Origin of the sequence: Natrialba magadii ATCC 43099 (assembly GCF_000025625.1) — an archaeon.
Taxonomy (GTDB): domain Archaea; phylum Halobacteriota; class Halobacteria; order Halobacteriales; family Natrialbaceae; genus Natrialba; species Natrialba magadii.
The window spans coordinates 398272-511300 of sequence record NC_013922.1; the positions used below are offsets into that span (position 1 = coordinate 398272).

Here is a 113029-nt window from a genome sequence, read left to right on the forward strand (position 1 = left end):
GCTACCCGAGGATGCAGACGACGCGCATACGTTTATCAAAAACGGGGTGCTCACTATCGAAGTGGAGGGCGACCGATGAAGCTTACTGTCAAACCACTCAAACAGAAGGACGCAGGCCGCGGACTGGCCGCCATCGACCGCGTGTCGATGCGCGAACTGGATCTCGAAAACGGGGATTACATCCTGATCGAGGGAAGCGACGACAGCCAGGCCGTCGCTCGTGTCTGGCCGGGCTATCCCGAGGACGAAGGTCGGGGTATTATTCGCATCGACGGTCGCCTCCGACAGGAGGCAGACGTCGGGATTGACGACCGGGTCTCGGTCGAACCCGCAGACGTCAACCCCGCCACCTCGGTTACCGTTGCACTCCCGCAGAACCTTCGTATTCGGGGCGATATCGGCCCACTCGTCCGAGACAAGCTGTCCGGACAGGCCGTCACTGAGGGTCAGACAGTCCCATTCTCGCTTTCGTTCGGACCGATGGCCAGTTCCGGCCAGTCGGTCCCCCTGAAGATTGCGAGCACCTCGCCGTCGGGAACGGTCGTCATCACTGACTCGACCGACATCAACATCTCCGAGACGCCGGCCGAACAGGTCGGTGCCGGCGGCGAACCGAGCGCTGAAGGCGTCCCGAACGTCACCTACGAGGACATCGGTGGCCTGGACAACGAGCTTGATCAGGTTCGTGAGATGATCGAACTGCCGATGCGCCACCCAGAGCTGTTCCAGCAGCTTGGGATCGAGCCACCGAAGGGCGTCCTGCTGCACGGCCCGCCCGGCACCGGCAAGACGCTGATGGCGAAAGCAGTCGCCAACGAAATCGACGCCGACTTCCAGACGATCTCCGGGCCGGAGATCATGTCGAAGTACTACGGCGAGTCCGAAGAGCAACTCCGCGAGGTCTTCGAAGAAGCAGAGGAGAACGCACCCGCCATCGTCTTCATCGACGAACTCGACTCCATCGCCGCCAAGCGCGAGGAAGCCGGCGGCGACGTCGAGCGACGCGTGGTCGCTCAACTGCTCTCGCTGATGGACGGCCTGGAGGAGCGCGGTCGCGTCACCGTCATCGCCGCAACCAATCGAATCGACGACATCGACCCCGCACTCCGCCGCGGCGGTCGCTTCGACCGCGAGATCGAGATTGGCGTCCCCGACAAAGATGGCCGCAAGGAGATCCTGCAGGTCCACACCCGCGGCATGCCCCTGGTGGACGACATCGACCTTGACCGCTACGCCGAGAATACCCACGGCTTCGTCGGTGCCGACCTCGAATCGCTCGCCCGCGAGGGCGCAATGAACGCCCTGCGTCGCATCCGCCCCGACCTCGACCTGGAGTCTGAGGAGATCGACGCCGAGGTCTTAGAGACCCTGCAGGTCACGGAGGGCGACTTCAAGGAGGCACTCAAGGGAATCCAGCCCTCGGCGATGCGCGAAGTCTTCGTCGAAGTCCCGGACGTCACCTGGAACGACGTCGGCGGACTCGGCGACACCAAAGAACGCCTGCGTGAGACGATCCAGTGGCCGCTCGACTACCCCGAGGTCTTCGAGCAGATGGACATGCAGGCCGCGAAGGGTGTGCTGATGTACGGCCCACCCGGTACCGGCAAGACGCTACTCGCCAAGGCCGTCGCCAACGAGGCCCAGTCGAACTTCATCTCGATCAAGGGCCCCGAACTGCTGAACAAGTACGTCGGCGAGTCCGAGAAGGGCGTCCGCGAAATCTTCGAGAAGGCCCGGTCGAACGCTCCGACCGTGATCTTCTTCGACGAAATCGACTCCATCGCGGGCGAACGCGGCCAGCGCCAGGGTGACTCCGGCGTCGGCGAACGCGTCGTCTCCCAGCTGCTGACCGAACTCGACGGCCTCGAGGAACTCGAGGACGTCGTCGTCATCGCGACGACCAACCGCCCGGACCTGATCGACTCGGCTCTGCTCCGTCCCGGCCGCCTCGACCGTCACGTCCACGTCCCAGTGCCGGACGAAGCGGCCCGCGAGCGCATCTTCGAGGTTCACACCCGCGACAAGCCACTGGCCGATGCAATCGAACTCGAGTGGCTCGCCGAAGAGACGGAGGGCTACGTCGGTGCCGACATCGAAGCGGTCTGTCGCGAGGCGTCGATGGCAGCCAGCCGCGAGTTCATCAACTCGGTCGACCCGGACGATATCGACGATACGATCGGCAACGTCCGCATCGGCAAGGAGCACTTCGAGCACGCACTCGAGGAGGTCCAGCCAAGCGTGACCCCGGAGACGCGCGAGCGCTACGAGGAGATCGAACAGCAGTTCCAGCAGGCAGAGCCGGCCCAGGAACAGGACCAGCTCGGTCGGACGTTCCAGTAGGCGCGTTGCCTGCGGTTTGATTCTCTCGTTCCGCTTTTTGGACGTCGACACCGTCTGTTTTGACGGTTGATGAGTCGCTTTTGCAGTGGGTTATCCAGTCGAACGTGAAGTGACAGCGGTAAGGACTGCCATGGCCACAGTCACAACTGCTTCACAACCCATACTCTGCCTACTCGAGTTTCGATGAGGTCTCCTCGAGTACCGACTTGACGATCGGTTCGAACGGTTCAGTTGTGTCGACCAGTTCCTGGCACTGGTTGTAGCTAACGAGTCCAGAGGCCGCCAATCTCGGGACATGGGCGTGGTAGAGCGCGATGTACGTCCGTTCGACGGTGCGGTCTGGAAGTGCCGCGACAGGCTCGTCGTGCGTTCGGCTGGCGACGGCGTCGGCGAGTTCGGCGAGTTCGATCGGCGTCTCGCGCTCGTCGAGACACCGGAGCACGTCTCGAAACCGCTGGTCTGCGAGTGCTCCGAAGACCTGATCGGCGTCCACGTGATTGGCTCGTTTCTCGCCCATGACAATGGCTGATACTCGACCTGTCAAAAAGAGCGACTTGGTTGTATATATCAGCCACTTATCTGTCAGGGTGTGTCAGTCTCGTCGTCCTCGGTCCTCGCCGACCTGTCCCACCGTCAGTACGTGGCCGATGAGGTTCTTGTGTGCGTGGTGTAAGCGTTTCGAGAGTGCCTGCTGGGTAATTCCGAGTGACGCAGCGAGTTCGGTCATCGTGATCTGCTGTGGCACGTCGAAGAATCCCTCCTCGTAGGCTGTCACGAGGGTCTCTCGCTGCGTCGGTGTGAGTCCGTACTGCGAACTCGCCATCGGCTGGGACTGTTCGTAGAGTCGGTCGAGTTCGAAGTCGACGCCGCGCTCGCGACAGAACTCGTGGAAGTCCGAAACCGTCTCCTCGTCGTCGAAGCGCATCTTCAGATTCCAGTGCTCGCCGGTTCCCGTCGCCTCGAGGATCGTCGCACCGATTCCGACGTACGCGTAAATAATCGCCTCGATGTTTTCCGTCCATTCGGCCCTGTAGAGGACGGTGTCGTCGAACTCACTCACCCGCGTCGCGTTTGTTATCGACGGATCCCTTTCGAACGCTTCCTCGAACGCCGCGTGGTCCTTGCCGGTCACCCAGAAGTACGGCATGAGCCGATCTTCACTCGTCGCGACGAGTCGTTCGACCTCGACCACCATCTCCGGCGCAGCCGACAGCGTCTCGTGCAACGCAAAGTCCCCAGAGTCAATCGTGAACTCACCCATGACGCTCATGCTGAGCGTTCGGCTCTCAGCGTCGATAAGGCTCTGGCTGGATTTTGACCACCGACTATCGGTCCAGGAGACGACGTGTCAGGTCGACTCCTCGCCCTCGAGTGACTCGAGTACACGCTCGGCGTGCCCGTCCGGGCTGACGTTCTCGTAGACGGTCTCGATGGTTCCGTCCGGGCCGACGACGTACGTGTTGCGGAAGACGCCGTCGAAGGTGTTACCGAACATCTGTTTTTCGCCGTAAGAGTCGTACTGCGTCGCGACCGTGCCGTCTTCGTCCGAGAGCAGGTCGAACGAGAGGTCATACTCGTCCGCAAAGGAGTCGAGGTCCGACACCGGGTCGTCGCTGATCCCGACGACTGCCGTGTTGGCATCCTCGAACGCCGCCAGCGCGTCGTCGAACTGGCAGGCTTCGGTGGTACAGCCCTCTGTGTTCGCCCGTGGGTAGAAGTAGATCACGAGCCGTTGGCCGTCGAAATCGGCTAATCGGACGGCTTCACCGTGTTGATTCGACAGTTCGAACGCGGGTGCATCGTCGCCAACGTCGAGCATGGGAGTGAGTTCGTGACTGCGGTGGTAGGTGTTGTGGTTCCGAGAGCGCGGCGGGTTGAGCGTTCGCAACGTGCGCTGCTCACAGCAGACGCTCGCAAAAATCACTCTGTCGACTCACAAATACCAGCCCGACTGCTACTCGAGTTGCTCCGCCGCTTCGCGCTCGACGAGCGGTGTTGCGTTGGCCTCGGGCAGCGTTACGACGTCGTCGCTGGCAAGGGTGTATTCGCGGTCGTCGACGCCGAGGATATTGCCGACGTCTTCGGTGATTTTGACGGTGACGCGGTCGACGGCGAGTGTCTCAGTGTTCCGGTCGGAGTCGGGAGCGCCCGTCTCGGCATCGCCTCCCTCGTCAGTCGCTTCCGGGCCGGGAGCCGGCGGGGTACTCGAGTCGGCTGGCGGTTCGGGTGGGTCTGCGGGCGCACCTGCGGACGGGGCGTCGGCATCGCCGAGCGAATCTGCGTTGCCCAACGAGTCTGCGCCGCCCATCACGTCTGCAGGAGAGACGGTGTCTGTCTCTGTCGTGCCAGCCGCCATTCCATCCGACTCAGCCGTCTCGGCCGGCGATTCTGCCGGTGGTGTCGGCGGTTCGGGTTCGGGTTCGGGTTCGGGTTCGGCCGCAGCCCCTGGTTCGGGTGACGGTGGCTCCGGCGCAGGATCCGTTTCGTGCGGTGATATTTCGTCGCCGGCCTGTTCCCTGGAATCGGAACGTGGATTCTGGTCGGCAGCGGACGCTGCCAGCGAGTCGGAGGTGGGATCGTCTGACGAGGTGTCGATCCTCGATCGCTCGTCCGCACCGTCATCGACACCCTCGAGCACATCGAGCACGCGGCTCTTGTTCGAACTGATGCGCTCGACGAGGTCGTCGAACAGATCCGCCTCCTCGGCGGTCAACCCGTCATCGTTGGCCGCCATCCCCGCAGCGGCGAGACTCGCCTGCTTGACGAGTTTGCCCATCCGGCGCTCGTAAATCGCCTCGACGACGTCCTTGGCGGTCTCGATTTCGTCCGTCAACCGCCCCACTTCGGGCGAGGAGAAGGGGTCGTCTACGCGGTCGGCCACGCGTTCTCGCTCGTCCTCGAGTTCGGCGATGTACTCGCCGACCTCCTGGTAGAACGAGGGGCGAAGATTCTGGAGGCTGTCCTTCTTTCGCTCCTTGCTCTGGACCGAGCGGAGTTCGTTCAGATTCATTCTTTCTCCTTCTCAGCGCGCCCGCGTGCCATCAGAAAGACGGCAACGTACTCTGGTAATGACTGGTCACCCTCCGAGACCGTAAAGCTATCTCCTCCGAGTTCGACCTCGCCACCGTCGGTCACGTCGACCGCGATTTCCTGTCCCTCGAACGTCTCGGGGACGGCATCGACCAGCGGGTCGAAGCCCTCGAGTTCGTCGCGCTCGAGGCGGACCGTCTTCAGTCCGCTGCCGCCGTGGAGGGTTCCCGGCAGGCGGATCAGCCGGTTCGTGTCCGTCGTCACCGGTTCGTCGATGGGGGCGTTGTCCTTCTCGACGGCCGTCGACGCGAATCGCTCTGCGAGCTGGGCGACCGCGGTGTGGACCGTGACGTTCCCCGCCTCGAGCTGTTCGCGGTTGTTCCGTGCGGCGTTCAGGGTCGCCGTCGCTTTCCCCTCGCCGATGCCGTCGAACTCCTGGAGGCGCTCGAGTGCGGCCTCGTCCTCGAGTGCGAGCAGGTCGTCGACGAAGGTCATGAAGTGGTCGTGGGTTCGTTTCCCCCAGCCGCCTTCGATGCGGAGGGTGCGGCGCTCGGTCGGCGTCTTTCGGCCGAGTCCGGCGACGGTTTCGGTTTCGATCAGGTTGTCGAAGTCGAGGCCGATGCCGCGGACGTAGTCGACGATTTCGCGGCGGTGTTCTCTGTCGAGGTGGCGAACGTTGTCGTCGCGGACGTGAACGTGGTAGCCCCGTCCGCCCGAGAAGACGATTTCGAGCTCCTCGAAGCCGAAGTCGTTCTCGAGGAAGTCGAGCAGTCGGAAGAGGGCCTCCTTACACGTGGCGAGCATCTCGGCGTAGGAGTCTTCGCCAAGCGTGACGTCCGGCAGGTGGTCCGCGTCGAGGTCGAAGACGAGGTCGGCGGATTGCCAGTCTTTTGCCTTCATCGAACTCGCGCTCGGATCCCGAAAGCGGCCCGCGGAGAAGTAGACGTGTCGCGGGCGCTTGCGGACGAGAAACTCCGAGAGGTCGCCAAGCTCGAGCAGTGACCGGTGGCGGACCATCGTCGTGCCAGGCCCCTCAGTCCAGGGGATGAATCCCCACTCGCGCTCGTTCGCGGCGGGCGGTGGTGTTAGCTCCGTCCGTCGGTAGTAATCCCGAAATCTCCCCCGAAGATAGGCCCTCGTTCGCTCCTCCATGCGCTTGCGCTACTCGTCGTGGCGCGGGTATAATTGTATTGTCTTGGACTGTCCGGCTGGGCGACCGGCGCTGATCGACACTGATCGGCACTGGCGGCACTGGGTGACACTGGCGACACTGATCAACGCTGGGCGACACTGGGCGGACTAGCGGCGCATCAGATCCGAGAGCCGGTCTGTGATTCCGTCGCCGGAGCCGAGTTTCAGGTAGTAGGCGTCGCCGCCGTCCTCGTAGTAGTTGTCGATCCGGCGCTTGATCTCGAAGCCCAGATGTTCGTAAAACTGCAGCGCGTTCTCGTTGCTCGTGCGCGCGTGACAGGTAATCGTCTGGTGGTCGTCGGCGACGCGAGCGACGAGCCGTTTGCCAATCCCTTCACCGCGGAACTCTGGAGAGACTGCGAGAAAGAGAATGTAGCCGTCGCGTCGAACCGCAGCGAAGCCGATGAGGTCGCCGTCTAGCACGTAACAGTGGACCGTCGATCGGCGATAGGCGTCGGTGAAGAAGTCGCGTCGTTGCTTGAGGACGTCCTCTTCGCGATTGATCTCCTCTTTGAGCTGCCAGGCCTGCTCGACGAACTCGTCGTTCCCTGGCGTAACGACGCGCCTGTCGATGTTGACGCTCACTACCACTGCCTTACATCGTCGCCAATATAATTCCACCGGCAACGGGGCTGCCGATGGGATATACACAGTCTGCTGACAATCGTGTCCGATCAGACAGACGTCGAGTGAAAGCGACGGGCATACGACGGCGGTCGTGGTATGGTGTCCAAGAGACGACTATGGGATTCGAACTTCGGGACCACACCGCCGATATCGGGGTCGAGGCGACGGGCGAGTCGCTCGCGGACGTATTCGCGTCGCTTGCAGACGGCCTCGCAGCGGCCTCCTGCGATGATATTCCGGACGATATCGGTGAGCGATTCTCGCTATCGGTCACTGCCGAGAATCGAGAGGCATTGCTGTTCGACTATCTCGACGAACTGATCTACCTTCGAGACGTGCGCGCTGAACTGCCGGTTGACCACCACGTCGAGACGATTGACGAAGTCGACGCAGACGCAGACGCAGACACCGACACCGACGCCGACGCCGACGAATCGGCAAACCCCGCCACACAACAGTGGTCGCTCACCGCAACTACCCGCGGCGTCCCGCTCGCCGAAATCGACGCTCGCGAAGTAAAGGCGGTCACCTACTCCGAGATGCGACTCGAGACGGTCGACGAGCAGTGGGAAGCGTACGTCGTCTTCGACGTCTAACGGTACACCTCCCGGTTCGCTGGCTCATTGCGGCCTCGTATACGTATATTTCCCTGTGGGTGGCGTGGATACTGACAATGGGGCATCGCCATTGCCACCGGCATCGCCATCGCCGTCGCCGTCGCCGTCGCCGTCGCCGGATACGCCTCGCAAGCGTATTCGTCCTCTCCCTCCTCATTCTGGCACCCAGCCGCGTCAGCGCACACGAGGAGTACGTCGTCGACGACGAGGAAGACGTCGCTCTCGGCGAGTTCTTCTCAGAAGCACTTTCCGATCCGCACGTCATCGGACCGCTCGTCGCCGGCGCGCTCGCCGTCGCACTTCTGGTCGGCGGTTACCTCCTCGTCCGCCCCTTCCAGCGAGACCTCGCAGCATTTCGATTCGCCATGCGGGAGTACATCGAGTACGTTCCCTGGCTCTTGCGCATCTCGCTCGGAATTCCACTTATCGGCGCCGGCTTCAGCGGCTACTTCATCTCACCCGCACTCGAGTTCGACCTCCGACTCCTCCAGATCGCGCTCGGATTTCTCCTCCTCTTCGGCCTCGCGACTCGCGTCGTCGCACTCGTCGGCCTCGCGACTCGCGTCGTCGGCGTGGTGATCTGGCCAACGCTCCTGTTGCAACTCGAGTTCGTTGGCGGACTGGCGGCCATTGCGTTGCTCGGGAGCGGGCAGCCGAGCGCGGATCACGTCCTTCAGCGGGTTGCCGGCTCGCCGGGGACGGTCTACAGACGACTCGATCCGGTACACGAACGCGCACGGGGGTTTCAGGCGCGGATCGATCCCTACGAGCGGTACCTGCCGGCGGTCGTCCGGGTCGGGCTTGGAGCGACGTTCATCTATCTGGGTGTGACCCAGAAACTCCTTCAGCCGGGACTCGCGCTCGCGGTCGTGGACCGGTACGACCTCACGGCCGTTATTCCGGCCAGTCCGGAGCTGTGGGTGATGGGTGCTGGGCTGGCCGAAGCGGGGCTCGGAATCGCGATCATTCTGGGCTTTTTCACGCGTGCGAGCGCTGCTGCTGCGCTTGCAATGTTCTCGCTGACGCTGTTTGCGCTGCCGGACGATCCGGTGCTCGCCCACGTCGCGCTGTTCGGGATGGCCTCTGTGCTGCTCATCACTGGTGGCGGGCCGTACGCGCTCGACAGTCGACTCGAGCGGCTCGAAGCCGACACTGACGCCGAGACGGCGGATGCAACGCCGACCGAGGCAACACAGGCTCGTGGCTGACGGCTGCGAGGTCGTCCGAACGAAAGTGCCCGTGGGTAGTCGACTGGAGAGACGAACATCTTTCATCGTCGGGGTCGGAGTTTCGGGTATGAGCAACGACACGTTCGACGCCGACGGCATCACGCTCGAGCAAGTGCGTGAGTACGTCTGGGAGATACCACAGGAGGGGGACATGCGTGTTCCCGCGCGAGTGCTTGCCAGCGAGGCTCTGCTGGAGGAAATCAAGGAAGACAAGACACTCGAACAGATCACAAACACGACCCACCTGCCGGGGATTACCACCAACGCGATCTGTATGCCCGACGGCCACCAGGGCTACGGCTTCCCCGTTGGCGGGGTCGGCGCGCTGGACGCCGAGAACGGCTGCATCTCGCCGGGAGCTGTCGGCTATGATATCAATTGCGGCGTCCGGATGATGCGCACAAATCTGACGTACGACGAACTCAAGGGTCAAGAAGCGGAACTCGTCGACTCACTATTTGCAAACATTCCGTCAGGTCTGGGTGGTGGCGGCGTCGTCGAAGCCGGCGTCGACACCGTCGACGAGATCCTCGCCCGTGGCGTCGACTGGGCACTCGAGAACGGCCACGCAGTCGAGGACGATCTCCTGCACTGCGAGGACGAGGGGATGCGTGAGGGTGCCAAGCCGGAGAAAGTGAGCCAGAAGGCCAAGGATCGCGGGAAGAACCAGATCGGTTCGCTTGGCTCCGGAAATCACTTCCTCGAAGTCCAGCGCGTGACGGACATCTTTGACCCCGAAGTCGGCGAGGCGTTCGGACTCGAGGAAGACCAGATCGTCGTCCTGATCCACTGTGGCTCGCGCGGGCTGGGCCACCAGACGTGTAACGACTACCTTCGTAAGATCGAGCAACAGCATCAGGGCCTGCTGGACCAGTTGCCGGACAAGGAACTGGCTGCAGCGCCCGCGGGCTCACAGCTCGCCGAGGACTACTACGGTGCGATGAACGCGGCGATCAACTTCGCGTGGGTCAACCGTCAGCTGATTATGCACCGCACGCGGCAGGTGTTCGAGCGCGTCTTCGACCGCTCGTGGGAGTCGATGGAGATGGATCTGCTGTACGACGTGGCACACAACATTGCGAAGAAGGAGATGCACGAAGTCGATGGAGAAGAGCGCGAACTCTACGTCCACCGCAAGGGTGCAACGCGCGCGTTCCCCGCTGGCCACCCCGAGGTCCCGAAAGCATATCGCGACGTCGGCCAGCCGGTCATCATCCCCGGCAGCATGGGCGCGGGCAACTACGTTCTCCGCGGCGGCGAGAACTCTATGGACCTCACGTTCGGCTCCACCGCCCACGGCGCGGGGCGGCTGATGAGTCGTACCCAGGCGAAAAACGAGTTCTGGGGCGGCGACGTACAGGACGAACTCGAGGAGCAGGAGCAGATTTACGTGAAGGCACAGTCGGGTGCGACGGTGGCCGAGGAAGCGCCGGGCGTCTACAAGGACGTCGACGAGGTCGTCCGTGTCTCGGACGAGTTGGGTATCGGCGACAAGGTTGCGCGGACGTTCCCGGTCTGTAACATCAAGGGATAGCGGTCGCTGTCGGGCGTTCTCGTCTCGGTAGGGCTGCGACTGCGACTGTAACTACAACTGCAATTGCAACTGCGCCACGTTCACTTGAGGCGGAACGGATTGTCGTCCGTTTCGTCCTCGCTTTCATCGCTGCTGTCCGCTCCATCGCTCTCGTAGGGTTTTCGGGCGGTGATCGTCACCGTGGCCTCGGGAGCGTCCTCGTCGGACCACGGGCTGTCGTAGGCTGAGAGTTCGAGATCGGTCACGTCCCAGCCGGCGGCTTCGATTTGTTCGACGAGTTCGCGCTGGTCGGAGAGCATCGCATCGTCCATAGGCGGCGTACGCTGCTCGTCGGTGTAGTTCTTCTGTCGGCAGTATCGACCCGCGCTCGATTTTGTCACCGATTCCGTCTACTGCCTGGACAATACGTAACTGAAATGGGTTACGTCGAGCAGAAATACCCGGCGCGCTTAAGCGGTTTCGACCGAAACGGGATGGTATGCTCACCGACGAGTTCGGGCGCGAGGTGACCGGGGTTCGCGTCTCGCTCACCGATCGGTGTAACTTTGACTGCGTCTACTGTCACAACGAGGGCCTCGGCGACACTCGCGGACCGATGGATCCACAGGACGACGAGATGGAAACCGACGACGTCGTCCGGTTTCTCGAGGTGGCTGCCGAGTTCGACGTCGACGCCGTCAAGTTCACTGGTGGCGAGCCAATGCTTCGCCAGGACCTGACGGAGATCATCGAACGCACCCCCGAACAGATGGAAGTCTCGCTGACGACGAACGGCACGTTTCTCCCCGGCCGTGCCGAGGAACTGGTCGACGCCGGCCTCGACCGGGTCAACGTCTCCCAGGACGCACTCGACCCCGAGGACTTCGCCGCCGTCACGAAAAGCGGCGCGTACGACAAGGTACTCGAGGGCGTCGACGCTGCACTCGAGGCGGGACTGGATCCGGTCAAGCTCAACATGGTCGTTTTCGAGCACACGGCGGGCTACGTGCCGGAGATGGTCGACCACGTCGCCGAGAACGAGGGGCTGCAACTCCAGTTGATCGAGTACATGCCCGAGCTGACGGGTCGGCCGGAGTGGAACATCGATATCCAGCGCGTTCACGACTGGCTGGCCGAGCAGGCCGCCGAAATCGAGCACCGAGAGATGCACGACCGGAAACGGTACTGGATCGAGAGCGACGACGGCGTCGACAGCGAGGGTGATGATGGAGACGAGAACAGCAGTGGCCGCGGCATGGTCGAAATCGTCGACCCCGTCGAGAACCCGACATTCTGTGCGAACTGCCACCGGGTTCGGGTCACCCACGAGGGCTACCTGAAGGGCTGTCTCAACCGGAACGACGACCTCAAACCGATGGGCGAGATGACCAAACCCAAGATCCGCGAGGCGTTCCGAGAGGTCGTCGCGAATCGCGTTCCGTACTACGGCGAGTACATGATCCGAAACGGCGACGGCGAGTGGGAAGTCAACGACAAATACATCGAAGGATACGCACAGAGCTGAGTGTTTGGTGTCACTGCGTTAGTTTCTACACAGATCGATCCCCCTAGCGCGGCGGCCGATTCCGTGCGCCGCTGTGTCGTCGCTGATCCGAGTCATCCGACCGGTTCGTACCCAGTCCAACCGTGATGAGCGCAGCCGCGAGCAACAGCAGCGCCACCGCCGCGGTCGGCTGCCCGCTTGCACCGAAGACGTAGACGCCGTAGCCGATCGTCCCCGCGAGGAGACCAACCAGCAGACTCGAGCCAAGCTGGACGATCTCGAGTCGGATCGTGCGCGCTTCCCGGCCGAGCTGGGAACCGAGATCGAGTCCGCTGTGCCCGAGGTCCCACGCGAGGACGGTCGCGACGGTGCCGGCGATCAGCGGCTCGACCACGGGCGTCTCGATACCGGCGAGGATGAGCGTCGCGAAGATGACCAGCGCGCCACCGTCGATGACTCGTGGCCGTCCTCGCAGGAGTCCGATAGCGAGTGCGAGCGCGCCGAGTACGGCGACGCCGAACACGGCCAGATCAGTGCCGGGCACGAAGAGCGTCGCCGCGGCTGCGACGAACGCGGCACCGAACGCACAGCCACTCGAGAAGACCGTCGGTTTTCGGGTAAGTGAGACGGGTCCGGCGTCGTCATCTGCGTCGGCCTTGGCTTCAGCTTCCGCGTGTTGGTCGGCACCCATTGCGTGCTCGCCGTTCGATGTCTCCCCGACCTGATCCCCGGCTGGGCCTGTCGCCGGTCCTGCGGATTCCGCGTGCGTTCCGTCTTGCGGCGTCATCGGCGACCACCTCGTCCCGCCGCGTGGCGTGCGAACACCTCGTCGATCGAGTCCGTCGGTTGCCAGTCGATGACTGGAATGCCAACCTGCTGCAGGTCGAACCGTCGAACGCGGCGGGCGGTCGCTGCCATCTGGTGGCCGATCGTCCGATCGGCCGTTGGGTCCGGACTCACGACTGTTACGGCGTGGCCGCGCGCGTCGAGTCGCCGGGCGATTGTCGTCGCCATCGAGTCACAGAGCGGCGAGAGAAACACGATCTGGGTCTCCGCCGAGAGCCGTCGGCGAATCGTCCGCAACTGCGAGAGCCACCGACTCTCCGTCGCTGGCGGCATTGTCTCGAACTGCGGGTGTGTCGCGAGTAGCTCCTGGAACCGAATCTCGTGATCCCGGCCCGACGCCGGAGCGAGCCAGCACGGCTCCGACATCGACGCAGCCGACTCTGTTTCGTCGCGACCGACGGGGCCGATTCCTGCCAGTCCGACAGTGTCTCCCTCGGCGAGCAGCGAGGCGGCGATGCGACCCGCTGCGGCGACCGAGCGATCGACCGCGTGGGCTGCGTCCGGTTCGGGTGCGAGGAACGACCGTTTTCGCGCATCGACGAGGACGACGACGCGGGCCGCCCGCTCCTCGTGGAACGAGAGCGTCGCAAGCTCGCCGGACTTCGCTCGCCGATTCCAGTCGATACGCGAGAGCGGGTCGTTCGGCCGGTACTCCCGAACGGAGTGAAACGTCGTCCCGGATCCCCCCTCGGTCGTCGTCAGCCGACCCGCGAACGAGGCCGCCGTCGTCCGAAGCGGCACCGGCGCGGCAACCGGCCGAAGTTCGGGTTCGCAGACAACCGTCGTCTCCGCCCCGACGAAACACTCGCGCTCGGTCGACCGCGAGAGGTCACGCACGAGCGCGAGCGCGGGATCGAATTCGTGCTTGCCACGCTGGACAGTGACGGTGTACTCGAGCCCCACCGACTCGCCGGGGCGAAGCGCGGTCCCGAGGCGACTCGAGCCCTCGGTGACGGCGAGACCGGGTGGAACGCCGTCGACGAAGCGGAGGTCCGGAACGAAGCGCGAACCGGTGTTCGTGAGCGTGACCTGGACGGTGATTTCGTCGCCGGGATCGGGTTCCTCGTCGCTCAGGGTGCGTTCGATCTCGAGTGCTGGCTCGGGCGGCTCGAAGGCGCGGGCGAAGCCGGCATAGCCGATGCCGACGACGCCGGCGAGGACGACGCCGGGTGCCTCAGCGAGCGTGCCGATGCCGATGGCGAGGAGGGCGACGGCACCGATGCCGGTCCAGTAGCCGGTCTGTCGCTTTCGACGGGTTGTCGTGTCTGCTACCGACCGGTTCGTGGTTCGGCGTGGGGTGTCATCGGTCGTCTGTGCGCTGGTGCGGTGTTGGTAGACGTACTGCGGGAGAGCGTGCTCGGGGGTGGTGTGGCTGTCATCCCCAGTTGTGCCCCCGCTGTCACCGTCGGTCGTGTCATCGGTCCCACGACCAGCCCCCCTGTAGCCGACTGCAGCAATCGCAGCAACGGTGTGTCGGACGCTCCGCTGGAACGTCGTCTGTCCATCGATGGCTGTTCGAAGACGACTCACCACCGACCGTGACGGCAATTCGACCGACTCCGAGAGGAACGCGGCAGCGATCCGGTCGTCCGTCCAGGAACCGCGTTCGAGCCGATCGGTCGCTTCGGCCACCGACTCACCGTTGAATCTCGTTAGCACTGCGACGGCCGCAGCCCGGAGCCCATCGATCGTTCGTCGACCGTGTACGGTGTAGCCGTCTGTCGCCCGCTGGAAGGCCGCAAGCGACTGCGAAAATGACTCGCCAGGAACTGCGACTGCCGTTCGGCGCTCGGGTTCGACGCTCGCCGAGCCAGGTGACTGCTCGAGTCCCCGCCGCAGGCCGAGCGCACGAAGCCCGATCAGTACCGCGAGCAGCCCCACCCCGAGAATCACGCTTTCACCGATGGTGAACTCGAGTACTCCGACCATGACTGCGATACCGATCGCAAGCGCGAGGAGGCCAAGCAGGAGCGGTGTGCGCCGGATATTCATGTGCTGTCGCCTCCCGGGTGATCGGATGGGCCGACCTGCTGGCTCGCAGAGTGGGTGTCGGCGCTGTCGTCACCGTACGTCACTTCGATTTCACGGAGGATCGAGACGGCTCGCTTCTCGAGTTCGGGTGTCGTCTCGGTAGTACCGTAGCGGACGTCTTCGAACAGGTGCGTGAGTTCGTCGACGTGCTGTCGGTCGAGTCCGGCGTCGATAGCTGCGGTGGCGAACTCACCGGGCGTGCTCGACTCGGGTCGGTCGACGTCGAGGGGCTGGGTCATCTCGCGCCAGGCGCGATAGATTTCGTTATCGACATCGTCCGTGTCGTCGAGTCGGTCTGCGGCCCGGCCGGCGGCGGAGCCAACGGCGAGGGCGTCTTCGTTCTGTTGCTGGCCCTCATCTTCGGGTGGCGCCACCGCTCCTGGCTCGGTTTCCTCACCGGAGCCGCGCGTGAGAAACACGCCGGCGACGAAGATGGCCGTGATAATCGCGAGGACGGCGACCAGCGCGTTCGTTGGAACGAGGTCGGTTCTTTCGCCGTCGCCGCTCCCGGGCGCTGCGGGTTCGCCGTTCTCGTCGCCGGGGATCATCTCGTCCGCAAGTGATGGGTCACCCGCCTCGAGGAACAGGTAGACGAGTGCCATTCCGATAAGCGCCATCACGAGGCCGATAGCGATCAGCTTCACCGCTTCGCGCCGATTTGCGAGCAGATACCAGACTGCTGCAATCACCCCGATGATGACGATCGCGTAGATGAGGTACTCGAGAAACGTCGGAATTTCAGGGGCGGTTGCGGGGTCTTCGGGAGGTGGCGGCTGCTCGATGGGGTCACCGCCGCCGTCGCCGTTACCACTGCCGGGTGCGGAGCCGCCCGAGCCACCGGTTTCGAGCGGTGAGTCGATCGTCGCGGCGACGAGTGCGACTGCAACGATACCGCCGATGGCGGCGAGCACTCGGATGAGGAGGTTGTTTCTGGACACCGATTGTGCGGTTCTTGTGTCGCATCGATAATAAGTGAGTTCATGGGATGGGATAGGGTGGTTGTGAGTCAGTGTGTAGTTTGGTAGCTGTGAGCGGGTGTGGTTGCTTGGTAGCTGTGAGTGGGTGTGGTTGCTTGATAGCTGTGAGCGGGTGTGGTTGCTGGGTGTCGTACTGCGTCTGTGTGGGAGGTCGTGTGTCGCAATTCCACACGAGGGCGACGATTCGTCGCCACCTTTCGTTGCGCTTAAGTACTCGACGGGGGTAGGTTCGGGTGCGATACGTGTAGGGGACGCAGTCCCCGAGTCCGAGAGGGCGATGATAGAGACACGGTGTCGTGGTAGCCAAGCGGCCCAAGGCGCATGGTTGCTAACCATGTGGCGTCAAGCCTCCGGGGTTCGAATCCCCGCCACGACGTCGGATATACCCGAGACTGGCACCTTTGCCAGTCGATTGCACCGCTGCAGACCAGACACTGATACACGACATATGAGCGCGGAAGAACCCCAAGAGCAAGAGGACGAAGACCTGCAGTACTTCGTCCGCATCGGTCAAACCGACCTTGACGGGACGAAGTCCGTCGAGCGCTCGCTGTCGGAGATGAACGGGATCGGTCGCCGGACCGCCCGACTCATCGCCGAGAAAGCGGGTGTCGACCGAACGGCGACGTTCGGCCGACTCGACGAGGACGTCATCGACGAGGTCGTTACACTCGTAGAGAACTACGCCGAGGAAGTTCCGGACTGGCTCAACAACCGCCAGAACGACTTCTACAGCGGCGAAACAACCCACGAGATCGGCAACGATCTCCAGCTAAGCCGTCAGCACGACATCAACCGGATGAAGATGATCGACTCCTACAAGGGTGTGCGCCACAAGCGCGGACAGAAGGTCCGCGGACAGCGCACCAAGTCCACCGGTCGTACGGAAGGGACCATCGGAGTCAACGTCGAAGAAATCCGCGAAGAGCAGGCTGAAGGCGGCGACGAGGAGGGTGACGAATAATGCCACTCGGAACCGACACCAAGCAGTACGAGACGCCGAACCACCCATACCAGGGTGAACGGATCTCCACCGAGCACTCCCTGCTCGACCGCTACGGCCTGAAGAACAAAGAAGAGCTCTGGCGAGCACAGTCCGAACTTCGCTCCTACCGGCGCGAGGCTCGTGACCTGCTCGGCCAGGCACAGGGTGACGAGGCAGTCCAGCGCCGCTCCGAGGAGTTCCTCGGACGCCTGAAGCGCGTCGGCATCCTCGACGAGGCAGACGAACTCGGCGACATTCTGTCGCTCGAGGTCGAGGACGTCTTAGAGCGCCGTCTCCAGACGGTTGCCTACCGCAAGGGTCTCGCGAACACGCCACAGCAGGCGCGACAGTTCATCATCCACGGCCACGTGGTCGTCGGTGACCAGCGCCACCGTGTTCCATCGTACGTCGTCGACGTCGACGAGGAGGACCTCGTCGCGTTCGACGAGACCAGCCCACTCGCGGACGACCTCCACCCAGAGCGAGCGGAGGGTCAGTAACATGAGTCAGGACGACGAAAAGTGGGGCGTAGCCCACGTGCACGCATCGTTCAACAACACCATCATGACCGTGACGGACCTCACGGGCTCGGAGACGATCACGAAGTCCTCCGGCGGAACTGCCGTCAAGCAGAACCGCGACGAGGCATCGCCGTACGCCGCGATGCAGATGGCAGAATCCGTCGCCGAAGAGGTCAAGGCTGCCGGCATCACGGGTCTGCACGTTCGCGTGCGTGGCCCTGGCGGCAACCTCCAGAAGTCCCCCGGTCCAGGCGCGCAGGCAACGATCCGCGCACTCGCCCGCTCGGGCATCGAGATCGGCCGTATCGAGGACGTTACGCCGATCCCACACGACGGATCGCGCGCACCCAAAGGAAAGGGCGGCTACTAGACCATGAGTGCAGAGTACGACGTCGAGTTCGTCGAACGCGAGGAACGTGACGCACGCTTCCTCGTCCAGGGCATCACGCCCGCGTTCGCCAACGGGATTCGACGCGCGATGCTTGCAGACGTGCCGACGATGGCGATCGACACCGTTCGATTCGTCGAGAACTCGTCGGTCATGTTCGACGAGCAGCTCGCGCTTCGACTCGGGCTCGTTCCGCTGACGACGCCGCCTGTCGGCGAGTTCGTCGAGGACGACACCGTGACGCTCTCGATCGACGTCGAAGGGCCAGCAACCGCCTACTCGGGCGATCTCGTCTCGAGCGACGACCTCGTCCAGCCCGCAGACGAGAACGTCCCGATCATCGACCTCAAAGACGGACAGCGTCTCGAGGCCGAGGCGGACGCCGTGCTCGACCGCGGTAAGGACCACGCAAAACACCAGGGCGGTGTTGCAGTCGGCTACCGTCACCTACAGCGTGTCGCCGCCGTCGAGGACCTTCCTGAATTCGAGGACCCAGACCGCCGCATCGTTCGCGGTGTCATCGAAGAGGACGGCGAACTCGTTCCAACGAGCGAGTTCGACCACGACCTCTCGAATCGGTACCCTGGAAAGGAAGTTACACTCGAGGACGTGCCAAACTCGTTCGTTTTCCACGTGGAGACGGACGGCTCGTTCTCGGTCGAGGAGCTGGTCACACGCGCCGCCGACACGATCGAATCGCGCGCGACTGAACTCGAAAACGCAGTACAGCTATAACGACAGATGAACCCACGCCCCCGATCCAACCGATACGACCGCGAGTTTGCTTTCAGCGGCGCCGTGAGCGACGAGACCGCTGCTGGCACTCGCGGACGCGGAGAAGCTGGAATCGAAAGGGGTTTGAAGGGGCGACGGGTAGACGGAAGTGCGAGCAGGGATAGCCAAGTCAGGCCAACGGCGCAGCGTTCAGGGCGCTGTCTCGTAGGAGTCCGCAGGTTCAAATCCTGCTCCCTGCATCACTTCTCGTCAGCAGTGTATCGGTCATCGCGTTCGAGAGCATCGAGCAGCGATCATCGATTCCACTCGACACGTCTCTCGTGTCGATCACGCAGATTTGGAGGAAACCAATGAGTAGCAAGACCAATCCGAGGCTCAACGATCTTATCGCCGAGCTGAAGTCGACGTCCCGCGAAACGGACGCCGACGTCTGGCAGGACATTGCGGATCGTCTCGAAAAGCCCCGGCGCACCCACGCTGAGGTCAACCTGGGCCGTATCGAGCGATACGCACGCGAGGAAGAGACTGTCGTCGTTCCCGGCAAGGTGCTGGGCTCCGGCGCACTACAGAAGAACGTTACCGTCGCCGCCGTCGATTTCTCTTCGTCCGCAGAGACGAAGATCGACCAGGTCGGCGAGACAGTACCGCTCGAGCACGTGCTCGAAGAGAACCCTGATGGGGCAAACGTACGGGTGATTCGATGAGTGCAAGCATCGCAGAGTTCGACGCAGACATCGTCGTCGACGCCGGCGACTGTATTCTTGGTCGTGTCGCCAGTCAGGTCGCCCAGCGCGCCCTGGACGGCGAGCGCGTCGCAATCGTCAACGCTGAAGACGCCGTTATTACCGGCGACAAAGAAGACATCTTCGGCACCTACCGCAAGCGACTCCAGCTGGGGTCCGACCGCGGGCCGTACTACCCCAAGCGACCGGACACGATCTTCAAGCGCTCCGTTCGTGGCATGCTGCCGTACAAGAAGCCACGCGGCCGCGAAGCGCTCGACAACGTCCGTGTCTACGTCGGCAACCCGTACGAGGATGACGACGACCGCGAGGCCGAGATCCTCGAGGACACGTCGCTGGACCGACTTTCGAACATCCGCTTCGTCCATCTGGGCGAAGTCTCCGACCAACTCGGTGCTAACGTTACATGGTAACCAACACGAGTGGCAAGAAGAAGACGGCCGTCGCCCGCGCAACCGTAAGCGAGGGTGAGGGTCGTGTCCGTATCAACTCGAAGCCAGTCGAACTGGTCGAACCCGAGATGTCCCGGCTCAAGATGCTCGAGCCATTCCGCATCGCAGGCGACGACCTGCGTGACGGGATGGACATCGACGTCCGCGTCGAAGGTGGCGGTATCAGCGGTCAGGCAGACGCCGTCCGCACCGCTATCGCACGCGGAATCGTCCAGCATTCGAACGACGCCGAACTCCGCGACGCGTTCATGGAGTTCGACCGTTCGCTGCTGGTCAACGACGTTCGCCAGTCCGAACCAAAGAAGTGGGGCGGCCCCGGCGCTCGGGCCCGCTACCAGAAGTCCTACCGCTAAGGTGATTCAAGCATGATGGTACCGGTTCGGTGTTTCACCTGTGGCACGGTCGTCGGCGAACACTGGGAAGAGTTCGACGAACGAGCGAACGAGGGCGATGAGGACCCCGAAAAGGTCCTCGACGAACTCGGTGTCGACCGCTACTGCTGTCGGCGCATGCTCGTCAGTCACACTGACCTGGTCGACGTCGTCTCCCCTTACCAGTAACAGCAACAATGCAACAACAACGCCACAACCGCTACGAGAAAGCCCGTATCCTCGGTGCACGCGCACTGCAGGTTTCCTACGGCGCACCGGTGTTGACCGAGTCCGATCAGACCGAGCCGATCCTGATCGCCGCCGAGGAGTACGACGCCGGCGTGTTGCCGTTTACGGTCAAGCGAGGCGAGTAAGCGATGACGCTCATCACCGACGTACGACTCCGACGTGTGCTCGATTCGCGTGGGAACCCGACGGTCGAAGCCGACGTTCTTACCGAGAGCGGCGGCTTTGGCCGTGCCGCGGCACCGAGCGGTGCCAGCACCGGCGAGTACGAAGCCGTCGAGCGACCGCCCACCGAGGCGATCGCAGCGGCCCGCGAACACGCCGTTCCGCGACTCGTCGGTGAGGCCTACGCTGGTAACCAGCGCGAGGTCGACTCGATTCTCCACGCCGCAGACGGCACGGACGACTTCTCGAAAATCGGCGCAAACAGCGCCGTCGCCATCTCGATGGCCGCCGCGAAGGCCGGTGCCGACGTGCTTGGCGCGCCGCTGTTCCAGCACTTAGGCGGTGCCTTCCGTGGTGAGAACTTCCCGATTCCGCTCGGTAACGTCGTCGGCGGCGGCGAACACGCCGCAGACGCAACGGACATTCAGGAGTTCCTCACAGCACCCGTCGGCGCACCAAGTGTCGCTGACGCCGTCTTCGCGAACGCTGCCGTCCACGGCGCTGTCGCAGACCTACTCGAGGAGCGTGACGTTCCGTCGGGCAAGGGCGACGAGGGTGCGTGGGCACCGTCGATCGAGGACGAGGACGCCTTCGAGATCGTCGACGAGGCGGTTTCGCAGGTCGAAGACGACGTTGGCTTCGAGATCCGATTCGGGCTCGACGTTGCCGCGGCCGAGATGTACGATGCCGACTCGGAAACCTACGAGTACGAGTCAGCAGGCATCAGCCGCGACACGGACGAGCAGATCGAGTACATCGCCGACCTCGTCGACGAGTACGATCTGGTCTACGTCGAGGATCCGTTCGACGAAAACGACTACGAGGCGTTTGCTGAACTCACCGACAACGTTGGTGACCAGACGCTGATCTGTGGCGACGACCTGTTCGTGACGAACACGGACCGACTCGCCGACGGCATCGACCAGGGTGCGGCAAACAGCATCCTGATCAAGCCGAATCAGATCGGCACGCTGACTGACGCCTTCGACGCGATCGAACTCGCGACCGAGAACGGGTATGACTCGGTTGTCTCACACCGCTCGGGCGAAACGGAGGATACGACGATCGCACACCTCGCCGTCGCGACCGACGTCCCGTTCATCAAGACGGGTGCCGTCGGCGGCGAGCGAACCGCCAAGCTCAACGAGCTCATCAGAATCGCAGACGACGCGACATGACAGACGACAACGCAACCCAGGAAGGGCTCGACGCTGCCGAAGAGGAGATCGACGAGGAGCCAGCAGAAGGTGCTGGCCCCGCCGCCGATCCCGAGGAAGACGTCGAGCCAGTTGACGAACAGTCCGCTGAGGCTGACGCCGAGGCAGAACCAGCAGCGGAGGAAGACACGGGTCCAACCCTCGACGACGACGTAATGTCCGACGAGGAGGCCGACCTGCTCATCCCCGTTGAGGACTACCTCGGTGCCGGTGTTCACATCGGTACCCAGCAAAAGACCAACGACATGGAGCGGTTCATCCACCGCGTCCGCACCGACGGTCTCTACGTCCTCGACGTTTCGAAGACCGACGGCCGTATCCGCACGGCCGCGGACTTCCTCTCGAACTACGACCCAGAACAGATTCTGGTCACGTCTTCGCGCCAGTACGGTCGCTTCCCGGCAGAGAAGTTCGCCGAGGCTGTGGGTGCTCGCGCCCGCACCGGCCGCTTCATCCCCGGAACGCTGACCAACCCCAAGTACGACGGCTACATCGAACCCGATGTCGTCGTCGTCACTGACCCGATCGGTGACGCCCAGGCAGTCAAAGAGGCGATCACGGTCGGGATCCCAGTCATCGCGATGTGTGACTCGAACAACCAGGTCAGTAACGTCGACCTCGTCGTCCCGACGAACAACAAGGGTCGCAAGGCCCTCTCGGTCGTCTACTGGCTGCTCGCAAACGAGGTCCTCGACCGTCGCGGCGCAGAGCCGTCCTACTCGCTCGAGGACTTCGAGAGCGGCGTCTAACGTAGTTTCGAGAGTTTCTCGTTCCAGTTCGTTCCAGCGTGTTGCTGGCCGTTTTCTTCGTCGTTCCAGTCCGTGCGCTGGCGGTTGTGCGCCGCGTAGCCGCTGTGATATCTTATCCACACAGTGCAAGCCACCAGCGACTACCGGTGTTCGGTCGCAACTGACGAGCGAAGGAATTAGGTAGGTGCCACGACGAGTACCGATATCAGATGTACGACCTGCTGTTTACCTTCGAGGAGGAACGACTTCCCCCCGCAGTCATCTTCGCGACCGGTGCGCTGATCGCTGTCTTCGTGCTCGGTCTGCTCTACCGCGGTGTGGCGTTCGCACTGTTCTAGCGCTGCCAGCCTGGGGTCAGTATAGGACGGGTCAGTCGCCGTCCAAAGACGGAGACACTCCCGTCTGCTGTGCTGATTGACTGTTCTGCCGTCTGTCCTCACCCGCAAGACACTCCTCGTACACCGCCCGAAGCCGCTCGCCCATCGTCTCCGCCGTATACGAGGCGAGTTTCTCCCGGCCATCCGAGGGCTCGCCGGACTCGAGTACCCTCGCCAGGTCACGCACCAGATTGTCCTCGCCGAGTGTGACCGATGCGTTCGACACGTCCCCAAGCACCTCCCGGGCAAAGCCGACGTCACGCGCGACGACTGGCGTGTTGCACGCGGCGGCTTCCTTGACGGTCATCGGACCGCTTTCGAAGCGTGAGGTGAGGATGACTGCGTCCGCGGCGTTCAGGTAGTATGGCATCTCCTCGTAGGGTTCGTTGGCAACGGTTTTGAGGGTGATGTCAGCGTCGGAGTCGGAGTCGGAGTCGGACTCGAGTACCCCCGCTACACCATCGACCACCCGTCTGGCGAGTGGGAAATTCTTCTCGTCTCGCGAGGGGGCGTACGGGAAGAGGACGATTTGCGTGTCCTGGTCCCAGCCGACGCGCTCGCGAGCCTCGGTTTTCGGAATCGGGCGGAACATCTCGGTGTCGACTGGGAACGGGATTACGTCGCAGGGGCAATCGACGCGTTCGGCCATGGCGTTCGAGGGGACGATCACGCGGTCAGTTCGGGCGACGGCGCGTTTGATCAGCGGTTCGTAGGGATTGGCACGGTACTCGCCGCCCCAGAGGGTACAGACGACGGGGAGTCGTCCGTTCGTTCGTCCCGAGCGACCGATGCTCGGACATCTCGACGCGGCCAGCGCAAAGGGAATTGTCAGCCCGTAATTCGCGTGAATCAGGTCGTACTCCCCGCGGGCTTCCCGGAGTACCTGCGGAAGGTACCGAGCGTAGTTGGCTATCGTCCGCTGGCGAATCTCGTCGTCGACCGCGCGGTGCTCGCCCGGGACCGGGAGAGTCGTGACCTCGATGCCGACGGACTCGAGTGCAGTGCGCTGGGACTGGTAGAAACTTCGCCAGGCGGTTGTGGTGAGGTTCAGGACGCGTATCATGGTTTCTGTGCTGGTCAGTGTCTCAGTTCCGGTTCACCGATGGCCGGTCCGGCCTCGGCGGGGATTCTGTTTCTGGACATGGTCCGGGGTGATTCAGAGCCTCAGATCCGGCGTCGGAACCGGAGCTGGGTCCAGAACCGGACGCTGCCAGCGTCGGTCCCGAATCCCGGTCCTCGGGCGTCGGCTCAGGTACGTCCGCGAGAATCTGGCTGAGAATGTACTGCGTGACATCGATTTTCGTCGCGAGCAGCGCCTCGCGTCTGTCTGCCCAGTTCGACGCGGCGCTCGGATCGCGATAGAGTCGCGTCAGTTCGCGAATCGCCGTCGTCTCGTGATCCGTATGAAACGAGCGGACGAGGCCGTACTCTGCGAGTTCGCGGAACTTCCCCATCTCCGACGTGCCGGCGAAGGGGCTGATTCGAACGGTCGGCGTTCCGAGGAGGCCGGCCTCGAGTGTCGTTGTCGCGACCTCGCCGACGACGAGGTCGGCGAACGCGAGCAGGTGATGAAAGTCAGCCGGCGGGACAGGCAACGGTTCCGCGCTGGTTGGCAGCGGACCATCTCCCTCGTCGGCGACGAAGACGCGGCCGTCGGTGGCGAGTTCGTCGACGATTTCGTGTCGCCCAGCGGCCGAGATCCCGGACTTTCCGATGTCGTGATTGCCGTTCCACGCACCAAATCGGAGGACGGCGTACCGGTCGTCGGGATCGACACCGTGGGTGCGCAGCCGATCCGGATCGGGGTCGAACCGGTCGGGGTGGAGGTACGCCAGTTCGTGGTAGCCGGGATACCTGACGTGCTCGGCGTCGTACGTCTCGCGGAAGCTCTCGGGCGTGTAGAGCACGTCCGTAAACGGGATCGTGAGCCGATTCCCGCCGTTGATCGTCGTCTCGGTGTCGATGTAGACGTGACTCTCCGCACCGACCAGTGTCCCGACGTGGGTGGCGGCGATACCGTGGCTGGTCAGGATGTAGTCCGGATCGATCGCTCGCGCTCGACGGAGGAGCCGGGCCTCGTAACAGAGCTGCGTCAGTCCGAGACCGAGCCAGCCTCGTGGCTCCCCGCAGAGCAGTTCGTGGTCGATCTCGTAGGCGTCGAGTAACTCCCCCACCACGCCCTTCTCGCGGGCGAACACGAACACGTCGTGGCCCGCCGACTCGAGTTCACCTACGACGTGCTTGAAGAAGTGCACGTTCGCCGCGTGCTGTATTGTGATCACGATGTCCATCGTGTGTACTCAGTTCGGACATCCCGTCCAGCGTCTATTACTAGCTACCCGATAGAACAGTCGCGTGTGCTGAAACGGTCATCAGTGGCGTGAACCGGACGTGAAACAGTTTCAAACCGAGATTCCTCCCCGCATAAGGGACGAGGGGTCCTCGCTACCGCAGGGTGAAATGCATGACTGAGTCCCGGCTCACGCGATTCCCACGCCTCGCGCCACTACCGCCCGTCCATCGCTTCGTCGACCAACTCCCCGAGCACCGTGACCGCGTCCTCGGCCGTTTCGCCAAACACGAACGTCGTCGGCTCGATTCCGAACGCGCCGCAGTGGTAGGCGACCCGTGGCACCGCACCTCGCTCCGCGAACCGTTCCCGGAGGTGTGTCCCACGGTCTTCGTACTCTGCGTCGAACTCGAGTGGCTCGTAGCCAAGCGCCTCCGCAGCGCCGAGAAGGTCGTCGTCCGTCGCGATGTTGAGCGCGCCGCGAACGTCGGGGTCGGTATCCTGTGCAGCAAGAACTGCTGTTGCAACGTGTTTCGACGCGCCGAACTCCGGATTTGCAGGGATTTCGATACGTCCACTCATCGCGTAGATACGGCCGGGAATGGCAGCGACATCAGTTTCGTCGCGCGCTTCGGGAAGTGCCATGCCGATGTTCGTGCCGACGTTCGGGACGAGTGCTGCCATGCCCGGTGTCGACGCGAGCGTTCGGGCGGCCGTACGGACGGTGGCGAGGACATCCCGTTCGGCTCGCACGTCAGGGTCGAAGCCGCGAACACAGAGGTCACAGCCAAGCCCCTGGAGTTCGGGCATCTCCTCCTCGTGGAGTTCACAGATCGGGCCGCGGTCCTCGAGTGTGCGCACGAGCGAGAGCAGTTCTGCGAGTGCGTCGTAACCGTCCATCTGCCCGCTCGCGAGTCCGTCGGCGATTCGATCGACCGTTGCAATCGTTTCGGGATCGTCACGGAAGCGGTCGTCGCCGCCGTTTGCACCGCTTATATACTTGCTCACTGCCGCCTGGGTGACGCCGAGATTGGCGGCGATTTCCTGCTGGGTCATCCCGCGCTCGGCGAGCTGGGTCGCGAGCATCGCACGAACCGTCGGCAGAAACCGGTCGACGACGAGTTCGCTCGGCAAGACGAGAGTCATGCCACCGGGTTCGAACGTCACCGGCTTAAATTCGCCTCCACGGACCGCGCCGTGAGGGCGGGTACTGCTTTACTGCCCACTGCTTGCTGCTTGCTGCTCACTTCCCACTGCTCACCGCTTGCTGCCCACTCCCCACTCCCCACTCCTCACTCCAGAAGACGGTCACGCTGTGTCTGGTCAACTGCCGGCTGGGATGCCGGCAGCGTAAACGAAAACACAGAACCGACACCGGGTTCGGACTCGACCCAGAGCTCCCCACCGTGGTGTTCGACGATGCGCTGACAGAGTGCGAGCCCAATCCCCGAGCCGCTGTGATCGTCGAGCGCGTGGAGCCGCTGGAACAGCTCGAAAATCCGGTCCTGTGCTGACGGCTCGATACCGATCCCCTCGTCTCGAACCGTAAACTCCCACTCGGTGCCTGTCTCACTCGGCGCCGCAGACACGTGAACGCGTGGCGGCTCGTCACCGCTGTACTCAATCGCGTTACTGAGCAAGTTCTGGAACAGCTGCCGAAGTTGGCTTGGGTTGGCGTAGACCTGTGGCAGCGACTCGGTCGTAATCTCTGCATCGCTCTCGTCGATCCGAACCTGCAGATCAGTCCGCACGTCCTGCAGCGTCTGCTCGACGTCGACTCGCTCGAACTGCCCGCCGTTCGCCTGCGTGTCGATCTTCGAGTACTCGAGTAACCCGGTGACCATCGCCTGCATTCGGTCTGCGCCGTCGACCGCGTAGTCGATGAAGTCGGTAGCGTCCTCGTCGAGTTCGTCGCCGTACCGTTCTTCGAGTAGCTGGAGATAGCGCGAGATCATCCGAAGCGGCTCCTGAAGGTCGTGTGAGACAGTCGAGGCGAAGTGGTCCAGTTGTTCGTTCGACGCCTCGAGTTGGCGGACGGTTCGACGAAGTTCTTCGCGGGTTTCGACCAGGGCGTCGTTTCGCTTCTCGAGTTCCTGCTGTATCGCGAAGAGTTCGCCGTTACGTCGTTGAACCTCTCGCTGACGGGTGCGTGCCTGCGCATCGTGGATACCGATTCCGAGGCCGGCGATCGAGCCGAGTGCGAGCGCGAGCGCCCGCTCGCCGAAGGTGAACGAGCCGGCGACACCGGGATGAACTGCCCGGAGAACGAGGAAGACGAACATGACGGCAATGCCGGCGAGACACCAGCCGACGATTCGCGGATAGGTTTCCGGGTCGAACTCCGACCGCGAGAGCCACCGACCGAGTGAGAGAAAGAGCACACCCGCAAATCCGATCAGGACGAAATCAATCCCCGCTTCGAGGACCGCACCGCCGCGCACGACTTTGAGGAGTGACTGCCCAGCCGCGATAAGAAGGAAAAGAACACCCAACAGGTAGATGTACCGGGACTGGCGGATCATTCGGTTCGAGTAAGCGATGGCTCTATTTGAGCCGCGCGGTCAGTGTGGCCTCGTGGCTGTACGAACTACTGTGCCGACCGCCGGTCCGCGTCAAGGACGTCTCTGACACGGTTCGCGACGAGTTCGACGCTGACGACGAGGACGAGAATCGCGACGACCGCTGCCATCACCCGCGTGTAATTTCGCGCGTTGAACGCCATGATCAGTGGATAGCCGATCCCACCGGCACCGACGATTCCGAGCACGGAACTCTTGCGTGCATTAATCTCGAGGTAAAACAACACCCAGGCGACGTACGCCGTCGCCACCTGCGGCAGTCGGGCCGCCGAGGTCGTCGCCAACAATCCGCCACCGCTCGAGGCGACCGCCTCGACCGGTGCGGCGTCGATTTCTTCCATCTCGTCAGCGAACAGCCGCCCCAGGTCGCCGATAGTCCCCATCGCAATCGCTAGCGCCCCGGCGACGGGGCCGAGCCCGGCCAGAATCACGAACAGGAGTGCATACACCATGCTCGGAACCGCACGAATCCCACCCAGAAACAGACGGACCGGTGCGTGGACCACCCGTGGCGTGACGTTGCTCGCCGCGAGGAGTCCAAAACAGACGGCAAACGGCAACCCGATCGCCGTCCCGACGCCCGCAATCGCAAGCGTCTCGAGTGTCGCCGGGACGAGCGTCGGCGCATCGCCCTGTAGCTGCGCCCAGAGCTGTCTCGGTGCAAGCATCTCCTCTACCAGGACATCACGCAGATTGTCTCGATGGGCGTAGAGATAGGCGAGATCGAACCCCATCCAGCGCGCGGTCGCAAGGACGACGGCGAGAAGCGAGACGACCACTGTGACCCGGCCGAGCAACCGCCGCCGCCAGCGACGCTGAATCTGGTCGAACTCGCCGTCAACAGTGACACTCTCTTCAGCAGTGCCCGGACCTGACTCCGGTGTCGAATCTGGCTGTGGCATCGAACCCGACTCCTGACCGACCGAGTCCGCAGCAGCGTCCGCACGCCCATCCGAACTGGATTCATCCATCCCCATCGTACACCTCTCCGATTCGATCCAGTTCGACCTCGGCCGCTGGCGCATCGAGCGTGAGCCGACCGGACTCGAGTGCAAGATAGCGATCCGCAACCTCCTGGGCGAGTCGTGGCTGGTGGAGGCTGACGAGTCCGACGACCTGTTCCCGGCGAACGAGCGCCGCTAGCTGGTCGAGTACGTCGCGAGCCGTCGCCGGATCGAGCGATGCGACCGGTTCGTCGGCCAGAATAACCGCGGGCTCTTGCTGCAGTGCGCGTGCGATGCCGACGCGCTGACGCTCACCACCCGAGAGGTCGCCCACGCGTCGGTCCGCATCGCCGGCCAACCCGACCGCATGAAGTCGCTCGACTGCAGCTCGCTTCTCCGCCGGCGCGTGCCACCCGAGCAGTTCTCGCCAGACGGGTTCCCGTCCGAGACCGCCATCGAGGACGTTCTCGAGGGCGGACTTGCTGTCGAGGAGCGCGCCTTCCTGAAAGACGAGCGCGATATCGGTTGGGTCGGGTGGCTCGTCTGCGAGCCGAATCGAGCCCGTATCGGGCTGTTCGAGCCCGTTCAGACACCGCAAGAGGGTTGTCTTGCCGGCTCCCGACCGGCCGACGAGGATGGCGAGCTCGCCGGGTGATAGCTCGAAGTCGATGTTCTCGAGTGCTCCAACGCCGTCGTAGCGTTTCTCGAGGTCGGTGACGGTGAGCATGGTGGTAGTTGTGGTGTCGGTGGAATGCTGTGCCAGTGGTGATTGTTATGGTCGGTGGAGTGCTGTGCCAGTGGTGAGTCCGATACCCGTGTTCGGTAGCCCTACGGTTCGTTTTCGCTTCGTCTGTCTATGATCCGTCTTCGTCTTCGTCCTCGTCCTCGTCCTCGTCCGTTTCCGCCTCATCCAGCGTCTCAATATCCACACCCATCTCCTCGGCAACGTCACGAACTCCTTCGTAGAGGTCGGGATCGAACTCACCGTACTCGTCGACCCGGTGGTCCTCGAGTGCCTCTTCGGGCGTCGCGACCAGTCGCGCTGCGAGTTCGTCGCGAACATCGTCCGGTGTCTCTGGTTTGGCGACCACAACGTCGAACGGAATCGGATCGCTCTCTGCGATCTTGACAATTTCGTCGTCTTCGGGATGCTGGAAATCACCGTAGGCTGCGGCGTCGACGTGACCGTTTTCGAGTGCAGTGAGTGCAGCGTCGTGGCCGAACGACCACTCGATATCGAAGTCTTCGGGCTCGGTTTCGAGGTCGCCTGCGTGGAGACCGGCTTCGCTGAGCGTGTATCGCGGGAACATGCCACCGCTCGCGGACATTGGATCAACCATCGCGATCGTTTTCCCTTCCAGATCGTCAATCGAGTCGATGTCGGTCTCGGCTCTGGTTGCAATGTACGTATGATAGGAGTCAGCGCCGTGGGACCAGTTGACGGCGAGTGGATTGATGTCGTCCTCCTGTGCCAGAACGAAGATAATCGGCGAGAGGTTTGCCAGTTCCGTGTGTCCGTTGACGACGCTCTCGACGACGCCGTTGTAGTCTGTCGTCGGTGTTCCCTCGACGGAATCGACGCCGTCGAACCCGTCTGCAAGCCACTCGAAGGTTCCGCCGTACTGCGTCCGCAGTTCCTCCGCATCCTGGAACGGCGGGAGTCCGAACTCGATCGAGCCGTCTGCCCATGCGCCAACGGGGTGTTCTGCTTCGTCGATATCCGAGTCCCCGAAGTCGCCGAGACAGCCCGCGCTGGTCGCTGTGAGTCCGCCTGCGACTGCGCCGAGATAGGTTCTCCGATTCATACCTCCGCTCGGGACCACCCAGGGATAACAGTCACGAATAGCGCTGTGCGTGTCAACGGAATCGAACGAGGACAGACAGAACGACCGATTTCGATCGAGGCCTGAGTGAATAGGTATTAATCATCGTCGAACGAACGGCCGGCTATGACAGTCTCGAGCGCCCCCGGCAAGGTCTATCTTTTCGGGGAGCACGCGGTGGTCTACGGCGAACCGGCCGTCCCGTGTGCGATCGAGGTACGGGCACGCGTCGGCGTCGAACGGCGCGACGACAGCAAACTTCGCGTCCACGCGGACGACCTCAGTCTGGACGGGTTCACGGTGGAGTACGGTGGCGACGCCGACGGACGGCCAGACATCGACGTCTCCGAGTCGCTGCTCGTCGCCGCGACGCAGTACGTCGACAGCGCGATCGAACAAGTCCGCGACGTGACTGGTGAGGAGGACGTCGGCTTCGACGTCACAATCGAGAGCGATATTCCGCTGGGAGCCGGACTCGGCTCCTCTGCGGCCGTCGTCGTCGCCGCCATCGACGCCGGCACTCGTGCCCTCGGAACGACACTGGAACCGGCCGAACTCGCCGAACGAGCGTACCGAACGGAGTACGACGTACAGGACGGCCAGGCCTCTCGCGCGGATACGTTCTGCTCGGCGACTGGTGGTGCGGTCCGCGTCGAGGGCGACGACTGTCGCTCGCTCGATGCACCGGATCTACCGATCGTGATCGGCTTCGACGGCGGCGCTGGCGAAACCGGTGAACTCGTCGCGGGCGTGCGCGGCCTGCGCGAGGAGTACGAGTTCGCGGCGGATACCGTCGAAACGGTCGGCGACGTCGTCAGAAACGGCGAGCAAGCACTTGCTGCCGGCGATGTAGAGGAGCTCGGCCGACTCATGAACTTCAACCACGGCCTGCTTTCAGCGCTCGGGGTGTCCTCGCGCTCGCTGGATACGATGGTGTGGGCGGCCCGCGACGCCGGCGCGTACGGCGCGAAACTCACAGGTGCCGGCGGCGGCGGCTGTATCGTCGCGCTCGATCCAACGGATGAGACCGAGACCGCACTCTCGTTCACGCCGGGCTGTGAGGACGCGTTCCGTGCCGAACTCGCCGAAGAAGGGGTGCGCCGGATCGAATGATCGTTCTGAAACTCGGCGGCAGCGCGATTACGGAGAAAGACCGCCCGGAAACCCTCGACGGAAAGTCGCTTGCGACGGCAGCGGCGGCCGTTTCGAGCGCGTTCGGTGCCACCAACGACAACGGTGGCGGCAACGCGATCGACGACCTCGTCATCGTCCACGGCGGCGGCAGCTTCGGCCACCACAACGCAAGCGAGCACGGCGTGACGACGACCGCTGGCAGCCACGACCCCGCAGCAGTCCACGACATCCACGGCGCGATGACGACGCTCAACGAGTTCGTCCTGAGCCGCCTACTCGAGTACGACGTGCCGGCGGTCCCAGTGCACCCGTTCTCTACGGCCCACCGTGACGCGGACGGCGACCTCACACTGCCGAGTCAGCAGGTTGCCACGCTGGTCGAGGAGGGTTTCGTTCCCGTCCTCCACGGTGATCTCGTCGCACACGCCGGAGAGGGTGTTACCGTCGTCAGCGGCGACGAACTGGTCGTCGACCTCGCACGCAGTCTCGATGCGGACCGCATCGGCCTCTGCTCGACGGTACCCGGTGTGCTCGACGATGCGGACGAGGTTGTGTCCGAAATCTCGTCGTTCGATGCCGTCGCAGATATTCTCGGTGAGAGCGAGGCCACAGACGTAACGGGGGGGATGGCTGCGAAGGTGCAGGCGCTGCTCGAACTCGAACCAGAGGCGTCTATTTTCGGCCTCGCCGACATCGAACCGTTCCTGGCGGGCGACGAGCCCGGGACGACGGTTCGCTGAGGAGTGCGACGTTCGCGCTCAGTCGAACAGCACCCGATCCAGAACCGGCCGCAGGAACGACCCACGGCGCGTTTTCTTCGAGTGAACCAGTAACACCGGCCCTTCAACCGAGGCCGCGATCCGGTCCGAACGTTGCTCGATGAGGAGGTCGGGGAGCCGCCGGTGGGTCACCGTACTCAGCATGACGAGCTGAGCCGACTCGAGTTCCTCGGTCAGATCGTCGATCGCATTGTTCGTTCTGAGAATCGACGAGTCGACGGGAACGGTACAGAGCTCGTCGAGTTCGGCGTGGTACTCCTCGATCGCCTCCTCGAGTTCCTCGGGGGCGTCCTCGGAGACGGTAAAGACGAACCGGACGCGGGCATCGAGGATGTCGGCCATCGCGTCGGCGAGTTCGACCTTGAGGGGGTCGTTGAACGGGCTTCGGTCCGTAACGATCGCGATCTCTTCTAACTCGACCGGCTGTTCGTGCTGAACGAAGACCACGTCACACGGCGCGTGTTCCATGATCCAGTCGGTGTCGCGGCCGAAGAGCGTGTCGAGTCGACTCGTCGGCTTTTGCCGGGCGAGTACGAGGTCGGAACCGGTGCGCTCGGCGAAGTTGACGACCGCGTGGCGGGTGTCGTGGCTGACGATTTCGCCGACTTCGACGGGGATACCGAGATAGCGCACGAGGTCGTCGGTTCGCTCCTCGAACTCGGCGTCTTCGGGAGTGAGCTCCTCGGCGGCGGTGTCGAGTGGCACCTGATCGGGGACTTCGTCGAAGCGGATCACGCGGATTCGACCCCCCTCTCGGCGGACGATCGGTGCGGCGAGCTGGATCAGCGCGTCTTCTTGCTCTCTGGTCACGTCACGGCGAATCGGGATGAGAACCTCGTATCGGTCGTCGTCTTCGAGCTGTTCTTCGGTGTCCCGGACGAACTGACGGCCGGCTTCGCGGCGGGCAAGGCCCTTGGCAACACCTTCGCGTTCGACGCGCGACTCGGCGTACCATTTGTACCAGACGTAGCCGAAGATGACGATCCCGATCGAGCCGGCGATCGGCAGCAGATCCATCCAGCCGATGATGAACACGCCGGAGACGATACCGAAGAGCTGGACCCACGGATAGCCCGGCGTGTAGAAGTCGGGGTCGTACCACTCGAGATCGCGCTCGCGGAACGCGATCAGTGCACCACAGACGAGGATGTAGACGAGAATCTGGAACGCGCCGGCGGACTTCGCAATCTGCTCGACGTCGAGTGTGAGGATCGCGAAGATCATGAACGCGCCCGTGGTGACGATGGCGACGATCGGCGTCGCAAAGCGCGGGTGGATGTACTCGAAGACATCGAGGAAGAGATTGTCACGGCTCAGCGCGAGCGGATAGCGAGAGGCAGTTAGAATACCGGCGTTCGCGGTACTGACGAGTGCGAGCAGTGCGGCGAGGACAATCGCGAACAGGAACAACTCCCCGAAGAGGACGTCGACGGCTTCGGCCATCGGCGCTTCCTCACCGGCGAGGATTTCGCCCTCGATGACGCCGACGAGGACGAAGACGAGCAGCGCGTAGAGGATCGAGGTCGCGACGAGCGAGGCGAGCAGGCCGAGCGGAAGGTTACGGCCGGGGTTCTCGATTTCCTCGGCGACGGCGGCGACCTTTGTGACGCCGGCATAGGAGACGAGCACCGTTGCGGTTGCAGTGAACACACCGCTGAGCCCCTCGGTGAAGAACGGGTCGTAATTCGCGCCGTCGACACGGATGATCGAGCCGGCAACGAAGACAGAGAGAATGAGGAGCATGACGATGACCATAATCAACTGCAGACCACCGGTTTGCTTGACACCGATCAGGTTAACGGCGATCAGAATGAGCGCAAATGTCACCGCAACTGCCTCGATACTCGGAAGCGCCATCACAGCTTCGAGGTAGAACATGCCGCCGACGAGCGCGAGTGCACCCTTTAGCATCAACATGAGCCAGGTGCCGAGGCCGGCGATAGTTCCCACAGCAGGCCCCATTCCGCGTTCGATGAAGACGTAGTCGCCGCCGGCTTCAGGCATCGCCGTTCCGAGTTCGGCAATGCTCAGTGCGGCCGGTACGACGAGGATTGCAGCGATCACGAACGAGAGGATAACCGCGGGACCGGCTTCGGCCATCGCGATGCCGGGCAGGATGAAGATACCGCTGCCGATCATCGCACCCATACTGATCGCGATAACGGAGAACAGACCGAGGTCACGTTCGAGATCCTTCGCCATTACTCACGCATTCTGAACGGAAGGTTAGAAAGCTTCGCATCTCGGAACCGAGTGGGCTATATTCCGAAACGAAATGAAAGCATTGCCGCGAAAGTCACGGATCATGTGACACGCGTTCAGTTTCAGTGGGGCCCCTTCTGGAGAGCGACCACCGGCAGCGAGCCGAATACGAAAAGGGACCCCAACCCACTGCGTTTTTAACACCCGGGCGTGTAGATGGCAGTAACGAAACCCGCGGGCAAGTGCGTCTCGGGGCGGTACTGCCGACGAACGCCGTCGTCACACCGCCACTGTGCCGAACGCATAGCGGGATGGCCGACGCGCTGTAAGACGCCGGGGCCGACAAGCAGGAGTCCGCGGACTGTTTCGGTGAGAGTCAATACGCGGCTTTCAGTGCTACGAACTATGGAAATCGAAATTGCAACAATCGGCGGCTACGAAGAAGTCGGACGGCAAATGACTGCCGTTCGCGCCGGTGACGACGTCGTTATCTTCGACATGGGGCTGAACCTTTCGCAGGTTCTCATCCACGACAACGTCGAAACCGAGCGGATGCACAGTCTCGACCTGATCGACATGGGCGCAATTCCGGACGACCGGATCATGAGCGACCTCGAGGGCGACGTGCAGGCAATCGTGCCAACGCACGGCCACCTGGACCACATCGGTGCCATCTCCAAACTGGCCCACCGCTACGACGCACCCATCGTCGCCACGCCCTTTACGATCGAACTGGTCAAACAACAGATCGAGGGCGAGCAGAAGTTCGGCGTCGAGAACGACCTGATCAAGATGGACGCCGGCGAAACAATGTCGATCGGCGACTCCGGCAAGGTCGATCTCGAATTCGTCAACGTCACCCACTCGATCATCGACGCGATCAACCCGGTCCTGCACACGCCCGAAGGCGCAGTTGTCTACGGGCTAGACAAGCGCATGGACCACTCGCCAGTCATCGGCGACCCAATCGACATGGAGCGCTTCCGTGAGATCGGTCGCGAAGGCGAGGGTGTCCTCTGTTACATTGAGGACTGTACGAATGCGAACAAGAAGGGCCGGACGCCCTCCGAGAGCGTCGCCCGCGAACACCTCCGGGACGTCCTCTACAGCATGGAAGACTACGACGGTGGTATCGTCGCAACGACGTTCTCGAGTCACATCTCGCGTGTCACGAGCCTCGTCGAGTTCGCCAAGGATATCGGCCGACAGCCAGTCCTCCTCGGGCGCTCGATGGAGAAGTACTCCGGCACCGCAGAGCGACTCGACTTCGTCGACTTCCCGGACGACCTCGGCATGTTCGGTCACCGCAAGTCCGTCGACCGCACGTTCAAGCGGATCATGAACGAGGGCAAGGAGAACTTCCTGCCCGTCGTGACGGGCCACCAGGGCGAGCCACGCGCGATGCTCACCCGCATGGCCCGCGGCGAGACGCCGTACGAACTGGACGACGGCGACAAGGTCGTCTTCTCCGCTCGCGTGATCCCGGAGCCGACCAACGAGGGCCAGCGCTACCAGGCCGAAAAGCTGCTCGGCATGCAGGGCGCTCGCGTCTACGACGACATTCACGTCTCCGGCCACCTGAATCAGGAGGGCCACTACAAGATGCTCGACGCACTGCAGCCCCAGAACATCATCCCGGCCCACCAGGACCTGAAGGGACTGTCGGGCTACGTCAAGCTCTGTGAGAGCGAGGGGTACCAGATGGGACGAGACATCCACGTCTCGCGCAACGGCAACCTCATCCAGCTTGTCGAGTGATATGACGACCTCCAAGGCACGAGAAGAGACGGTACTCGAGGCGGTCCGAGCGCGACGGGAACTCGTCAACGAGGCGATCCCCGAAGAGCTCCCAGTACAACAGCCCGAACGGCTCTACGAAGCCTCGCGGTACCTGCTCGATGCAGGCGGTAAACGGCTGCGTCCGGCCGTCCTACTCGCGGCGGCGGAAGCACTCGCAGACGTCGAGCCACTGTCGACCGACTACCGATCGTTCCCGACGCTCTCCGGTGAGGAGATCGACATGATGGACGCTGCAGTCAGCGTCGAGGTTATCCAGTCGTTCACGCTGATTCACGACGACATCATGGACGATGACGACCTGCGTCGCGGCGTTCCCGCCGTCCACCGCGAGTACGATCTCGAGACGGCCATCCTGGCCGGCGATACACTCTACTCGAAGGCGTTCGAGATCATGCTCGAGACAGGTGCAGATCCGTCCCGTATGGTCGACGCACTCGACGTACTCGCGACCACCTGTACGAAGATCTGTGAGGGCCAGGCCCTCGACGTTACCTTCGAAAAGCGCGACAACGTCGCGCCCGAGGAGTACCTCGAGATGGTCGAACAGAAGACTGCAGTCCTCTATGCTGCGTCTGCCTGCCTCCCAGCAATCTTGCAGGGGGCCGACCAGGAGACGATCGACGCACTCTACGGCTACGGCCTCGACATCGGCCGCGCGTTCCAGATTCAGGACGACGTGCTCGACCTGACCGTTCCGAGTGACAAACTCGGGAAACAACGCGGCAGCGACCTTGTCGAGGAGAAACAGACCCTCATCACCGTCCACGCCCGCGAGCAAGGCGTCGACATCGAGGGACTCGTCGACACCGAGGATGTCGACGCCGTCACCGAGGCGGAAATCGACGACGCCGTCGCCGAACTCGAGAAGGTAGGCTCGATCGACTACGCCAACGAGACTGCTCGCGACCTGGTCGAACAGGGGAAGAATCGCCTCAGCGTGCTGCCGGACAACGAGGCTCGCGAGTTGCTGTGTGAGATCGCAGATTACCTGATCGAACGCAGCTACTGACTCGCAGACAAGTCACCACAAGCACAGCACTGCTTCCGTTTCTGCTGTGTACTACCTGTTCGTGACCTCCTGGTCTTTCTCTGGCTCTGTCCGCTCCGTCCGCTCCGTTCGCCCTGTCTGGGACTCTCCCGCCTCGGACTCGAGTCCCCTCTCCCCTTCCATCGACCCCATCGACGTCACCCGAAAGCCACGATCCCCGCGCGCCTGATGCGTTCGCTGAGGATACGGAATCGTAATCGCTTCGCGCTCGAAGGCATCCTTGATCGCGTCGATGACAGTCGTCTGGGCTTGCCAGACCCGTCGGCGCTTCGGGTTCTCGATCCAGAACTGTAACTCGAGTACGACGGCGGAGTCGCCGAAGCGTTTGGAGACGACCTGGGGTTCTTTGAGCGGGCTGATGATGTCGATGTCGTCGATGGCGTCTCGGATGACGGTTCGGGCGCGGTGGAGGTCGGTGTCGTAGTCGACGCCGAGTTCGATGTCGACACGCAGGCGATTGCTTCGCGAGTAGTTGATGAGTTCGTTCGAGGTGAGTTCGTCGTTTGGGACGAGGACGTGCTCGTCGTTGAACGTCCGGATTTTCGTGTGCGAGATGGTGATGTCCTGGACGATACCGGCGGTCTTGCGGTCGTTCTGGTTTGCGACCTCGATCCAGTCGCCGGCCCGGAAGGGGCGGGTAAAGAGGAGGAGGAAGCCGGCGACGAACGCGGCGACGGTTTTCTGGGCGGCCAGCCCGAAGATGGCGCTGACGACGCCAGCGCTGAGGATAAGATTCGTCAGTTCGATCCCCCAGATCGACATGACAACGAGGCCGGCAACGGCGACGATGCCGGCATCGGCTGTGTGGTAGGCGACCTCTTTCTGGTGGTTCGTGATGAGGTCTTCCCGGTAGAGCCGGTCGAACGAGCGGTTGACCATTCGAACGAGGAGGTAACTGGCGACGAGAATCGCAATCGACACTGCTCCACGGATGCCGGTGAAGCGGTCGAGGAAGATGGCGTCGAGGACCTCGTCGAAGACGAACGAGAGCGCCCAGATGTCGGCGAGCACGTAGGCTGCGACGACCACGCTGCCGGCGAGGACGGCCATCTCGATCGCTTCGGCGGCGTTTCGCGTATAGCGGTCGCCGAGAAGGTTTCTGAGACTCCGAATCAGTACGAACAGGGCGACGAGTGCGAAAATAACGGCGATGCTAGTCAACAGTTGTAGTGGCGGAGAGCCGTAGAGTACGTCCTGTATCCAGTCGCGGTAGAGGGAGAACGTCATTTCGGGAGTGGCGTTCGTTGCCCTGCCGTTCTAAGGGTGTTACTTGCGTGCGACGGTTCCCGCTGGTGGGAGTGTGTGCCGGGCCGGCCCGAGATAATCCGAACTGACTCGAACCGACCCCAACCGAGCGAACCGGACCGAATCGAACCCTATCCGAAGGATCGAATCGACCCCGACCGAACGAACCGGACCGAATCGAACCCAACCGAGCGACCCGACACCGCGGAGGTTTTGGTCCGTGCATGAATACCCTCCAGTAATGAACGACGATCTCCGCGAACGGATCGAGCGCGAAGCCGAGAAACACGCGCTGTTGAACGCCGTCAAACACGAAAGCGACGCCAACGTCGGCGCCATCATGGGGCCGCTGATGGGCGAAAACCCCGACTTCCGCGAGCACGGCGACGAGATTCCGGGCGTCATCGGCGGCGTCATCGGCCAGGTCAACGACCTCTCCTACGACGAAAAGCGCGAGCGACTCGAGGACCTCGCGCCCGAGGAACTCGCGGAAATCGAGGCCGAGGACGAGGGGGACGAACACGACCTGCCATCGCTTCCCAATGCTGAAGAGTACGACGAGATCCGCATGCGCTGTGCGCCGAACCCGAACGGCCCGTGGCACATCGGCCACGCGCGGATGCCTGCCGTTATCGGCACCTACCGCGACCGCTACGACGGCTGGTTCTGCGTCCGCTTCGACGACACAGACCCCGAGACGAAACGACCGGACCTCGACGCCTACGATGCGATTCTCTCGGATCTCGACGACTACCTCGGCTTCGAGCCGGACGAGATCTACCGCGCGAGCGACCGACTCGAGACGTACTATGAGCATGCCCGCGAACTGATCGACCTGGGCGGAGCCTACACCTGCTCCTGTTCGGGCGATGAGTTCTCGGAACTGAAGAACTCGGGCGAACCGTGTCCGCACCGCGACAAAGACGTTGAAACGGTCCGCTCGGAGTTCGAGGACATGGTCGCCGGCGAGTACGAGAGTGGCGAGATGGTCCTTCGTGTAAAGACCGACATCGAGCACAAGAACCCCGCGCTGCGTGACTGGGTCGCCTTCCGGATGATTGACACCCCCCACCCACGCGAGGAGGCAAGCGAGTACCGCTGCTGGCCGATGCTCGACTTCCAGTCCGGTGTCGACGATCACCTGATCGGCATCACCCACATCATCCGAGGCATCGACCTGCAGGACTCGGCCAAGCGCCAGCAGTTCGTCTACGACTACTTCGGCTGGGAGTACCCCGAAGTCGTCCACTGGGGCCACGTCCAGGTCGACGCCTTCGACGTGAAGGTGAGCACCTCGACAATTTCGGAACTGATCGAGGACGGCGAACTCGACGGCTGGGACGACCCACGCGCACCGACGCTCAAGAGTCTGCGCCGCCGCGGCATCCGCGGCCAGGCCATCGTCGACGCGATGGTCGAACTCGGCACCTCGACCAGCGACGTCGACCTCGCGATGAGTTCCGTCTACGCGAACAACCGCGACCTGGTTGACGACGAGACCGACCGCCGATTCCTCGTCCGTGACGGCGTCGAACTCCCACTCGGCGGTAGTCCGCCAGTAGAGGCCAATCCACCGCTGCACCCCAACCACGAGGAACGTGGCGTCCGCGACATTCCCGTCGGCGATGCCGTGCTACTCGAGTCCGACGACCTGCCGGCCCGCGAGGAGCGCATCTGGCTCAAGGGGCTTGGCTGTTTCCAGTACACCCGCGATACGCTCCAGTACACCGGCGAGGATATCGACGTCGTCCGCGAGGGTGACGTCGACGTTATCCACTGGGTGCCGGCAGCCGAGAGCGTGCCCGTCCGGTTGCGGACCATGACGGGCGACGTTTCCGGGCAGGCCGAACCTGAGGTGGGTGCACTCGAGTCGGACGAACTGGTGCAGTTCGAGCGCGTCGGCTTCGCTCGGATTGACCGCCACGAGGAGGAGGAGACAGTCGCGTACTACACCCACGGCTAATGGGTGGTGGATAAAGAAAGCAGAATTGACTGGACCGCGGTGGTTTCGCGGGCTGTCGTCGTGCTGAATCCGTCGCGGTGTGAGTTCAGGCGGAGATGCGATCTGCGAACGGTTGGACGAGATTATTCGTCGTCGTTCTCGTCGTCGCCGTTCTCGTCGTCGCCGTTCTCGTCGTTACCGGTATCGTCGTTGCCGTTCTCGTCATCGCCGTTGTCGTCGTTACCGTTCTCGTCGTCGCCGTTATCCTCCGCTTCGTCATCCTCGTCGCCGTTCTCTGCCTCTACGATTTCGAACGCACCACGCATCGTCCCGTCGTGCGGTCGGCAGACGTACTCGGCGATTTCGTCGGTCGCTTCGAACTCGATGAACTGATCGTCGCCACCTTCGTCTACTTCGTCGGTCTCGTAGTCATCGACGACCTCGTCATCTTCGTCGACGAGTTCGATGTTGTGGGTACTTCCGTCGCCCACTTCCCAACCGATCTCGTACTCTTCACCCTCCTCAAGGGTGATCGTCGGGTTCTCTTCGTCTTCGATCTCTTCCGGTTCGATACCGATCCAGCCCGGTGTTTGTGCATCGAGTTCGATGACGGTGCCGGGTTCAATCGCCTCGCCGTTTTCGTCGTCTGGCTCGTCGTTTTCGTCGTCCGTTACTGGCTCGTCGTCATCGTCGTCCGGTGCCGGCTCATCGTTCCCGTTCCCGTTGTCTGCACACCCTGCGAGGAATGCTCCCGCACCGACAGCACCCGAAACCTTGAGAATTGTTCGCCGAGTCGTGGGGTTGTTTTCTGCCATGTTTGTCCCTACACCGCCGAGGGATGTTAAATCAAATCCGGCGAACTGATGACATTCCCAACTTCCGAATCGAGTTACGCATCATTTTAAAACAAACATTCAATTCTTGACGACAATCCTCGCCCGCTACTCGAGTAGCTCGTCACCACTATCAGGACTGGGGTCTGCGACCACGCCGTCCTGGCGACCGAGCACGCGGGCGTGGGGGGCACAGACGAGGCGGTTGTCGTCCCAGGGGATATGCAATTCGACGGTGCCAGCCCGCTCACAGTCCGGTTCGGTACACTCCATAGCGGCGAAACGGTGGCAAGTGACTCAGTCTTTTGGTGGCGTTCGCGGCTTTCGATCGGTCAGAACGGGCTCAAAAGACGAAGACACCGATGAGGAAGCCAAACAGGATCGACACCGTCAACAGTGCCTGCACTGCCGTCGATGCCAGAATACCAAGCGTCGCGTAGATTGCCGACCGGGTGCTTCGGTTGACATCGCCAGCCCGGACGAATTCGACGACGAAGACGGTTCCAAACAGACCGACGAGCAGGCCAAGCGGGCCGGTGACGAGCATCAGTAGAATCCCGACGACGGCGGCGAGCCCCGTCGTGGTCCACGAGGCACCGCCCGCTCGTGCCGCGATCGATCCCGCGAAGTACTCGACGAACAGCGTCACGAGTCCGAGTATCGTCAACACGATCATCGTAATCGTTCCCGGCTCCGCGAAGTTTGACTGCCACCAGTAGAAGTAGACTCCCGATAGCGAGAGCAAACCACCTGGAACGAGCGGGACGAGCGTTCCGACGACGCCGGCAGCGAGCAGCGCAACCGCGACGAGCAAGACCACGTCCACCATGTCCCACTCGACACACGCCCGCGCCAAAGCCGTACCGCCTCCCAACGCCAACAGCACCTCTGGGTGCCAACGCCGGATTTCCTCCAGTACAGTTACATACACTGGGTGACCAGCAGGTGACATGACAACAGCGCCAGCAGCCACGGACCACTCGGAACAGCCACGGGGTGCCATCATCGTCGGTGCCTCGTCGGGTATCGGCGCGGCACTTGCCCACGAACTCGCCGCCGACGGCTACGAGGTCGGCCTCACAGCCCGTCGAACGGAGCAACTGAAAGCCGTCGGCGGCGAACTCCCGACGAAGGCCTACGTCGCCACGATGGACGTCACCGACACCGAAACCGCTCGCGAGCACTTCTTCGAACTCGCCGACGCAATGCCGTCCGTCGACCTCGTCGTCATCAGCGCCGGTGTCGGCGATGCGAACTACGCACTCGAGTGGGAGACCGAGCGCCAGACGGTCGACGTCAACGTGCGCGGCTTTACGGCGATTGCGACGGCGGCGATGGAGTATTTCGAGTCTCGAACGGACGACAGTTCGGATCCACACGGACACCTCGTCGGACTGTCCTCGGTCGCAGCCCACTTCGGAAACGGTGGCACGCAGGCCTACAACGCCTCGAAAGCGTACGTCTCGCGCTATCTCGAGGGGCTACGGAGTCGGCAGGCCGGCAACGACGCGAACGTGACGATCACGACCATCGAACCGGGATTCGTCGACACCGACCTCTCGTACGGCTCGTTCTGGGAGTGCTCCCCGGAAACTGCTGCGAGCCAGATTGCCGACGCGATCCGCGAGGAGCGCGACCACGCCTACGTCACCCGCCGCTGGCGGCTGGTCGCGTGGGTGTTGAAGGCGCTTCCCGAGTCGGCGATTCGACGGCTGTTTGCCTGACCGCTGTCGATTAGTCTGTTGGGGAGGTCGCGGTACCAGAACCGACGAACACGCCGGCTATGGAGATAAAGACGCCGAGATACGCTACTCACCAGGCACCTTCGCCGAGGAATATTGCGAGCAGCACGAAGGTAATGCCAAGCAGCCCGAGCCTCACACCAAGCATATCCGTTGATCGGTCCGGACCAGAGATGATTGTTACTATTTCGTGACGCCCGTTCTACAGCTTCTACCGCATCTTCCCCCTCTCTTCACCCGTCGGTAAACCGGTCCCGGACGTCCATCGCCACCTCACTGCCGTACTCATCGACCAGCGGCTGGAACGCCTCCCCAAGCGCGCGCATACACTGTCCGGCCGAGGGGTACTCGAGTCGATCCGCCACTGTCGCCAACTCCCGACCTTGCAACACGCGCAGGACGAAGAGCCGCTCCTGGCGTGTGGTCAGCGCAACGCTAGCCGGCTCTTCGATGAAGTACCGGATCACCAGCTCACGGAACGGACCGGGATCCACGTCGAACAATCCGGGGCCGTAGGCTGCGCCGGCGACGACACGCCAGTCGTGGTCGCCAAGCGCCAGCGGCGGTGCGGCCTCGCTCGCGGTCGCTCGCAACATTGCCCGTGCAACGTCGGGATCCAGATCCGCGAGCGAGTCCGAACACAGCGCCGCGAAGCGGCGGGCGAACCACGCTGCGTGGCGATTGTGCAACTCCCGTCCCGCCTCGTTCGTGGGGTCCAGCATGAGCGCCGAGTACTCCCCGCTCGCGTCGTTACGCGTCGTCGAAACGTGCACCGTCCGGAAGCCGTTCGCCCGCCAGAACTCGAGTAGCCCCGGCGTCGCGCCGAAGCCGGTGCCGAGCCAGTCTACTGTTGGAGCGAATTCATCACGGATACACTCGAGTAGCCGTGAGCCAAGTCCTCGCGAGCGGGCCTCGTGGTGGGTCGCGATGCGAACGATGCGGATCCCGGCCGGCTTACTCGCGGATTCGTCGCGCAACTGGCTCGTGAGCACGTCCGGGAGCATGTTCCCGCGGACGCGGCCGCCCTCGTACATCATCGCCCGCGTGTCGGCGTCCAGGTTCCCCTCGCGAGCGAGCAGGGCGACGCTGACGACGTGGCCGTCCTGCACCAGCGCGCGTGCCTCGAGGTTCGGCGCGTCGAGCAACCGGGCGAGGTCGTTCGGCTCGGTCCGGTAGTGGGCGAGCACGAGCAGGCCGAAGGCCTCACGAAGGAGGTGGTCGTCCGCGAGCAGGTCGTCGGACTCGAGTACCTGATAGTCGACGCCTTCGGGTGTGGCGTCGGCGACGAGCGAGGTGACTGGCGGCCGTGCGTCGAGCAAGAGCGCGCGAAAGGCCCACACCTCGAGCGGGTCGCCTGCTGCGTACCGGATCGGCTCAGTGAGTGTGTAGTCGCTGACCTCGTGGGCGCTCTCGGTGAGTCGATCCCGAAATCGGACCGAGAATCCGCGGCCGGCACCTTCGTAGCCGTGGACCGTCGTCGTGAACGCGACCCGGTCGGCAGCGAGGAACGACTCGAGTCGCGATACTGGGAGTGCGGCGGCTTCGTCGACGATCACGATATCGGCGGCGTCCAGTTGCGCTACTGCCTCTCTTGGCTCTCGAAACCAGACGCGACCGTCCGCGCTCGTCGCTATGTCGCGAGGCGTCTCCTGCGGATCCGTCCGAATAGTCGTATCTGGATCGCAGTCGGCGACGAGTTCACCGGCGCGGGCGAACAGTTCTGCCGTGTTTCGGAACGCCGGTGCAGTGACGAGAACGGAGTCGCCATCGAGTGCGAACCCCCCAGCAGCAAGTCCCGCGGCGCTCGACTTCCCGCGGCCGCGGTCGGCCTCTAAGACGACAGCTCGCTCGGAGTCCGAGAGCGCTTCGAACGTCACGAGCGCCTCGCGCTGATCCCCGGTGAGACAGGTGTCGTAAGCGGCTGCCGGAAATGCCGTGTGCGACGGGATGGCGCTTCCGTCTCCGGTATCAGTATCAGTATCAGTATCGGTATCAGTATCAGTATGGGTATTGGTACCGCCGTCATCAGCCGGCTTCCAGACCGGCGCCGGATTCGTCACTCCCGTGTCGGTAACCTCGTACGGGCCGAGTTCGGTCGGGTCGTCCGGAACACCGGTCGAATCGGTGTCGTCGAACTCGACGATCCCAATCCCGCGGTGCTCGCGAAGCGTCTCAACGAGTCGGCTTCTGAAGCGGCCCGTCACGTCACCCGTCGTGAACGGCGGCACCGCCAGCGACTCGTCGAACGTCGTGGTCTGGTCGGGCCAGTACTCGAGTTCGGGTGCGAGCACGAGCAGGAAGCCACCGCCGTCGATGGTGCCGATAGTGCGACCGAGCGCGTTCGGCTGGAGATCTGCGTGTGCGTCGAGGATGAGCAGCTGGCGAGTTGTGCCGAGCAGTTCCGTCGTATGCTGTTGTGTAATCTGCTCGCAGCGAAGGCGGTCGTCGGGGCCGACGAGCGTCGTGTCCGTGATGGCGACGGGCAGCGTCGAGAGGATGGACTCGAGACAGGCGTAGCCGCGTTCGCGGTCGCCGCTGAGGACGAGGGCGCGCCGTTCGGTGGTGTCCTGAGCCTCGCGGTAGAGCTCGGTCGCGAGGGAAGCGACGTTCATAGTCGCTGTTTGGACGCGAGGCCGTAATACTGTATGATCACCGGTCGGCTGCCACCGATCAACTGCTATAGTAGCCACTGCAAGTCACTGCACACCTGATCGCCAGCCTGCTCGGCGATCAGTGTGTCAATAGTTGCAGTTGTTACTATAGTCATCGAGGACTGTGCGTCCAGGTCACACTCGTCCAGCGTTTTGAACACGCTTTTAAGGGGGGCAACGTTACTGACGTAGTACACCCTACGCGGGGTTGATGATGCTCCTAGCCTTACAGGACCGCCGCCGGGCACAGCCCGGCCTGGGGTTCGGTTTCCGGAGCCGGAGTCGATGCCGAATTCACACCTAATTCGATTCTGGGAACGGAACACAGGCCGAACCCTCGAGGGCAGGGGAGCGCGAGCCCACGTGTAGGAGAGGTGAACAACCAATGTCAGTCTACGTCACAACCGACATCCCAGCAGACCTCGCAGATGACGCCCTTGAGGCGCTCGAGGTCGCACGAGACACCGGACGAGTAAAGAAAGGAACGAACGAAACCACGAAGGCGATCGAGCGCGGCAACGCCGAGCTCGTTTTCGTCGCTGAAGACGTCTCCCCCGAGGAGATCGTCATGCACCTCCCAGAACTCGCCGACGAGAAGGGTATTCCTGTCGTCTTTATCGAGACCCAGGACGACGTCGGCCACGCTGCAGGCCTCGAGGTTGGCTCGGCCGCTGCAGCCATCGTCGACACCGGAGAGGCCGAAGGCGACGTCGAAGACATCGCCGGCAAGGTCGAGGACCTCGACTGAGGTGATCAGAGATGAGTGCTGAAGAGGAAGAAAGCGGCTCCACGCCCGCCGAGGTCATCGAGATCGTCGGCAAAACCGGCATGCACGGAGAGGCCATGCAGGTCAAATGCCGGATTCAAGAGGGCGAGAATCAGGGACGAATCATCACCCGTAACTGTCTCGGACCGGTCCGCGAAGGGGACGTACTCCAGCTTCGCGAGACCGCCCGCGAGGCGGACTCCATCGGAGGACAGTAACCAATGGTCGAGAAACGCACCTGCGACTACACGGGCGAAGAGATCGAACCCGGCACGGGCATCATGTACGTCCGCAACGACGGTACCGTGCTTCACTTCGTCGACTCGAAAGCGGAGAAGAACTACAAGCTCGGTCGCGAACCGCGCGATCTCGAGTGGACCGAGGAAGGACGTGCCGGCAAGGGTCCAGCCCAGGCCGACACGACCGCCGACGAGGAAACCGATCAGGACGAGGTCGTCGACGCAGGCGAAGACGAGGACCTCGCAACCGAGGAAGACGTCGCCGACGACGAGGACGACGTTCCTGCCGGGGACGAAGCGGTCGACGAGACCGAATCGGATGCTGAGGCCGAGGCAGACGCCGACGCTGACGCAACCGACGAGGAGAGTGAGGCCTAATGAGCGAGCACGAACGTACCTTCGTGATGGTCAAGCCCGACGCCTTCGCGCGTGGACTCGTGGGCGAGGTCATCTCCCGACTCGAGGAACGCGGACTGAAGCTCGTCGGCATCAAGGTCGAAACGATGCCTCGCGAACGTGCCGAAGAGCACTACGGTGAACACGAGGACAAGCCGTTCTACGACGACCTCGTTGACTTCATCACCTCCGGCCCCGTCGTCCCGATGGTCTGGGAAGGACAGGACGCGACGCGTCAGGTCCGCCAGATGATCGGCGAGACGGACCCACTCGAGGCCGAGCCAGGAACGATCCGCGGCGACTACGCACTCGACCTCGGCCGGAACGTCGTTCACGCGGCAGACCACGAGGACGAGGGCGCAAACGAGCGCGAAATCGCGATCCACTTCGACGAAGACGAGCTGACCGAGTACGATCAGCACGACGCCGAGTGGCTCTACGAGTAACGCTCACACTCCCGCTCACTGACTCGCGTCCAAGAAGTATCGCTATCGCACTGTTCTCCTGTTTCTACTGGTTGAGAGCTGCTGCCCTCGAGAGTGTTCGATCTGTGGCACGTCGTACTGCATGTACTGTCCCTGTCATTGTCCGTTCGCATCTCCGAGCTGAAGACTGTTCTAGCAACAGACTTATTTCATTCCCATCGAACAGAAATTTAGGCCGTTCATTGAGACAGGTAGACGTAACATCTAATGTGTCGGCTGCAGTAGAGAGCCGTGGTGGTTTCGAATGGTAATCTATGGTAGGTGGTCTGTGGATGTGTAAGACAGGTCGGGAGTCAACACAACGGACAGTTGAGGCGACGCCGTCGCTCGATCTTATTTTCGAACTGCTATCGAACCGACGGCGACGGTACGCACTGTACCTGCTCTATGAGCAATCGGACGGTGTCGCAACGCTCGAGGAGCTCACCGACGCAATCGTCACGTTCGACCGGCAGTACGGAGACACACCGTCCAGTCACCACGCGGCCCACGCTGACGAGCAACTCACAGCCGAAGACCAACACCAGGTTGTCAAGACCGAACTACAACACGTACATCTCCCGAAACTCGAGGATGCGGGCATTCTCGAGCACGACCGGCGCAGCCAGACAGTCCGGTACTGGTCCCAGCCGTCACTCGAGGAGTGGTTGGAACACGCTCATCACAAAGAACAGCAAGCATGAGCGGAATGTGGGTACGGGTACGGACACGGACACCAATCGCACCGTGAGTCAGGGCTGCCGAGACTGCACGCAAGAATTGTAGTGGGGGTAGAGCAGGGGTCGCGAGATACATCCAGAGAGTGCCATCGTTATTCTGGCCAATCGCGGCGGTCAATCGCGGATGTGTCGACGTGTGAGTAGTGTCGTCGCTGTGCCGCTAGTGTCGCTGATGTCACTGCCGCCACTGTCGTCGCTGAAAGGTTTAACACGTCACCTGATGACCACTCAGGTGGAGTCGGGGACAACTGGTTCCCGAACGTGATAGTGTGGTATGGTATCATTTCACTCCTGAACACTTAACAGGAGAGAAACCTAACCACTCACTAGGTGTTTACCCATGACTGACCACGAACTTCCACCACTTCCATACGATTACGACGCACTGGAACCGTCGATCTCCGAGCAGGTCGTCACCTGGCACCACGACACGCACCATCAGGGCTACGTCAACGGCCTGAACTCGGCCGAGGAGACCCTCGCCGAAAACCGCGAGAGCGGTGACTTCGACTCGACGCCCGGTGCGCTTTCGAACGTTACCCACAACGGCTGTGGCCACTACCTCCACACGCTGTTCTGGGAGAACATGTCGCCAGACGGTGGCGGCGAGCCAGCGGGCGACATCGCAGACCGTATCGAGGAGGACTTCGGCTCCTACGAGGGCTGGAAGGGCGAATTCGAGGCCGCTGCCGGCGCTGCCGGTGGCTGGGCGCTGCTGGTATACGACCCAGTTGCGAAGCAGCTTCGCAACGTCGCAGTCGACAAGCACGACCAGGGCGCACTCTGGGGCTCCCACCCAATCCTCGCACTCGACGTCTGGGAGCACTCCTACTACTACGACTACGGTCCAGACCGCGGCAGCTTCATCGAGGGCTTCTTCGACGTGATCAACTGGGACTCGGTCGAGGACGAGTATCAGAAGTGCCTCGACCACTTCGAGTAAGTCGCACCGAGACGAGTAGCTGAAGCCAGCGGGCTGTGCGGTCCAATCTCGTGTTTTTGCGTCACTGACCGATGAGCGGCTGCGCTTGCACTTCTCGCCGAATCAAGCATAGTGTGAACAAGCACCACTGTTTATCAGCCCGGCCAACGACGCGGTCCATATATGGCTGCCGAGGAGAGACCCGAGTCTCCGTCCGAATCCGAACCCAGTTCCACGTCTACGGTCGTCCCCGATGCCAACCCGCTCTCCACCACATCGACCGAGATGAGGACGGATACAGACACACCACAAACAGGACCACTCGCGAGCGCACTCGAGTCCGCCTGCCGTGGCGAGGTGCGTTTCGACGACTACACCCGCGTCCTCTACGCCACCGATGGCAGCATCTATCAGGCACAGCCGGCGGGCGTCGCTTTTCCGCGAGATGCGGACGATGTGCAGGCGGTCGTCCGCATTGCAGCCGAGCACGACATGCCACTCCTCCCGCGCGGTGCGGGGTCGTCGCTCGCTGGGCAGGCGGTCGGCCCTGGCTGTATCGTGCTCGACCTCTCGCGACACATGGACGAGATTCGGGAGATCGATCCGGCGGCAAGGTGCGCCACCGTTCAGCCTGGCGTCGTACAGGACGACCTCGACACCGCGCTCGAACCGCACGGGCTCAAGTTCGCACCCGACCCGGCTTCCTCGAACCGGGCGACAATCGGCGGCGGGATCGGGAACAACTCGACGGGCGCACACTCGGTTCGGTACGGAATCACGGACGCCTACGTCGAGGCGTGTGAGGTCGTTCTCGCGGATGGCTCACAGATCCGAACGCGAGACATCGTGTTGGACAGCCCTGAGTGGGACCAGATCGTCTCGAAAGATGATCGCGAGGCCGCAATTTATCAAACCGTTCGAGCTGTCGTCGAGGACAACGCCGACGAAATCGAAACGCGCTATCCCGACCTCAAACGCAGCGTCAGCGGCTACAACCTCCAGAAGGTGCTCAGGACCACCGAACAGGGCGAGCGGGTGATCAACCTCTCGAAGCTCATCGTCGGCGCAGAGGGGACCCTTGGCGTCGTCGTCGAAGCCGACCTCTCGCTCGTTACCCGCCCCGAGGAGACCGCACTCCTCGTCTGCTGTTACGACGACCTCCTCGAGTCACTCGCCGCTGTGCCCCGGGCACTCGAGTCCAACGCCAGCGCGGTCGAACTCATGGACGAGGACGTGTTCCGACTGGCCGCAGAGTCGTCGGAGTACGCCGAGTTCGCCGAGCCGATTCCGGACGGGACTGTGGCCGCGCTCATGCTGGAGTTCGACTCGGAGGTGGTCGACGACTTGCCGGGCGCGGTCGAGCGTGCCCGTGTAGAACTCGTCGAATCGGGGGCTGGGGTCGAGTCGCTCGAGGCGTTCGACGCCGACGAGCAGGATCGCCTCTGGAAGCTCCGGAAGGCTGCGATTCCGCTGTTGATGAGCATGGCGGGAGATCCGAAGCCGTACCCGTTCGTCGAGGATGCCTCGGTTCCACCGGCAGAACTCGCTGAGTACGTCGCCGGCTTTCAGGAGATTCTCGACGCCCACGACACGAGAGCGTCGTACTTCGCCCATGCGGGCGCGGGGACGCTGCACATCCGGCCCGTGCTGAACCTCAAAGACGAAGACGGCGTCGAGACCATGCGCTCAATCGCCGAGGACGTGACCTCGCTCGCGCTCGAACACGGCGGCTCGTTCTCCGGGGAGCACGGGGACGGGCTCGCCCGGACCGAATTCAACCCCAAACTGTACGGTCCCGACCTCTGGGCTGCGTTCAAAGACATCAAGTCCGCATTCGATCCTGACTGGTGCATGAATCCGGGGAAGGTCGTCTACCGTGAGTCGGAGCCGACGGATATCCGCGACAATCTTCGGTACGGGCCAGACTACGCAACGCTCGAACCCCGAACGGCGCTCGACTTCGATTCGGAGGGCGGCTTTTCCCACCTCGTCGAACTCTGTAACGGCTGTGGGACCTGCCGCCAGACCGACAGCGACGTGATGTGTCCGACCTACCGGGCGACCGGCGAGGAAATCGCGACGACGCGCGGCCGGGCCAACCTGCTCCGGGCGGCGATCAGCGGCGAACTCGATCCCGAAGCGCTCTACGACGACCGGTTCCAGTCTGAGGTGCTGGACCTCTGTATCGGTTGCAAGGGCTGTCAGAGCGACTGCCCGACCGGCGTCGACCTGGCGAAGCTCAAAGCCGAGGTGAAACACCAGTATTACGACCGCGAGGGCGTCGGCCTGCGCGAGCGCCTGTTCGCGAACATCGACCGCCTTGCCGCACTGGGGAGCGCCACCGCGCCGCTTGCGAACCGCGCCACAGCAGTTCCCGGTGCGCGACGGGTACTCGAGAAGACCCTCGGCATCGCCACCGAGCGAACCCTGCCCTCGTTTCGGCGTGAGTCGCTGGTCGACTGGTTCACAGCCCGCGGTCCGCAGGTCGATCCCGGGGACGCAGTAGCCGGCGTCGTCCTCTATCCGGACACGTACACGAACTACTCGAATCCGGAGCCCGGACAGGCTGCCGTCGAGCTACTGGAGGCTGCGAACGTCCACGTCCGGATTCCGGATCTCGGGCCGACGGGCAGGGCCGCCTACTCGCAGGGGCTGCTCGACGACGCCAGCCGACGGGCCGAGACGCTGCTCGGGGAACTCGAGTCGTTCCTCGAACAGGGCTGGTCGGTGCTCTTTCTCGAGCCGTCCGACGCGTCGATGGTGGTCGACGAGTACCGCTCGCTGCTCGGCGACGAGTACAGCGAGCGAGTCGACCGTCTTGCGGCGAACGCCTACGGCGTCTGTGAGTTCATCGACACGCACCGCCTCGACGACAGGATCGCGTTCGACTCGAGTGCGACGGCCGAGGGGCTGACGTATCACGGGCATTGCCACCAGAAGGCTCGCGGTGCAGACCACCACGCTGTCGGCGTCCTTCGGCGGGCCGGCTACGCGGTCGACCCAGTCGACTCTGGCTGCTGTGGTATGGCTGGCAGCTTTGGTTACGAGGCCGAGCAGTACGACCTCTCGCGGGCAATCGGCTCGCTACTGCAGGAGAAGCTCACAGCGAGTGCGGGGACGACTGTCGTCGCACCGGGCACCTCCTGTCGGACACAGATCGGCGACTTCGAGGGCGCAGGGCGGCCGGCGCACCCGGTCGAACTGCTCACTCGTGCGCTTGCAGACTGATTTGACCACACACAGCAGGCACGAGAACGAACGCTTTAGGCGTCTGACCGGTGTACGTGTGAGCGAACGAATGCCCGTACCCAAATCCGAATTCGACAGCCTGCCACCGTGTGACTTCTACACGCCCGCGGAACTGCTCGAGGACGACCAGATGTACACCGTCTACGAAATCGCTCGCATGCTCCAGGGGCTCGAGTCCGACGCCGAGATCGATCAGGAGACCGAGGCAATCCTGCTCGACTGGGCGATTCCGTGGATCATGACCAACGCCCCAGAGCTCGTGGTTGCCGAACCGCGAAGCGACGACGAACCCGGCTACTACGGGTTGAAGACGGACGAGTAGATGCTTCTGCTCGTCGTTGGTGCCGACCGAGTCGACGCCGGCAAAACCACGTTCTCGGTCGGCCTGCTCGAACGCACCGGCGCTCGCGGCTACAAACCGCGCGCGGGCAACGACTTCTGGTTCGACCACGACGACTGCCAGCGCGCGCTCGCAGACGGACGACTCTACGGCAAGGACGCTGCTCGACTCGCCGCCGCCGAAAACAGAGGGCGAGATCCCGAAGCCCTCAATCCCGTCCACCGACTCTGGCGGCCGACACCCAGCGACGGGGCCGGCCTCCTCGGTCGCCACGACCGCGAGTTCGTCGTCGACCGGATCGGCCGCGGCGAGGACGCGCTCTACGTCCGAAACGCGACTGCCGAGACGCCCGCAGCCGTCTCCGAGGCGCTCCCACTTGAGGACGCGACTCCCGTCGAGACCGTCGAGGAGTTCAACACCCTCGCCGAGGAGCGCTACGTTCCAGCGTTCGCGGACCTCGCTACGGAAATCGAGACGACGGATGTCGCCGTCGTCGAATCCTACAGCGACATCGCCCAGCCGCTCCAGTCGCTCGACCCCGCGGCCGTGACGGCGGTTGCAGCCGTCGAACCCGGTCGCGTCCGCATCTACCCCGGCGACCGCTACTGCCGGGCCTGCGAAATCGCGAGTTCCAGCCCGAAAGACGGCGCGCTCGAAAAGCGCGTGCCGGACGTACTCGAGTACCTCGACCCGCTCGATCGGGTGTCGTTGCCGCCGCTGGGGAGCGACGCGCGGGCTGATCCGTCGACCATCGCCGATGCGTACAGCGAAGCGTACGACGCGTTGCTGGCTGCGGCCCGCCAGGGGAGTCGGCCGCCAGACCGCTCGGCAGGCGCTTCACGGTAGGCGTCGGTTCGCTGCTTCGCCCCTCCGCCCCCGACCCGTGACACTACGAGCTGTGTGAGCGATCAGCACGCTGCTCGCCGAACGATCAACTTACAACCACAGAGTGTAACCACTGGGTGATGAGACGACGAACGTTCGTCGGTACACTCGGTGGGGGAGCCATCGCTGGCTTTGCAGGCTGTCTCTCGCGCGAGGATACTGACGACGAGAACGGAGATGCGAACGGCGACGCGAACGGTGGGTCGAACGGCGACGAACAAACACCCGACCCAGAGCCCGAGAACCCCGATCTGGAGGGCACCCTCGAGGTCGTCTCCTACGAATCGATGATCGACGAGGAGACCGCGGCAGGTCCGTGGCTCAAAGAGGCCTTCGAGAGCGAGTTTCCCGACGCCGAACTCGAGTGGACGCTGCTGCCGGATCAGGGGATCAACTACTACATCAACAGTGCCGAGCAGGGCGAGTCGATCGACGCTGACGTTTACCTCGGCCTGAACATCGACGATCTGGTGAGTGTCGACGACAATCTTGCGGAGGGCGGTCTGTTCCGCGAACTCAACACGGACCGGATCGAGCGCTCGGGTCGCATCCGCGACGGTCTCGACATGGGCGACCCACACGACCGCGTGCTGGCGTACGATACGGGCTACATCAGCCTCGTTTACGACGAGACCGAGGTCGACGAACCCCAGACGTTCGAAGACCTTCTCGAGTCGGAGTACGAAGAGTCGCTACTCGCCCAGAACGCACAGACCTCGGATCCCGGTCAGGCCTTCTTGCTCTGGACGATCGATGCGTTCGGTGAGGACGGCTACCTCGACTACTGGGCGGACCTCGAGGACAACGGTGTGCGGGTTCTCGATAGCTGGAACGACTCCTACAACGGCGCGTACATGAACGAGGAGCGCCCGATGGTCGTCTCCTACTCGACCGATCAGGTGTTCGCTTCCGCCAGCGGTCACGACCTCAGCCGTCACCAGGTCGGCTTCCTGAACGATCAGGGCTATGCGAACCCCGAAGGGATGGCGATCTTCGAGGACGCAACACAGGTCGACCTCGCCTACGCGTTCCTCGACTTCGTGCTCTCGAATTCGGCTCAGGCTGAAATTGCGGAGCGAAACGTCCAGTTCCCGGCAGTCGAGGACGAGCACGTCGATCTCGACGACGAGTTCGACGAGTACGCCCACGTGCCGCCGGAAGCGGTGACGATCGGGTACGACGACCTCCGTGGAAACCTGGACGGCTGGGTCGACGACTGGGCACGCGAGTACGCGAGCCAGTAACGCGTGTCCCGGTCGGTGCCGTCGGATCGGTCGGACCACTCGGCTCCGTCGGACCACTCGGCTCCGTCGGGTCGAGACGCCGAACCGGAGAGCGACGGCACTGGAGACGACGATGACGGCAACGTGAAACAGACAGGAGCACAGCGCTGGATCGAATCCCACGCGCTCACCCTGACGGCACTCGGAACCGCTGCGGTACTCGCAGTGATGCTGTACCTCCCGACGGGGATCGTGTTGACGAACGCGGTCGTCGAGGACGGCGTCCCGACGCTCGCGCCGTTCGTTGAGGTCCTCACGGATCCGTTCTACTTCGGCGCGCTGGCGGACGTGTTCGCGGACCCGCTCGCGATCGGTGAGCACCTGCAGTCGCTCGCGGGCTGGATCGCGGGCATCTCGGTCTCGTTGACGGTTGTGTTCAGCGTTCCGCTCCCGTCCGTGAGTCTGGAGATTCCGATTCCGTGGCTTGCCATCGACATACCTGGCGTTCGACAGGGACTGTTCGGATTTACGGCGTATCAGGCCGCGCTCTCGACGGTTGCGAGCGTCGCAATCGGGCTCCCGGCAGCGTACGTCCTCGCGAACTACGAGTTCTACGGTCGGCAGACGCTTCGTTCACTGACAATTCTCCCGTTCGTTCTGCCGGGCATCATGGTCGCTGTCGGCTTCTACGCGATGTTCGGCCGCTCCGGAACGCTGAACACGATCCTGGGCGGGGTCGGCCTCGGTCCGTTCGCGTTCGTCGAGTCGAACCCGCTCGCGATCGTTATCCTGGCTCATGCCTTCTACAACGCGCCGCTGGTCGCCCGGATCACCGTCGCCGCCTGGGAATCGGTCGACGTACGGGCCGTCGAAACCGCTCGCAGCCTCGGCGCGAGCGAGCGCCGCGCCTTTCGAGACGTGGTCGTCCCACAGCTTGCACCTGCCGTGCTCACCGGCGCGCTGTTGACGTTCATCTTCACGTTCATGACGTTCCCCATCGTGCTCGCACTCGGCGGCCTCCAGCTTGCAACCGTCGAGGTCTGGATCTACGACCGCATCCAGCGTCTGGACTACACCGAGGCCGCGACGCTGGCCGTTCTCGAGACGATTCTCTCCCTTGGACTGACCTACGCCTATCTTCGCTACGAGTCCGCACAGACGGGCCTCTCACAGGCAGCGTCGCCGCCGCCAAAGGAGGCGCTGTTTCCCGACCTGCAAACGACTCTGTCGCCGCGACGGCTCGCGATTCTCGGCTATGGGCTCGTCGCGCTCGTCCTCTTCGTTGGCCCGCTCATCAGTCTCGTCATCGGGAGCGTTACGGATGGGAGTGGGTTTACACTACGAAACTACGCGTTTCTGCTGGAGCGCCAACTCGAGGGCGAGAGCTTTCAGACCCAGCCGTGGCCCGCGATCCGGAACTCCCTACTGTTCGGCGTCGCGACGTTGTTCATCGCGGTGCCGATGGGAATCGTGATTTCGGTGCTGACGGTGCGTGCGGGTCGGAGTGGAACGATTATCGATACGCTTGCGATGTTGCCACTTGCCGTCAGCGGTGTCGTCTTCGGCATCGGGCTCCTGCAGGGGCTCGTCTTCGGCATCTCGCTGCCGGGCGGCTGGCAGTTCCAGGTGACCGGTGCGGTCGCTATCGTCGTCGCCCACGCGGTTGCGGCGTATCCGTTCGTCACCCGGAACGTCTCGCCGCTGCTCTCAAGTCTCGACCCAGCGATGGTCGAATCTGCACGTGCACTCGGGGCCTCGCGCTTCCGAGCGCTGCTCGACATCGAACTGCCACTCGTCGCGAGCGGGATCGTCGCCGGCGCAGCCTTCGCCTTCGCCATCTCGATCGGCGAGTTCTCTTCGACGGTGATTTTGGCCAGCGGGAGCGAGAGCTACACGATGCCCGTCGCCGTCGAACGCTATCTCGGCCGTCGGTCCGGTCCCGCGATTGCAATGGGGACGCTACTGCTGCTCGTCACGGCAGCCAGTTTCGTCGTCATCGACCGCGTCGGCGGGAGGTACGAACTGTGACCGAACTCCGTCTCTCGGACGTCTCGAAGCGATACGGTGCTGCCGGAACGAGTGCCACCGCCGGCGACGAGAGTGAAACGATCGCCCTGCAGAACGTCGACCTCACCGTTCGCGACGGCGAGTTCTTCACGCTCGTCGGCCCGTCCGGTTGTGGCAAGACGACCACGCTGCGGACCATCGCCGGCTTTGAGGAGCCGACAACCGGCACCGTCGCCTTCGACGGCGAGCCGGTGACTGACGTCCCACCAGAGGAACGGGACATCGGCATCGTCTTCCAGAGCTACGCGCTCTTTCCCCACCTTTCGGTCGCCGAGAACGTCAGCTACGGACTCAAGTTTCGCGAGCCTCCGGGGGGCATGTCCGTCGACGAGCGCGTTCAGGAGCTACTCAAGTTAGTCGACCTCGAGGGAATGGGTGAACGCAACCCAACCCAGCTCTCGGGCGGCCAGCAACAGCGGGTCGCACTCGCTCGTGCGCTCGCGCCGGCACCGGCGCTTCTCCTGCTCGACGAGCCGATGAGCGCGCTCGACGCCAGATTGCGCGAGTCGCTTCGTCGCCAGCTCTCACGGATTCAGTCCGAACTCGAGATTACGACGATTTACGTCACCCACGATCAGGCGGAGGCGCTTGCTATCTCCGACCGGGTGGCGGTGATGCACGACGGTGCCGTCGAACAGGTCGGCCGACCACAGCAGATCTACCACGAACCCGAGACGCGGTTCGTCGCCGAGTTCGTCGGTGACAACAACGTCTTCGATGGAGACGTCGTCGACCACGACGGTACCCTGGCGACTGTCACGGTTTCGGGTCCGGCTGGCGACGCCGCCGATATCGAATTTGAACTCGCGGGCGTTCCGTCGAGCGCGAGTCGTGTCACCGCCTGCGTGCGGCCGGGGCAACTCTCTCGAGACGCCTCGCAGAATCAGTTCCGGGTTACAGTCGAGACGACGGAGTTCCTCGGCGAGCGCGTCCGTGTCCACGGCCAGTGGAACGGTCTCCCGATCGTGTTACGGCTCGCAGATACCCCCACAGACTCGTGTCACGTTGGATTCGACCCGGCGGCTGCGCATATCGTCGCCGTCGACTGAGACGGCTCGTTGTACGGGTTCTAGTGGTCACTCCGATGGGGTAGCAATCGCCGGTCTCGTACTCCAGCGGACCGTCTGACTTACGCTCGCCGAGCCATCTGTCCCGCCAGCTCGACGTGATCGTACGGCTCGCTCGTCACGCTTGGGCCGTGCCCCGTGTGCATTTCGGCGAGGGATGTATCGATGGACTCGAGTACCCGGTCGATGCTCTCGATCAGTGTCTGGCGGTCGCCTTCCGGGAGATCCGTGCGGCCGAAGCTCCCGTTCTGGAAGACCAGATCGCCGGCGAAGAGGATGCCTGCGTCGGCGGCGTAGAAACAGAGGTGGTCGTCCTTGTGGCCGGGCGTGTGGAGCGCAGTGTACTCGTCGTCGCCGAGCGTGAGGGTTGCACCGTCCTCGATCGCGTGGTCGACGGCGTCGATCGTGTCGTCGTAGCCCCAGACATCGACGTCGAATGCGTCCGTGACTGCAGCAACGTTGCCGACGTGGTCACGGTGGGTATGCGTGAGGACGACGGCGTCGAGACCGTCGACTCGAGACTGGATCGCGTCGACGACATCGAAGTTCGCACCGGTATCGACCAGCACGGTTCGGTTCCCCTCGACGAGAAAGACGTTGCTCGTAAACGCTTGCACACCCTGTGCGAGGTTGTGAATCATAGCGGTGCCTACGAAAGCGAGCGGTTTGTGCGTATCGACACGATTGACTGATGTGAGTCGGGTTCTGGATCTCTTGGCTGGTGGGCCTCGCGGCTGGCGGGCCTCGCGGTTCGTTGACTTCGTTGTCGAACCTCCCCGATCACGAACAGGTCTCTCGACCGGCGGTTCTCGTATTCACAAGCATTTTTAGCTCCGGCACGTAGTGAGCAACGAATGCATCGGTCGGTTTCCATCGGATTCGTCGCGCTCGCAGCTTTCCTGGTTGTGCTCGGTATCGGTGCGATCGCTGTGCTGGGTGCACCAGTGGCGGCTGGATCCGATTTCGGTGCCAGTGGCGGTGCCGGTACCGATTCCGGCGGCGACCACATCACCACGGCCGATGACTACGCTGGACACGCTGTGACACAGCAATCGGTACAGCCTACCCAGCAACAGTACGTTCCCGATTCGCGCGAGTTCGATTCGACGACGTTCGAGATCACGGTCCACGAGAACGGGAGTGCAACCTGGACGTTCCGCTACGAACAACAACTCGAGGAGAGCGGAAACGAGACGGACACGAACACGCCGGCAAACTTCGAGGCGTTCGCCGAGGAGTTCGAATCCGAGGAGACAGAGTTCTACCAGCGGTTCGTCGATCAGGCGACGTTGCTCACAGAGAGAGGGACTGAGAGTACGGATCGCGAGATGGAAGCGACCGACTTCGAGCGCCGCGCAGCAGTCGAGGGACAGATCAATCCACGGGGTGTCGTCGAAATGTCGTTCACGTGGCACGGGTTTGCCGTGACGGAAAACGACACGCTCGTAATCGGTGATGTCTTCCAGAGCATGTACCTGGCGAGCGATCAGTCGATCGACGTCCAGCCCGGTGGCGATCTCGTCTTCGAACACGCCGAGCCCAATCCCGAGTACGTCGGCACGACACTCTCGGATGCTAACACGGTCCGCTGGCAAGGTGAACACGAGTTCCTCGCCGGCCACCCACGCGTCGTCTTCACATATCCTGAGGGAAGCTCCGGTGGTACCGCCGACACAAGTGTTCCACTTCTCGACGGTCAGACCACCGGACTGCTCGCGCTGGCGTTCGCCCTCGTGCTCGCAGCTGGGCTCGTCCTCGCTGGATTCTGGTACCGTACTCGAGACGGGGCCGCTGACGAGGAGCAGGGCAGTATACCCCCCATTCCAGGATTCGGTGGTGAGACAAGCGGCAGAACAGACGGCGCTGACGGAACGGCGTCACAGCTAGATGATGCAGGTACTGCCGGAAATTCGTCCGGTAGCCCGGACTCGGGAACCACTACTACTACTACTACTACTTCCGACCAGACGGAGTCAGCCGGGACGGCAGCGACGCCGGAGCCGCTTTCGGAGGGTGACCTGTTGACCGACGAGGACCGGGTCGTCAAACTCATCCGCGAGAACGGCGGCCGAATGAAACAGGTTAATATCGTCGACGAAACCGGCTGGTCGAAATCCAAGGTGAGTATGTTGCTCTCGGAGATGGAAGACGACGGGATGATCAGCAAACTCCGTGTCGGTCGCGAGAACATCATCAGTCTCGAGGGTTTCGAGCCGGAAGCGACGAAGTCGCCGTTCGACGAGTCGCAGTGACAGCGAGGTTGCGACCTGCGACCTGCGACCTGCGACCTGTGACGTGTGACGTGTAGCGTGTGACGCGAGTCGCTTCCATCCCGTCTGTTGTCCACTGACGTGTGATGCTAGCGCACTCTGGCGTCGAAACGGAATGCTTAAACATCGTAGTGCGCTACGTAAAAGTACGTTCGCGACGAACCGCGACGGGCTCCGATGGTGTAGTCCGGCCAATCATATTGCCCTCTCACGGCAATGACCAGGGTTCGAATCCCTGTCGGAGCATCTTACCCCTTCGCCTTCTTGTGGTTTTCACCGTGCACTAACCAGAGGTAAATGTATGTTCACGGGTAATGCGGTTCAGTTGGTGCATCGACCCCGACGCCGTCTTGCGATTCCGCTGCGTCGTGGGGCAATGAAGTTCAAGGGGAAAAATCGGCCGCCGTCTTGCGATTGGCGAAATCGAGAGGCAATGGTCTGGGTTCCCGTCACGGAGGTCAGGCAATGAAAGACGCCGACCAGGCAACCGACCCCCTCGAAGACATCACGCTCATCCATGGGCCGACAGAAGAATTACTAAATGAGCGACAGTACCTTGACTACCGGAGTGAGCGAGAACAGTGCCTTGAGTGGCTGCTCGCATTCGGCATCGATCCGAAGACAGCTGACGGGTACGCAAAAACAACCGTCAGCAATCGCGCGTACCGAATGGGGCAGTTCTACCGCTGGGTTTGGGAGCAAGAAGGCGGATACACGACGAACCTCACTCACGACCACGCTGACAATTACTTGCGTCACTTAGCCGGGCAACAAAAATCAAACGCGCACAAGAATTCGTGCCGGAAGGCCCTGATGATGCTCTACAAGTGGCGCCATCATCAACGCGGTGCAGACAAGTGGGAGCCAGAGATTACGTTTTCGCGGAAAAACCAGTCAACGACGCCACGGGATTACTTAACACGCGGAGAGCGGACTGCCATCCGCGACGCGTCATTAGAGTACGGAAGTGTTCCTCGTCGTGATAGCGTCTACGGTGACGAACGAGACCGGTGGGTTGCGTACCTGGCGCAACGATTTGAGAAGCCGAAAGCAGACGTGACGGAAGCGGACTGGGAACGCGCGAACAAGTGGAAGACACCAAGTCTTGTCGCCGCGAGCCTCGATGGTGGGCTTCGCCCGATCGAGGTTGAACGCGCACGAACGTCATGGGTTGACGTCGATAATGGTGTGCTTCGAATCCCGAAAGAAGAATCCTCGAAGAATGCGGAGCACTGGATCGTCAGTCTTCAGACCCAGACTGTCGAGATGCTGGATCGGTGGTTGACGCAACGAGCGACGATCGAAAAATACGATGACACGGATGCGCTTTGGTTGACGAGGCGGAGCAATCCGTACCAGTCCGCGTCGCTTCGAAGTTTGCTCCACCAGCTCTGTGAAATTGCAGACATCTCCACTGAGAACCGCCAGATGAGTTGGTACGCCATCAGGCACTCGACAGGAACCTACATGGCTCGTGAGGAGGGACTCGCGGCCGCTCAGACTCAACTCCGCCACAAGTCGCCAGAAACGACGATGAAGTACGATCAAGCTCCAATCGAAGATCGGAAGAACGCGTTAGATCGAATGGGGTAGTTCGGCTCTGTTGAAATCCTCTTCTTTTGAGAACTGTTCGGGTGAATCTACTGCACACTACGGTTGCGAACCTAACGCGATTACTTCTATCAGCTAATAGATGTGTTTAGGGAGCCGTGCTTACATGACGCCGAGAAATGCGCTGTCTCATCATGAACCAAAGATGCGTGTCGTGAGAATCGCCGACTATGTTTGTGAATGTATTGCATGACATTTTACCACAATATGGTATCGTCATGAAAACGTTAATACGCACTGAAAATCCGTATTCGACTGTATGCGTAATCAAGACGCAATTTTCGATACAAAGCAGCATATCAGTACTACCAGGGATATCCGTGGCCAGCCACTTTCCGAACTAGTGCTCAGCCTGCTCGACAGCGCCTTTGCCGGCGTCCTTTGTGGGTCTGAACGGAGGAACCGATATGGAGAACGCAAGGCACGCTGAGCAAGCCGCTTCCTTGCGGATCAAGCACACCTTCGGATCTGAAAGTCACGACCACGGACACGTCGTTCCAGAGTAACCAATGTCTCTTGAGCGACGTGTCCGGCTTTGCCAGCGACTGCTACCTCGGACGTGTTGGAACGGGTGGCAGGTGACACGAAGAGCCATGCGGCTGCTGCGGTGTCGATCTGCCCACCTCCGTTGAACGGCAGAGCTACCCCACTATACGCCCCAGCGGACCTCGCGTCCGCCCTGTAGGTCACCCCTCGCGCATTCATTCCATGATTAAAATCGTTGTATTTAATACAGACAACTTCTCATCCCAAACCGTATGTGGGAATCCAATCACCACTCACAGCTGAACAGTGCGGAGAGCTCCACGATCCCGACCCTCGAAGAACAAGTTCGCAGCCTGCTTGACAGCGCGTTCTCCGGCGTCTTCTCGCCAGCTCAGGAGGAACACTATGACTGCTAACACACCCGCAGACGAGTTTGAGAACGAGACCGAAGAATCGACAGCAAACGAAGATGTGGAACTGCTCGCTGACGGCGGAGTCACCGACACCGGAGCCAAGACCACTGGTGGCGGGATCTCTATTCGTGGTGAGAATATCAAGGACGCGGAGCTGACGCGCAGTGAGCTCATCCTCTCCTCGTCACTGCCAAAGAAAATTTGGCTCCGCCTTCCGTGGTTGCTTGTTGCACTGGCTGGTGGCCTTCTGGCTGGCGGGGTTATTGGTACTGCTGAAGGTACACTGGAGGCAGCCGAGATCGCACTGCTGGCCATTTTCGTCCCAGTGATCATGGACATGGGTGGTAACGTCGGTACCCAGGCGTCCACAATCTTCGTCCGTGGACTCGCAACCGGACACATTGATGACAAGAACGCGATGAAACATCTCGCCCGAGAGGGCGTCTTTGGAGTCGTCATCGGCCTCATTATCGGGACCATTGCCGCAACCATCGCACTGGTCTGGCAGGATAATGCAGCGCTGTCGATGGTGCTGTTCACCGCTCTGTTGACGGTCTGTACGGTCGCCAGTGTGTTTGGATATCTCATTCCGTGGGTCGCACACAAGCTGGGATTCGACCCTGCTGCGGTTTCCGACCCCGTTGTGACGACGTTCAAAGACCTTACCGCCGTGCTCATCTACTTCGGCTTGGCAATCTGGCTGCTCCCGGGGGCGCTATAAAGATGACCGGAACCGTTTCCGAACTCGTCTCAGACGAGTTTCAGACCGCAGACCCCACGACCACCGTTGACGAGGCTATCGACCTCTTCCGCGACCGAACACCGTCGGAAGAAACGACGCTGTATTACCTGTACATCGTTGACGGCGACGAACTCAGTGGGGTTGTCTCGCTCAACGAGTTGCTGAATGCCGAACGAACGGTTTCAGTCGGGGAAGTCATGGCGAGCGATATCCGGACGGTTTCGACCGACTCACCGGTGGCTGACGCAGTGGACATCATCTCCGAACAGGGGTTCCCTGCGTTGCCGGTAGTTGATGGTTCGAAACTCGTCGGCGTCATCCGAGCGAGTGACCTGATTGACGCAGCCGAAGAGGAAGAGACGCTCACCGCGCTGAAAAAAGCCGGCTTCTGGGTGTAACACACCTCGCCCCGGCCTATCCAGAGGCAACGTTCCTCCACCGGGAGTGGTCGTGTATATCGACAGCCGAACACTGATGATACCTGGCTTTCTGGCCGCTATCAGATAGGTGCGATCCTGTGAGATCCGCCTGTGTTGGCGCTGCTGACGGTCAAGCGATGTAGCCCAATATTGGAACGACACTACCAGCGATGTTCACTCCACTGACTCAAGCTCACAACACAACACTATGCCGCGAGAAAGCTACCAACAAGAACTCAAGACGCTCCGTGAGGCGGTAATCGAGATGGGCGAGCTCGTCCACACGCAGTTCGACCGCTCTGTGACAGCCCTCGCTGACCACGATACGGAGTTAGCCCGCCAAGTCATCGAAAGCGAAGAACGAATCAACGAGCGCTATCTCAAGATCGAACGCAAATGCATCGACCTGCTGGGACTTCAACAACCGGTTGCCAGCGACCTTCGGTTCGTCGCCGCGTCGTTCAAGATTAGCACCGAACTCGAACGTATTGGTGACATCGCGGTGAAGATCGCCGAACGGACGGAAGCCGGCCTACCGGCGATGGACCCCGATGTCGATATTCCATCGATGGCCCAGGAGAGTGCGACGATGGTCGCCGATGCAATCGACGCCTTCGGAGCTGCCGACACGAACGCATGTCGAGAAATCATCGCCCGCGACGACCAGATTGATCAACTCGCAAAACACGCGAGCCGACAGGTCTTCGGCGAAACAACCACCCTCGACACCGAAGCCGTCAACCCCGACGAGTACCATGAAGACGTTCTCCGGCTCTTGCTCACCATCACTGACATTGAGCAAGTCGCCGATCACGCGACGAACATCGCTGCTCGGACAGTCTATATGGCGACCGGGGACGACAGTCTCCTTGAATAATACCACCTCACTGGGTTTTAGGAACCTCGTTCTGGTGTCTTTGGGCTTCGTTCACAGCCAGTACCCTGCTTGGTCGTCTGTTCGTCGAGAGTGTCGATGATGTTATTCGCCCGAACGACGCCGCTGAACTGGCCCGATTCATCGACGACGGGAAGTATGGCAAACCCGTTCTCGATGAATTGATGAACCGCGTGCTGTAGCGAATCCGGCGTGGTGACGGTCACGAGATCGGTCGTCATAATTTCGGAGACTGGGTCGCTGCCCTTTGCGTTCAGTAGTTCCCGCATTGAGACGACGCCCACGAGTTCGCCATTGTTTCGCACGTAGACATAATAGACGGAAACGCCGTCATCAACAGGTGGAAACTCCCGTACTTCGGTGATCACCTGATCGACGGTGACCTCCGTGTTGACACTCACCGTCTGGTCGCTACTGATAGTGTGAGGTGTGGGTTGAGCCATGAATAGAGGCCAGCAGCGAGGTAGTTAAAGCTCACAGGGCGTATCGATTTCGCACTAATCATAACCAAAACCGGAGGTCGATGGTCGTTCTGGTAACTACTTGCCCTGTACTTACCGCACAGGGTGCCAAAACTATCATGTTCTAAGGGTTTCAACAGAGCCGAACACTACCGTGTGACTGATCACTGGTACACAGACTCGGTACAGAATCGTGGTCCAAGGTTATGGGCCAGATGTCTGGGTGCTGGATCGTAGTATTGAGCACTATTGCGAACCGGTTACTCTCACAGAACTGATAGGGAGAATTCGAGTAACGGTCCAGAACACGGGTTACGTTGAACCGATAATATCTATGGATCGGTGTTGAAATAATGCCGGTTTGGTGCCCAATTTGACCCACCAGGGTATTCATTTGCGTCTACTCCATTCTGCCAGATCTCGTTAGGATAGGTCCCCCATCCCATTGAGGCAATCAACTGGGTGCCTTTTAAGTCTGCAGCCCATAGTAGCGCTCACACGGCTGAAAACCATGGTCTAAGCGAACGGGCAATTAAGTGAGACGGGAATTGTCAGAAAGGCTAAGTTAGCCCTCTCACGGCAATGACCAGGGTTCGAATCTCTGTCGGAGTACTTCTTTACTTCCACTACGTCATCGAGCCACCGCAGTCGTTGGGTCTCAGAATCGGGAGCCGCATCTGACTCTCTCGCGTCTGGTTCGGGACGCACTCGAGACGCACCAGACTCAATCCATGCCGGCCCGAAGTTGAACGGTGGTGTGAGTGATTTATATGCTGTCCAGAATACTAATCTCTGAAAATTGTTTTCTAACCGTAGTAAATATTGACTCCATACTGACTGTCAGTCCCTACTGGACCTGTCGATACAAATAAACGAAGCACGTCGTGTCAACAGTTCACTCTGACCGTCGGTAACTATCACGGAAAACGATGGATGACGGGTGTTTGAGGGCCTGCAAGGCTTTTTTACCGTCCGACCACACGTCTCTGCTATGCAACTTCACAACAGGGATGTCCGACAGGATGTCCGGGAACTCGGCGCGCTGCTCGGCGACGTTCTCGAGGACCAGACCTCCCGACAGGCCTTCGAGACGGTTGAGTCGTGTCGCCGGGCGGCGATCGATTACCGAGCCGGTGAACTCGAGTCCCGCGAGTCACTTATCACCGAACTCGAGGGATTGTCGCCACACCAGCAGCGTATCGTCGCCCGAGGGTTCACCTCGTATTTCGAGCTAATCAACCTGGCCGAAGAGCGCGAGCGGGTGCGCTCGATTCGCACCGAGTCCCAGGCGGGGACACTCGAGGACAGCCTCGAAACGGCGGCGGCAGAACTCGGCGAGGAGGACATCGAAACCGTTCAACAGGTACTCGACGACGTGCTGATCGAGCCGACGTTTACGGCGCATCCGACCGAGGCGCGACGCAAGACGGTCAAGTCGAAGCTACGCGCTATTTCGATGGCACTCGAGACGCTCGACGAACGGCTGTTGACCGACAAGGAATCGGGACAGATCTGGGCGGCTATCGACTCGGAGGTAACGAGCCTCTGGCAGACGCCGCAAGTTCGCAACCGTCAGCCTGAACCGGAGGACGAGGCCCGAAACGTGCAGTGGTACCTGCAGAACACGCTGTTCGATGTGGTCGGCGAGATCTACGACGAGTTCGCCGACGCGATCGACGAGGAGGTGGCGAGCGACATCGACATTCCGAAGCTGTTCGAGTTCCGCTCGTGGGCCGGCAGCGACCGGGACGGGAACCCCTACGTGACGCCGGACGTGACCGCGCGGACGCTCGAACGCCAGCGGTCGGTCGTCCTCGACCGCTACCGCGAGCAGCTCAAACGGCTCTCTGGTGTGTTGAGCCAGGACGGGAGCCGGATCGACCCCGGCTCCGAATTTCAGGCCGCACTCGAGTCGGATCGCGAGCGGTTGCCGGGAGCCGCCAAGACTGCGGCGGAACGCTACCCGGACGAACCCTACCGGCAGAAGCTCAAGCTGATGCGTGAACGTCTGGATCGGGTGGGCGATGTTCGACCGGGCGGCTACGACGACGCCGAGGAACTGCGAGCAGACCTCACGACCATCGCCACGAGTCTGCGAGACAACGGCGCGGCGAGCGTCGTCGAGGCCCATGTCGACCCGATTCGGCGGCAGGTCGCCACGTTCGACTTCTCGCTCGCGAGTCTCGACCTGCGAGATCATCAGCAAAAACACACCGACGCGATCGCGGAGGCACTCGAGTCCGAGGGGATTGACTACCACGCCCTGTCCGAAGAGGAACGGGCGGAGCTGTTGACCGACGCAATCTTGCAGGACGAGCCGGTGATCGACCTGGCTGATGCCGTAAGCGACGACCTCTCGGACGATTCTGCACGCGTTCTGCGACTGTTCGATAGCCTCGCCGACTGGCAACGCGAGTACGGCGTCGAGGCGATCGACACCTACTGCATCTCGATGACTGAGGAGCCGAGCCACGTCCTCGAGGTGCTGTTCCTGGCCGACCAGGCCGGCGTCGTCTCCTTGCCGGAACACTGTGGCATCGACGTCGTCCCGCTGCTCGAGACCGAGTACGCGCTCTCGGGGGCGCGCCGGATCATGGGCTCACTGTTCGAGAACGAGGCCTACGCACAGGCGCTCGAAGCGCGCGGGCGCACCCAGGAGATCATGCTTGGCTACTCCGACTCGAACAAGGAGAACGGCTTCCTGGCGGCGAACTGGTCGCTGTACAAGAACCAGCGCCGGCTGGGTGAGATCTGCGACGATCACGACGTGAGGATGCGGCTGTTCCACGGCCGTGGCGGCTCCATCTCGCGGGGTGGCGGGCCGATGAACGAAGCACTGCTCGCGCTGCCAAACAGCACCGTGACGGGCCAGGTCAAGTTCACCGAACAGGGCGAGGCGATCGCCGAGAAGTACGCCAACCCGCGCATCGCCGAGCGTAATATCGAGCAGATGCTCAACGCCCAGCTTCGGGCGCGCCTCTACGCGAAAGACCAGCCCGAAGACGAGATTCGGGAGGAGTGGATCGAGGCGATGGAGACGATGGCCGACGCGGCCCGCCGCGAGTACCGCGACCTCCTGGAGAGCGACGGCTTCGTCCGGTACTTCGAACAGGCGACGCCGATCACCGTCATCGAGGACCTCGACCTGGGGTCGCGGCCCGCCTCGCGGTCGGGCGAGCGCACCGTCGAAGACCTGCGGGCGATTCCGTGGGTGTTCTCCTGGACCCAGTCCCGGTGCATCCTGCCGGGCTGGTACGCCATTGCGACGGGTATCGATGCGTACCTCGACGACGGTGGCGACGTGGAAACCCTCCAGACGATGTACGAGGAATGGCCGTTCTTCCGAACCACGCTCGACAACGCCGCGCTCTCGCTCTCGCGGACCGAACTCGAGATCGCCGAGCAGTACGCGGCCCTCGCGGACGACGACCTGCGCGAACAGTTCTTCCCGCGCCTGACCGGCGAGTACGAGCGCGCAGCCGACCTGATCACCGAGATCGGCCAGCGTGACCAGCTTCACACCCGCGACTGGCTGGGTGAGAACCTGGAGCGACGAAACCCCTACGTCGATCCGCTGAACTTGCTCCAGACGCACCTGCTCGACCAAACCCACCGGACTGACATCGAAGAACGAACACTCCGGCTCACGGTGAAGGGAATCGCGGCAGGGATGAAGAACACGGGGTAAGCAGACCTTCGGTGGCGGTACGTACTCGAGTTTTCAGTCGCTCTCTATCCGACTCTACGCTGTCGACTCCTCGACCGTCGGCACCGGCACCGACTCCAGCACACCGTTGACGACCTGTGTCTTCGCGACGCCGTTAACCGTCGCATCCGGCGTTAGCACCAGTCTGTGGGCCAGCACCGGCTGGGCAACGCGCTTGATGTCGTCCGGCGTCACGTACGACCGGCCGACGATCGTCGCATACGCCCGCGCCGCCTCGAACAGTCGCTGAGTTCCACGCGGCGAGACGCCCGTCTCGACGCGCCCGTCGGCACGCGTTGCGCGAGCGAGTGCGGCAACGTACTCGAGTAGGTCTTCGTCGACCCGCACCGTCTCGGGCACGGTCCGAAGCTGTTCGACCTGGTCGGGTTCGAGGACGGCCTCGACGGACGGACTGGTCGTTTCTCGGTTGGCGCGGCGGCGGAGGAGTTCGACCTCGCCGGCTTCGTCGGGGTAGCCCATCGACGTTTTGACGAGGAAGCGGTCGACCTGTGCTTCGGGGAGCGGGAAGGTTCCCTCCTGTTCGATGGGGTTCTGGGTGGCGATGACGACGAACGGGTCCGGGAGCTGGCGGGTTTCGCCGTCGACAGTGACCTGGCCTTCCTCCATGGCCTCGAGGAGGGCGGCCTGGGTTTTCGGCGGCGCGCGGTTGATCTCATCGGCGAGGACGACGTTCGCGAAGATGGGGCCGGCGTTGAACTCGAAGGCGCGCTCGCGTTCGTTGAAGATGTGGGTGCCGGTGACGTCGGCGGGGAGCAGATCGGGGGTGAACTGGATGCGCGAGAACGAGAGGCCGAGTGCGGTGGCGACACTGCGGGCAGTGAGCGTCTTGCCGGTGCCGGGGACGTCCTCGACGAGGACGTGGCCGCGACCGACGACGCCGACGAGGATGTCTTCGGGGAACGCACGATCGCAGATGACGGCGTCGTCGATGGTCTGGAGGACGGCCGAACACTCGCTACTGGCCTGGGTGACGTCCATGGAAACGCCGTCGGCCGCTCGTGTCAAATGAGTTTCGCTCCCGGAGAGTTCCGTCGTGCGTGGGTGTCCGTGGCGCGTTCGCTCCGAAATCTCGCTCACCACCGTTCGACAGAGTGTCCGTGAACTCCTCGCAAACTGCGAAAGAGATCGAAACCGGTAAAAACGATACCCCTGTACAAACAGGTGAGCCGAGATAGCCTAGCCCGGCCAAGGCGGCAGATTCGAAATCTGCTGTCCTCACGGACTCGGGAGTTCAAATCTCCCTCTCGGCGCTTCTACAGCGACCACCACCGACGAGCGACGCGTGGCGCGAAGCGCCACGATGATCGAGCGGTGAAACCGCGAGAGGCGTGGCGGCGCGAGTCATCCGGTCGCTGTGAACGACCTCGGAGATTTGAATCAGGGAGGCCGCACGCTCGCGAACGAAGTAAGCGAGACCGTCCGACTGTGGTTCAAATCTCCCTCTCAGCGTTTTCCGCGAACTGACACCACTGAGCACCGCGTAGCGTGTGCTCAGAATCCGTGAGTGGAAACGTTCACGGGAATGTGAACGAGGCCAGACGCGCGCAACGAAGTGAGCACGTCTGGGCGTTGTTCAAATCTCCCTCTCGGCGCGTTTGGGGTGTGTTGTGTTCTCCTCCTCGCAACGCACACAGCGCCACCACTGACACTCCAATTTTGCGCTCAGTATGCACGGGACTCGAGTACCGCGTGTCCTGTCTGGCCAAGCGATCGCCGAGCGGTGTGAAAGCGGAATCACTTGGCCGTCGGTCGACACTGTCGCCGTCATCTGCAGGGTAACGCCTTATTCACGTTGGTCTGGTCGATGGTTGTGTCAGTGAGTACCAATGGGAACGGCTGTATTCGACCGACGACGGGAGGTGAGCAGCGGCAATGACTGACGCTGGCGAGCGAGACGACGAGAAGTCACACGAAGAGTCCACCGCCACCGTCGATCGGACCGAGATCGACGGGGAGACACAATCACCGGACGAACTAACCGACACCGGCGAGTTATTCCATCCGTTAGGAGAGGACGTCCAGACCGATTTCCGGGAGATGCTCGAGGACACCGAGTACGACGCGGATCTCGGGATGGAGATGGCTCGAGACGCGATGCGGCTCACGAAGGGCGAACTCTCGGAAGAGGAGTTCTACGACCGGTATCACGACGATGTCGTCGAGGAGTTCGGTGAGGACGAGCGTCCGATGGCCGAACGAATCGAAGAGGCCCGCGAGAACGGCACCCTCGACGATGCGCTGTCACGGTTCGGGACGGACGACGAATCTCGCCGTGACGTGATCAAAAAGATGGGCGCCGGTGCAGGTGCGTTCGGGCTCACGGCCTGGGGTGCGTCGAGCGGTGATGAACGGGAGCCAACCGTCGGTGCGGTACAGGATGACGACGAGGAAAACGGTGCGACTGGTGACGATACCCAGTGGGGGATGGTACTCGACCTCGAAACCTGTGACGGGTGTCTGGCCTGTGTCGTCGCTTGCAACGACGAACACAACTGGGACGAAGGCGCGAACTGGATGTACATTCTCGCCTACGATGACGGCACCGTCGAGTCGCCAGACGCAGAGGAGTACGACGACACGCGGGATTTCAACTACCTGATTCGGCCCTGTCAGCACTGTACCGACGCCCCCTGTGAGAAGGTCTGTCCGACCACGGCTCGCCACACGCGTGAAAACGGCGGACTCGTCCTGACGGATTACGACGTCTGTATCGGCTGTCGATACTGCCAGGTCGCCTGTCCCTATGGCGTGAACTACTTCCAGTGGGGGGAACCCGATGTAGAGGCACCGTCGGAGGAACTCGAGGAGGACATGATGTACGACGAGCGCGGCCGCTGGGTGAGCGGGCGCGGGCCGCGCGGCGTCATGGAGAAGTGTATCTTCGATCCGGCCCGACAGGACGGCCAGATGGGCGAGGAGATGGTCGGGACGACCGCCTGCGAGGACGCGTGTCCGCCGGGTGCGATCCAGTTCGGGGACATGAACGACCCCGAGAGCCCTCCCCAGCAGTACATCGAGAACGTGCCGCTCGCGAGGGCACTGGAGCACGATCCAGACGACGAAGAGCTTCAGGAGGCGATCGCGATCGTCGAGGGCGAAGAAGAGGCCGCTGACGAGGACGATGACGACGACGATGGCATGACCGAGGAGGAAGCGATCCGACTGCTCCGCGGCGAGTACGGTGACAACGATTCCTCGTTCAAGCTGTTAGAGGAGTTCGGCACGAACCCGAACGTTATCTACCTCGGGAACGAGCCCGGACCCGACGCCGAGCAAGTTCCTGGCCCGGTCGCCTACGATGACGTCGGACAGGTCGATGACCGGATGGACGTTACCGACGAGCGAACGGTCGGTGGTCTCGACCTCTGAGACGCTGAGTACCCGTCTCCGTCTCTGTTTCTGTCTCTGTTTCCGTTTCCGTTTCCGTTTCCGTTTTCGTCTCTCTCAGTCGTTCGGACTCGTTGCGTTCATAATGATTCACTCGTACGGATTCGTATGAACACTCGTGGCCGCCTTTTCGTCGGCCTCCTCTGGCTCGGTGTCGCTGGTTTGATGGCGACGACGATCCTCGTCGAACCCGGTTTTTCCGCATCGGTGAGTGAACTCGTTCGACTGTTTGTCGTTGCGCTCGCACTCTTTCTGGCCGTCGTCTACCTGTTCGATCCGTGGGGTGTGCTGAGTCGTCAGCCGTTTCACTGACACTGACACTGACACCGGCACCGACACTGACACTGACACCGACCCTCATACTGCCACCGACACAGTCACCAATACTGGTGCTGACAACGTGTTTCTCACTCAGTCATCCGCCGGCGCGAGCGGCCGCTGATCGACCGCGAGCAACCGATCGAGCGCATCGACCATCGCTTCGACGCTCGCGCGCGTGATGTCCGCCTCGCTTCGGGCAACCGTCACCGAGCGATCGTTTCGCACCATCGTTACCTCGACAGTGACGACTGCGTCCGTCCCGCCCGTCACCGCGTCGACGTGGTAGGACTCGAGTTCGGCGTCGGCTGAGGAGCCAAGCGCTTCCCGGATCGCGGAGACGGCCGCGTCGACGGGACCGGAGCCAGTGCCGCTTGCGACCCGTTCCTCGCCGTCCACATCGAGACGGATGCTCGCTGTGGGAACGGCTCCGCCGCTCGTCGCCGTCAGGTCGAGCAGGTCGACGACGCGCTCGCGGTCGTCGCCGGTGACGTCCTCGGCGATGGCGAGCAGGTCGGCGTCCGTGACGCGCCGGCCGCGGTCGCCGAGTTCGGTAACCCGCGTTGCAATCTCGCCGACCTCGTCGTCGCTCGCCTCGACGTCGTGCTCCTCGAGTGTGGCCGCCACACCAGCCCGGCCGGTGTGCTTGCCGAGGGCGAGTCGGCGCTCGCGGCCGACGGTTTCGGGTGCGTAGGGCTCGTACATCTTGTCATCCTTCAGGGTGCCGTCCGTGTGGATGCCGCTCTCGTGGGTGAACGCGTTCTCGCCGATGACGGCCTTGTTTGGCGGGAGTTCGACGCCGGTCGCCCGCGAGACGCGCTGGGCGAGACCGTACAGCGACTCGAGGTCGACTGTCTCGACGTCGTACACGTGCGAGAGTGCGATGGCGACCTCCTCGAGTGCGACGTTGCCGGCGCGCTCGCCAAGACCGTTGACCGTGCAGTGGACGAGATCCGCGCCGGCGGAAACGGCGGCGAGCGCGTTCGCCACGCCGAGGCCGAGGTCGTCGTGCGTGTGCGCGCTGACCGGCCCGAGTTCGGCGAGCCGCGAGACGGCTGCCGTCGTATGTTCCGGTCCGGTGTGACCGACCGTGTCGGCGAAGCAGAATCGGTCTGCACCCGCGTCAAGCGAGGTTTCGGCCAGTTCTGCGAGGTAGTCGAGATCCGCGCGGGAGCCGTCCTCGCCGATCACCTCGACCCAGAGGTCGTGGTCGGTCGCGTACTCGACCAGTTCAGCCGTCGTCGCGAGATTGTCCTCACGCGAGGTGCCAACCTTTCCTTCGACGTGGCGGTCACTCGAGGGCACGACGATGTGAACGCCGTCGACGTCGCACTCGAGTGCCAGGTCGACGTCGGCTCGAATGCCACGACAGAAGCTGGTGACGAGTGCGTCGAGGTCGAGGTCGGTGACGCGGGAGATGGCGCGTCGTTCGCCGGCACCGGTGCAGGCGCTGCCGGCTTCGATGACGCTGACGCCGGCACGCTCGAGGGAACGGGCGAGTTCGACCTTTTCGTCGGGCGAGAGCGAGACGCCGGGTGCCTGTTCGCCGTCGCGGAGGGTGGTGTCGAGGAGTCGGACGGTGCGGTCTGGGTCGATCGTCTGGTCGGGGGTTGGTGTCTGCGAGTGCATTGAAGTGGGGTTTGTGGCTGTGGTTGTCGTTGTCGTTGTCGTTGTCGTTGTGGGTGTGACTGTGTCCGTGGCCGCAGTCGTGCTCGTCTCTGTGGGTCCGTCGCTGTCGTCTGTGCCAGCGCTGGCGCTCCCGTCGTCGGTAGCGTTGGTGTCGCTGGCAGCGTCAGCATCATCAGCAGCGACGGCACTGTCAACAGCGTCGATACCAGTGTCAGTTACCGTTGGTTCAGATGAAACAGAAGCAGCGTTAGTGGTCGTGTCAGCAGCAGTCTCAGTACTACCGCGAAGGACCGAAGCGAAACTACGTGTGCCGTATAATTTCGCGTCCAGCCGGATCGCTCCGACTTCCTCTATCCTCCGGCGATGAGACAGACGCAGAATCTCGTGCCATTGTACCTCGGTCTACTGTGGCACACGTTCTTAAGCACGTCGGCGACGGTACTTTCTGCGCCGTCCTCTCAACCCGTTTTCACGACGCTACTCGTCGAGCAGCGCAATCTCGTCACCCGGCTCGACAGCAGCCGCAGCGCCGGCGGGTAACTCGAGTATCGTGTCTGCGTGCTCACGGGCAAAGCCACGCCACGGGCGAAGTTGCTCGACGCGCTGGACGACGCCGTCGGCGACCCAGATGACGTCGAGCGGGACGAAGACGAACAGCATGTGGACGTCGCGGGTACTTGCGTTGCCGAAGCGGAAGGCGAGTGCGAAGTCCTCAGGGAGCGAGCGACGGAACATGAGACCGCGGGTCTGTGCGAGCAGGGAGTCTGCGAGGTCGATCTGGGTGGCGAGCGTTGTCCGGTCGTCTGGGGATGCAACTGAGCCGTCAGCGGCGTGAACGAGACGCACGACTGGGCGTCGGCGTGCAACGAGCAAAAAGACTGCCAAAACGACGGCTACTGACTGTGGGTCGTCGGCTGTGACCCGTTGTCGTCGTATCCGTGGCCGTGGGGCGTAGGCGGGATCGTAACCGTTACCGTTACCGTTACCGTTACTCCGCCTGGTCGTCGGTGAATTCGAAGACGCTGGCTTCGGTGTCAGCGTCTTCGTCGCTGTTGGCGTTGGCAGTAGTTCCGTCGGCGTCAGTAGTTCCGTCAACGTTGCCGTCGCCGTCGTCGATATCGTCGCTGCCGTCTGTCATGCCAGCGGACGCAGACGTGATGGCGCTTGCTTCCTCACCAGCCACTGCCGCATCGAGCAACGCCGCATCTTCGGCGTCTGCAGTCGCATCCGTTTCGAATCGGTCGAGTGCCGCCGAAAGCGTCGTCGCCTGCTGGCTCAGCTGCTGGGCCGAGCCGGTCACTTCCGTCAGTGCGCTCGTCTGCTCTTCGGCAGCCGCGGCGACCGTCTCGGCCTCCGCGGTCGTCTCCTCGGAAATCGAGGCGACTTCGTCGACCATCGCGACGACCTCCTGGGTCGAGGCCGCCTGCTGCTCCGTCGCCGCCGAAATCTCCTGCACGCCGTCGTTCGTCTCCTGGGCGTACGTGGCAATCTCTTCGAGGTCGTCGACGACAGCCGTCACGAGGTCGTTCACGCGCTCGATTTCGTCGGTCGTCTGGTCGACCTCCGTCGCAGAGCGCGCCGTCTGGGATTCGACCGCCTCGAGTCGCTCGTCGATCTGCTCTGCAGCCACCTTGACGTCCTGGGAGAGCTCCTTGACCTCCTCGGCAACCGTGCTGAAGCCGCCCGTATCGCCGTCGCTGGCCGAGCGAGAGGCCTCGATAGAAGCGTTCAGTGCGAGCATGTTCGTCTGTGCCGCAATCTCGGTAATCGTTTCCGTGAGCTCTGCAATCTGGTCGACCTGCATCTCGAGTTCCTCGAACTCCTCGACGACTGCCTGGTGTTCGTCTTCGAGGTCCTCACAGGCGTCGATCGCTTCCTGTGCGGTATCGCTGCCGTCGCGGCTCGTGTTGGCCGTCCGTTCGGCGAGCGTCGCGACCTGACTCGAGGAGGCCGCGATTTCTTCGGTCGTCGTCGAGAGCGTGTTGAGTTCGCTGTCGATCGACTGCAGCGACTGGTGCTGCCGGTCCGCACCGTCGGAGATTTCCTGCACTGAGGCGCTGACCTCCGCACTTGCAGTCTGGACCTCCTCGCTCGAAGCGGTCACCTGTTCGGAGGCCGTGGCGACGTCGGTCGCGAACTGCGAGAGTTGGTCGACGGTCGTCTCGAGTTCCCCGAGCATCTCGTTGAACTCGGTGGCGATCTCTCCCATCGCCTCGTTCTCGCTTTCGGGATCCATTCGAGCCGTGAGGTCGCCGTCTGCGGCGGTCTGCATCACCGTACTGTATTCGTCGGCCTTCTGTTCGAGGTGGGCGTTCATCCGACCAACCCGTTCACGTTCGTCTTCGGCCTCAGCACGAGCGTCTTCTGCTTCCCGGAGCGAGTTCTTCAGCTCGTCTCGCATCGAATCGAAGCCGTCGTAGAGACGGCCGATGTTGTCGATCCGGTTGGACTCGAGTTCGACGTCGAGATTACCCGACTCCATCTGTTTTGCCTTCTCCGTGAGTCGGTCGATCGACCCGGCGGTATTGCGCCCGATAACGGCACCGAGGACGGCGATGATGAGTACGCTTGCGAGCGTGATCAGCGCGCCAAACTGGCCAATCGAGTCGACGACGCCGAGTGCCTGATCTTCGGTGGTGTGGACGAGCACGGTCCAATCCTCGCCGGTGGTGTAGTAGCCGACAACGTAGCCGTCGGGTGAGAAGTTGTACGGCTCCTGCTGGAGCACGTCAGTTGGCGCGTCGTCGAATCGGAGCGCACCGAGTGAGTCTTCCTCGGCAGCGTCGAGGAGTTCCGCGTTGCCGTACGTCTCGCCGAAGGCGGTGTTCTCGGGATCGCTGCCGTAGCCGAGGTACGCGTCGTCTGCAATGATCTGTCCCTCGTCGTCGACGATGGTGACGACGGTTTCAGACTGCCAGACGGTCGGCGAGTTCGACGAGCGGTCGGCCAGATCGAACGTGAGCACGACCGCCCGATCAGTGCCGGGAATGCCAACGTAGTACGAACGAACGGGCCGCTCGTCGAAGACGAGCGAGACATCGTCCTCGATCAGATATGGATCGGTCCGCTGGACCGTGTACGCCGAGGCCGACTCGAGTTCGTCCGTCTCCGGGAACGCGAGGTCGTCGAGCGAAGAGGCGTTCTCGGTGCCTGCGAGGACGTCGCCGGAGTCAGTGCTGGTGTCGACGTAGAGTGCGTTCACTCTGGTGTTCTCCGGGAGTTCGTTGTAGACGTCTTCGAGGTAGCTATCTATCGCTTCGAGGTCCTCGGTCTCGGTGCCACTAGCCTGTTCGTCGTCCTGTGAGGCAGCGAAAATCGGTGCCTGTGCCGTCGAGAGCAACAGCTGGTCGTTGCGGTCGTTCCAGTTGTCAATCTCGGTTGCTTCCTGAACGGCCTGATCCTGCTGGTCAGTGAGCACCGTCTGCTCGACGGTATCAGTAATCATCGACGTTTCGACGATGCCGATGGCACCGACTGAGAGCCCGATGACGAGCAGTACAATTCCAAACTTGAGTGCATATCGCCGTCTGATGAACGACGGAACGAGCCGCCGTATCCCACTACTCATTGTGCTCACCTTCTTCTAACAATTCTTATGTCTGACGAAGCTACTGTCTGTGATTATGATATTTGTTCTCACCCACCGTTACACACATCCTCACTCGGCTCCGTTGGGTTCAAGCCATTTGCGACCATTTGACGCGGTGAGGATGGAGCGAACGCCAAACGGCACTCCCGTCGGCGTCGACGACCCCTACGAATTCGTGGGTGTCTGTGACTACCTTACCGGTGAGGGAACGTGTCGGTACGCTTTCGATCACTACGAGCACGACCCCGAGTTCGCTCGCGAGCGCGCCAGTGAGGAGTACGAGTGTCCCGTCGTCGACCCCGAAACCGACGACACCTGGGTGGACTGCCCGCATTTCCGGTCGCGAAACCGCGACCGCGAGTGTGTCCGCTGTGACCTCGCCGAAAAGCGACTCGCCCACGACGACGAGCGGCCGCTTCTCGAGGAGCACCACCTGTCCTATGCCCGCGACGGTGAGACGCTCTCACACGAGATTACGATCTATCTCTGCCGGTGGTGTCACGCGAAGGTCCACAACTCGTGGGCGCGGATCACCGACGACGCCGCGCCAGACCCCGAGGCACTGGCCGAACTCGAAGGTCGGCGCAGTCGGGAACTCGAGGAGTTGAGTTTCGAGTCAGCAGCGGAGCGATACGAACGGGGCGAACGAAACGATCGAGACAAGGACGGTTAATCGAGAATATCGCCGACGCGGCGCGGTTCGCCCTGCAGATTCGGCTGTTCGGCGACGATTTTGAGCACTTCGTGGTCCGTTACGTCGTAATAGGATTTCTCCGTGGCTTCCTCGATGAGGTCTCGTTCGAGGCGGAACTCGGTACCTTCGTAGACGACATCGACGCCATCGTCGTCGAACGCGAGCGTTGTCATGTCCTGCTCTATGCCGTGGGGGGTGTAAAAGGGTCCGGACCGGACGCTCTCGGTCGACGCCACAGGCCTGGCGAGTAGCATGATACCGCACAGACAGGAGTCTGACGGGCGGCAGACGACGCGCGAGGTTTATTACCGGCCACCCATATTGGATGTGAGTGTGGCCGGACATAGGGATCCGCTCGACGAACTCGTCGTTCCCGACGGGACCGAAGCCAAGGAAGTCGCCCTCGAGACCGACGGAGACGTCCTTATCGGAAGCCGCTCGACGATCGAGTTCGGCGTGCGCGGACGCAACGTGCTCGCCGGCGAAAACGTCACCGTGGAAGGCGAGATCGAAGCCGAAGGCGACTGCCGACTCGACATGTGGTGTGACGTTGCAGAGAACGTCCTCGTCGGACAGGACGCCTACATCGGCGAACGGGTCCACATCGCCGGCGAACTGAAGGTCGCGGGTGACCTGGACATCGGCGACGACGTCGACATCGAGGAAGGCTTCGAGGCCAACGGCTGGATCGTCATCCGGAACCCGATGCCGACGATCGTCCTCATGTTCGTCTACCTCAAACACCTGCTTTTGATCGGCGAGGAAGACACCGCTCAGCGGCTCATCTCCGAACTCGTCGACGAAGACGACGACGAGGACGACCCCGAGACCGACCCACTCGTCATCCCACGCAACGCGACTGTCGGCGACGACGCCTGGCGCGTCTCGACACCCGCAACGCTCGGCGACGACTGTCGACTCCACGGCAACGTCCGCGCCGAAACGATCGACGTGGGTCGCGCGTGCAACGTTTTCGGTAGCCTCCGCGCCCGCGGCGACGTCACCGTCGGCGAGGAAACGCGCATCCACGGCGACCTGACCACCCGCGACGGCGACGTGGTGCTCACCAACGACGCGCGCGTCCTCGGCGACGTCTCCTGTGCCAATCTCGAACTCGGCCCCGGTGCCGAAATCGACGGCACGATTCGCGCCGACGGCGAAATTACGATGGAGACTGGCGAACGCGAACTCGAGTAGGCCCCGAACCGACCGGGGTTTCCTGCCTACGGTCGGCTTACTGTCTCGCAGACGGATTCTCACCCCCAGTCTTAATAGCAGCACTGTGGATACGCGAGATGAGTATGCGAATGACAATCACACAACAGACACGGAGGCGCGTATGCGGTCCATCGTCCTGACCAAGGGCGTCCCGGACTTCTCGGATGGCGCCGTCTCGTTCAACGAGGAGGGCCATCTGGAGCGCGGGAAGACACCGACGGTGATGAACCCGAACGACGCGTTCGCACTCGAGGCGGCCCTGCAGACGCGGGTCCGCCACGGCGGTCACGTCTCGGGGATGAGCATGGGGCCGCCGGGCTACGCGGAAGTACTCGAGGGGGCAATGGAATCGGTGTATACCGACGACAGCTACCTCCTTTCGGACCGGGAACTCGCCGCCTCGGACACGTGGGCGACGGCGATCACCCTGAGTGCGGGCATCGAGACCTATCAGGAGGAAGTTGGCGACGTCGACCTGCTCTTTGCGGGGTTCAAAACGGCGGACGGCGAGACGGGCCAGACCGGGCCACAGACGGCGTGGGCACTCGACTGGCCGATCGTCACGCACGTCATCGCGCTCGATATCGATCCGGACGAGCGCCTGCTTCGTGCGAAGCGACTCGTCGAGGGCGACGTTGACGAGATCGAGACGGTCGAGGCACCGCTGCCGTGTATGGTCGTCACGGACCCTGAGTTCGAGCCGACCTACCGGAAGGCCTCTCACCGACTGACCCACAAACGGCTTCGCAAGGAGACCCAGAACCGCGCGGCTGCCCACGACCGACACCTGACGACGTGGGATCACGAGGACCTGAACCTGGATCCGGACTACATCGGCCTCGATGGCTCGCCGACGATCGTTTCGTCGGTCGACCCGATCCCGAAGGCACCCTCTGAGCGGGAGGCGACGATGGTCGATCCCAGCGATTCGGAGGGGATGAACGAGGTTCTTGGCGAGTTCCAGCCCTACGCGGCGACGACGAACGGTGCAGACGGACCGAACGCAGCGGAGGGAGGTGACTAATCGTGGCACTCGATCCGGACGACTACTCGGTCGACGAACTGCGCGAGGAACTGGACACGGTCGACGAGACCGACGAACTGCAGGCGATTCTCGAGGCCGAACAGGCGGGGAGAGATCGAAAGACGGCTCGGGAAGCGGTACACCGGCGGCTCGAAGCTGTCGGTGCGGACGTCGCTGGCGATGCAGGTGGAAGCGACAACGGTAGCGACGACGCAGCCGGCGGCGTCGAGGAGGGGACAGAAACCGAAGGCGAGTACGAGGAGACGAAGGAAACGGTTGGCGACGAGGCGGAAGGTGAGCCAGTCGACGAGGTCGAAGACGAGGACGAACCGGCCGTCGACGACGAGGGCGCGGCAGGCGAAGTCGACGAACCACAGACCCGCGACAAGAAACACGTCCGGGCGCTCGCCGACGGCCACTACGAGGACATGTGGGTCTTCTGTGAGACACAACAGGGCGACCTCCTCGAGGTCTCCCGCGAAATGCTCGGCAAGGCGCGCGAACTGATGGACCAGTTCGCCGAGGAGTATGGTGAGGAGGAGCGTGTCGTCGCGTTCCTGATGGGCGACGACTGCGAGGAACTTGCCGAGGAGTGCATTGCCTACGGCGCTGACGTCGCGGTCTACCACGACGATGATCGACTCGAACGGTTCCTGCACAAGCCCTACACCGAGATTTCGTCGCACATGGCCCGCGGCGAGGGAACCGTCGAGAGCACGGACTGGCGCGACTACGACAAGCCGCGGTACGTCCTGTTCCCGGCGACGAACAACGGACGGGACCTCTCGGCGAAGGTGCAGGCCGAACTCGACTCCGGGCTCGCCTCGGACTGTTCGGATCTCTTCATCGAGGAGAACGAAGTCTCGAATCCCGTCAAGACTGGCGAACCTGGCGTCAAGAAGACCTTCGAGAAGGTCCTGCACATGAAGCGGCCCGACTTCTCGGGCTTCGAGTACTCGACGATCCTCTGTCTGGACAATCCCGGTCGGGAGTTCCACCCACAGGGTGCGTCGATCATCCCTGGAAGCTTCGACCCCATCGAACCCGATTACGATCGCGACGGGCTCGTGGTCGAACACGACATGGAACTGGACGACGACTGGTTCCGCGTCGAGATTACGGAGTACGACCAACTCGAGGCCGGCGTCGATCTGACGGGCCACGACGTGGTCGTCTGTCTCGGTCGCGGCATTGCAGACGACCCCACTGAAGGGATGGAACTCGGCCTCGATCTGGTCGACGCGTTCGAGGACGCCGAACTCGGCATCACGCGGGGCATCGTCACCTCCTCCTATCAGTTCGACGGTCACGTCGAGCAGTACGCGAAGGAGGAGCGTCAGATCGGCGAGACGGGCCAGGTCGTCGCGCCCGACCTCTACATCGCGGCTGGTGTGTCGGGTGCTGTCCAGCACAAGGTCGGGATGGACGAGTCGGACACCATTGTCTCGATCAACACGGACCCAGACGCGCGTATTCGGGACTTTAGCGACTACTTCGTTGAGGGCGACCTCTTCGAGGTTCTCCCCGAACTCGCCGACGCAGTCGGGTCGGGTGAGCTGGCACCCGAAGCGGTCGCGGACGGGAGTGGCGAGACGGCTGCGGACGACAGCGGCGAGACGGCTGCGGACGACAGCGGCGAGACGGCTGCGGACGACAGCGGCGAGACGGCAGAGGACGGCGAGCCAGATGACGGTGCTGACACTGCAACTGGAGGTGAGACTGATGACTGATTCAAGCGAGGCAGACCGAGAACACTACGAGGCCGTCGTCGTCGGCTGCGGTCCCGGCGGCGCTGCGGCAGCTGCACGACTCGCAGACCACGGTATCGAAACGCTCGTGCTCGAACGAGGAACGGATGCGGGCTCGAAGAACGTCTCCGGCGGCCTGATCTACGCCGAGGACTCCGCTCCTTACACGATCGACGACCTGTTCGACGGCTTCCGTGAGGAAGCCTCCGAACGGCCCGTCACGGACTACTACATCCACAACGTGGCCGGGAACAAGGTCAAGAGCTACGATCTGACCGACCTTCACGAGGACGACACCGACTGGTGTGACGCCGTCCTCCGTCGGCCGATGGACTCCTGGCTCGCAGAGCGCGTCCACGAGAAGACCAGCGAGACCGGCGGCGGGGTCCTGACGAACGTGCGGGTGAACGGCCTCCTGCGAGAGCGCGGCCGCATCGTCGGCGTCACCTGTGACGAACTCGATCCGATCGAGGCCGACATCGTCATCGCCGCCGACGGCGTCAACTCCGAACTCGCCCGTGAGGCGGGCCTGATGGACTGGGAAGACCCGAACGAGTGGTTCCAGGGCGTCAAGGCCGTCGTCGAGATGGAGCCCGGCGTGATCGACGACCGGTTCGATATCGACGAGGACGAGGGTGTCGCGCACCTGTTCTCGGGCGACCTCTTCGAGGATGTTCGCGGCGGCGGCTTTCTCTACACGAACGAGGAGTCGCTGTCTATCGGGACCGTCTTTCACCTCGACAGCCTCGTCGAGCAGCAGGCAGAACCGCACGAACTGCTCGACGCCTTGCTCACCCACCCGCTGCTCGCGCGGTGGCTCGGCGACGAGTACGACGAGCGCGAATACTCGGCGAAACTTGTCCCCGACTCGAAGAAGGTCGCTCATCGCGAGCCCTACCAGGACCGACTCGTTCTGGTCGGCGACGCCGCGGGCCAGATGCAGGCTCAGGGGCCGATCATCAAGGGAATGAACCACGCCGTCACCGCGGGCGCGCTCGCTGCCGACGCCTTCGCAGTCACGCGTGGGAACGCAGACCCGGCCGCTGCGGGCCGGCGGTACACCCAGATGCTCGAGGACTCTGGCACGATGGACAAACTTCGGCCGCGGCGGTACGACCTCGCACGAACCGTCGGTGAGCGCGACCGAGTGACCGATGCGGTCGAACGAGTGCTCGACTCCCGCGTTGGCTCGCTCGCAATCGGCAACCCGGTCGCGGACCGCCTGCTCCAGCGAGCGTACAACTCGCCGTTCCTCGTCTCGATGCTGCCCGACACGCGAACGGGCTACGTCACCCTGCCGTCGATCATCGGAGACGAACACGGGCGAACGCTGCACTGGGAGAGTTCGGTTGAACCGCCGACGCTCGACGAGCGGATCGGTGACCTCACCTACGACACGGACGTCGGCAACCCGCACATCGAGGTACGAGACACGTCCTACGAGGCCAGCGGCGCAGCAGTGTACGCCTGCCCGGTCAGCGCCGAGGACTTCGGCGGCGGCTGCTACCGCTCCGAAGAAGTCAAACGCAACGGCACCGCAGCAACCGTCGTCAGCCTCGACACCCAGCCCTGCGTCGAGTGTGGTACCTGCGCCGTCGTCGCCGACACCGAGTGGGAACACCCCCGCGGCGGCAAGGGCGTCGAGTTCCGCGAGGGATAAGCGTGAGTCTGCAGCAATTCCGGTGTCGTTCGCCGTCAGGCAGAGGGTCGCGCCATGAGTGAGTACGGCCCTCAAATCGCTGCGCTCGCCCGCCGCGCCGAGCGCGAGCACGCTGCACTCCACCGCGGAAACGAACCTCTCGGACCGACGTTCGCACCCCAATACCTCCGTGAGGGCGTCGGCCAGGCCATCGCAGTCTACATCGACGCCCGCACCGGCGGTCGCCCCGCTCCACTCTCGCCAGCCGAACTTGACTCTCTCGAGTGCGCGATGAATCGCTGGCTCGAGTGCTACGCGCGCTGTCACGGTTCGGTACTCGAGTCGGATGTCAGTATCAGGACCGCCGCGGAGGTGTTGCTCGAGACGCGGAACATCGACGACGTCGGGCAGTTGTTGACAGGTGTGCCGGCGCGTCGGGCAGACGATGATGCGGACGAGCACCAGACCAACCGAGAGACCGAACACGAGGGCGACAGCGAACGCAAATCGTCTGCGCGTTCCGAATCGTAACCAACCGCGTATCAGCCATCGAAACAGGGACGAGCGCCGGACAGTCACCACAATCGACCCGTCCGAACAGTCATGACGCTCGTGCACGGAAACGTATCCATACCCGTGTCCCTCATCATCGAGTACGAACTGCGAACGCCGATCCTCGAATCGGCAGGCCAAGTCGTCCGAAGGCTCGAGTTAGAGGAACTCTACGGCACACAGGACGGAACGTCGAAATTGCTTTTCTGGGCGTTCGCCGACGATTTCGACGCGTTCGAGGATGCGCTCGCATCCGACGGGACGGTCGAAAGTCACACGAGACTCGAGTCCTTCACTGATCGCAGCCTGTACGGCGTCACGCTCACCGATGAGGCAGCGGCAAAGCTAACCTACCCGTTAGCTGCCGAGTACAACGTCGCGATCATCGACATCACGCTCACCGACGAGATCGTCGTGAGTGCTCGCGTTCCATCCCGAGAGGCCTTACTCGAGTACCGAAAGCGCTGTCTCGAGAAGGGAGTCGGGTTTCGGGTACGCCGTATTTACCGTGAGAACGAGGCCGAGGCCGAGACCGAAACGGAACGGTACGGCCTCACCGAGCATCAGCGCGAGGCGCTGCAGACGGCGCTCGACAGCGGATACTTCGACGTACCCCGGAAGGCGACGCTCTCGGAAATTGCGGACGAACTTGGCATTTCAGATCAGGCACTCTCAGCCCGGCTCCGGCGCGGGCAGGCGAACCTACTTTGGCAGACAATCGCAGGCGAGACTAGTTAAAAGGTTGGCCACCCAATGAACGCCCTTTCCCGGTTGCCGTTCGTTCATTCGGTATGAAACAGACTGCTCACTCGTCCACGGATACGACCGAAACTACGGCAGCGGAACCAACACCCGCTGAGGGTCGGTTTACTTACCAGGCTGAACCGGACCAGCCACCAAGCGTCGCCATCGTTTCCGCAATTGCTGAACAGGAAGACCTCGACGTCCTTTCTGTCGCGGACGAACTCGAACCACTCTACAACGTCGTCGACCCGACGGCGCTCGACGCGCTCTTCGATGTCTCGAGTGACGCTCCCGAACTCGACCGTGCGGGTGGCAGCGTCACGTTCGCCTATGCAGGCCGAACGGTGACGGTCGATACGACTGGCCGTGTCATCCTCGAACGCACCTAAGGTTCGCAACGAGCGTGTAGAGTCGCCAGTCGTCAGTCGTCAACTGGATGCCGGATGCTGGATGCCGGACGCCGAATGCCGGATGCCGAATGCCGAATGCTGGATGCTGGATGCTGGATGCTGGATGCTGGGTGCGCCGAGTCCCAAATCGCTTTCTTCTCGTCCTCTGTCCCACTGTCAGTAAGAGTCCCCACAACTCACCACCAGTCACGGGCCCGTTCCCGTTCCACATATTGTGGTGCCACACCACGACACACCACGACACACCACTCCACACCACGCCACACCACTGTGAACTCACTCAATAAATCAGTTCGTCGTCGTTCTCCACCATATACAGCGTCCGTGCGGCAATGTTGACCGCGTGGTCACCAACCCGCTCTAGATCCCGAATCGTGAGCAACAGCCGAGAAACATCCTGGAGCAACCGCTCGACTTCGTCGGGGGACTCGAGTTCCCGTTCGATGAGGTCGCGGACGACGATTTCGCTTGCCCGTTCGGCGAAGTGGTCGAGGTCGTCGTCGCGATCTGCTAGCTGCCGACAGCCGTCGGTGTCCTCGGTGTCGTAAGCGACCATGGCGTCCTCGATCATATCGAGGGTCATCTCGCCCATTTCCTGGACGTCCACGTCGGGGAAGAGATTGTGTCTGGCGTTGAGGGTGTACTCGCCGAGGTTGACCGCGAGATCGCCGATCCGCTCTAGGTCGGTGATGATCTTGAACGAGGCAGCGATGAATCGGAGGTCACTCGCGACAGGCTGTTGGAGCGCGAGCAGTTCGATACACTGCTGCTCGAGGTCGAGATACATCTGGTTGACCTCGCTGTCGCCGGTGATCACTTCGTTCGCGAGGTCCTCGTCTTTCTGTTCTAAGGCGTCGAGCCCCATGCGAAGTCGTTCCATCACGACTTCGCTCATGTAGAGGATGTCCTCGCGGAGTTCCGTGAGCTTCTCCTGGTACGATTGTCTGGCCATACTGCAGACAGCACGCCGGTCACTGATAAATATTGGTAGCGGTCGGCACGTTGTGCAACGGTTTCGGGCACCTGTTGTCGCATGCGCGTTCAGGTGTAATACGTGTCGAAATCCGACAGACGGCGCGCCAGACCGGGAAATCGCTGTCGGTGCGCCTTTGCAACTCCGCCACGTAGGGGTCTGAAAGCGATGGGTGATGGGACCATCTCGGGATCGAATCGAGACGAGTCCGTTTACACAGGTTCGAGCGACCGCGGTGACGACAGCCGTAGCGATGACAACCGTCGCAACGGTGACGACAGCGACAACGGGAACGACGACAGCGACCACGGACACGACGACAACCGTGGCTACGGCGACGGCTGGGAGGAACTCCGCCAGCAAACACTTCGCCGGGACAACTACGCCTGCACCCGCTGCGGCGCAGACGACCGCACGCTCCAGGCCCACCACATCGTCCCGCGCTCCGCCGGCGGCCCCGACGAACTCGAGAACCTCCTTACGCTCTGTCGACCCTGCCACGGCGTCATCCACCAGCACAACAGCGCCTTCGACGACGTTCGCGACGACGCACCGCTCTTTCCCGAGCGAACCGCACCCGACCCCGTCGCCCGGTTGCGGACGCCGGCCGATCAGTGCTGTACACGCTGTGGGGCCGAACGCAGCGATCCGACCGAACTCGTCGCCTGGACGGACGTGCCAGCTAGCGACGACGCCCGCCCGGCCCCGCCGCACGTTACTCTCTGTAAACCCTGTGCCGGACTGCTTCTCGAGTGCGACCTGGCGTGCGAGGAAGCCGCCCTCACTGCGAACCACACGATTTCGGTGCACGAACTCGCGGCTCGCCGACCCGATGCGTCCGTTCGACCGAGCGCCTTTGCGCTCTCACAAGTTGCAGTTCGACGCGAGCCACGGACGCTCCGCGAGCGCGTCGTCGACGACACGCCGTTGCGATTTCTGCTGAATCACCGCGGTGTCCGTCTGGCGCTGCTCGTCGTGATCGGCTACGTGGCATTGTTCGTCGTGCTGGCGCTGTAGCTACGATCCAGCCTGTCGTGTGGGTGAAACCTGCAACCGAGACGTAACAAGACAAACTCGAGACTGCAACCGAGACGTAACAAGACAAACTCGAGACGCAACAAGACAGAACAAACCGCACCGAAACGCCAGCGGATGGGCTGACAGAACAAACCGCATCGAGACTCCAGAGAACGGCCTATCCGAACTTGCCCGTAATGTAATCCTCGACCCGGTCGCTCTCGGGATTCTCGAAGATTTTGCTCGTGTCGTTGAACTCAACGAGGTGGCCCCCCGTGAGGAAGACCGCCGTCTTATCCGAGATGCGGGCCGCCTGCTGCATGTTGTGCGTGACGATCGCAACCGTGTACTCCTGGGCTAACTCCTCGACCAGATCCTCGATCTTCGAGGTCGCAACCGGGTCGAGCGCAGAGGCCGGCTCGTCCATCAGGATTACTTCCGGATCCGTCGCAATCGCACGGGCGATACAGAGGCGCTGTTGTTGCCCGCCCGAGAGATCCAGTCCGCTCTCGTCTAACTGGTCTTCGACCTCGTCCAGCAACGCCGCACGCTCGAGTGCGGTCAGTACTTTTTCCTCGACGTTTTCGTCCTTGCCCTGCACCCGGAGGCCGTAGGCGACGTTGTCGAAGATGCTCTTCGGGAACGGGTTCGGCTTCTGGAAGACCATGCCGATCTTGCGACGGAGGGCGACGGGGTCGACGTCGTCTTCATAGACGTTCTTCCCGTGGAAGTGGAGATCTCCCTCGACGCGAGCCACGTCGATGAGGTCGTTCATCCGGTTGATCGAGCGCAGGAACGTCGACTTCCCACAGCCGGAGGGGCCGATGAGGGCCGTGACTTCCTTCTCGGGGATGTCCATGTTGATCCCGTGGAGGGCCTGCGTGTCGCCGTAGAAGACGTCCAGATCGCGGGCTTCGATGACGGCGTTGTCGACGCGGGGCGAGCCAAGCGGCTTATCGCCAGCCGGCATGGAGAGGCCGGCTCCCGACTCACCGGCTGCGGCCGTCTGTGCCGACGCAGCCGCGCTGGCACTTGAATCGGACGCCGACCGCTGGCGGTTCACCGATTCTGATTCGCTACTGGCCGCTGTGATTTCGGGCGGCTCCGTGTTCGCACTCCCAGGCGTGCCTGTGAGAGATCCATCGTTTGCGTTTGGGCGGATCGACGATAGCGCCGATCGGAATCCAGCAAGTCGACCGTCCGTCTGGTCGCTCATTACCACTGTTGTGCGGTCGGATGCCTAAATACCATACTATGTCATCTATATAGTGCTATAGTCGGACACAGTGACTGTGACAGTGGTGACTGGACGAGTGGGGTACTCGAGTAAAAACTACTGACGGCGGTTGGCCAGCGTGACTACGACCGTTTGTCGTACTTGTTCCGGATGAGGATCGCAACGGCGTTCATGAGCAGGAGGATCGTCAGCAGGACGACGATCCCGGCTGCGGCGACGTGCTGGAACTCTGCTTCGGGCATCTTCGCCCACTCGTAGATCTGCATGGGCATTGCGCCGAACGAGCCCGTCGGATCCGTCAGATCTGGTGGGGTGAACATCGTCGTCGCAGCACCGACCATCAGAATCGGTGCGGTTTCGCCGATTGCCCGGGAAAGCGAGAGGATGATCCCGGTCATGATTCCCGGCACGGCTTCCGGAAGCACGACGTTGCGGATGGTCTGCCACTTCGTTGCGCCTGCGCCGTAGGAGGCCTGTCGCATCGAGTCCGGTACCGCTCGCAGGGACTCCTGGGACTGGACGATGACGATCGGTAAGATGAGTAGCGTCAGCGTCAGCGCACCGGCGATGAGACTCGCGCCGGTCTGCATCGCGCGGACGAACACGGCGAGTCCGAGCAGTCCGTAGACGATCGACGGGACGCCCGCGAGATTCGAGATGTTGGCCTCGATGAATCGTGTAAGGTTCGAATCAGGCGCGTACTCCTCGAGATAGATCGCAGCGCCGACCCCCAGGAAGAGGGTGAAGATCGCCGTCATGATGATCAGGTAGATCGAGCCGATGATCATCGGGTACATGCCGCCGGGGCCGGTCGCCAGCTCGCCGTAGTTGCTCGGAACGTAGTTCTCGGCGATCTGGGACGGCGGATACGTCAGGAACTCCCAGGTGAGCCAGCCACGGGCCTCGAGGAGGACGTCCGCGAGGAGGGCGACCAGTGCGACGATGCCGACCATTGTCGCGGCGAAACACAGCCCGAGGAAGATCGTCCCGAGCTGGTGTTTGCGTTTGATCGACGAGCCGTCGAAGTCGAAGTCGAGGTCGTCGCCGTCGGGATCGCCGCCCGGACTCGAGGTCGTGGTCGTGGTCGTGGTCGTGGTCGTCGTGGTGCTCGTGTTTGTATCCGTGTTGGTACTCATTCGTATTCCTCCCGGTAGCGCGACCGAATCCACATACTGAGTACGTTCATCAGGAACGTCATCGCGAACAGCGTCAGACCAATCGCGAACAGGCTCTGGTAGCCGATCGAACCGACCGAGGCGTCACCGGTTCCGATCTCGACCATGTACGCCGTCATCGTCTGAATCTCGGCGAACGGATTCATCGTCACCTGTGCGAGTGCGCCCGCTGCGAGTGTGACAGCCATCGTCTCGCCGATGGCCCGCGAAATCGCGAGCACGTACGCGGCGAGAATGCCCGATAGCGACGCCGGTAGCACGACCTGCGTCGAAACCTCGAACTTCGTTGCGCCCAGTCCGTAGGCGGCGTTGCGAAGCGAGTCGGGAACGGACGACATCGCGTCCTCCGAGATCGACGAGACCATCGGGATGATCATGACGCCGACGACGATCGCCCCCGCAGCAGCGTTGAAGGTCCCCGTACCAGGGTATATTTGCTGGAGAATCGGGGTGATAAACGAAAGTGCGAAGAAGCCGTAGACGATGGTCGGAATCCCTGCGAGGATCTCGAGTGTTGGCTTCACCACGCGGCGGACACGCGAGCTTGCGTATTCGGAGAGGTAGATCGCGGTCAGCGTGCCGATCGGAATCGCGATGAGCGCCGACCCGACCGTGATCATCATCGTCCCCCAGACGAGCGGCAACACGCCGAAGCTTGGGTTGTCAGCTGCCCGTGGTGACCAGTCGGTGCCTGTAAAGAACTCGGTGAGCGAGACGGTCGAAAAGAAATCCGTCGCGCCGTTGACCAGGACGAGCACAATCGCGAGTGTCGTCGCAACGGTAACAGCGGCACATCCAAAGAAGATGTAGCGAGCGAGCCGATCCCCGATCGTCCCCACGTCGTTTCCGTTCCGGCTGAGATCTATGGGTTCCGTACTCATGTGTAGTCCTCGATTGCGGCCTCCAGTGTCTCCCGCTGGTCCGCGATAGTTTCGTCGGGAACCGCGTAGAACTGGACCTCACGCGCAGTCTCCTGGGTGTTCTCGAGATAGAAGCGAACGAACTCGCGGTACTCCGGTCGAGCGAGTTCATCGCGTCGGACGTAGATGTACATCGGCCGAGAGAGCGGCTGGTAGGCCTCGGCTTCGATCGACTCCCGGGTGGGAACGATACAATCGTCCCACTCGTCGCCAGGGTCCTCACCATCCTCGTAATTGACCGCGATGAGCTCTGCGTCCGCCTCGTTCTCGTAGTAGTAGCCAGCCCCACCGAACCCGATCGTGTACTCGTTGCCCCTGACGCCACGAATGATGTTGTTGGTGTCGGGTGTGCCGCTGTAGTCGTTGCGGATGTTCCCGACGGATCCAGTGATGTGCTCAGTGAAGTAATCGAACGTTCCAGAGGCGGCGTCGCGGCCGTAGAACGAAATTTCCTCGTCGGGCCACTCCTCGTCGGACTGCTCGGGCTCGAGATCGGCCCAGGTCTCGATGTCCGAACCGCGCTCCCAGAGGTCGCCGAGTTCGTCGACGGTGAGACACTCACACCAGTCGTTGTCGGGGTGTTTCAGGAGTGCGATGCCGTCGAGGACGACCTCGAGTTCGAGCCACTCGACGCCGTTCTCGCGACAGTGTTCGGCTTCCTCGTCCGTGATCGGCCGACTCGCGTTCTGGAGCGAGATTTCGCGTCGGGCGAACTGCTGGAAACCGGCACCGGTTCCCGAGGCGCTGACCGACGCCTGCACCCGATTGTTCTCCCACATGAACTGCTCGGCGACGAGAGCACTGTTCGGTCTGAGCGTATTCGAGCCGTCGATTCGAATTTCCCCCTCGAGCCCGCTGTCTTCCCCACGTGTGAGACAGCCTGCAAGGCCAGCGAGCGTCGAGCCGGAAACGCCGAGTAAAACGCGCCGACGGGTTGTCGACAGCGATCCGGAACCAGACCGCGACCCCCCATCAGAGCGACCTGTTATCGGCTCATTTCCCATCGTTTGACTAGTGCGGAGATGACGTCTAAATACCCTACTATGTTATCTATATATCTCTATATGGGCCAATCGATGACAGTGTGGAACGGTTCTGCACAATATCCCTTCCCAGCGTATAATAACCTCTCTGCGGGAGAACAGCGCAATACGTCCTCCTATAGATCCACGTGGGTTTATGCATAGGCACGCAAAACTGGGGCTATGGAGACGCGCAAGGTGCAGGTAACTGGCGGGTCAACGTATACCGTTTCGTTGCCCAAAACGTGGGCGACCGAGAACGACGTCAGCGCCGGGACAACGGTCGAGTTCTATCCAGAGGACGACGCACTGTTGCTCACTCCCCAGAGCGAAACGGATCGCCAGGAAGGAACGCTCGACGTCTCGGATCTCGAAGGTGAACGCCTGACTCGAGCCGTCATGACGATGTACGTCAGCGGCTTCGACATCATCCGCCTCGAAGCGAACCGGATCACAACTCACCAGCGCCGTGCAATCCGCAACGCAACTCAGAGCCTCGTCGGCGTCGAAGTACTGGAGGAAACAACTGACAGCGTCGTCATCCAAGACCTGCTCGACTCCTCTGAACTCTCGATCGTCAACGCCGTCTCGCGCATGCGACTCATCGCGAGTTCGATGCTCTCAGACGCCGTCACGGCCCTCATCGAAAACGACGACGACATCGCTCGCGACGTCATCCAGCGCGACGACGACGTCGACCGCCTCTGGCTCGTCGTCTCGCGCATCTTCCGCGCCACGCTTCGCTCCCCCCGCGCCGCCGAAGAACTCGGCGTCCCCCGTGAGGACTGCTTCGACTACCACTCGAGTGCACGCCAACTCGAGCGGGTTGCCGATCACGCGGCGAAGATCAGCAACCTTGCCCTCAAACTTGACGAGATTCCGGAGTCGGTTGCGGAGGGGCTGGTAGCGCTACAGGAGGATGCCTCGGACGTCCTCGAGAAGTCGATGGATGCGCTGGTTGCGGAGGAGTCGGCGGAGGCGAACGAGTTGGGCCATGCGGCTCGCGAGGCGGTGCTCGATATCGACGAGCATACGCGGACGATCGACGATATGTTGCGGGATCTCGAACCAGTGCAAGCGCAGTCGCTTGGGTTGATCGTGGACTCGTTATCGCGGAGTGCGGACTACGGTGGGAATATTGCGGAGACGGCGTTGCAGAAGGCAGCACCGCGGCCGTAGTACGTTGTAGTCGTGGCGATAGCGTTCGAACTCCACGAAAGCCTTACCGGCTGAGGTAGGCGATCCCGTCCGGATGGAGACCGGTTTCGTACCGATCGATTTCTTCGAAGGCATCGACGTCGATGACGGAGACATCGTTCGTCTTGTTGTTGGCAACGAACGCCCGGTCACCGTCGGGTGCGAAGGTAGTGCCGCCGGGCCAGATTCCAACGGGGATCCGCGCAATCTCCCACGGTCGGCGCTCGCCATCACGGACGTGCTCTGTGTCGATCACGGAGACGTCGTTGGATTCTCGATTCGGGACGAACGCGTAGCGTCCGTCCGGCGAGAGAACGACCCGGATCGGTGTCTCACTCAACAGCGCGACGTTCTCTTCTGCCAGGCTATCGGGATTCAGTACGGTAAGACGTCCGTCGTCCTGATTGGCGACGAGCACCTGCCCCGTCTCGGGGTCGACACCAATCCCTTCCGGACTCTCGCCGACTGGTGGATCACCGACGATTCGCCGCTCGTCGGCGTCGATTACGGTGACGTTGTCGCTGCCGATGTTCGCAACGTAGGCTCGCTCCGCATCTGGCGAGAAGGTGACCATATGGGACTTGTCCTGATACGTCGGAAAATCGGCTAGCAGGTCCATCGTTTCGACGTCGAAGACGAACATGTGGCTGCTGTAGGTCGATGCCAACCAGAGTTCGCCCGCCGACTTTCGGACTGCAAGGCCGTGTGGGAAGTCGAACAGTTCGTGCTCGAACCGATCAACCACTTCGTGGGTTTCGTTGTCGAGCGCGAGGAGCGAGCCGCCGAGCGAGCAGGTGACGTACGAGCGTGCCCCGTCCGGGGAGACGGCCACTTCGTGGGGATTGAAGTCCGTCTCGACAGTCGCGGTCGTTTCACCCGTTTCCGGGTCGATGTACGAGACTGCATCAGCGTCCTTGTTGAGAACGATCAGGCGGTCGTCCATGAGTGATTCTTTCACACGGATCCGATAAACGTTGGTGTGCCGGAACCGACCGCTACGCTATCCGTGACCACTGTAACTGATCGACGGCCGTCGCCGAAGAAATCAATTGAAATTCGGTGTGGAACTCGCTCTCACTCGCCGCGGGCACCACTCAGAGCCACCGATCAGCAACGCGCGCGGCCAGTGGACCGGTGTCCAACTCGAGTTCCCGGTGGAACAGGTACTGTGCGAACGCCGGCAGCGCGGCGGTGATGCCGATGATACCGAGGACGGTCATTGGGGGGACAGTAGCGGTGGCGAGTGCGACCAGCCCACCGAGACCGAGCAGCGTGATCAGCAGCACGCTTGCCAGATACAAACGCGAGCGTACCGGGGCGGCAGCCTTCTCAGTGGCATCGTAAAGTGTGTACTCGTACAGACAGAGCACACCTGCGAGCGCGAGGGCCACCGAGAGGCCACCGGCAAACGAAGTGAGCATAGTATAACTCGACAGACGTTCTCGGCCGGCATAAAAGTAGGCTGTCATACCCGAAGCGAGTGCGGTTTCATCACCTGGTGGCACTGAGCGGGGCGAGCGCAGTCGCTCTGCGACGGAAGGGAAAGCTGTGAGAAACCGGAAACCGGAAACCGAAATACGGACCCGGACTCGAGCAGCGACGTTAGTTGTCGAGCAGAACGGCGTTGACTTGTCCAGTCTGGCCGGGACGGGACGTAACGCGGGCCTCTCCTTCGGAGGTTGCGATGACGGCACCCTTCGTGATGATGTTTCGGCGGACGTAGTTCGGGTTAGCGTCGTTCGCGATGACGTCTTCGATATCGGCCGAGAGCGTCTCGTCGTCGGCGTTGACGCTTGCGACGTTCGTCGCGAGTGCGCGCGTCTTCGTGTCGTTCCCGCGAACGTCGACGGTGCGGAAGCGCGGTTCGCCGACCTGCGTCTCGGTAGGCTGTCGGCCAAGTTCGTCCTTTCGCCGATTGCGAACGTTCTTCAGTCGACCGCCGGTGCGCTTTCGCGTAGAGCGTCCCTGATCTTGCATACGCGAGGACAGTCCCGGCAAATACTTGAATGCACGCTTTCGCCTCGGCCAGAGGTGGCTGTAGTCTTGCGAGTAATATTGGTTCGAGCACCGCTCAGTCGTCCGAAACGAGACAGTACGCATGCCCGGGTTCGTCCATAACCGTCTCGGCATCGTCGTAATAGTTCGAAAATGCAGCGCGCTCTGCGTAATAGATCCGTCCGTCGACGGGAACCGGCGCACTGGTGACGCGCCCGCGATTCTCGACGCGCCAGCGCCGATCACCCGTCTCCTTATCCAGTGCGTACAGATGCGTATCGTAGGAGCCGGCGAGCACCGTCTCCGCCGTGACCGTTAGCGCACCGATCACGCGGCCATTGACGTCCGTCGACCAGATCTCCTCACCCGACGCGGCGTCGAGTGCGTAGACGTAGTTGTCGTCGCTGCCCATGTAGACAATCCCCTCTGCCACGTCGACCGCCGGATTCGACATAATCGAGGCACCCGTCTCGAACGACCACACCTCCGAGCCGTCCTCGAGATCCAGACAGTAGAAGTGGTTGTCCCACGTTCCGACGTAGCCGTAGCCGTCGTGGGCCGCGACCGTTCCCTTGATCTCTGCCCCCTCGCGGAACGCACCACCCTCACGCTCCTGACCATCGGCGTCGGCCTGAAACTCCCAGGTGTACTCGAGTGCCGGAAACTCCCAGCCGTAGACGACGCCGTCGTTCGAGCCGCCGACCATCCGGCCGGTTTCGAGGTCGATCGTCGGGGAAGGGTGGGGTTGGCCCCACATGCGGTCGTCGTACCAGAGCGGGTCGCCGGTGTCGGGATCGATGGCCCAGATGGTGCCGGTGGAGGGCGAGCCGTACTCGGAGACGACGTAGAGGGTGCCATCGTGGAAGGCGGGACTCGAACCGATGGCGAGCGCGCCGTGTAAATCGTCGGCGCGGGTTCGCCAGACGATGTCGCCGCTGTCGGTGTCGAAAGCGTAGAGGTCGCCGTCGTAGCCGCCGATGTAGGCGGTGTCGCCGACGATGGCCGGTGAGCCGTGAAAGCCGAGGTCCGTCGCGCCGGTGAGCGTGGACCACTGCAGTTCGCCGTCGGGGGTGTAGGCGTGGACCCAGCCGCTGTCGCCGGCGATGATGATGGTTTCGCCGTCGGGTGTCGGTACGGGGCTCGACTTGGCGGCGGTGTGGGTGACGTAGTTGATCGGGAACGACCAGTTGACGCTGACCGACTCGGGGACGGTTTCCTCGGGGTAGTAGCCGAGTCGACGGAGGCCGTTCTGGAAGTGAGAGACGTCCTCGGTGCCGTCGAGTCGGTCGTCGAGCGCGGTCGGGAGGCTCACACAGCCTGCGATCCCCGCCGTTGCCGCCGCACCAGCCGCGCCGAGAAACCGTCGCCGTGCTGAATCGAGGTCACGGCCGGCCACCGACGTAGATCGGTTCGTGGGTCGCATGTAGTACTTCTGTGAGAGCACGACGGACGGACGCTAAAGACCGACGATTCGCTGCACGCGCTGCACGCGGCGAGTCGGAGACGGCACGAAAAGAGCGGGGGTCGTTACGCCTGGTCTTACTCCTGCTGGGCGTCCACGACCGCCACACTCGCGAGGTTCACGATATCCTTGACCTCGTCACCACGCTGGAGGACGTGGACCGGACGGTCCATCCCGACGAGCATCGGACCGATGGCGTCCGCGCCGCCGAGGCGCTGGAGCAGCTTGTAGCCGATGTTGCCCGACTCGAGGTTCGGGAAGACGAGCACGTTCGCGGGCTCGTCGAGCTCCGAGAAGCCGTAGGTTCCCTCCAGAATGTCGTCGACGACGGCGGTGTCGGCCTGCATCTCACCGTCGACGGGGAAGTCGACCTCGGGGTCGTCCTGCAGCATACGCGCCGCGTTTCGAGGTTTGCGAGTTCCTTCGTTGTCGACGCTCCCGAAGTTCGAGTATGAGAGCAAGGCTGCGCGAGGTTCGACGTTGAACCGGCGGGCGAGCATACCGGTTTGTTTCGTCACTTCGGCCAGCACCTCCTCGTCGGGGGCCTGGTTCACCGTCGCGTCGGCGACGAAGACGACACGGTTCTTGAACGTGAGCATGTAGACCCCTGCAGCGTAGTCGACGTCATCCGCGGTGCCGATTACCTGCAGCGGCGGGCGCAGCGCGGATGGGTAGTGATAGGAGAGTCCGGTCAGGAGGGCGTCGGCGTCACCCTGTTCGACCATGACGCTCCCGAAGTAGTTCGAATCGCCCTCGATGAGTTCGCCGGCCTCGGTTCGCGTGATTCCCTTTCGAGCGCGCAGTTCGTGCAGTCGGTCGGCGTAGTCCTCGTAGTCACCGACGGCAGGGTCTGCAACCTGGGGCTCGAAGTCCAGGCCGAGACTCGCGGCAGTCTGACGAATTTCGGACTCGTCACCGATGAGGATCGGAACCGCGATTCCTTGCTCCTGAATCTGGTAGGCCGCCCGAATCATCTTCTCGTTTTCGCCCTCTGCGAGCGCGACCGTCTTCGGATCGCTCTTGGCCTTGTTGAGGACGACGCGCATCATCTCGCGGGACTTGCCGAGGCGGGCCTCGAGTTCCTCCTCGTACTCGTCGAGGTTGAGGTCCGTGCGGGCTGCGCCGGATTCGATGGCGGCTCTGGCAACTGCTGGTGCGACCTGGAAGAGGACCCGCGGGTCGACCGGCTTCGGGATAATGTAATCCGGTCCGTACTGGATCGGGTCGTCGCCGTAGGCCTTGACGACCGCGTCGGGGACGTCTTGACGCGCGAGGTCTGCGAGCGCTTCGGCACAGGCCACTTTCATCTCCTCGTTGATCTCCGTCGCACGCACGTCGAGCGCGCCGCGGAAAATGAACGGGAAGCCGAGAACGTTGTTGACCTGATTCGGGTAGTCAGAGCGCCCAGTCGCCATGATTACGTCGTCGTCGCGGGCCGCCTTCGCCTCCTCGTAGCCGATTTCGGGGTCGGGGTTGGCCATCGCGAAGATGATCGGATCGCTGGCCATCGACTGGACCATCTCCTGGGAGACGAGGCCGCCGATCGAGAGGCCGACGAAGACGTCCGCACCCTCCATTGCATCCGCGAGATCTCCCTCGGGGACGTCGCGGGCGAACTGGCGTTTGTACTCGTTGACACCGCCATCTTCGGCGCGGGCTTCGGTGATGATGCCCGAGGAGTCACACATCGTGATGTTCTCGGCCTGGCAGCCAAGCGAGACGTAGAAGCGCGCCGTCGCGATCGCGCTCGCACCCGCACCAGAGAAGACGATCTCCAGGTCTTCGAGGTCCTTGTCCGCGATGTCAGCCGCGTTGAGCAGCGCCGCACCGGAGATAATCGCAGTGCCGTGCTGGTCGTCGTGAAACACCGGAATGTCGATCTCCTCGCGCAGGCGCTCCTCGATGGTGAAACAGGCCGGTGCTGTGATGTCCTCGAGGTTGATGCCGCCGAAGGTCGGTTCCATCATCTTGACGGCCTCGACGAACTTGTGGGGGTCCTCCTCGTCGAGTTCGATGTCGAAAACGTCGATGTCGGCAAAGCGCTTGAACAGCACGCCCTTGCCCTCCATGACCGGCTTCGAGGCCTGTGCGCCGATATTGCCGAGTCCGAGAACGGCAGAACCGTTCGATACGACGCCGACGAGATTCCCCTTCGCGGTATAAGTGTAGGCGTCGGTTTCGTCCTCCGCAATCTCCATACAGGGGGCAGCCACGCCGGGCGAGTACGCAAGCGAGAGGTCTCGCTGCGTGTTCGTCGATTTCGTCGTGGAAATTTCGATCTTACCCGGTGGATCTGTCAAGTGGTAATCTAACGCATCCTCGTCGAGTCCCATACCAGCCACAGTGCGGGCGACCACTAAAAACAATGCGAAGGCGGATATCGACAACTGTCGAATATTTCCGTCGTCGACCGGCCCGTTTCCGCGTTCCCCGATTCGACCGTTTTATACGGACCGCGCCAGTCAGGTGGGGTATGGACGTCGCGCTTGGTGGGACGTTCGACCCCGTTCACGACGGCCACCGCCGGCTATTCGAACGGGCGTTCGAACTCGGAGACGTCACGGTCGGCTTGACCAGCGACGAACTCGCCCCGCAAACACGACACGTAGAGCGACGGGTCCGCCCGTTCGACGAGCGACGGAACGACCTCGCGGACGAACTCGAGTCCATCGCGAACGAGTACGACCGCAGTTTCGAGATCCGAACGCTCGAGGAACCAACTGGAATCGCGACCGAAGAACCGTTCGACTACCTGGTGGTCTCACCCGAGACCAAAGCCGGCGGGGAACGGATCAACGAGATTCGTCGCGAACGTGGCTACGACCCGCTTGAGGTCATCGTCGTCCCACACCTCCGCGCCGACGACGGTGACATCATCTCGAGTACCCGTATCGTTCGCGGCGAGATCGACGAGCACGGGAACGTACTCGAGGCCGAGGGTGACGACGAGGGCAGACCGAACACTGAGACCGACACCACCGGCGGCGCATCCTGACGTCACTTGCTACTCGTTCGTGACACCCAGTGTCTGATAGTCCCTGCGAGCGACTCCCACTCCACGGTCGTCGAAAATCGCTCAACGCCACTGGAACCATTTCCAATGGCAACTACACCCGGATACTAATCCTGCCTTTCCTCCGCGTATTATACACTTACGACGCACAACAGTCGCCGATGCTGAGACACTGCCGTCCCTACCAGCGCGGTGGCTCGAGCCCAGCCGCTTCGAGGCGATCCTTCCAGCGCGTCTGAATCGCGAGCCTGGAGACGTCCGCGGCGTCGGCGACGGCACCCTGTGTACACCCCTCTCCAGCGATGAGTGCACCGGCGTAGATGCTGGCAGCGAGGACGGCCTGCTTCGACCGATCTTCGTCCGGCACATCCATGAGAAACAGCTCAGAAGCGCAGGATCGGGCCTCCTGTGAGAGTTTGAGGCGATCTGCGATCTGCTCGAGTTCGGCCAGCCACGGTTCGTACTCGAGTCGATCGCGGGCGCTGTGCATACGACGGTGTATCGTGCGATCAGGGATAAACCTGCGGACGTGCTGTGTGGCTGTGAGGCTGTGAGGGTGTGCTACCGATCGCTGATTCTGCTGTGTGATGGCGAGTGATACAACCGCTTGACTGTCGTGTCTGGGTGATCAGTAGCTGGCGTCTGGACGCTGTGTAAGCGGTCCCAGTAGTTGTTGAACGCTGTCCGTTTCAGATCGTTGCCGGTCCCAATAGTGCGCTACTCGGGCCAACGTTCAGCTACGAATATCTCGGCGAATCGGCCGTTCTCCCTGGGTTTCACTAGGAGATAACTACTAAAGCCCAAGACTCACCAAGCACTGGGCAACGTCGGGTACCGGTCTCGGCACGGCTGGTGACCTGCGTCACGTCATGAAGGAACCAACCTGCAAGCTCGTCTGTACCGGCTGTGGACTCGAGATGCCGTACCGAGACCGATCCTTAGCCGAGCAGGCGGCAGAGCTACACCAACTTCGCGATTCGGAGCACGTGACCTTTATTGTCCCGCCAGACTGGTCGCCCGAAGAACCGGTCAAACATCAGTGACCGGGACAGGGTGCCGTACTGCGGACCGACAACTACTTACTGGACTCGTGAAAAGCGATGGGTGCGCGCGGGTAGCCAAGCCAGGCCAACGGCGCAGCGCTTAGGACGCTGTCCCGTAGGGGTCCGCCGGTTCGAATCCGGTCCCGCGCATTCTCCGCGAACAATACCGTGAGCGGAGACTGCAGTCAGTGGATTCGAACGAGAGAAGACGCGCGCAGCCCGCGAGCACGTCTTCGCGTTGTTCGAATCCGGTCCCGCGCACTGAACGAACAGAGTAAGTGAAGGAGCAGGCCGGATTCGCGGCCCAGAGGACGAGCGAAGCGATGTCCTCGCGGTTCGAATCCGGTCCCGCGCATTCTCCGCGAACAATACCGTGAGCGGAGACTGCAGTCAGTGGATTCGAACGAGAGAAGACGCGCGCAGCCCGCGAGCACGTCTTCGCGTTGTTCGAATCTGGTCCCGCGCATGGTTCTGCGGCGAGCAAGCCGCGAGCCGCAGGTTCTACATCGAGCCGATACGAACCCGGCAAGTCGCAGCACTCGAGTAGCGCGAGAGTGACCGTCTTCGCGTTGTTCGAATCCGGTCTCGCGCTCGAATCGCTCCCACGGGTACTCGAGTACTCTTCGCTACTCGAGTACAGTGTGCGCGTTTACCCTCGCTACTCGAGTTCCCACAGCTGTCTCCCGCCTGGTGCGTACTGTTGGTGCTCTCTCCCGGGCCAGCCACTCCTCTCCCTTCACCTTCCCTTCACCTTCCCTTCCCAGACCGCTACTCGTTCAGCACCCGCTCCGTTTCAACCCACAGCATGTCGTGGCAGCCACACGTCTGACGCTCCATAACGCTTATTCGCGCGCAAACGGCTTGTATGAGCAATGGCCGGGTTAGACGACGTGTTCGGGCAACTCTTCTCGAACGCCGATGCAGTCGTTCTCTTTTCACCGAGTAGCTCCGTCTACGAGCGCTGTCGAGAGCTCGAGGACCTCGATACAGTCGTCGTCGGAACGGACAACGATGTCGGCGCCGATACCTTCGTCGAGCTTCCACTCGAGTTCAAGAACGTCTCGGAGCGGATCGACTTCGGTATCGAGGGGGCGCTCGAACAGGGTGTACTCGAGGATGGCGACGAACTCGTCTGTGCGACGAGCGTGTTCAGCGACGAGATGGACACGGTGTCGCGCGTGCGAGCTATCGCGGATGATCGGACGGGGATCTACGATCTCTTCACGAAATCGCGCGCGGAGCCGTCAGTGATCAAGTCGGTGCTCGAACTGGCGATCGAACTCGGGAAGAAAGGGCAGAAGGGCAAGCCGGTGGGCGCACTGTTCGTCGTCGGCGATGCAGGCAAGGTGATGAACAAATCCCGTCCGCTGTCGTACAACCCGTTCGAGAAGTCCCACGTCCACGTGGGAGATCCGATCGTGAACGTGATGCTGAAGGAGTTCTCCCGGCTTGACGGCGCGTTCGTCATCTCGGATGCGGGCAAGATCGTGTCGGCCTACCGCTACCTCGAGCCGTCCGCAGAGGGGGTGGACATTCCGAAGGGACTTGGGGCGCGACATATGGCCGGCGGTGCGATCACACGCGATACGAACGCGATCTCGATCGTGTTGTCGGAGAGTGATGGGCTCGTGCGGGCCTTCAAGGGCGGCGAGCTCATCATGGAGGTCGATCCGGAGGCGTACTGACATGGACTGGCAGGCCCTCATCGACGAACCGGCCGTCATAGCCGCGGCAGTGCTTGCACTCGGGATCGTTGTCGGCTATCTGGTTGGACGACTCAACAAGGAGTTGCTCTCAGCCTCGGGCGTACCGGACGCCGTCGAGGGGACGCCGTTCGAGCGGACTGCTCAGTCAATCGGCACCTCGTCCGTCGAAATCGTTGCGCGATTGAGTTCGTGGTTCATCTACGGCATTGCCGTCCTGACGGCGATTCACATCGCCCAGTTGCTCGACACGGAGGCGTTCTGGATCCGGGTCGTCGAGTTCATCCCGCAGGTGTTCATCGCGGTCCTCGTGCTCATCTTCGGCTTTATCGTGGCCGACAAGGCCGAACTGGCCGTCAGCGAGTACCTCCGCGGTGTCAAACTCCCCGAAGTCTCGATCATCCCGAAGGTCGTCAAGTACTCCGTCCTCTACGTCGCCTTCCTCATCGCGCTGGGACAGATCGGCGTCTACGTCGCGCCGCTATTGATCCTGCTCGCGGTGTACGCCGTCGGCATCGTCATCGTCGGCGCGGTCGTCTTCAAAGACTTCCTGATCTCGAGTGCGGCGGGGATTTACCTGCTGCTCAACCAGCCCTACGGGATTGGCGACCAGATTCGAATCGGCGAGCAGTCCGGTATCGTCCAGGAGGTCGACCTCTTCGTGACGAAGATCGAGGACGACTCCGAGGAGTACATCATCCCGAATCGGAAGGTCTTCGAGGACGAACTGGTTCGTGTTCGCGACTAGGGCTGCTGTTCAGTGCTTCATTGCTGGCGGCCACCGGTGCCGGGCGGTGGACCGCTGGATGACTGTTTTGTTGACTGCTGTAATCCCACACGACCGATAACAAACCACCGTTAACAAGGGTAGGGGCTCAGAAAACCTCGTTAACCGATTCGGTCTGGTCCGAAACATTGTTATCGGATACCCTGCATGGTCCGTACACCCATTGTGATTGTGAACCAATGACAAAACATCGTCTCATCAACACCGAGGTCGGCGTTCTCGGTGCAACAGTCCTCATCATCGGTAACGTAATCGGTGTGAGCGCGTTCGTCCTCCCGGGTCCGCTCGCGGGTGACGTCGGTCCCGGCGTCATCTTTGCACTCTTCCTTGCGATGATTCCGCTCCTGTTCGGGATACTCATGTCGCTTCAGTTGGGAAGTGCCATTCCGGCTGCCGGTGGCAGCTACGTCTACGCATCCCGGCTCGTCGGCCCCTTCTGGGGCTTCTTGCTCCCCTGGATCACGATTCCTGGCGTCTGGGCGGGTATGCTATTCATCGGCTTTGGATTCGCCGAGTACGCCGAGTTCGTCTCTGGAACGGTGGGTGCCGTCCCTGAAATTCCGGAACTCGCGCTCGTCTATGGCCTGCTCATCCCCTTCATCATCCTCAACGTCCTCGGAATCAAAATGGTCGCGATCATCCAGTTCACAATGGTCTCGCTCATCGTCGTCGGCATGCTCGCGTTCATCATCCCCGGCGCGTTCGTCGTCGACACGGCGAACTATACGCCAGCCTTCCCCGAAGGCGCTGGCACGGTCATCGTCGCCATCGTCTCGCTGTACTTCCCGCTTCGTGGCTTCCGACTGGTACTCGAGTTAGGTGAGGAGATGGAAGACCCCGCCAAGAACATTCCACGGGTGCTCGGGCTCTCGGCTGTGATTTCGCTCACGCTGCTGGTTGGCCTCGTGGTCGTTCTCGTCGGGACGACGAACTGGCAGGCACTCGGCGAGATGGATGCTGCGGTGGCGCAGGTCTCGCTCGACAACTTCCCGGCACCCCTGACGGGATTGGTCTTCGTCGCGGCGGCAATGGGTGCGCTCACGTCGATCAACATGACGTATACGGCCTACTCGCGGCTCCTGATGCGCGCCGGGCGTGATAACATCATCCCGGGCGAACTCGCGCGGATTCACGACCGGTTCGAGTCGCCCCACGTGGCGGTGCTCGTCCTCGGGATTCCGCCGCTGCTCATCGCACCGGTTTCACCCGGGACGGTCACGCTCTCGGTTGCGCTCTCGCTGACGATTCTGTTCGGCCTCGCCGTCGCGGGCGTCGCGCTCTGGAATCTGCCATCGGCGTTCCCGCAGCGCTATGAGTACTCGCTGTACAAGCTCCCGCTGTGGGTGCTCCGGTTCGTCGCTGCGGGCGCAGTGATCTCCGCCGGCTTCCTCTGGATTCTGGTCTCGACCCAGCTTCCGGCGATGGTCGCCGTGCTCGCCGGCTGGATGGTGCTCGGCTACGGCTTCTACCGGACGCGTCTCTGGTGGTTCAGCAAGCGTGGTGTGGATCTCAAAGCCAGAATGCGTCGGCTGCACGAGAACGAACAACGGACGGCAGACTGAGCAGGTGACCGTACTCAGCAGTTAGCAGTTGGCAGTTCCAGTTGGTCCTCGCTCTCTCAATTTGCGTCTACTCCGAAAGCGAGAGTCCCGGATGCCACCGCTCGGCACCCGCCTCGTGCTTGATCTCGTCCATTTTCGCGAGCAGGTGCGTTGCGAGCGTCGCCGTCTCAGCCGCTCGGGACTCGCCCTCCGTCCTGAACTCGCCGGTCTGGCGGTTTGCGTACACCGAGCAGACCGCGCCGGCGCGCAGCCCGTAGATATTTGCGAGCGTGAAGATGGCGCTCGCCTCCATCTCGATGTTCTTCACGTTGGCCTCGACGAGCTGATCGACCAGTTCGTCCGCGCCGGCAGCCTCGAACTCGTCGTAGCCAGGGCGGCCCTGGCCCGCGTAGAACGAGTCGGCGCTCATCGTAATCCCGGTGTGGTAGTCGTAGCCCAGTCGCTCTGCGGCGGCGACGAGCGCAGCGACAACTTCGTAGTCCGCCGTCGCAGGGTAATCCTCCCGCACGTACTCGTCGCTCGTCCCCTCCTGGCGAACCCCGCCGGTGCTGATCACGAGGTCGCCAACGTCCATGTCTTCCTGTAGCGCACCGCAGGAGCCGACCCGGATGAACGTCTCGGAGCCGACGCGAGCGAGTTCCTCGACGGCGATCGCGGCCGACGGACTGCCGATTCCCGTCGAGGTGACCGAGATCGGCGTCCCCTCGTAGCTCCCCGTCGCAGTCCGGTACTCGCGGTGATGGGCGCGAATCTCGTGGTCGTCCCAGTGATCGACGATCTTCTCGAGTCGCTCCGGATTGCCGGGCAGGAGGACGGTGTCTGCTACGTCCGCTTCGCTGACCTCGAGATGATACTGTACGTCCGCGTTCGGATCTTCACTATCGCCGGTCATCGAGTAGCGGCGATTCGTACCGACACCGTATATAAATGCAGGGCGGCCGTACCTGTGGGTATGGCTCGTGATCGGCGCGACGAGTGCGCTACCGAGGGCGACCAGCGCGAGGGCACCCTCACCGACACCTACGTCGCCGCCCTCCAGCACGGCCTCGCCGACGTTCCACCCGAGACGACGCTCGTCGGCGTCGTCCGCTCCCCAACCTCGTGGTTCCACGCCGCAGTTGACGAAAACGTTCCCGAACTCGGCCCGCCTGCTGCGCTGCTCGACGCTGTCCAAACTGCCGAGGACGACCTGAAGATGCGCGGCATCTGTGACGAGGAAGCCCACAACGCCGCCTGGGATCAGGTTGGCTTTGGGGACACCTACCGGAAACACCTTCAGACAGCCGACGACGCAGACCGCGCACTCGAGTCCCTCGCCAATCGACTCACCGCCGGCGAGAGTCTGGCGCTCGTCTGCTACGAGAACACCGAGAAGAAGCGGTGCCACCGAACGATTCTGCGCGAGGTACTCGAGAGCCGTCGGTGATGGATTGCCCGCCGTCTCAGCCGTCGTTTTAGCCATTTGTGGTAGCCGGCTGTCTCCACATCTACTTCTATCACAGAAATTTATTCTGCCTGATACTATCCGAGCCAGTGGGAATCCTCCTGACACTTACGTCGACTCGAGTTGAGTCGCTACCACAGACACATGACGTACAATCTGGACGGCAAGACGGCCATCGTCACCGGCGGCGCATCGGGAATCGGCAGGAAAACAGCAGAGCGGTTCGCAGCCGAGGGCGCGAACGTCGTCGTCGCCGACGTAGTTACGGACGGCGGTGAGGAGACGGTCGAGTCGATCGAGTCGGCTGGCGGATCTGCGACGTTCGTCGAAACCGACGTCACGGATCCGGACGCCGTCGAGGCGATGGTTCAGACGGCGGTCGACACCTATGGCGGGCTCGACATCGCGCACAACAACGCGGGGATCGAAGGCGAGACCGATCCGGTCGCCGAGCAGACCGAAGCCAACTGGAAACAGGTCATGGATATCAACCTGACCGGCGTCTGGCTCTGTCTGAAGTACGAACTCCAGGAGATGACGGCGAACGGTGACGGCGACGGCGACAGCGACAGTGACAGTGACGGCGTCGGCGGCGCAATCGTCAACACGTCCTCGATCGCCGGCCTCTCTGCGGCCGGATCGTCCGCCTACGCCGCGAGCAAACACGGCGTCATCGGTCTCACTCGAGTAGCCGCCACGGAGTACGCGGAGGCCGACGTTCGGGTCAACGCGGTCTGTCCCGGCGTGATCGAGACGCCGATGGTCGAGCAGTCCGCGGCGGAGAACCCCGAGGAGATCGAGCAGTTCGTCGGTATGCAACCGCTCAACCGGATGGGGACGCCCGAGGAGATCGCCAACGCTGTCGTCTGGCTCTGCTCGGACGAGGCCTCGTTCGTTACCGGGAACGCGTATCCCGTCGACGGCGGCTTCACGGCGCTGTAACCGGCCGAGCGTGCTCACGCGAGGGACTTACTCGCTACGGCCTTCGCCAGGCTGGCGTACGGGAAGCTGACTACCGGCTCCCGGCTGCTGGCTGCTGACTACCAACTACCCACTGTCCACTACCTACTACCCACTACCGAATCTCGTCGAGCTTCCGGTCCAGTTTCGCTTCGAGCCGCGTTTCGGCGTCCGCCGGGGAGACATCGACGAATTCGACCCACTTATCGAAGAATCCAGACGTGCCGAGAAGCCGGACCGCGTCGTATATCGGCGTTCGTTCGTCCAACCCTGACGGAAGCGAGCCGGCGCGCCGTTCGTACCCGTCCTCGAGTACGGCGGCCAATCGCTGTGTGTCCTCGCCGTTGTCCGGCAGCAGTTGGTCTCGCGCTCGGTGGAGTTCACGGGCCGGATCGCCAACATGAGAGAGTTCCCAGTCGACGAAGCCGGCCGAGGACCCGCTCCGGAAGCAGTTCGGCCGTGCCGGGTCGCCGTGCACCAGGGTTGCCGGCGCGTCGTTCAACAGGTCTCGATTCGCTTCGACGGCGGCGATGACGTCGTCAAAATGGTGGTCGAAGCGGTCGGTCGACGCCAGTTCCCGCATCAGCTCGATCCTATCGACGAGGATCTCTGTCCAGGAACCGGTCTCGAGATCGAGTTCGGCTCCGTCGCTGCCCACGACGTGTCCGTGTCGTCGGAACGAGCAGGTGTGGATCGCCGCCAGCGCGCTTCCGACTCGCCGGACTGCACTCGTGCGCTCCGCACTGCTCCAGTCCGACCACCGGGACGCGAGGTTCTGGCCCCGAATTGGGGCGGTGATTAGGTAGGGAACCGCTCCACCGGTCTCGCTCGCAACCACCTGTGGGACGGGTACATCGCAGTGTGTGGCCACGTAGTCGATGACAGCACACTCCCGATCGATCCGCGAGCCGTCACCGTCGGTTGCCACCTTCAGAAAGACGGGTTCGCCGTCGGAAAAATCGACGCGAACCGTTCGGTTTTGGTCGTTCCAGGAGGGGCCAGCGGACCGTACGTCGTTGACGGCCCGCTCGGGAACGGTATCGTCGAGCGCCCATCTGATTGACTCGTCTCCAGGGTGCTCCACACGCTGTCAGATATGTAACGATCGGCATATACGTTCGGATGGTGTGATACTAACTCACAAGAGGCACATCTCCCGTCGCACTTTTCAATCAATGCTGGGACAACAACGGCGAGAAGCGCCCGTACAGTGTGTTACTCGAGTGTTTCCTCAGAAATCGTGTTCGGGAGGAGTTCCCCGAGGGTGTAGACGGTTGCGCCATCGGCTGCGTCCTCATCCCCATCCTCGTCCTCGTCCTCGCTCTCGCCCTCGTCACAGAACACTGTGAGGTCGTCGTCACAAAACTCGGCCAGCGTCTGCCGGCACATTCCGCAGGGGGTGACGCCGTCGCGGCGGTCTGAACTCACGGCGAGCCGCGTAAACTCGCGGTGGCCGTTCTTGACCGCCTCGGCGATGGCGACCTCCTCGGCGTGGAGACTGTTGCTGAAGTTCGCGTTCTCCAGGTTGCAGCCGACGAAGACCTCGCCGTCGGCCGTCTCGAGTGCGGCCCCGACGCGGTACTCGGAGTAGGGGACGTGGGCCTGCGATTGAATTTCCCGTGCGGCGTCGATGAGGTCGGCGGCGTCGTCGCTCATGTGAGGAGATTTCTCGGGTGTGAGCAAGAAAGCACCGTCCGCGAACGAAGGGCATGTACCGACTGCGGGCACCGTGTGGCGAGTGACGAGTGACGAGTGACGAGTAACAAGCGACGACCGATACGAACAAGTACAGCAAAACAGCGCTCTCAGGGCGACTCAATGGCCGCAACCGCCGACTCGACGACATCGCGAGCGCTCGCGATCAACTCGTCAACCTCGTCGCTCTCCGCATAAATTCGGACGTAGGGCTCCGTGCCGCTTGGCCGGACCAGCGTCCACGAGGCGTCCTCGAACTCGAGTCGCACGCCGTAATCCGTGTCGACCGTCGTATCGGGAAAGGCCGCCGGCAGGTCGGACTCGAGTGCGCCCATCACGGCCGTCTTGTGCTGGTCAGGGCAGTCGACGCTGACCTTCCGGTAGGGACGTTCGGTGACCGGCTCTCGGAGGGCGTCGGTGTCGCCGGCGTCAGCGACGAGCGCGCTGACGATGGCGGCGCTCGCGACGCCGTCGATCCAGCCGCCGAAGGCGGTGTGGATGTGCTTCCAGGGCTCTGCGGCGAAGACGACTGCAGTGTCCTCGTCGCCAGCGGCGCGTTCACGGGCGATTCCCTCGTGAAGTGCACCGAGGCGGACGCGTTCGACCCGGCCACCGGCGTTGCGGACCTGCTCGTCGATCCGTGCCGAGGCGTTGGGCGTCGTGACGACCACGGGGTCCGCTGCGTCGCTCGCAGCCGTGTAGTGGGCCGCGACGACGGCGAGCACCGTATCCTCGTGGATTACCTCGCCGTCAGGATCGAGCGCAACCAGTCGGTCCGCGTCGCCGTCGTGGGCCAGGCCGAGGTCGAACTCGCCGTCGGCGAGGAAGTTGGTGAAAGCCGACAGCGTCTCCGGGGTCGGCTTACTCTCTCGTGCCGAGAAGTGGCCGTCGACGTTTGCGTTCACCGCGACCACGTCAGCGCCGAGGGACTCGAGTACCTGCGGGGTCGCGACTGCGCCGACACCGTTGCCACAGTCGACGGCGACGGAGAGGCCGGCGAGTGGCGTTCCATCTGGCCCTAGCTTGGGGAACTGCGCGCGGACGTAGTCCGCGACGGCGTCGCGATAGGGACCGAGTACGTCGAGGTCGGTGGCGCTGCCCCACTGGTCCCATGCGGGGAGCGACGACCCGCCGCTTACGTAGTCCTCGACGGCTTCCTCAGCCTCGCGGTCGAACTCGACGCCGTCGACGAAGAGCTTGATGCCGTTGTCCGTCGGCGGGTTGTGGCTCGCGGTGAGCATGACGCCCTTGCGGCCCTGCGAGGCGAACGCGAGCGCTGGTGTCGGTACCTGTCCGATGCGGGCGACGTCCGCGCCGGCGCTCTCGAGGCCGGCCTCCATCGCGGCGGCCAGCGCCGGTCCGGTTTCGCGGCCGTCGCGGCCGACGACGAACGTCTCGCCGGGCTCGCCGGCGGCCTGGCCCACCGAGAGCGCGAGCGCGGGCGTGATCTCCTCGACCGGCCCGCGGATTCCTGCGGTCCCGAACAGAGTCATGTGAGGTCGTTCCGCGAGCAACTACTTATATGACGTGACATACGGTCTCTGCTGGCGGTCGCGCTGGTCAGCGTTGAAACCACGATCGAATCCGATGTCGGTGACGCTGACCAGTGACAGCGTCCGCGCTCAGGACCCGATCGCACGCCGATCTGGCTGGTAGCAAAGAACGTACGCTGCAGGGATAGTGATGACTGCCAGTGCCCCTCCGAAAGCGAGGTGGGTGGAGGGGTCCGGTGGCACGAGGACCGCAGTCAAGGCGTACGCGGAGGTGAAACCGATCCCCATCGTTCCAGCCCAGCGCTCGAGTCGACTCGTCGGTTCGTCTCGAGTGGGAAGTCGTGTTCGGTAGCCGAGATACACGATCGGTGTCACGGGCGGTAATGCGAGGGTGAACAATCCCCAAATGAGCCCGTTCGATCCGCGAGCATCGGCATCGAGACCGACTGCGTAGGCGAGACAGAATCCAGACAGCACGATTGCGACGAGTGCAAGGAAGGCAGCGAACGCAAAGGGAACGGGGGCCATTGGTACTCTCTTTTTCGCGTTCCTCCTGACGGAACAATACGATACCGATCACGTCCTCCGTGCGTATCGTTTCGCTTTCCATCTGGCTCACACGATCACAGCAGCGTTCCTCACCAGGGTGACGGCGCGAAACGAGTTCGTACGCCCACCGCGCTAAAATATATTTTAGCTAACATACAACTCGCCGTGCCCCGTCGATTCGAACGAGCACCAATGGACCAGACGGACTCCACTGAATACATCGAAACCGGCACGACGACGGTTGGACTCGTCGGCGCGGACGGCGTCGTCCTCGCCGCGGACACACGCGCCAGCCTGGGTGGCCGCTTCGTCACGAATCGCACGGCACGGAAGGTCGTCCCGGTCGGCGACCACACCGCGCTCACCTTCGCCGGAAGCGTCGGCGAGGCCCAGACGTTCGTCCGCCAGTTACGCGCTGAACGCTCGCGCTACGAGCACGCGACCGACCGCACGCCGTCCGTCGAGACGACGGCCACGGTCGCCGGCGACCTCCTGCGCGGCGGGCCGTACCAGCACCTCGAACTCGTCCTCGGTGGCACGTTCCCCGAGCCAGCCGTCTACCAGGTCGGTCCCGGCGGCGGCGTGATGGACACACCCTACGCCGCGAGCGGAAGTGGGATGCAACTCGCCTACGGCCGACTCGAGGACGCCTACGAACCGGACCACTCCGTGGACACACTGCGAGGTCTCGCGACCACAGCCATCCGAAACGCGACCGAGCGCGACACCGCCAGCGGCGACGGGATGACGGTCGCGACGCTGACTGTCGATGAAGACGGAAGCGAAGACGAACACGACCACGAACGCAAATACAAATACGAACGCAAGTTCGAGCAATTCGTGCAGTTCGAGCAGTTCGAAAGCATCGCCGCCGCCGTCACCGCAACGACAAACGGGGCCGGCAATGAATCCGGCACCGACGCAGAATCGGGGGTGGCCTCGTAACGATGGACTCGAGTACCACTCGCCAGCAGGCCTACGATCGCGGACACACGATCTTCTCGCCCGACGGCCGGCTCTACCAGGTCGAGTACGCCCGCGAGGCGGTCGAACGCGGCTCACCGAGCGTTGGCGTCGTCACCGACACCGGTGTCGTTCTCGCCGCGCGAAAGCGCCTTCGCTCACCGCTACTCGAGTCCGAGTCGATCGAGAAAATTCACCGGGTCGACGACCACGTCGCGGTCGCCACCGCGGGGCATGCTGCTGATGCACGGCAGTTGGTCGAGATGGCTCGAAAGCGCTGTCAGCGCCACCGGCTCCGGTATGCTGAACCGATACCCACAGAGACGCTCGCGGAGGCGATTGCGGACCACATTCAGGAACAGACACAGGCTGGTGGAACGCGGCCGTACGGCGCTGCGTTGCTCGTTGCGGGTGTCGACGCTGGAAGGGGGAGGAAAAGGAAAAGGAGAAAGGAAAGCGAAAGCGGTAGCGGTAGTGGCAGCGGGAGTAACGCAGCAGGACAACACCCCCAGCCAGCGCTCTACGAGGTCGACCCCGGCGGCACACACTACGGCTGGCGTGCGACCGCGATCGGCAACGGCACGGCCGACATTAGATCGTTCCTGGAGGGGCAGCTGGC

The 113029-nt window shown here is 62.5% G+C and carries 110 protein-coding genes and 5 tRNA genes (2 of these 115 running past the window's edge); 68 read left to right on the forward strand and 47 right to left on the reverse strand.

Annotated elements, in window-relative coordinates:
• On the forward strand, positions 1-79 hold the end of the coding sequence (locus tag NMAG_RS01860) for a DUF7127 family protein (protein ID WP_004213933.1). It extends 170 nt beyond the left edge of the window; the window shows 79 of its 249 coding nt (coding positions 171-249); the start codon falls outside the window, past its left edge; the stop codon is at positions 77-79.
• Entirely contained in the window at positions 76-2340 is a 2265-nt protein-coding gene (locus tag NMAG_RS01865; protein ID WP_004213935.1) for a CDC48 family AAA ATPase, read from the forward strand. The genes NMAG_RS01860 and NMAG_RS01865 overlap by 4 nt, the downstream gene beginning before the upstream one ends.
• Positions 2341-2509: 169 nt before the next feature.
• Here NMAG_RS01865 and NMAG_RS01870 read toward each other — a convergent pair whose 3' ends face one another.
• From NMAG_RS01870 to NMAG_RS01895, 6 genes are all read right to left on the reverse strand, one after another.
• Positions 2510-2857, reverse strand: a complete 348-nt coding sequence (locus NMAG_RS01870) for a DUF7344 domain-containing protein (RefSeq protein ID WP_004213937.1) — start codon at positions 2855-2857, stop codon at positions 2510-2512.
• A gap of 75 nt (positions 2858-2932) precedes the next feature.
• Complete coding sequence (locus tag NMAG_RS01875) at positions 2933-3610, reverse strand: helix-turn-helix domain-containing protein (RefSeq protein ID WP_004213939.1); 678 nt, start codon at positions 3608-3610, stop codon at positions 2933-2935.
• Positions 3611-3688: 78 nt separating this feature from the next.
• The gene (bcp, locus tag NMAG_RS01880; RefSeq protein ID WP_012996356.1) at positions 3689-4159 is read right to left on the reverse strand and encodes a thioredoxin-dependent thiol peroxidase; all 471 of its coding nucleotides are present in this window, start codon (positions 4157-4159) and stop codon (positions 3689-3691) included.
• 135 nt (positions 4160-4294) lie between these two features.
• Positions 4295-5350, reverse strand: a complete 1056-nt coding sequence (locus tag NMAG_RS01885; RefSeq protein ID WP_004213941.1) for a DNA replication complex subunit Gins51 — start codon at positions 5348-5350, stop codon at positions 4295-4297.
• The gene (gene priS / locus NMAG_RS01890) at positions 5347-6522 is read right to left on the reverse strand and encodes a DNA primase small subunit PriS (protein WP_004213942.1); all 1176 of its coding nucleotides are present in this window, start codon (positions 6520-6522) and stop codon (positions 5347-5349) included. Before priS ends, NMAG_RS01885 begins: the two co-directional genes overlap by 4 nt.
• A gap of 147 nt (positions 6523-6669) precedes the next feature.
• Positions 6670-7146, reverse strand: coding sequence for a GNAT family N-acetyltransferase (locus tag NMAG_RS01895; protein WP_004213943.1), 477 nt, complete (start codon positions 7144-7146; stop codon positions 6670-6672).
• Positions 7147-7304: 158 nt separating this feature from the next.
• Between NMAG_RS01895 and NMAG_RS01900 the strand changes: the two genes are divergently transcribed.
• From NMAG_RS01900 to NMAG_RS01910, 3 genes are all read left to right on the forward strand, one after another.
• Complete coding sequence (locus NMAG_RS01900; RefSeq protein ID WP_004213944.1) at positions 7305-7784, forward strand: archease; 480 nt, start codon at positions 7305-7307, stop codon at positions 7782-7784.
• A 77-nt stretch (positions 7785-7861) separates the two neighbouring features.
• The gene (locus NMAG_RS01905; protein ID WP_004213945.1) at positions 7862-9013 is read left to right on the forward strand and encodes a DoxX family protein; all 1152 of its coding nucleotides are present in this window, start codon (positions 7862-7864) and stop codon (positions 9011-9013) included.
• 88 nt (positions 9014-9101) lie between these two features.
• Positions 9102-10568, forward strand: coding sequence for an RtcB family protein (locus tag NMAG_RS01910; RefSeq protein ID WP_012996357.1), 1467 nt, complete (start codon positions 9102-9104; stop codon positions 10566-10568).
• Between the two features lie 80 nt (positions 10569-10648).
• Here the strand turns inward: NMAG_RS01910 and NMAG_RS01915 are convergent, their stop codons facing one another.
• Positions 10649-10879, reverse strand: coding sequence for a hypothetical protein (locus NMAG_RS01915; RefSeq protein WP_004213948.1), 231 nt, complete (start codon positions 10877-10879; stop codon positions 10649-10651).
• 167 nt (positions 10880-11046) lie between these two features.
• Between NMAG_RS01915 and moaA the strand changes: the two genes are divergently transcribed.
• Positions 11047-12072, forward strand: a complete 1026-nt coding sequence (gene moaA / locus NMAG_RS01920) for a GTP 3',8-cyclase MoaA (RefSeq protein ID WP_004213949.1) — start codon at positions 11047-11049, stop codon at positions 12070-12072.
• 43 nt (positions 12073-12115) lie between these two features.
• Here moaA and NMAG_RS01925 read toward each other — a convergent pair whose 3' ends face one another.
• The 3 genes from NMAG_RS01925 to NMAG_RS01935 are packed head-to-tail and all read right to left on the reverse strand — an operon-like array spanning position 12116 to position 15866.
• Positions 12116-12838, reverse strand: a complete 723-nt coding sequence (locus NMAG_RS01925; protein WP_004213950.1) for a DUF7519 family protein — start codon at positions 12836-12838, stop codon at positions 12116-12118.
• Positions 12835-14889, reverse strand: coding sequence for a DUF58 domain-containing protein (locus NMAG_RS01930; protein WP_004213951.1), 2055 nt, complete (start codon positions 14887-14889; stop codon positions 12835-12837). Before NMAG_RS01930 ends, NMAG_RS01925 begins: the two co-directional genes overlap by 4 nt.
• Positions 14886-15866: a DUF4129 domain-containing protein gene (locus tag NMAG_RS01935; RefSeq protein ID WP_004213952.1), complete on the reverse strand. Its 981-nt coding sequence runs from the start codon at positions 15864-15866 to the stop codon at positions 14886-14888. Before NMAG_RS01935 ends, NMAG_RS01930 begins: the two co-directional genes overlap by 4 nt.
• 332 nt (positions 15867-16198) lie before the next feature.
• On the opposite strand from NMAG_RS01935, the gene NMAG_RS01940 reads away from it, so the two are divergent.
• From NMAG_RS01940 to NMAG_RS22605, 14 genes are all read left to right on the forward strand, one after another.
• A tRNA-Ser gene (locus NMAG_RS01940) sits at positions 16199-16281 on the forward strand.
• Between the two features lie 72 nt (positions 16282-16353).
• Complete coding sequence (locus NMAG_RS01945; protein WP_004213953.1) at positions 16354-16869, forward strand: 30S ribosomal protein S13; 516 nt, start codon at positions 16354-16356, stop codon at positions 16867-16869.
• Complete coding sequence (locus NMAG_RS01950; protein WP_004213954.1) at positions 16869-17390, forward strand: 30S ribosomal protein S4; 522 nt, start codon at positions 16869-16871, stop codon at positions 17388-17390. The genes NMAG_RS01945 and NMAG_RS01950 overlap by 1 nt, the downstream gene beginning before the upstream one ends.
• Position 17391: 1 nt before the next feature.
• Entirely contained in the window at positions 17392-17781 is a 390-nt protein-coding gene (locus NMAG_RS01955; RefSeq protein ID WP_004213955.1) for a 30S ribosomal protein S11, read from the forward strand.
• 3 nt (positions 17782-17784) lie between these two features.
• On the forward strand, positions 17785-18534 hold the full coding sequence (locus tag NMAG_RS01960) for a DNA-directed RNA polymerase subunit D (RefSeq protein WP_004213956.1): 750 nt from the start codon (positions 17785-17787) through the stop codon (positions 18532-18534).
• Between the two features lie 154 nt (positions 18535-18688).
• Positions 18689-18773: transfer RNA gene (locus tag NMAG_RS01965), tRNA-Leu, on the forward strand.
• Between the two features lie 111 nt (positions 18774-18884).
• Entirely contained in the window at positions 18885-19238 is a 354-nt protein-coding gene (locus tag NMAG_RS01970; protein ID WP_004213957.1) for a 50S ribosomal protein L18e, read from the forward strand.
• Positions 19235-19690, forward strand: a complete 456-nt coding sequence (locus tag NMAG_RS01975; protein ID WP_004213958.1) for a 50S ribosomal protein L13 — start codon at positions 19235-19237, stop codon at positions 19688-19690. Before NMAG_RS01970 ends, NMAG_RS01975 begins: the two co-directional genes overlap by 4 nt.
• Positions 19684-20082 (forward strand): 30S ribosomal protein S9, encoded by a 399-nt coding sequence (locus NMAG_RS01980; RefSeq protein WP_004213960.1) that lies wholly within the window; start codon positions 19684-19686, stop codon positions 20080-20082. The genes NMAG_RS01975 and NMAG_RS01980 overlap by 7 nt, the downstream gene beginning before the upstream one ends.
• A 12-nt stretch (positions 20083-20094) precedes the next feature.
• On the forward strand, positions 20095-20289 hold the full coding sequence (locus NMAG_RS01985) for a DNA-directed RNA polymerase subunit N (protein WP_004213962.1): 195 nt from the start codon (positions 20095-20097) through the stop codon (positions 20287-20289).
• Between the two features lie 8 nt (positions 20290-20297).
• Positions 20298-20474 (forward strand): DNA-directed RNA polymerase subunit K, encoded by a 177-nt coding sequence (locus NMAG_RS01990; protein WP_004213963.1) that lies wholly within the window; start codon positions 20298-20300, stop codon positions 20472-20474.
• A 3-nt stretch (positions 20475-20477) separates the two neighbouring features.
• Positions 20478-21689 (forward strand): phosphopyruvate hydratase, encoded by a 1212-nt coding sequence (gene eno / locus NMAG_RS01995; RefSeq protein ID WP_004213964.1) that lies wholly within the window; start codon positions 20478-20480, stop codon positions 21687-21689.
• A complete protein-coding gene (gene rpsB, locus NMAG_RS02000; RefSeq protein WP_004213966.1) occupies positions 21686-22477 on the forward strand; it encodes a 30S ribosomal protein S2 in 792 nt (263 codons plus the stop codon). Before eno ends, rpsB begins: the two co-directional genes overlap by 4 nt.
• Before the next feature lie 209 nt (positions 22478-22686).
• Positions 22687-22815: a hypothetical protein gene (locus NMAG_RS22605; protein ID WP_004213968.1), complete on the forward strand. Its 129-nt coding sequence runs from the start codon at positions 22687-22689 to the stop codon at positions 22813-22815.
• A 31-nt stretch (positions 22816-22846) separates the two neighbouring features.
• On the opposite strand, the gene NMAG_RS02005 is transcribed toward NMAG_RS22605, so the two are convergent.
• From NMAG_RS02005 to NMAG_RS02035, 7 genes are all read right to left on the reverse strand, one after another.
• Positions 22847-23917 (reverse strand): glycosyltransferase family 4 protein, encoded by a 1071-nt coding sequence (locus tag NMAG_RS02005; RefSeq protein ID WP_004213969.1) that lies wholly within the window; start codon positions 23915-23917, stop codon positions 22847-22849.
• Positions 23918-23939: 22 nt separating this feature from the next.
• Positions 23940-25145: a DUF354 domain-containing protein gene (locus NMAG_RS02010; protein WP_004213970.1), complete on the reverse strand. Its 1206-nt coding sequence runs from the start codon at positions 25143-25145 to the stop codon at positions 23940-23942.
• 215 nt (positions 25146-25360) lie between these two features.
• The gene (locus NMAG_RS02015) at positions 25361-26290 is read right to left on the reverse strand and encodes a thiamine-phosphate synthase family protein (RefSeq protein WP_012996359.1); all 930 of its coding nucleotides are present in this window, start codon (positions 26288-26290) and stop codon (positions 25361-25363) included.
• 146 nt (positions 26291-26436) lie between these two features.
• Positions 26437-27666: a sensor histidine kinase gene (locus tag NMAG_RS02020; RefSeq protein ID WP_004213972.1), complete on the reverse strand. Its 1230-nt coding sequence runs from the start codon at positions 27664-27666 to the stop codon at positions 26437-26439.
• Between the two features lie 65 nt (positions 27667-27731).
• Positions 27732-28694, reverse strand: a complete 963-nt coding sequence (phnE, locus tag NMAG_RS02025) for a phosphonate ABC transporter, permease protein PhnE (protein ID WP_004213973.1) — start codon at positions 28692-28694, stop codon at positions 27732-27734.
• Positions 28687-29394: a phosphonate ABC transporter ATP-binding protein gene (locus NMAG_RS02030; RefSeq protein ID WP_004213974.1), complete on the reverse strand. Its 708-nt coding sequence runs from the start codon at positions 29392-29394 to the stop codon at positions 28687-28689. Before NMAG_RS02030 ends, phnE begins: the two co-directional genes overlap by 8 nt.
• Before the next feature lie 127 nt (positions 29395-29521).
• Positions 29522-30472 (reverse strand): phosphate/phosphite/phosphonate ABC transporter substrate-binding protein, encoded by a 951-nt coding sequence (locus NMAG_RS02035; RefSeq protein WP_004213975.1) that lies wholly within the window; start codon positions 30470-30472, stop codon positions 29522-29524.
• 144 nt (positions 30473-30616) lie between these two features.
• On the opposite strand from NMAG_RS02035, the gene mvk reads away from it, so the two are divergent.
• Positions 30617-31603 (forward strand): mevalonate kinase, encoded by a 987-nt coding sequence (gene mvk, locus NMAG_RS02040; protein WP_004213977.1) that lies wholly within the window; start codon positions 30617-30619, stop codon positions 31601-31603.
• Positions 31600-32364 carry an isopentenyl phosphate kinase gene (locus NMAG_RS02045; RefSeq protein WP_004213979.1) on the forward strand — a complete coding sequence of 255 codons (765 nt, stop codon included), beginning with the start codon at positions 31600-31602 and terminating at the stop codon, positions 32362-32364. The genes mvk and NMAG_RS02045 overlap by 4 nt, the downstream gene beginning before the upstream one ends.
• Positions 32365-32382: 18 nt before the next feature.
• On the opposite strand, the gene NMAG_RS02050 is transcribed toward NMAG_RS02045, so the two are convergent.
• Both NMAG_RS02050 and NMAG_RS21425 read right to left on the reverse strand, forming a co-directional pair.
• Positions 32383-34605: an amino acid permease gene (locus NMAG_RS02050; protein ID WP_004213980.1), complete on the reverse strand. Its 2223-nt coding sequence runs from the start codon at positions 34603-34605 to the stop codon at positions 32383-32385.
• A 197-nt stretch (positions 34606-34802) separates the two neighbouring features.
• On the reverse strand, positions 34803-34985 hold the full coding sequence (locus NMAG_RS21425) for a hypothetical protein (protein WP_148221896.1): 183 nt from the start codon (positions 34983-34985) through the stop codon (positions 34803-34805).
• A 25-nt stretch (positions 34986-35010) separates the two neighbouring features.
• Between NMAG_RS21425 and NMAG_RS02055 the strand changes: the two genes are divergently transcribed.
• The gene (locus NMAG_RS02055; protein ID WP_004213981.1) at positions 35011-36363 is read left to right on the forward strand and encodes a ribonuclease J; all 1353 of its coding nucleotides are present in this window, start codon (positions 35011-35013) and stop codon (positions 36361-36363) included.
• A 1-nt stretch (position 36364) separates the two neighbouring features.
• The gene (idsA3, locus tag NMAG_RS02060; protein WP_004213982.1) at positions 36365-37414 is read left to right on the forward strand and encodes a geranylfarnesyl diphosphate synthase; all 1050 of its coding nucleotides are present in this window, start codon (positions 36365-36367) and stop codon (positions 37412-37414) included.
• A 51-nt stretch (positions 37415-37465) separates the two neighbouring features.
• On the opposite strand, the gene NMAG_RS02065 is transcribed toward idsA3, so the two are convergent.
• Positions 37466-38680, reverse strand: coding sequence for a mechanosensitive ion channel family protein (locus NMAG_RS02065; protein WP_004213983.1), 1215 nt, complete (start codon positions 38678-38680; stop codon positions 37466-37468).
• A gap of 259 nt (positions 38681-38939) precedes the next feature.
• Between NMAG_RS02065 and NMAG_RS02070 the strand changes: the two genes are divergently transcribed.
• Positions 38940-40661 (forward strand): glutamate--tRNA ligase, encoded by a 1722-nt coding sequence (locus NMAG_RS02070; RefSeq protein WP_004213985.1) that lies wholly within the window; start codon positions 38940-38942, stop codon positions 40659-40661.
• A 122-nt stretch (positions 40662-40783) separates the two neighbouring features.
• Here the strand turns inward: NMAG_RS02070 and NMAG_RS02075 are convergent, their stop codons facing one another.
• The 3 genes from NMAG_RS02075 to NMAG_RS02080 form a co-directional block, all read right to left on the reverse strand.
• Entirely contained in the window at positions 40784-41455 is a 672-nt protein-coding gene (locus tag NMAG_RS02075) for a twin-arginine translocation signal domain-containing protein (RefSeq protein WP_004213987.1), read from the reverse strand.
• 126 nt (positions 41456-41581) lie between these two features.
• Entirely contained in the window at positions 41582-41746 is a 165-nt protein-coding gene (locus NMAG_RS21910) for a hypothetical protein (protein ID WP_004213993.1), read from the reverse strand.
• Positions 41747-41816: 70 nt separating this feature from the next.
• Complete coding sequence (locus NMAG_RS02080; RefSeq protein WP_004213995.1) at positions 41817-42302, reverse strand: DUF456 domain-containing protein; 486 nt, start codon at positions 42300-42302, stop codon at positions 41817-41819.
• Between the two features lie 121 nt (positions 42303-42423).
• Between NMAG_RS02080 and NMAG_RS02085 the strand changes: the two genes are divergently transcribed.
• Positions 42424-43197 carry an SDR family NAD(P)-dependent oxidoreductase gene (locus NMAG_RS02085; RefSeq protein WP_004213996.1) on the forward strand — a complete coding sequence of 258 codons (774 nt, stop codon included), beginning with the start codon at positions 42424-42426 and terminating at the stop codon, positions 43195-43197.
• Between the two features lie 251 nt (positions 43198-43448).
• Here NMAG_RS02085 and tmcA read toward each other — a convergent pair whose 3' ends face one another.
• Positions 43449-45827, reverse strand: a complete 2379-nt coding sequence (gene tmcA / locus NMAG_RS02090) for a tRNA(Met) cytidine acetyltransferase TmcA (protein WP_004213997.1) — start codon at positions 45825-45827, stop codon at positions 43449-43451.
• Positions 45828-46251: 424 nt separating this feature from the next.
• On the opposite strand from tmcA, the gene rpl7ae reads away from it, so the two are divergent.
• The 12 genes from rpl7ae to NMAG_RS02150 all read left to right on the forward strand — a co-directional run bounded on the left by rpl7ae (position 46252) and on the right by NMAG_RS02150 (position 58206).
• Positions 46252-46614: a 50S ribosomal protein L7Ae gene (gene rpl7ae / locus NMAG_RS02095; protein ID WP_004213999.1), complete on the forward strand. Its 363-nt coding sequence runs from the start codon at positions 46252-46254 to the stop codon at positions 46612-46614.
• A gap of 11 nt (positions 46615-46625) precedes the next feature.
• Positions 46626-46850, forward strand: coding sequence for a 30S ribosomal protein S28e (locus NMAG_RS02100; RefSeq protein WP_004214009.1), 225 nt, complete (start codon positions 46626-46628; stop codon positions 46848-46850).
• A 3-nt stretch (positions 46851-46853) separates the two neighbouring features.
• A complete protein-coding gene (locus NMAG_RS02105; protein ID WP_004214011.1) occupies positions 46854-47249 on the forward strand; it encodes a 50S ribosomal protein L24e in 396 nt (131 codons plus the stop codon).
• On the forward strand, positions 47249-47713 hold the full coding sequence (ndk, locus tag NMAG_RS02110) for a nucleoside-diphosphate kinase (RefSeq protein ID WP_004214013.1): 465 nt from the start codon (positions 47249-47251) through the stop codon (positions 47711-47713). Before NMAG_RS02105 ends, ndk begins: the two co-directional genes overlap by 1 nt.
• Positions 47714-48024: 311 nt before the next feature.
• Complete coding sequence (locus NMAG_RS02115) at positions 48025-48435, forward strand: DUF7344 domain-containing protein (protein ID WP_004214014.1); 411 nt, start codon at positions 48025-48027, stop codon at positions 48433-48435.
• 376 nt (positions 48436-48811) lie between these two features.
• Positions 48812-49414 (forward strand): superoxide dismutase, encoded by a 603-nt coding sequence (sod, locus tag NMAG_RS02120; RefSeq protein ID WP_004214016.1) that lies wholly within the window; start codon positions 48812-48814, stop codon positions 49412-49414.
• A 162-nt stretch (positions 49415-49576) separates the two neighbouring features.
• Positions 49577-52621, forward strand: coding sequence for an FAD-binding and (Fe-S)-binding domain-containing protein (locus NMAG_RS02125; RefSeq protein WP_004214018.1), 3045 nt, complete (start codon positions 49577-49579; stop codon positions 52619-52621).
• A gap of 70 nt (positions 52622-52691) precedes the next feature.
• Positions 52692-52964 (forward strand): DUF5827 family protein, encoded by a 273-nt coding sequence (locus tag NMAG_RS02130; RefSeq protein WP_004214019.1) that lies wholly within the window; start codon positions 52692-52694, stop codon positions 52962-52964.
• Positions 52965-53828: an ATPase gene (locus NMAG_RS02135; protein WP_012996361.1), complete on the forward strand. Its 864-nt coding sequence runs from the start codon at positions 52965-52967 to the stop codon at positions 53826-53828. It abuts the gene before it with no gap.
• A 119-nt stretch (positions 53829-53947) separates the two neighbouring features.
• The gene (locus NMAG_RS02140; RefSeq protein WP_004214021.1) at positions 53948-55111 is read left to right on the forward strand and encodes a thiamine ABC transporter substrate-binding protein; all 1164 of its coding nucleotides are present in this window, start codon (positions 53948-53950) and stop codon (positions 55109-55111) included.
• Positions 55112-55318: 207 nt separating this feature from the next.
• On the forward strand, positions 55319-57118 hold the full coding sequence (locus NMAG_RS02145; protein ID WP_407059702.1) for an ABC transporter permease: 1800 nt from the start codon (positions 55319-55321) through the stop codon (positions 57116-57118).
• The gene (locus NMAG_RS02150) at positions 57115-58206 is read left to right on the forward strand and encodes an ABC transporter ATP-binding protein (RefSeq protein WP_004214024.1); all 1092 of its coding nucleotides are present in this window, start codon (positions 57115-57117) and stop codon (positions 58204-58206) included. Before NMAG_RS02145 ends, NMAG_RS02150 begins: the two co-directional genes overlap by 4 nt.
• 80 nt (positions 58207-58286) lie before the next feature.
• Here the strand turns inward: NMAG_RS02150 and NMAG_RS02155 are convergent, their stop codons facing one another.
• The gene (locus NMAG_RS02155; RefSeq protein WP_004214026.1) at positions 58287-58865 is read right to left on the reverse strand and encodes an MBL fold metallo-hydrolase; all 579 of its coding nucleotides are present in this window, start codon (positions 58863-58865) and stop codon (positions 58287-58289) included.
• 213 nt (positions 58866-59078) lie between these two features.
• On the opposite strand from NMAG_RS02155, the gene NMAG_RS02160 reads away from it, so the two are divergent.
• From NMAG_RS02160 to phoU (NMAG_RS02185), 6 genes are all read left to right on the forward strand, one after another.
• The gene (locus NMAG_RS02160) at positions 59079-60476 is read left to right on the forward strand and encodes a DUF7343 domain-containing protein (RefSeq protein WP_004214027.1); all 1398 of its coding nucleotides are present in this window, start codon (positions 59079-59081) and stop codon (positions 60474-60476) included.
• A 189-nt stretch (positions 60477-60665) separates the two neighbouring features.
• A tRNA-Glu gene (locus tag NMAG_RS02165) sits at positions 60666-60740 on the forward strand.
• A gap of 219 nt (positions 60741-60959) precedes the next feature.
• Entirely contained in the window at positions 60960-62087 is a 1128-nt protein-coding gene (locus NMAG_RS02170; protein ID WP_004214029.1) for a tyrosine-type recombinase/integrase, read from the forward strand.
• A gap of 909 nt (positions 62088-62996) precedes the next feature.
• Complete coding sequence (locus NMAG_RS02175) at positions 62997-63725, forward strand: magnesium transporter (protein ID WP_004214032.1); 729 nt, start codon at positions 62997-62999, stop codon at positions 63723-63725.
• A 2-nt stretch (positions 63726-63727) separates the two neighbouring features.
• The gene (locus tag NMAG_RS02180) at positions 63728-64144 is read left to right on the forward strand and encodes a CBS domain-containing protein (protein ID WP_004214033.1); all 417 of its coding nucleotides are present in this window, start codon (positions 63728-63730) and stop codon (positions 64142-64144) included.
• 229 nt (positions 64145-64373) lie between these two features.
• Complete coding sequence (gene phoU / locus NMAG_RS02185; protein WP_004214035.1) at positions 64374-65042, forward strand: phosphate signaling complex protein PhoU; 669 nt, start codon at positions 64374-64376, stop codon at positions 65040-65042.
• A gap of 17 nt (positions 65043-65059) precedes the next feature.
• Here phoU (NMAG_RS02185) and NMAG_RS02190 read toward each other — a convergent pair whose 3' ends face one another.
• Positions 65060-65503 carry a CBS domain-containing protein gene (locus NMAG_RS02190; protein ID WP_012996363.1) on the reverse strand — a complete coding sequence of 148 codons (444 nt, stop codon included), beginning with the start codon at positions 65501-65503 and terminating at the stop codon, positions 65060-65062.
• Positions 65504-66512: 1009 nt separating this feature from the next.
• Here NMAG_RS02190 and ppc point away from each other — a divergent pair.
• The gene (ppc, locus tag NMAG_RS02195; RefSeq protein ID WP_004214038.1) at positions 66513-69209 is read left to right on the forward strand and encodes a phosphoenolpyruvate carboxylase; all 2697 of its coding nucleotides are present in this window, start codon (positions 66513-66515) and stop codon (positions 69207-69209) included.
• 54 nt (positions 69210-69263) lie between these two features.
• Here the strand turns inward: ppc and NMAG_RS02200 are convergent, their stop codons facing one another.
• Entirely contained in the window at positions 69264-70226 is a 963-nt protein-coding gene (locus tag NMAG_RS02200) for an AAA family ATPase (RefSeq protein WP_012996364.1), read from the reverse strand.
• 187 nt (positions 70227-70413) lie between these two features.
• Between NMAG_RS02200 and NMAG_RS02205 the strand changes: the two genes are divergently transcribed.
• The 3 genes from NMAG_RS02205 (at position 70414) to NMAG_RS02215 (ending at position 72947) form a co-directional block, all read left to right on the forward strand.
• Positions 70414-70498, forward strand: a tRNA-Ser gene (locus NMAG_RS02205).
• Between the two features lie 622 nt (positions 70499-71120).
• Complete coding sequence (locus tag NMAG_RS02210) at positions 71121-72617, forward strand: 4Fe-4S ferredoxin N-terminal domain-containing protein (RefSeq protein ID WP_004214041.1); 1497 nt, start codon at positions 71121-71123, stop codon at positions 72615-72617.
• Positions 72618-72743: 126 nt separating this feature from the next.
• Positions 72744-72947, forward strand: coding sequence for a hypothetical protein (locus NMAG_RS02215; protein ID WP_004214042.1), 204 nt, complete (start codon positions 72744-72746; stop codon positions 72945-72947).
• Positions 72948-73046: 99 nt separating this feature from the next.
• On the opposite strand, the gene NMAG_RS02220 is transcribed toward NMAG_RS02215, so the two are convergent.
• From NMAG_RS02220 to NMAG_RS02230, 3 genes are all read right to left on the reverse strand, one after another.
• Positions 73047-74582 carry a (R)-citramalate synthase gene (locus NMAG_RS02220; protein WP_004214043.1) on the reverse strand — a complete coding sequence of 512 codons (1536 nt, stop codon included), beginning with the start codon at positions 74580-74582 and terminating at the stop codon, positions 73047-73049.
• Positions 74583-75059: 477 nt separating this feature from the next.
• Positions 75060-75428 carry a DUF192 domain-containing protein gene (locus tag NMAG_RS02225; protein WP_004214044.1) on the reverse strand — a complete coding sequence of 123 codons (369 nt, stop codon included), beginning with the start codon at positions 75426-75428 and terminating at the stop codon, positions 75060-75062.
• A 142-nt stretch (positions 75429-75570) separates the two neighbouring features.
• Positions 75571-78150, reverse strand: coding sequence for a methyl-accepting chemotaxis protein (locus tag NMAG_RS02230; protein ID WP_004214045.1), 2580 nt, complete (start codon positions 78148-78150; stop codon positions 75571-75573).
• 142 nt (positions 78151-78292) lie between these two features.
• On the opposite strand from NMAG_RS02230, the gene NMAG_RS02235 reads away from it, so the two are divergent.
• A complete protein-coding gene (locus tag NMAG_RS02235) occupies positions 78293-78844 on the forward strand; it encodes a DUF7097 family protein (RefSeq protein ID WP_004214046.1) in 552 nt (183 codons plus the stop codon).
• Here NMAG_RS02235 and NMAG_RS02240 read toward each other — a convergent pair.
• Entirely contained in the window at positions 78841-79038 is a 198-nt protein-coding gene (locus tag NMAG_RS02240) for a DUF5800 family protein (protein WP_004214047.1), read from the reverse strand. The two genes, NMAG_RS02235 and NMAG_RS02240, sit on opposite strands and share 4 nt — an antisense overlap.
• Before the next feature lie 160 nt (positions 79039-79198).
• Between NMAG_RS02240 and NMAG_RS02245 the strand changes: the two genes are divergently transcribed.
• The 7 genes from NMAG_RS02245 to NMAG_RS02275 all read left to right on the forward strand — a co-directional run bounded on the left by NMAG_RS02245 (position 79199) and on the right by NMAG_RS02275 (position 86179).
• On the forward strand, positions 79199-80062 hold the full coding sequence (locus NMAG_RS02245) for a polymer-forming cytoskeletal protein (RefSeq protein ID WP_004214048.1): 864 nt from the start codon (positions 79199-79201) through the stop codon (positions 80060-80062).
• A 142-nt stretch (positions 80063-80204) separates the two neighbouring features.
• Positions 80205-81107 carry an electron transfer flavoprotein subunit beta/FixA family protein gene (locus NMAG_RS02250; protein ID WP_004214049.1) on the forward strand — a complete coding sequence of 301 codons (903 nt, stop codon included), beginning with the start codon at positions 80205-80207 and terminating at the stop codon, positions 81105-81107.
• Between the two features lie 2 nt (positions 81108-81109).
• Positions 81110-82837 carry an electron transfer flavoprotein subunit alpha/FixB family protein gene (locus tag NMAG_RS02255; protein ID WP_004214050.1) on the forward strand — a complete coding sequence of 576 codons (1728 nt, stop codon included), beginning with the start codon at positions 81110-81112 and terminating at the stop codon, positions 82835-82837.
• Positions 82830-84515 (forward strand): FAD-dependent monooxygenase, encoded by a 1686-nt coding sequence (locus NMAG_RS02260; RefSeq protein ID WP_004214052.1) that lies wholly within the window; start codon positions 82830-82832, stop codon positions 84513-84515. The genes NMAG_RS02255 and NMAG_RS02260 overlap by 8 nt, the downstream gene beginning before the upstream one ends.
• Positions 84516-84569: 54 nt before the next feature.
• Complete coding sequence (locus tag NMAG_RS02265) at positions 84570-85025, forward strand: hypothetical protein (RefSeq protein WP_004214053.1); 456 nt, start codon at positions 84570-84572, stop codon at positions 85023-85025.
• 105 nt (positions 85026-85130) lie between these two features.
• Complete coding sequence (locus NMAG_RS02270; protein ID WP_237076808.1) at positions 85131-85784, forward strand: helix-turn-helix domain-containing protein; 654 nt, start codon at positions 85131-85133, stop codon at positions 85782-85784.
• A 53-nt stretch (positions 85785-85837) separates the two neighbouring features.
• Complete coding sequence (locus NMAG_RS02275; RefSeq protein WP_004214059.1) at positions 85838-86179, forward strand: HalOD1 output domain-containing protein; 342 nt, start codon at positions 85838-85840, stop codon at positions 86177-86179.
• 301 nt (positions 86180-86480) lie between these two features.
• Here the strand turns inward: NMAG_RS02275 and phoU (NMAG_RS02280) are convergent, their stop codons facing one another.
• Complete coding sequence (phoU, locus tag NMAG_RS02280; protein ID WP_004214060.1) at positions 86481-87152, reverse strand: phosphate signaling complex protein PhoU; 672 nt, start codon at positions 87150-87152, stop codon at positions 86481-86483.
• A 189-nt stretch (positions 87153-87341) separates the two neighbouring features.
• Between phoU (NMAG_RS02280) and NMAG_RS02285 the strand changes: the two genes are divergently transcribed.
• The gene (locus NMAG_RS02285) at positions 87342-88190 is read left to right on the forward strand and encodes an HNH endonuclease (RefSeq protein WP_004214061.1); all 849 of its coding nucleotides are present in this window, start codon (positions 87342-87344) and stop codon (positions 88188-88190) included.
• A 178-nt stretch (positions 88191-88368) separates the two neighbouring features.
• Here NMAG_RS02285 and pstB read toward each other — a convergent pair whose 3' ends face one another.
• The 4 genes from pstB to NMAG_RS02305 form a co-directional block, all read right to left on the reverse strand.
• Positions 88369-89160 (reverse strand): phosphate ABC transporter ATP-binding protein PstB, encoded by a 792-nt coding sequence (gene pstB / locus NMAG_RS02290; RefSeq protein WP_394295562.1) that lies wholly within the window; start codon positions 89158-89160, stop codon positions 88369-88371.
• Between the two features lie 389 nt (positions 89161-89549).
• Positions 89550-90563 carry a phosphate ABC transporter permease PstA gene (pstA, locus tag NMAG_RS02295; protein ID WP_004214063.1) on the reverse strand — a complete coding sequence of 338 codons (1014 nt, stop codon included), beginning with the start codon at positions 90561-90563 and terminating at the stop codon, positions 89550-89552.
• Positions 90560-91483: a phosphate ABC transporter permease subunit PstC gene (pstC, locus tag NMAG_RS02300; protein WP_004214065.1), complete on the reverse strand. Its 924-nt coding sequence runs from the start codon at positions 91481-91483 to the stop codon at positions 90560-90562. The genes pstA and pstC overlap by 4 nt, the downstream gene beginning before the upstream one ends.
• Positions 91480-92526, reverse strand: a complete 1047-nt coding sequence (locus NMAG_RS02305) for a PstS family phosphate ABC transporter substrate-binding protein (protein WP_004214066.1) — start codon at positions 92524-92526, stop codon at positions 91480-91482. Before NMAG_RS02305 ends, pstC begins: the two co-directional genes overlap by 4 nt.
• A gap of 201 nt (positions 92527-92727) precedes the next feature.
• On the opposite strand from NMAG_RS02305, the gene NMAG_RS02310 reads away from it, so the two are divergent.
• Positions 92728-93723: a phosphate uptake regulator PhoU gene (locus NMAG_RS02310; RefSeq protein WP_004214068.1), complete on the forward strand. Its 996-nt coding sequence runs from the start codon at positions 92728-92730 to the stop codon at positions 93721-93723.
• A gap of 43 nt (positions 93724-93766) precedes the next feature.
• Here the strand turns inward: NMAG_RS02310 and NMAG_RS02315 are convergent, their stop codons facing one another.
• The 5 genes from NMAG_RS02315 to NMAG_RS02335 all read right to left on the reverse strand — a co-directional run bounded on the left by NMAG_RS02315 (position 93767) and on the right by NMAG_RS02335 (position 99531).
• Entirely contained in the window at positions 93767-94684 is a 918-nt protein-coding gene (locus tag NMAG_RS02315; RefSeq protein WP_004214069.1) for a YncE family protein, read from the reverse strand.
• A gap of 151 nt (positions 94685-94835) precedes the next feature.
• Positions 94836-95162, reverse strand: a complete 327-nt coding sequence (locus NMAG_RS02320) for a hypothetical protein (RefSeq protein ID WP_004214071.1) — start codon at positions 95160-95162, stop codon at positions 94836-94838.
• Between the two features lie 181 nt (positions 95163-95343).
• Positions 95344-95718 carry a 30S ribosomal protein S8e gene (locus NMAG_RS02325; RefSeq protein ID WP_004214073.1) on the reverse strand — a complete coding sequence of 125 codons (375 nt, stop codon included), beginning with the start codon at positions 95716-95718 and terminating at the stop codon, positions 95344-95346.
• A 94-nt stretch (positions 95719-95812) separates the two neighbouring features.
• Positions 95813-97159 carry an outer membrane protein assembly factor BamB family protein gene (locus NMAG_RS02330; protein WP_004214077.1) on the reverse strand — a complete coding sequence of 449 codons (1347 nt, stop codon included), beginning with the start codon at positions 97157-97159 and terminating at the stop codon, positions 95813-95815.
• Between the two features lie 116 nt (positions 97160-97275).
• A complete protein-coding gene (locus NMAG_RS02335; RefSeq protein WP_004214078.1) occupies positions 97276-99531 on the reverse strand; it encodes an NADP-dependent malic enzyme in 2256 nt (751 codons plus the stop codon).
• A gap of 140 nt (positions 99532-99671) precedes the next feature.
• On the opposite strand from NMAG_RS02335, the gene NMAG_RS02340 reads away from it, so the two are divergent.
• On the forward strand, positions 99672-100193 hold the full coding sequence (locus NMAG_RS02340) for a phosphopantetheine adenylyltransferase (protein ID WP_004214079.1): 522 nt from the start codon (positions 99672-99674) through the stop codon (positions 100191-100193).
• A gap of 199 nt (positions 100194-100392) precedes the next feature.
• Here the strand turns inward: NMAG_RS02340 and NMAG_RS02345 are convergent, their stop codons facing one another.
• A complete protein-coding gene (locus NMAG_RS02345) occupies positions 100393-100701 on the reverse strand; it encodes a transcription initiation factor IIB family protein (protein WP_004214080.1) in 309 nt (102 codons plus the stop codon).
• A gap of 379 nt (positions 100702-101080) precedes the next feature.
• On the opposite strand from NMAG_RS02345, the gene NMAG_RS21915 reads away from it, so the two are divergent.
• The 5 genes from NMAG_RS21915 to NMAG_RS02365 all read left to right on the forward strand — a co-directional run bounded on the left by NMAG_RS21915 (position 101081) and on the right by NMAG_RS02365 (position 105306).
• The gene (locus NMAG_RS21915; RefSeq protein ID WP_004214082.1) at positions 101081-101254 is read left to right on the forward strand and encodes a hypothetical protein; all 174 of its coding nucleotides are present in this window, start codon (positions 101081-101083) and stop codon (positions 101252-101254) included.
• Positions 101255-101319: 65 nt separating this feature from the next.
• Positions 101320-101404, forward strand: a tRNA-Leu gene (locus NMAG_RS02350).
• 722 nt (positions 101405-102126) lie between these two features.
• Complete coding sequence (gene dacZ / locus NMAG_RS02355; RefSeq protein ID WP_004214084.1) at positions 102127-102939, forward strand: diadenylate cyclase DacZ; 813 nt, start codon at positions 102127-102129, stop codon at positions 102937-102939.
• Between the two features lies 1 nt (position 102940).
• Complete coding sequence (locus NMAG_RS02360; protein ID WP_004214085.1) at positions 102941-103705, forward strand: mechanosensitive ion channel domain-containing protein; 765 nt, start codon at positions 102941-102943, stop codon at positions 103703-103705.
• 218 nt (positions 103706-103923) lie between these two features.
• Complete coding sequence (locus NMAG_RS02365) at positions 103924-105306, forward strand: APC family permease (RefSeq protein WP_004214086.1); 1383 nt, start codon at positions 103924-103926, stop codon at positions 105304-105306.
• A gap of 67 nt (positions 105307-105373) precedes the next feature.
• On the opposite strand, the gene NMAG_RS02370 is transcribed toward NMAG_RS02365, so the two are convergent.
• The gene (locus tag NMAG_RS02370; RefSeq protein WP_004214087.1) at positions 105374-106198 is read right to left on the reverse strand and encodes a nucleoside phosphorylase; all 825 of its coding nucleotides are present in this window, start codon (positions 106196-106198) and stop codon (positions 105374-105376) included.
• A 60-nt stretch (positions 106199-106258) separates the two neighbouring features.
• Here NMAG_RS02370 and NMAG_RS02375 point away from each other — a divergent pair, with 60 nt between their 5' ends.
• The gene (locus NMAG_RS02375) at positions 106259-106732 is read left to right on the forward strand and encodes a DUF488 family protein, N3 subclade (protein WP_004214090.1); all 474 of its coding nucleotides are present in this window, start codon (positions 106259-106261) and stop codon (positions 106730-106732) included.
• A 162-nt stretch (positions 106733-106894) separates the two neighbouring features.
• A complete protein-coding gene (locus NMAG_RS02380; protein WP_004214091.1) occupies positions 106895-107692 on the forward strand; it encodes a glucose 1-dehydrogenase in 798 nt (265 codons plus the stop codon).
• Positions 107693-107825: 133 nt separating this feature from the next.
• On the opposite strand, the gene NMAG_RS02385 is transcribed toward NMAG_RS02380, so the two are convergent.
• The 4 genes from NMAG_RS02385 to NMAG_RS02400 all read right to left on the reverse strand — a co-directional run bounded on the left by NMAG_RS02385 (position 107826) and on the right by NMAG_RS02400 (position 111426).
• Positions 107826-108794, reverse strand: a complete 969-nt coding sequence (locus NMAG_RS02385; protein ID WP_004214092.1) for a phosphotransferase family protein — start codon at positions 108792-108794, stop codon at positions 107826-107828.
• Positions 108795-108925: 131 nt separating this feature from the next.
• On the reverse strand, positions 108926-109366 hold the full coding sequence (gene cdd / locus NMAG_RS02390; RefSeq protein WP_004214093.1) for a cytidine deaminase: 441 nt from the start codon (positions 109364-109366) through the stop codon (positions 108926-108928).
• A gap of 149 nt (positions 109367-109515) precedes the next feature.
• On the reverse strand, positions 109516-110898 hold the full coding sequence (locus tag NMAG_RS02395; RefSeq protein ID WP_004214094.1) for a phosphohexomutase domain-containing protein: 1383 nt from the start codon (positions 110896-110898) through the stop codon (positions 109516-109518).
• 129 nt (positions 110899-111027) lie between these two features.
• Positions 111028-111426 (reverse strand): hypothetical protein, encoded by a 399-nt coding sequence (locus tag NMAG_RS02400; protein WP_004214095.1) that lies wholly within the window; start codon positions 111424-111426, stop codon positions 111028-111030.
• Positions 111427-111639: 213 nt separating this feature from the next.
• Here NMAG_RS02400 and NMAG_RS02405 point away from each other — a divergent pair, with 213 nt between their 5' ends.
• Together NMAG_RS02405 and NMAG_RS02410 are read left to right on the forward strand one after the other, a co-directional pair.
• Positions 111640-112392 (forward strand): Ntn hydrolase family protein, encoded by a 753-nt coding sequence (locus tag NMAG_RS02405; protein ID WP_004214096.1) that lies wholly within the window; start codon positions 111640-111642, stop codon positions 112390-112392.
• A 2-nt stretch (positions 112393-112394) separates the two neighbouring features.
• Positions 112395-113029 carry the 5' portion of an archaeal proteasome endopeptidase complex subunit alpha gene (locus NMAG_RS02410; RefSeq protein WP_004214097.1) on the forward strand. 208 nt of this gene lie beyond the right edge of the window, so the window shows 635 of its 843 coding nt (coding positions 1-635); its start codon is at positions 112395-112397; its stop codon lies beyond the right edge, outside the window.

Bases quoted from the DNA above. Each gene is read 5' to 3' on its own strand.
- NMAG_RS02335 (WP_004214078.1), bottom strand. From the start codon at position 99,531: ATGGGACTCGACGAGGATGCGTTAGATTACCACTTGACAGATCCACCG.
- NMAG_RS02215 (WP_004214042.1), top strand. From the start codon at position 72,744: ATGAACACTCGTGGCCGCCTTTTCGTCGGCCTCCTCTGGCTCGGTGTC.
- NMAG_RS01970 (WP_004213957.1), top strand. From the start codon at position 18,885: ATGAGTAGCAAGACCAATCCGAGGCTCAACGATCTTATCGCCGAGCTG.
- NMAG_RS01870 (WP_004213937.1), bottom strand. From the start codon at position 2,857: ATGGGCGAGAAACGAGCCAATCACGTGGACGCCGATCAGGTCTTCGGA.
- NMAG_RS02330 (WP_004214077.1), bottom strand. From the start codon at position 97,159: ATGCGACCCACGAACCGATCTACGTCGGTGGCCGGCCGTGACCTCGAT.
- NMAG_RS02105 (WP_004214011.1), top strand. From the start codon at position 46,854: ATGGTCGAGAAACGCACCTGCGACTACACGGGCGAAGAGATCGAACCC.
- NMAG_RS02315 (WP_004214069.1), bottom strand. From the start codon at position 94,684: ATGGACGACCGCCTGATCGTTCTCAACAAGGACGCTGATGCAGTCTCG.
- NMAG_RS02115 (WP_004214014.1), top strand. From the start codon at position 48,025: ATGTGTAAGACAGGTCGGGAGTCAACACAACGGACAGTTGAGGCGACG.
- NMAG_RS02240 (WP_004214047.1), bottom strand. From the start codon at position 79,038: ATGACAACGCTCGCGTTCGACGACGATGGCGTCGATGTCGTCTACGAA.
- NMAG_RS02400 (WP_004214095.1), bottom strand. From the start codon at position 111,426: ATGGCCCCCGTTCCCTTTGCGTTCGCTGCCTTCCTTGCACTCGTCGCA.
- NMAG_RS01960 (WP_004213956.1), top strand. From the start codon at position 17,785: ATGAGTGCAGAGTACGACGTCGAGTTCGTCGAACGCGAGGAACGTGAC.
- NMAG_RS01950 (WP_004213954.1), top strand. From the start codon at position 16,869: ATGCCACTCGGAACCGACACCAAGCAGTACGAGACGCCGAACCACCCA.
- sod (WP_004214016.1), top strand. From the start codon at position 48,812: ATGACTGACCACGAACTTCCACCACTTCCATACGATTACGACGCACTG.
- pstA (WP_004214063.1), bottom strand. From the start codon at position 90,563: ATGAGTACCAACACGGATACAAACACGAGCACCACGACGACCACGACC.
- NMAG_RS02125 (WP_004214018.1), top strand. From the start codon at position 49,577: ATGGCTGCCGAGGAGAGACCCGAGTCTCCGTCCGAATCCGAACCCAGT.
- NMAG_RS01925 (WP_004213950.1), bottom strand. From the start codon at position 12,838: ATGACGCCGCAAGACGGAACGCACGCGGAATCCGCAGGACCGGCGACA.
- NMAG_RS02180 (WP_004214033.1), top strand. From the start codon at position 63,728: ATGACCGGAACCGTTTCCGAACTCGTCTCAGACGAGTTTCAGACCGCA.
- NMAG_RS01985 (WP_004213962.1), top strand. From the start codon at position 20,095: ATGATGGTACCGGTTCGGTGTTTCACCTGTGGCACGGTCGTCGGCGAA.
- NMAG_RS01930 (WP_004213951.1), bottom strand. From the start codon at position 14,889: ATGAATATCCGGCGCACACCGCTCCTGCTTGGCCTCCTCGCGCTTGCG.
- NMAG_RS02045 (WP_004213979.1), top strand. From the start codon at position 31,600: ATGATCGTTCTGAAACTCGGCGGCAGCGCGATTACGGAGAAAGACCGC.
- NMAG_RS02235 (WP_004214046.1), top strand. From the start codon at position 78,293: ATGGAGCGAACGCCAAACGGCACTCCCGTCGGCGTCGACGACCCCTAC.
- NMAG_RS01900 (WP_004213944.1), top strand. From the start codon at position 7,305: ATGGGATTCGAACTTCGGGACCACACCGCCGATATCGGGGTCGAGGCG.
- NMAG_RS02190 (WP_012996363.1), bottom strand. From the start codon at position 65,503: ATGGCTCAACCCACACCTCACACTATCAGTAGCGACCAGACGGTGAGT.
- phoU (WP_004214035.1), top strand. From the start codon at position 64,374: ATGCCGCGAGAAAGCTACCAACAAGAACTCAAGACGCTCCGTGAGGCG.
- NMAG_RS02175 (WP_004214032.1), top strand. From the start codon at position 62,997: ATGACTGCTAACACACCCGCAGACGAGTTTGAGAACGAGACCGAAGAA.
- NMAG_RS02370 (WP_004214087.1), bottom strand. From the start codon at position 106,198: ATGACCGGCGATAGTGAAGATCCGAACGCGGACGTACAGTATCATCTC.
- rpl7ae (WP_004213999.1), top strand. From the start codon at position 46,252: ATGTCAGTCTACGTCACAACCGACATCCCAGCAGACCTCGCAGATGAC.
- NMAG_RS02405 (WP_004214096.1), top strand. From the start codon at position 111,640: ATGGACCAGACGGACTCCACTGAATACATCGAAACCGGCACGACGACG.
- NMAG_RS02220 (WP_004214043.1), bottom strand. From the start codon at position 74,582: ATGCACTCGCAGACACCAACCCCCGACCAGACGATCGACCCAGACCGC.
- NMAG_RS01875 (WP_004213939.1), bottom strand. From the start codon at position 3,610: ATGAGCGTCATGGGTGAGTTCACGATTGACTCTGGGGACTTTGCGTTG.
- NMAG_RS02080 (WP_004213995.1), bottom strand. From the start codon at position 42,302: ATGGTGGACGTGGTCTTGCTCGTCGCGGTTGCGCTGCTCGCTGCCGGC.
- NMAG_RS02380 (WP_004214091.1), top strand. From the start codon at position 106,895: ATGACGTACAATCTGGACGGCAAGACGGCCATCGTCACCGGCGGCGCA.
- NMAG_RS02395 (WP_004214094.1), bottom strand. From the start codon at position 110,898: ATGACTCTGTTCGGGACCGCAGGAATCCGCGGGCCGGTCGAGGAGATC.
- NMAG_RS02310 (WP_004214068.1), top strand. From the start codon at position 92,728: ATGGAGACGCGCAAGGTGCAGGTAACTGGCGGGTCAACGTATACCGTT.
- eno (WP_004213964.1), top strand. From the start codon at position 20,478: ATGACGCTCATCACCGACGTACGACTCCGACGTGTGCTCGATTCGCGT.
- idsA3 (WP_004213982.1), top strand. From the start codon at position 36,365: ATGACGACCTCCAAGGCACGAGAAGAGACGGTACTCGAGGCGGTCCGA.
- NMAG_RS02250 (WP_004214049.1), top strand. From the start codon at position 80,205: ATGCGGTCCATCGTCCTGACCAAGGGCGTCCCGGACTTCTCGGATGGC.
- NMAG_RS02055 (WP_004213981.1), top strand. From the start codon at position 35,011: ATGGAAATCGAAATTGCAACAATCGGCGGCTACGAAGAAGTCGGACGG.
- ndk (WP_004214013.1), top strand. From the start codon at position 47,249: ATGAGCGAGCACGAACGTACCTTCGTGATGGTCAAGCCCGACGCCTTC.
- NMAG_RS01865 (WP_004213935.1), top strand. From the start codon at position 76: ATGAAGCTTACTGTCAAACCACTCAAACAGAAGGACGCAGGCCGCGGA.
- NMAG_RS02075 (WP_004213987.1), bottom strand. From the start codon at position 41,455: ATGGCAGAAAACAACCCCACGACTCGGCGAACAATTCTCAAGGTTTCG.
- moaA (WP_004213949.1), top strand. From the start codon at position 11,047: ATGCTCACCGACGAGTTCGGGCGCGAGGTGACCGGGGTTCGCGTCTCG.
- NMAG_RS02360 (WP_004214085.1), top strand. From the start codon at position 102,941: ATGGACTGGCAGGCCCTCATCGACGAACCGGCCGTCATAGCCGCGGCA.
- NMAG_RS02345 (WP_004214080.1), bottom strand. From the start codon at position 100,701: ATGCACAGCGCCCGCGATCGACTCGAGTACGAACCGTGGCTGGCCGAA.
- NMAG_RS01990 (WP_004213963.1), top strand. From the start codon at position 20,298: ATGCAACAACAACGCCACAACCGCTACGAGAAAGCCCGTATCCTCGGT.
- NMAG_RS02230 (WP_004214045.1), bottom strand. From the start codon at position 78,150: ATGAGTAGTGGGATACGGCGGCTCGTTCCGTCGTTCATCAGACGGCGA.
- mvk (WP_004213977.1), top strand. From the start codon at position 30,617: ATGACAGTCTCGAGCGCCCCCGGCAAGGTCTATCTTTTCGGGGAGCAC.
- phnE (WP_004213973.1), bottom strand. From the start codon at position 28,694: ATGGATGAATCCAGTTCGGATGGGCGTGCGGACGCTGCTGCGGACTCG.
- pstB (WP_394295562.1), bottom strand. From the start codon at position 89,160: ATGCCGGCTGGCGATAAGCCGCTTGGCTCGCCCCGCGTCGACAACGCC.
- NMAG_RS02135 (WP_012996361.1), top strand. From the start codon at position 52,965: ATGCTTCTGCTCGTCGTTGGTGCCGACCGAGTCGACGCCGGCAAAACC.
- NMAG_RS02015 (WP_012996359.1), bottom strand. From the start codon at position 26,290: ATGACTCTCGTCTTGCCGAGCGAACTCGTCGTCGACCGGTTTCTGCCG.
- NMAG_RS02325 (WP_004214073.1), bottom strand. From the start codon at position 95,718: ATGCAAGATCAGGGACGCTCTACGCGAAAGCGCACCGGCGGTCGACTG.
- NMAG_RS02305 (WP_004214066.1), bottom strand. From the start codon at position 92,526: ATGGGAAATGAGCCGATAACAGGTCGCTCTGATGGGGGGTCGCGGTCT.
- pstC (WP_004214065.1), bottom strand. From the start codon at position 91,483: ATGAGTACGGAACCCATAGATCTCAGCCGGAACGGAAACGACGTGGGG.
- NMAG_RS01910 (WP_012996357.1), top strand. From the start codon at position 9,102: ATGAGCAACGACACGTTCGACGCCGACGGCATCACGCTCGAGCAAGTG.
- NMAG_RS02155 (WP_004214026.1), bottom strand. From the start codon at position 58,865: ATGATTCACAACCTCGCACAGGGTGTGCAAGCGTTTACGAGCAACGTC.
- NMAG_RS01885 (WP_004213941.1), bottom strand. From the start codon at position 5,350: ATGAATCTGAACGAACTCCGCTCGGTCCAGAGCAAGGAGCGAAAGAAG.
- NMAG_RS02145 (WP_407059702.1), top strand. From the start codon at position 55,319: ATGCTGTACCTCCCGACGGGGATCGTGTTGACGAACGCGGTCGTCGAG.
- NMAG_RS02100 (WP_004214009.1), top strand. From the start codon at position 46,626: ATGAGTGCTGAAGAGGAAGAAAGCGGCTCCACGCCCGCCGAGGTCATC.
- priS (WP_004213942.1), bottom strand. From the start codon at position 6,522: ATGGAGGAGCGAACGAGGGCCTATCTTCGGGGGAGATTTCGGGATTAC.
- NMAG_RS02010 (WP_004213970.1), bottom strand. From the start codon at position 25,145: ATGGACATCGTGATCACAATACAGCACGCGGCGAACGTGCACTTCTTC.
- NMAG_RS02065 (WP_004213983.1), bottom strand. From the start codon at position 38,680: ATGACGTTCTCCCTCTACCGCGACTGGATACAGGACGTACTCTACGGC.
- NMAG_RS01905 (WP_004213945.1), top strand. From the start codon at position 7,862: ATGGGGCATCGCCATTGCCACCGGCATCGCCATCGCCGTCGCCGTCGC.
- NMAG_RS02320 (WP_004214071.1), bottom strand. From the start codon at position 95,162: ATGCTCACTTCGTTTGCCGGTGGCCTCTCGGTGGCCCTCGCGCTCGCA.
- dacZ (WP_004214084.1), top strand. From the start codon at position 102,127: ATGGCCGGGTTAGACGACGTGTTCGGGCAACTCTTCTCGAACGCCGAT.
- NMAG_RS02340 (WP_004214079.1), top strand. From the start codon at position 99,672: ATGGACGTCGCGCTTGGTGGGACGTTCGACCCCGTTCACGACGGCCAC.
- phoU (WP_004214060.1), bottom strand. From the start codon at position 87,152: ATGGCCAGACAATCGTACCAGGAGAAGCTCACGGAACTCCGCGAGGAC.
- cdd (WP_004214093.1), bottom strand. From the start codon at position 109,366: ATGAGCGACGACGCCGCCGACCTCATCGACGCCGCACGGGAAATTCAA.
- NMAG_RS02035 (WP_004213975.1), bottom strand. From the start codon at position 30,472: ATGAATCGGAGAACCTATCTCGGCGCAGTCGCAGGCGGACTCACAGCG.
- NMAG_RS01945 (WP_004213953.1), top strand. From the start codon at position 16,354: ATGAGCGCGGAAGAACCCCAAGAGCAAGAGGACGAAGACCTGCAGTAC.
- bcp (WP_012996356.1), bottom strand. From the start codon at position 4,159: ATGCTCGACGTTGGCGACGATGCACCCGCGTTCGAACTGTCGAATCAA.
- NMAG_RS02085 (WP_004213996.1), top strand. From the start codon at position 42,424: ATGACAACAGCGCCAGCAGCCACGGACCACTCGGAACAGCCACGGGGT.
- tmcA (WP_004213997.1), bottom strand. From the start codon at position 45,827: ATGAACGTCGCTTCCCTCGCGACCGAGCTCTACCGCGAGGCTCAGGAC.
- NMAG_RS01915 (WP_004213948.1), bottom strand. From the start codon at position 10,879: ATGGACGATGCGATGCTCTCCGACCAGCGCGAACTCGTCGAACAAATC.
- NMAG_RS01975 (WP_004213958.1), top strand. From the start codon at position 19,235: ATGAGTGCAAGCATCGCAGAGTTCGACGCAGACATCGTCGTCGACGCC.
- NMAG_RS22605 (WP_004213968.1), top strand. From the start codon at position 22,687: ATGTACGACCTGCTGTTTACCTTCGAGGAGGAACGACTTCCCCCCGCA.
- NMAG_RS02200 (WP_012996364.1), bottom strand. From the start codon at position 70,226: ATGGACGTCACCCAGGCCAGTAGCGAGTGTTCGGCCGTCCTCCAGACC.
- NMAG_RS02285 (WP_004214061.1), top strand. From the start codon at position 87,342: ATGGGTGATGGGACCATCTCGGGATCGAATCGAGACGAGTCCGTTTAC.
- NMAG_RS02030 (WP_004213974.1), bottom strand. From the start codon at position 29,394: ATGCTCACCGTCACCGACCTCGAGAAACGCTACGACGGCGTTGGAGCA.
- NMAG_RS02050 (WP_004213980.1), bottom strand. From the start codon at position 34,605: ATGGCGAAGGATCTCGAACGTGACCTCGGTCTGTTCTCCGTTATCGCG.
- NMAG_RS01955 (WP_004213955.1), top strand. From the start codon at position 17,392: ATGAGTCAGGACGACGAAAAGTGGGGCGTAGCCCACGTGCACGCATCG.
- NMAG_RS02020 (WP_004213972.1), bottom strand. From the start codon at position 27,666: ATGATCCGCCAGTCCCGGTACATCTACCTGTTGGGTGTTCTTTTCCTT.
- NMAG_RS21915 (WP_004214082.1), top strand. From the start codon at position 101,081: ATGAAGGAACCAACCTGCAAGCTCGTCTGTACCGGCTGTGGACTCGAG.
- NMAG_RS02275 (WP_004214059.1), top strand. From the start codon at position 85,838: ATGAAACAGACTGCTCACTCGTCCACGGATACGACCGAAACTACGGCA.
- ppc (WP_004214038.1), top strand. From the start codon at position 66,513: ATGCAACTTCACAACAGGGATGTCCGACAGGATGTCCGGGAACTCGGC.
- NMAG_RS02070 (WP_004213985.1), top strand. From the start codon at position 38,940: ATGAACGACGATCTCCGCGAACGGATCGAGCGCGAAGCCGAGAAACAC.
- rpsB (WP_004213966.1), top strand. From the start codon at position 21,686: ATGACAGACGACAACGCAACCCAGGAAGGGCTCGACGCTGCCGAAGAG.
- NMAG_RS21910 (WP_004213993.1), bottom strand. From the start codon at position 41,746: ATGGAGTGTACCGAACCGGACTGTGAGCGGGCTGGCACCGTCGAATTG.
- NMAG_RS02140 (WP_004214021.1), top strand. From the start codon at position 53,948: ATGAGACGACGAACGTTCGTCGGTACACTCGGTGGGGGAGCCATCGCT.
- NMAG_RS02005 (WP_004213969.1), bottom strand. From the start codon at position 23,917: ATGATACGCGTCCTGAACCTCACCACAACCGCCTGGCGAAGTTTCTAC.
- NMAG_RS02265 (WP_004214053.1), top strand. From the start codon at position 84,570: ATGAGTGAGTACGGCCCTCAAATCGCTGCGCTCGCCCGCCGCGCCGAG.
- NMAG_RS02130 (WP_004214019.1), top strand. From the start codon at position 52,692: ATGCCCGTACCCAAATCCGAATTCGACAGCCTGCCACCGTGTGACTTC.
- NMAG_RS02375 (WP_004214090.1), top strand. From the start codon at position 106,259: ATGGCTCGTGATCGGCGCGACGAGTGCGCTACCGAGGGCGACCAGCGC.
- NMAG_RS01980 (WP_004213960.1), top strand. From the start codon at position 19,684: ATGGTAACCAACACGAGTGGCAAGAAGAAGACGGCCGTCGCCCGCGCA.
- NMAG_RS02210 (WP_004214041.1), top strand. From the start codon at position 71,121: ATGACTGACGCTGGCGAGCGAGACGACGAGAAGTCACACGAAGAGTCC.
- NMAG_RS02160 (WP_004214027.1), top strand. From the start codon at position 59,079: ATGCATCGGTCGGTTTCCATCGGATTCGTCGCGCTCGCAGCTTTCCTG.
- NMAG_RS02260 (WP_004214052.1), top strand. From the start codon at position 82,830: ATGACTGATTCAAGCGAGGCAGACCGAGAACACTACGAGGCCGTCGTC.
- NMAG_RS02365 (WP_004214086.1), top strand. From the start codon at position 103,924: ATGACAAAACATCGTCTCATCAACACCGAGGTCGGCGTTCTCGGTGCA.
- NMAG_RS02170 (WP_004214029.1), top strand. From the start codon at position 60,960: ATGAAAGACGCCGACCAGGCAACCGACCCCCTCGAAGACATCACGCTC.